This window comes from Stenotrophomonas sp. TWI169, from assembly GCF_039674705.1.
In the GTDB taxonomy this organism is placed as follows: Bacteria; Pseudomonadota; Gammaproteobacteria; order Xanthomonadales; family Xanthomonadaceae; genus Stenotrophomonas; species Stenotrophomonas maltophilia_P.
The window spans coordinates 1-87,728 of record NZ_JBDJOB010000018.1; the positions used below are offsets into that span (position 1 = coordinate 1).

The 87,728-nt window shown below is 66.9% G+C and carries 82 protein-coding genes and 7 tRNA genes; 65 read left to right on the forward strand and 24 right to left on the reverse strand.

Going from position 1 to position 87,728, the window contains the following annotated elements; translation table 11 throughout:
* Positions 1 to 520: 520 nt before the first annotated feature.
* The 27 genes from tpiA (at position 521) to ABE543_RS13995 (ending at position 28,405) form a co-directional block, all read left to right on the forward strand.
* On the forward strand, positions 521 to 1,276 hold the full coding sequence (tpiA, locus tag ABE543_RS13865) for a triose-phosphate isomerase (RefSeq protein ID WP_346475800.1): 756 nt from the start codon (positions 521 to 523) through the stop codon (positions 1,274 to 1,276).
* 33 nt (positions 1,277 to 1,309) lie between these two features.
* Complete coding sequence (gene secG / locus ABE543_RS13870; RefSeq protein ID WP_346475801.1) at positions 1,310 to 1,747, forward strand: preprotein translocase subunit SecG; 438 nt, start codon at positions 1,310 to 1,312, stop codon at positions 1,745 to 1,747.
* A 51-nt stretch (positions 1,748 to 1,798) separates the two neighbouring features.
* A tRNA-Leu gene (locus tag ABE543_RS13875) sits at positions 1,799 to 1,883 on the forward strand.
* Positions 1,884 to 1,994: 111 nt separating this feature from the next.
* A complete protein-coding gene (locus ABE543_RS13880) occupies positions 1,995 to 2,351 on the forward strand; it encodes an NADH-quinone oxidoreductase subunit A (RefSeq protein ID WP_053519909.1) in 357 nt (118 codons plus the stop codon).
* Positions 2,342 to 2,896, forward strand: coding sequence for an NADH-quinone oxidoreductase subunit B (locus ABE543_RS13885; protein WP_005410463.1), 555 nt, complete (start codon positions 2,342 to 2,344; stop codon positions 2,894 to 2,896). Before ABE543_RS13880 ends, ABE543_RS13885 begins: the two co-directional genes overlap by 10 nt.
* A gap of 33 nt (positions 2,897 to 2,929) precedes the next feature.
* Positions 2,930 to 3,676: an NADH-quinone oxidoreductase subunit C gene (locus ABE543_RS13890; RefSeq protein ID WP_065181852.1), complete on the forward strand. Its 747-nt coding sequence runs from the start codon at positions 2,930 to 2,932 to the stop codon at positions 3,674 to 3,676.
* Positions 3,673 to 4,980: an NADH-quinone oxidoreductase subunit D gene (locus ABE543_RS13895; protein ID WP_053519911.1), complete on the forward strand. Its 1,308-nt coding sequence runs from the start codon at positions 3,673 to 3,675 to the stop codon at positions 4,978 to 4,980. Before ABE543_RS13890 ends, ABE543_RS13895 begins: the two co-directional genes overlap by 4 nt.
* Positions 4,981 to 5,077: 97 nt before the next feature.
* Positions 5,078 to 5,605, forward strand: coding sequence for an NADH-quinone oxidoreductase subunit NuoE (gene nuoE, locus ABE543_RS13900; RefSeq protein WP_006381132.1), 528 nt, complete (start codon positions 5,078 to 5,080; stop codon positions 5,603 to 5,605).
* A gap of 4 nt (positions 5,606 to 5,609) precedes the next feature.
* Positions 5,610 to 6,950 (forward strand): NADH-quinone oxidoreductase subunit NuoF, encoded by a 1,341-nt coding sequence (gene nuoF / locus ABE543_RS13905; RefSeq protein WP_065175540.1) that lies wholly within the window; start codon positions 5,610 to 5,612, stop codon positions 6,948 to 6,950.
* Positions 6,947 to 9,181, forward strand: a complete 2,235-nt coding sequence (nuoG, locus tag ABE543_RS13910) for an NADH-quinone oxidoreductase subunit NuoG (protein ID WP_262100388.1) — start codon at positions 6,947 to 6,949, stop codon at positions 9,179 to 9,181. Before nuoF ends, nuoG begins: the two co-directional genes overlap by 4 nt.
* Entirely contained in the window at positions 9,178 to 10,272 is a 1,095-nt protein-coding gene (gene nuoH / locus ABE543_RS13915) for an NADH-quinone oxidoreductase subunit NuoH (RefSeq protein WP_053519914.1), read from the forward strand. Before nuoG ends, nuoH begins: the two co-directional genes overlap by 4 nt.
* A 4-nt stretch (positions 10,273 to 10,276) precedes the next feature.
* Positions 10,277 to 10,765: an NADH-quinone oxidoreductase subunit NuoI gene (gene nuoI, locus ABE543_RS13920; RefSeq protein ID WP_053519915.1), complete on the forward strand. Its 489-nt coding sequence runs from the start codon at positions 10,277 to 10,279 to the stop codon at positions 10,763 to 10,765.
* A gap of 9 nt (positions 10,766 to 10,774) precedes the next feature.
* Complete coding sequence (locus tag ABE543_RS13925; RefSeq protein WP_346475802.1) at positions 10,775 to 11,434, forward strand: NADH-quinone oxidoreductase subunit J; 660 nt, start codon at positions 10,775 to 10,777, stop codon at positions 11,432 to 11,434.
* Entirely contained in the window at positions 11,431 to 11,736 is a 306-nt protein-coding gene (nuoK, locus tag ABE543_RS13930; protein ID WP_053519917.1) for an NADH-quinone oxidoreductase subunit NuoK, read from the forward strand. Before ABE543_RS13925 ends, nuoK begins: the two co-directional genes overlap by 4 nt.
* A 7-nt stretch (positions 11,737 to 11,743) precedes the next feature.
* Entirely contained in the window at positions 11,744 to 13,906 is a 2,163-nt protein-coding gene (gene nuoL, locus ABE543_RS13935) for an NADH-quinone oxidoreductase subunit L (protein ID WP_053519918.1), read from the forward strand.
* 23 nt (positions 13,907 to 13,929) lie between these two features.
* Complete coding sequence (locus ABE543_RS13940; RefSeq protein WP_053519919.1) at positions 13,930 to 15,438, forward strand: NADH-quinone oxidoreductase subunit M; 1,509 nt, start codon at positions 13,930 to 13,932, stop codon at positions 15,436 to 15,438.
* A gap of 15 nt (positions 15,439 to 15,453) precedes the next feature.
* Complete coding sequence (nuoN, locus tag ABE543_RS13945; protein ID WP_065181855.1) at positions 15,454 to 16,914, forward strand: NADH-quinone oxidoreductase subunit NuoN; 1,461 nt, start codon at positions 15,454 to 15,456, stop codon at positions 16,912 to 16,914.
* A gap of 126 nt (positions 16,915 to 17,040) precedes the next feature.
* Positions 17,041 to 17,117, forward strand: a tRNA-Met gene (locus ABE543_RS13950).
* A gap of 82 nt (positions 17,118 to 17,199) precedes the next feature.
* A tRNA-Met gene (locus ABE543_RS13955) sits at positions 17,200 to 17,276 on the forward strand.
* Positions 17,277 to 17,644: 368 nt separating this feature from the next.
* Positions 17,645 to 18,235, forward strand: a complete 591-nt coding sequence (gene rimP, locus ABE543_RS13960) for a ribosome maturation factor RimP (RefSeq protein ID WP_053518672.1) — start codon at positions 17,645 to 17,647, stop codon at positions 18,233 to 18,235.
* A gap of 4 nt (positions 18,236 to 18,239) precedes the next feature.
* Positions 18,240 to 19,751 carry a transcription termination factor NusA gene (gene nusA / locus ABE543_RS13965; protein WP_263175196.1) on the forward strand — a complete coding sequence of 504 codons (1,512 nt, stop codon included), beginning with the start codon at positions 18,240 to 18,242 and terminating at the stop codon, positions 19,749 to 19,751.
* A gap of 92 nt (positions 19,752 to 19,843) precedes the next feature.
* The gene (gene infB / locus ABE543_RS13970; protein WP_053518674.1) at positions 19,844 to 22,486 is read left to right on the forward strand and encodes a translation initiation factor IF-2; all 2,643 of its coding nucleotides are present in this window, start codon (positions 19,844 to 19,846) and stop codon (positions 22,484 to 22,486) included.
* A 123-nt stretch (positions 22,487 to 22,609) separates the two neighbouring features.
* Positions 22,610 to 22,993 (forward strand): 30S ribosome-binding factor RbfA, encoded by a 384-nt coding sequence (gene rbfA / locus ABE543_RS13975; protein WP_053518676.1) that lies wholly within the window; start codon positions 22,610 to 22,612, stop codon positions 22,991 to 22,993.
* A 111-nt stretch (positions 22,994 to 23,104) separates the two neighbouring features.
* On the forward strand, positions 23,105 to 24,013 hold the full coding sequence (gene truB / locus ABE543_RS13980; RefSeq protein WP_065181858.1) for a tRNA pseudouridine(55) synthase TruB: 909 nt from the start codon (positions 23,105 to 23,107) through the stop codon (positions 24,011 to 24,013).
* Positions 24,014 to 24,185: 172 nt separating this feature from the next.
* The gene (gene rpsO / locus ABE543_RS13985) at positions 24,186 to 24,446 is read left to right on the forward strand and encodes a 30S ribosomal protein S15 (RefSeq protein WP_005417886.1); all 261 of its coding nucleotides are present in this window, start codon (positions 24,186 to 24,188) and stop codon (positions 24,444 to 24,446) included.
* A gap of 151 nt (positions 24,447 to 24,597) precedes the next feature.
* On the forward strand, positions 24,598 to 26,706 hold the full coding sequence (gene pnp / locus ABE543_RS13990) for a polyribonucleotide nucleotidyltransferase (protein ID WP_053518678.1): 2,109 nt from the start codon (positions 24,598 to 24,600) through the stop codon (positions 26,704 to 26,706).
* A gap of 136 nt (positions 26,707 to 26,842) precedes the next feature.
* Positions 26,843 to 28,405 carry a winged helix-turn-helix domain-containing protein gene (locus ABE543_RS13995; RefSeq protein ID WP_346475803.1) on the forward strand — a complete coding sequence of 521 codons (1,563 nt, stop codon included), beginning with the start codon at positions 26,843 to 26,845 and terminating at the stop codon, positions 28,403 to 28,405.
* Here the strand turns inward: ABE543_RS13995 and ABE543_RS14000 are convergent.
* The gene (locus ABE543_RS14000) at positions 28,374 to 29,420 is read right to left on the reverse strand and encodes a serine hydrolase (RefSeq protein WP_277380915.1); all 1,047 of its coding nucleotides are present in this window, start codon (positions 29,418 to 29,420) and stop codon (positions 28,374 to 28,376) included. The two genes, ABE543_RS13995 and ABE543_RS14000, sit on opposite strands and share 32 nt — an antisense overlap.
* A 260-nt stretch (positions 29,421 to 29,680) precedes the next feature.
* On the opposite strand from ABE543_RS14000, the gene ABE543_RS14005 reads away from it, so the two are divergent.
* Positions 29,681 to 30,871, forward strand: coding sequence for a glycoside hydrolase family 18 protein (locus tag ABE543_RS14005; protein ID WP_346475804.1), 1,191 nt, complete (start codon positions 29,681 to 29,683; stop codon positions 30,869 to 30,871).
* A 37-nt stretch (positions 30,872 to 30,908) separates the two neighbouring features.
* Here the strand turns inward: ABE543_RS14005 and ABE543_RS14010 are convergent, their stop codons facing one another.
* Genes ABE543_RS14010 through ABE543_RS14020 form a run of 3 tightly spaced genes read right to left on the reverse strand, consistent with a single transcriptional unit; the run spans position 30,909 to position 33,038 of the window.
* Positions 30,909 to 32,468 carry a PepSY-associated TM helix domain-containing protein gene (locus ABE543_RS14010; RefSeq protein ID WP_346475805.1) on the reverse strand — a complete coding sequence of 520 codons (1,560 nt, stop codon included), beginning with the start codon at positions 32,466 to 32,468 and terminating at the stop codon, positions 30,909 to 30,911.
* 10 nt (positions 32,469 to 32,478) lie between these two features.
* Positions 32,479 to 32,742: a hypothetical protein gene (locus tag ABE543_RS14015; protein ID WP_053518684.1), complete on the reverse strand. Its 264-nt coding sequence runs from the start codon at positions 32,740 to 32,742 to the stop codon at positions 32,479 to 32,481.
* Positions 32,742 to 33,038: a hypothetical protein gene (locus ABE543_RS14020; protein WP_053518685.1), complete on the reverse strand. Its 297-nt coding sequence runs from the start codon at positions 33,036 to 33,038 to the stop codon at positions 32,742 to 32,744. Before ABE543_RS14020 ends, ABE543_RS14015 begins: the two co-directional genes overlap by 1 nt.
* A gap of 430 nt (positions 33,039 to 33,468) precedes the next feature.
* On the opposite strand from ABE543_RS14020, the gene thrS reads away from it, so the two are divergent.
* The 10 genes from thrS to ABE543_RS14070 all read left to right on the forward strand — a co-directional run bounded on the left by thrS (position 33,469) and on the right by ABE543_RS14070 (position 41,869).
* A complete protein-coding gene (gene thrS / locus ABE543_RS14025; RefSeq protein WP_065175534.1) occupies positions 33,469 to 35,370 on the forward strand; it encodes a threonine--tRNA ligase in 1,902 nt (633 codons plus the stop codon).
* A gap of 63 nt (positions 35,371 to 35,433) precedes the next feature.
* Positions 35,434 to 35,961 (forward strand): translation initiation factor IF-3, encoded by a 528-nt coding sequence (gene infC / locus ABE543_RS14030; RefSeq protein WP_075076340.1) that lies wholly within the window; start codon positions 35,434 to 35,436, stop codon positions 35,959 to 35,961.
* A 266-nt stretch (positions 35,962 to 36,227) separates the two neighbouring features.
* Positions 36,228 to 36,425, forward strand: coding sequence for a 50S ribosomal protein L35 (gene rpmI / locus ABE543_RS14035; RefSeq protein ID WP_346475806.1), 198 nt, complete (start codon positions 36,228 to 36,230; stop codon positions 36,423 to 36,425).
* Positions 36,426 to 36,436: 11 nt separating this feature from the next.
* A complete protein-coding gene (rplT, locus tag ABE543_RS14040; protein WP_005410435.1) occupies positions 36,437 to 36,796 on the forward strand; it encodes a 50S ribosomal protein L20 in 360 nt (119 codons plus the stop codon).
* Positions 36,797 to 36,986: 190 nt separating this feature from the next.
* The gene (locus tag ABE543_RS14045) at positions 36,987 to 37,982 is read left to right on the forward strand and encodes a phenylalanine--tRNA ligase subunit alpha (RefSeq protein ID WP_065181862.1); all 996 of its coding nucleotides are present in this window, start codon (positions 36,987 to 36,989) and stop codon (positions 37,980 to 37,982) included.
* A gap of 85 nt (positions 37,983 to 38,067) precedes the next feature.
* Positions 38,068 to 40,449, forward strand: coding sequence for a phenylalanine--tRNA ligase subunit beta (pheT, locus tag ABE543_RS14050; RefSeq protein WP_346475807.1), 2,382 nt, complete (start codon positions 38,068 to 38,070; stop codon positions 40,447 to 40,449).
* Between the two features lie 27 nt (positions 40,450 to 40,476).
* Entirely contained in the window at positions 40,477 to 40,776 is a 300-nt protein-coding gene (locus ABE543_RS14055; protein WP_005410432.1) for an integration host factor subunit alpha, read from the forward strand.
* Complete coding sequence (locus tag ABE543_RS14060; RefSeq protein ID WP_053518690.1) at positions 40,757 to 41,113, forward strand: MerR family transcriptional regulator; 357 nt, start codon at positions 40,757 to 40,759, stop codon at positions 41,111 to 41,113. The genes ABE543_RS14055 and ABE543_RS14060 overlap by 20 nt, the downstream gene beginning before the upstream one ends.
* A 67-nt stretch (positions 41,114 to 41,180) precedes the next feature.
* Positions 41,181 to 41,257: transfer RNA gene (locus ABE543_RS14065), tRNA-Pro, on the forward strand.
* A gap of 216 nt (positions 41,258 to 41,473) precedes the next feature.
* A complete protein-coding gene (locus ABE543_RS14070) occupies positions 41,474 to 41,869 on the forward strand; it encodes a hypothetical protein (protein WP_193396119.1) in 396 nt (131 codons plus the stop codon).
* Positions 41,870 to 41,888: 19 nt separating this feature from the next.
* Here ABE543_RS14070 and ABE543_RS14075 read toward each other — a convergent pair whose 3' ends face one another.
* Positions 41,889 to 42,584, reverse strand: a complete 696-nt coding sequence (locus ABE543_RS14075) for an aspartate/glutamate racemase family protein (protein WP_053518692.1) — start codon at positions 42,582 to 42,584, stop codon at positions 41,889 to 41,891.
* A gap of 107 nt (positions 42,585 to 42,691) precedes the next feature.
* Between ABE543_RS14075 and ABE543_RS14080 the strand changes: the two genes are divergently transcribed.
* From ABE543_RS14080 to ABE543_RS14090, 3 genes are all read left to right on the forward strand, one after another.
* Complete coding sequence (locus ABE543_RS14080) at positions 42,692 to 43,324, forward strand: cation transporter (RefSeq protein ID WP_080375309.1); 633 nt, start codon at positions 42,692 to 42,694, stop codon at positions 43,322 to 43,324.
* A 97-nt stretch (positions 43,325 to 43,421) separates the two neighbouring features.
* Positions 43,422 to 44,063 (forward strand): LysE family translocator, encoded by a 642-nt coding sequence (locus ABE543_RS14085; RefSeq protein ID WP_346475808.1) that lies wholly within the window; start codon positions 43,422 to 43,424, stop codon positions 44,061 to 44,063.
* A gap of 106 nt (positions 44,064 to 44,169) precedes the next feature.
* Positions 44,170 to 44,343, forward strand: a complete 174-nt coding sequence (locus ABE543_RS14090; RefSeq protein ID WP_006380555.1) for a DUF1328 domain-containing protein — start codon at positions 44,170 to 44,172, stop codon at positions 44,341 to 44,343.
* 57 nt (positions 44,344 to 44,400) lie between these two features.
* On the opposite strand, the gene ABE543_RS14095 is transcribed toward ABE543_RS14090, so the two are convergent.
* Complete coding sequence (locus tag ABE543_RS14095) at positions 44,401 to 44,634, reverse strand: DUF1653 domain-containing protein (RefSeq protein ID WP_053518695.1); 234 nt, start codon at positions 44,632 to 44,634, stop codon at positions 44,401 to 44,403.
* Between the two features lie 11 nt (positions 44,635 to 44,645).
* Positions 44,646 to 44,921, reverse strand: coding sequence for a hypothetical protein (locus tag ABE543_RS14100; protein WP_197571209.1), 276 nt, complete (start codon positions 44,919 to 44,921; stop codon positions 44,646 to 44,648).
* Between the two features lie 405 nt (positions 44,922 to 45,326).
* On the opposite strand from ABE543_RS14100, the gene ABE543_RS14105 reads away from it, so the two are divergent.
* The 3 genes from ABE543_RS14105 to ABE543_RS14115 all read left to right on the forward strand — a co-directional run bounded on the left by ABE543_RS14105 (position 45,327) and on the right by ABE543_RS14115 (position 46,579).
* Positions 45,327 to 45,533: a hypothetical protein gene (locus tag ABE543_RS14105; protein WP_065175527.1), complete on the forward strand. Its 207-nt coding sequence runs from the start codon at positions 45,327 to 45,329 to the stop codon at positions 45,531 to 45,533.
* Positions 45,534 to 45,665: 132 nt separating this feature from the next.
* Entirely contained in the window at positions 45,666 to 46,205 is a 540-nt protein-coding gene (locus tag ABE543_RS14110; RefSeq protein ID WP_111186452.1) for a DUF3011 domain-containing protein, read from the forward strand.
* Between the two features lie 170 nt (positions 46,206 to 46,375).
* Entirely contained in the window at positions 46,376 to 46,579 is a 204-nt protein-coding gene (locus tag ABE543_RS14115) for a hypothetical protein (protein WP_053518700.1), read from the forward strand.
* Positions 46,580 to 46,648: 69 nt separating this feature from the next.
* On the opposite strand, the gene dxs is transcribed toward ABE543_RS14115, so the two are convergent.
* From dxs to ABE543_RS14150, 7 genes are all read right to left on the reverse strand, one after another.
* Entirely contained in the window at positions 46,649 to 48,556 is a 1,908-nt protein-coding gene (dxs, locus tag ABE543_RS14120) for a 1-deoxy-D-xylulose-5-phosphate synthase (protein ID WP_065175547.1), read from the reverse strand.
* Positions 48,557 to 48,661: 105 nt separating this feature from the next.
* Positions 48,662 to 49,327: an HNH endonuclease gene (locus ABE543_RS14125; RefSeq protein ID WP_053518701.1), complete on the reverse strand. Its 666-nt coding sequence runs from the start codon at positions 49,325 to 49,327 to the stop codon at positions 48,662 to 48,664.
* A 246-nt stretch (positions 49,328 to 49,573) separates the two neighbouring features.
* Positions 49,574 to 51,364 (reverse strand): acyl-CoA dehydrogenase C-terminal domain-containing protein, encoded by a 1,791-nt coding sequence (locus ABE543_RS14130; RefSeq protein ID WP_193396123.1) that lies wholly within the window; start codon positions 51,362 to 51,364, stop codon positions 49,574 to 49,576.
* 61 nt (positions 51,365 to 51,425) lie between these two features.
* Complete coding sequence (locus ABE543_RS14135; protein WP_065181910.1) at positions 51,426 to 51,902, reverse strand: LEA type 2 family protein; 477 nt, start codon at positions 51,900 to 51,902, stop codon at positions 51,426 to 51,428.
* 163 nt (positions 51,903 to 52,065) lie between these two features.
* Positions 52,066 to 52,617, reverse strand: coding sequence for a lipocalin family protein (locus ABE543_RS14140; RefSeq protein WP_053518705.1), 552 nt, complete (start codon positions 52,615 to 52,617; stop codon positions 52,066 to 52,068).
* Between the two features lie 126 nt (positions 52,618 to 52,743).
* Positions 52,744 to 52,819, reverse strand: a tRNA-Phe gene (locus ABE543_RS14145).
* Between the two features lie 74 nt (positions 52,820 to 52,893).
* A tRNA-Phe gene (locus ABE543_RS14150) sits at positions 52,894 to 52,969 on the reverse strand.
* Between the two features lie 368 nt (positions 52,970 to 53,337).
* On the opposite strand from ABE543_RS14150, the gene ABE543_RS14155 reads away from it, so the two are divergent.
* The gene (locus ABE543_RS14155) at positions 53,338 to 54,363 is read left to right on the forward strand and encodes an NADP-dependent oxidoreductase (RefSeq protein WP_053520341.1); all 1,026 of its coding nucleotides are present in this window, start codon (positions 53,338 to 53,340) and stop codon (positions 54,361 to 54,363) included.
* Between the two features lie 89 nt (positions 54,364 to 54,452).
* Here ABE543_RS14155 and ABE543_RS14160 read toward each other — a convergent pair whose 3' ends face one another.
* Complete coding sequence (locus ABE543_RS14160) at positions 54,453 to 55,292, reverse strand: methylated-DNA--[protein]-cysteine S-methyltransferase (protein ID WP_197571214.1); 840 nt, start codon at positions 55,290 to 55,292, stop codon at positions 54,453 to 54,455.
* Between the two features lie 132 nt (positions 55,293 to 55,424).
* On the opposite strand from ABE543_RS14160, the gene ABE543_RS14165 reads away from it, so the two are divergent.
* A complete protein-coding gene (locus ABE543_RS14165) occupies positions 55,425 to 56,186 on the forward strand; it encodes an SDR family oxidoreductase (protein ID WP_164150601.1) in 762 nt (253 codons plus the stop codon).
* 109 nt (positions 56,187 to 56,295) lie between these two features.
* On the forward strand, positions 56,296 to 56,469 hold the full coding sequence (locus tag ABE543_RS14170) for a hypothetical protein (protein ID WP_164972374.1): 174 nt from the start codon (positions 56,296 to 56,298) through the stop codon (positions 56,467 to 56,469).
* A gap of 188 nt (positions 56,470 to 56,657) precedes the next feature.
* Here ABE543_RS14170 and ABE543_RS14175 read toward each other — a convergent pair.
* Positions 56,658 to 56,733, reverse strand: a tRNA-Ala gene (locus ABE543_RS14175).
* 216 nt (positions 56,734 to 56,949) lie between these two features.
* Between ABE543_RS14175 and ABE543_RS14180 the strand changes: the two genes are divergently transcribed.
* A complete protein-coding gene (locus ABE543_RS14180) occupies positions 56,950 to 59,280 on the forward strand; it encodes a TonB-dependent receptor (RefSeq protein WP_197572130.1) in 2,331 nt (776 codons plus the stop codon).
* Positions 59,281 to 59,347: 67 nt separating this feature from the next.
* Here the strand turns inward: ABE543_RS14180 and rnd are convergent, their stop codons facing one another.
* Positions 59,348 to 60,427 (reverse strand): ribonuclease D, encoded by a 1,080-nt coding sequence (gene rnd, locus ABE543_RS14185; protein WP_053520336.1) that lies wholly within the window; start codon positions 60,425 to 60,427, stop codon positions 59,348 to 59,350.
* A gap of 84 nt (positions 60,428 to 60,511) precedes the next feature.
* On the opposite strand from rnd, the gene ABE543_RS14190 reads away from it, so the two are divergent.
* Both ABE543_RS14190 and ABE543_RS14195 read left to right on the forward strand, forming a co-directional pair.
* Complete coding sequence (locus ABE543_RS14190; protein ID WP_193396128.1) at positions 60,512 to 62,395, forward strand: formylglycine-generating enzyme family protein; 1,884 nt, start codon at positions 60,512 to 60,514, stop codon at positions 62,393 to 62,395.
* 86 nt (positions 62,396 to 62,481) lie between these two features.
* Positions 62,482 to 63,378, forward strand: a complete 897-nt coding sequence (locus tag ABE543_RS14195; RefSeq protein WP_053520218.1) for a M48 family metallopeptidase — start codon at positions 62,482 to 62,484, stop codon at positions 63,376 to 63,378.
* A 34-nt stretch (positions 63,379 to 63,412) separates the two neighbouring features.
* Here ABE543_RS14195 and xseA read toward each other — a convergent pair whose 3' ends face one another.
* Together xseA and queG are read right to left on the reverse strand one after the other, a co-directional pair.
* Positions 63,413 to 64,753 (reverse strand): exodeoxyribonuclease VII large subunit, encoded by a 1,341-nt coding sequence (xseA, locus tag ABE543_RS14200; protein ID WP_346475809.1) that lies wholly within the window; start codon positions 64,751 to 64,753, stop codon positions 63,413 to 63,415.
* Between the two features lie 69 nt (positions 64,754 to 64,822).
* Positions 64,823 to 65,899 (reverse strand): tRNA epoxyqueuosine(34) reductase QueG, encoded by a 1,077-nt coding sequence (queG, locus tag ABE543_RS14205; protein WP_197572260.1) that lies wholly within the window; start codon positions 65,897 to 65,899, stop codon positions 64,823 to 64,825.
* A 23-nt stretch (positions 65,900 to 65,922) separates the two neighbouring features.
* Here queG and ABE543_RS14210 point away from each other — a divergent pair, with 23 nt between their 5' ends.
* From ABE543_RS14210 to ABE543_RS14235, 6 genes are all read left to right on the forward strand, one after another.
* Entirely contained in the window at positions 65,923 to 67,407 is a 1,485-nt protein-coding gene (locus ABE543_RS14210; protein ID WP_346475810.1) for an NAD(P)H-hydrate dehydratase, read from the forward strand.
* Entirely contained in the window at positions 67,404 to 67,886 is a 483-nt protein-coding gene (gene tsaE, locus ABE543_RS14215; RefSeq protein WP_197572256.1) for a tRNA (adenosine(37)-N6)-threonylcarbamoyltransferase complex ATPase subunit type 1 TsaE, read from the forward strand. Before ABE543_RS14210 ends, tsaE begins: the two co-directional genes overlap by 4 nt.
* 82 nt (positions 67,887 to 67,968) lie before the next feature.
* Positions 67,969 to 69,513 carry an N-acetylmuramoyl-L-alanine amidase gene (locus ABE543_RS14220; protein ID WP_346475811.1) on the forward strand — a complete coding sequence of 515 codons (1,545 nt, stop codon included), beginning with the start codon at positions 67,969 to 67,971 and terminating at the stop codon, positions 69,511 to 69,513.
* 131 nt (positions 69,514 to 69,644) lie between these two features.
* Positions 69,645 to 71,540, forward strand: coding sequence for a DNA mismatch repair endonuclease MutL (mutL, locus tag ABE543_RS14225; protein ID WP_346475812.1), 1,896 nt, complete (start codon positions 69,645 to 69,647; stop codon positions 71,538 to 71,540).
* Between the two features lie 11 nt (positions 71,541 to 71,551).
* A complete protein-coding gene (locus tag ABE543_RS14230) occupies positions 71,552 to 72,481 on the forward strand; it encodes a DUF1684 domain-containing protein (protein ID WP_193396133.1) in 930 nt (309 codons plus the stop codon).
* A gap of 1 nt (position 72,482) precedes the next feature.
* On the forward strand, positions 72,483 to 73,430 hold the full coding sequence (locus tag ABE543_RS14235) for a TraB/GumN family protein (protein ID WP_193396134.1): 948 nt from the start codon (positions 72,483 to 72,485) through the stop codon (positions 73,428 to 73,430).
* Between the two features lie 77 nt (positions 73,431 to 73,507).
* Here the strand turns inward: ABE543_RS14235 and phaR are convergent, their stop codons facing one another.
* From phaR to gluQRS, 3 genes are all read right to left on the reverse strand, one after another.
* Positions 73,508 to 74,041, reverse strand: a complete 534-nt coding sequence (gene phaR, locus ABE543_RS14240; protein ID WP_065175511.1) for a polyhydroxyalkanoate synthesis repressor PhaR — start codon at positions 74,039 to 74,041, stop codon at positions 73,508 to 73,510.
* 183 nt (positions 74,042 to 74,224) lie between these two features.
* Positions 74,225 to 74,965 carry an acetoacetyl-CoA reductase gene (gene phbB / locus ABE543_RS14245; RefSeq protein WP_180875542.1) on the reverse strand — a complete coding sequence of 247 codons (741 nt, stop codon included), beginning with the start codon at positions 74,963 to 74,965 and terminating at the stop codon, positions 74,225 to 74,227.
* A gap of 17 nt (positions 74,966 to 74,982) precedes the next feature.
* Complete coding sequence (gene gluQRS, locus ABE543_RS14250; protein WP_346475813.1) at positions 74,983 to 75,903, reverse strand: tRNA glutamyl-Q(34) synthetase GluQRS; 921 nt, start codon at positions 75,901 to 75,903, stop codon at positions 74,983 to 74,985.
* A gap of 93 nt (positions 75,904 to 75,996) precedes the next feature.
* On the opposite strand from gluQRS, the gene htpX reads away from it, so the two are divergent.
* Positions 75,997 to 76,863, forward strand: a complete 867-nt coding sequence (gene htpX, locus ABE543_RS14255; RefSeq protein WP_053520093.1) for a protease HtpX — start codon at positions 75,997 to 75,999, stop codon at positions 76,861 to 76,863.
* Positions 76,864 to 77,342: 479 nt separating this feature from the next.
* Here htpX and ABE543_RS14260 read toward each other — a convergent pair whose 3' ends face one another.
* Positions 77,343 to 78,170 (reverse strand): inositol monophosphatase family protein, encoded by an 828-nt coding sequence (locus ABE543_RS14260; RefSeq protein ID WP_053520092.1) that lies wholly within the window; start codon positions 78,168 to 78,170, stop codon positions 77,343 to 77,345.
* Positions 78,171 to 78,290: 120 nt separating this feature from the next.
* Between ABE543_RS14260 and ABE543_RS14265 the strand changes: the two genes are divergently transcribed.
* Genes ABE543_RS14265 through ABE543_RS14275 form a run of 3 tightly spaced genes read left to right on the forward strand, consistent with a single transcriptional unit; the run spans position 78,291 to position 82,164 of the window.
* A complete protein-coding gene (locus tag ABE543_RS14265) occupies positions 78,291 to 79,061 on the forward strand; it encodes an RNA methyltransferase (RefSeq protein ID WP_053520091.1) in 771 nt (256 codons plus the stop codon).
* Positions 79,062 to 79,108: 47 nt separating this feature from the next.
* On the forward strand, positions 79,109 to 80,041 hold the full coding sequence (locus ABE543_RS14270) for a phosphate/phosphite/phosphonate ABC transporter substrate-binding protein (protein ID WP_111186437.1): 933 nt from the start codon (positions 79,109 to 79,111) through the stop codon (positions 80,039 to 80,041).
* Positions 80,038 to 82,164 carry an EAL domain-containing protein gene (locus tag ABE543_RS14275; protein WP_053520089.1) on the forward strand — a complete coding sequence of 709 codons (2,127 nt, stop codon included), beginning with the start codon at positions 80,038 to 80,040 and terminating at the stop codon, positions 82,162 to 82,164. The genes ABE543_RS14270 and ABE543_RS14275 overlap by 4 nt, the downstream gene beginning before the upstream one ends.
* 60 nt (positions 82,165 to 82,224) lie before the next feature.
* Here the strand turns inward: ABE543_RS14275 and epmB are convergent, their stop codons facing one another.
* Positions 82,225 to 83,241 (reverse strand): EF-P beta-lysylation protein EpmB, encoded by a 1,017-nt coding sequence (epmB, locus tag ABE543_RS14280; RefSeq protein WP_180875545.1) that lies wholly within the window; start codon positions 83,239 to 83,241, stop codon positions 82,225 to 82,227.
* A 121-nt stretch (positions 83,242 to 83,362) separates the two neighbouring features.
* On the opposite strand from epmB, the gene efp reads away from it, so the two are divergent.
* The 5 genes from efp (at position 83,363) to ABE543_RS14305 (ending at position 87,584) form a co-directional block, all read left to right on the forward strand.
* Positions 83,363 to 83,929: an elongation factor P gene (efp, locus tag ABE543_RS14285; RefSeq protein WP_053520087.1), complete on the forward strand. Its 567-nt coding sequence runs from the start codon at positions 83,363 to 83,365 to the stop codon at positions 83,927 to 83,929.
* A 162-nt stretch (positions 83,930 to 84,091) separates the two neighbouring features.
* A complete protein-coding gene (locus ABE543_RS14290) occupies positions 84,092 to 85,435 on the forward strand; it encodes a TRZ/ATZ family hydrolase (protein ID WP_053520086.1) in 1,344 nt (447 codons plus the stop codon).
* A 24-nt stretch (positions 85,436 to 85,459) separates the two neighbouring features.
* Positions 85,460 to 86,176, forward strand: a complete 717-nt coding sequence (gene ubiG / locus ABE543_RS14295) for a bifunctional 2-polyprenyl-6-hydroxyphenol methylase/3-demethylubiquinol 3-O-methyltransferase UbiG (protein WP_065175506.1) — start codon at positions 85,460 to 85,462, stop codon at positions 86,174 to 86,176.
* Positions 86,173 to 86,868 (forward strand): phosphoglycolate phosphatase, encoded by a 696-nt coding sequence (locus tag ABE543_RS14300; protein ID WP_053520084.1) that lies wholly within the window; start codon positions 86,173 to 86,175, stop codon positions 86,866 to 86,868. Before ubiG ends, ABE543_RS14300 begins: the two co-directional genes overlap by 4 nt.
* A gap of 11 nt (positions 86,869 to 86,879) precedes the next feature.
* Positions 86,880 to 87,584, forward strand: coding sequence for a squalene/phytoene synthase family protein (locus ABE543_RS14305; RefSeq protein ID WP_346475814.1), 705 nt, complete (start codon positions 86,880 to 86,882; stop codon positions 87,582 to 87,584).
* Positions 87,585 to 87,728: the final 144 nt, after the last annotated feature.

Consider the following 87,728-nt stretch of genomic DNA (forward strand, 5'->3'; position numbering starts at 1 on the left):
GGCGGCGTGGGAGGGCGGGGCCGCCTTAACCCCAGCCCGGGGGGCTGGGCCGCGCCACCCAGGCCCCGCACACCCCGCCATCCGACACCTCCCCGCCTTCGACAGTTTCCCGGTGACGGATGGATGAGATCTGTCACACCGAGGTGGGGCAGGGGTCAGATCCGGATCTGACCCCGGCAGTCACCCGCAATGCCGCTTTTGCCTTTGATCTTCTTTTCTCTTTCCGTGGCGGGCGGAACCGCCGGAATGTGTCAGAAGCCGGGCGGGTGGGGCTGCGCAGGGGCGTGAGCCGCATGGATGCGGCGACCGAGCTTACAGGGACGTACTTGCAGCGTCCCCTGCGCAGTCCCGCCCGCCCGGCCAGGCCGATCAACTACCCGGGGCTCCCCGCGACCAACCCCACCCCCGCCACGAGGGGCCGCGCCGTTGGCTGGAAATCCATGTAACCGCTTACACGGAAACGGATTTTTGCCGTAACGGGTATCATGACCGGCTGACTTCACACAGGAGCCACCCGCTCATGCGCCGCAAGATCGTCGCCGGAAACTGGAAGCTGCATGGCAGCCGTCAATTCGCCAATGAACTGCTGGGGCAGGTGGCTGCGGGGCTGCCGCTGGACGGGGTCGATGTCGTCATCCTGCCGCCGCTGCCGTACCTGGGCGAGCTGGTCGAGAAGTTCGGCGCGACCGGCATGACCTTCGGTGCCCAGGACGTGAGCAGCAACGAGAAGGGGGCCTACACCGGCGAAGTGTGCGCGGCCATGCTGCACGAGGTCGGTGCCCGTTACGGCCTGGTTGGACATTCCGAGCGTCGCCAGTACCACCACGAGAGCAGCGAACTGGTTGCCCGCAAGTTCGCCGCTGCCCTGCATGCCGGCCTGGTGCCGGTACTGTGCGTGGGGGAGACCCTGGAGCAGCGCGAGGCCGGACAGACCGAATCGGTCATCGCCAGCCAGCTGGCGCCGGTGCTGGATCTCGTCGGTGCCGACGGCTTCGCCAGCGCCGTGGTCGCCTACGAGCCGGTCTGGGCGATCGGCACCGGCCGCACCGCGAGCAAGGAGCAGGCGCAGCAGGTGCACGCGTTCATCCGTGGCGAAGTCGCGCGCATCGATGCTAGAATTGCTGATTCACTGCCCATTCTTTACGGCGGCAGCGTGAAGCCCGACAATGCCGGGGAACTGTTCGCGCAGCCGGATGTCGATGGTGGGCTGGTCGGTGGCGCCTCCCTGGTGGCCGCGGACTTCCTGGCCATCGCGAAGGCGGCGGCCGCGAACTAAATCCTAGAAGTATTGTCCGAGGGCGGATTTCCAATGCTGATGTTGATCCTCAATGTCGTCTACGTGCTGGTTGCCGTAGCCATGATCGCGCTGATCCTGATGCAGCGTGGCTCGGGCGCAGCGGCTGGTTCGGGCTTTGGTGCCGGTGCCTCGGGAACGGTGTTCGGTGCGCGTGGCGCCTCGAACTTCCTGTCCAAGTCGACCAAGTGGCTGGCCGTGGTGTTCTTCGGCATCAGTCTCTTCATGGCCTGGTATGCCGGCCACGGCAGCCGTCCTGCCGCCGAGCAGGACCTGGGTCTGATGTCCGCCCCGGCGGCCAGCGCTCCGGCCGCCCCTGCAGGCGAACTGCCGGCCATTCCGAAGGCCGATGAGGTCCCGGCAGCCCCGGTTCCGGCGGCGACTGTGCCGGCTCAGGCGGAATCTTCGGTTTCTGGTGAAGAAAAGCCGTCGGAAGGCTCCCAGAAAGACTGAAGCCGGTTACAATACGCGGCGCATCGGGAAGATAGTCTGATGTGATCGTTTGCCCAGGTGGCGGAATTGGTAGACGCACTACCTTGAGGTGGTAGCGACGCAAGTCGTAGGGGTTCGAGTCCCCTCTTGGGCACCATTTGTAAGTAAAGCGGGTTCACCTGGCGCGCAATGCGCCAGGGCGATTCCCGTCCACTCCCCCATGCCAAAGCGCCTGCAGGCGCAGCGGCAGAGGCAAGAGAGAATCGCTGTGCTGGCCGAATATTTGCCGTCTCTGCTGTTTCTGATCGTTGCCACCGGTATCGGCGTCGTGCTGATGCTGGTCGGCCGACTCCTCGGTCCCCGCCGCCCTGATCTGGAAAAGCTCTCGCCGTACGAGTGCGGCTTCGAGGCGTTCGAAGACGCGCGCATGAAGTTCGATGTGCGCTATTACCTGATCGCGATCCAGTTCATCGTCTTCGACCTGGAAATCATCTTCATCGTGCCGTGGACCCAGGTCTTCATGGAGCTGGGTGCCCGTTCGCTGGTCACCATGGGCCTGTTCGTCGGCATGCTGTTCCTCGGTTTCATTTACGTCTGGAAGAAGGGAGCGCTGGAATGGGAGTGATTCAGACGCTCGATGGCCTGATGAACAATCCGACCCCGGAAGGGCGGGTTGATGACATCCTGCGGCCGGAAGGCGACAATCCCCTGCTGGAAAAAGGCTTCGTCACCACCAGCGTCGACGCCCTGCTGAACTGGGCGCGTACCGGCTCGATGTGGCCGATGACCTTCGGCCTGGCCTGCTGTGCCGTGGAGATGATGCACGCCGGCGCCGCGCGCCTGGACCTGGACCGTTACGGCGTGGTGTTCCGCCCGTCGCCGCGCCAGTCCGACGTGATGATCGTCGCCGGTACGCTGGTCAACAAGATGGCCCCGGCACTGCGCAAGGTCTACGACCAGATGCCCGACCCCAAGTGGGTGATCTCCATGGGCAGCTGTGCCAATGGCGGTGGTTATTACCACTATTCCTATTCTGTCGTGCGCGGCTGTGATCGCGTGGTGCCGGTGGACGTCTACGTCCCGGGCTGCCCGCCGACCGCCGAGGCGCTGGTGTACGGGATCCTGCAGCTGCAGAAGAAGATCTGGCGTACACAGACCATCGCCCGCTGACCCCTTCACCTGACAAGAGCGCGCCAAGCCCCCATGGCAGAGCAAGCATCCTTCATCGACCGACTCTCCGCACGTTTCGCTGGTGCGAAGGTCATCGTGGTCGAACCCCGCGGCGAAGTGACGCTGGAAGTGCCTGCCGCCGAGTGGCACGCCACCGCCCTGGCGCTGCGTGACGAGTTTGGTTTCGAGCAGGCCGTGGACCTCTGCGGCGTGGACTACCTGGGCTATGGCTCCGACGAATGGGACACCGCCGACGTGTCCTCGCACGGCTTCAGCCGCGGCGTCGAGGGCAAGGCGCAGGGCCGCTTCGCGTGGGGCGAGTTCCCCAGCGAGGAGAGTGCCGAAGGCGCTCGCCCGCAGCACATGCCGACCCAGCGCTTTGCCGTGGTGGCGCAGCTGCGCTCGTACCAGCACAACCTGATGATGCACCTGCGCTGCTTCGCACCTGACGAAGCGCTGCCGGTGGTGTCCTCGCTGACCGGCATCTGGCCGGGCCTGAACTGGTTCGAGCGCGAAGCGTTCGATCTGTATGGCGTGATCTTCGAAGGCCACCCGGACCTGCGCCGGATCCTGACCGACTACGGTTTCGTCGGCCATCCGTTCCGCAAGGACTTCCCGCTGATCGGCAATGTCGAAGTGCGCTACGACGAAGAAAAGAAGCGCGTGATCTACGAACCGGTCACCTCGGTGGAGCCGCGTGTCGGCGTGCCGCGCGTGATCCGCGACGACGCCCGTCTGCAGACCGCAGCCGGCGAGCGCGCGCAGGAGGCAGTGAAGTGAGCCACGTACACCAGGCCGGCGAAGCGTTCGCCAGCAATGCCGCCGAAAGCCGGCAGGAAATCCGCAACTACACCATGAACTTCGGCCCGCAGCATCCGGCCGCGCATGGCGTGCTGCGCCTGATCCTGGAGATGGACGGCGAGACCATCATGCGCGCCGACCCGCACGTCGGCCTGCTGCATCGTGGTACCGAGAAGCTGGCCGAGTCCAAGCCGTTCAACCAGTCGATCGGTTACATGGATCGCCTGGATTACGTGTCGATGATGTGCAACGAGCACGCCTACGTGCGCGCGATCGAGACCCTGATGGGCATCGAAGCGCCGGAGCGTGCGCAGTACATCCGTACCATGTACGACGAGATCACCCGCATCCTCAACCACCTGATGTGGCTGGGTTCCAACGCGCTCGACCTGGGCGCGATGGCGGTGATGCTGTATGCCTTCCGCGAGCGCGAAGAGCTGATGGACTGCTACGAAGCGGTTTCCGGCGCGCGCATGCACGCGGCGTACTACCGTCCGGGCGGTGTCTACCGCGACCTGCCGGACCACATGCCGAAGTACAAGGAATCCCGTTGGCACAAGGGCAAGGCGCTGAAGCAGCTCAATGCTTCGCGCGAGGGCTCGCTGCTGGATTTCCTGGAGAACTTCACCAATGAGTTCCCGGGTCGCGTCGACGAGTACGAAACCCTGCTGACCGACAACCGCATCTGGAAGCAGCGCACCGTCGGCATCGGCGTGGTCACCCCGGAACTGGCGCACCAGTGGGGCATGACCGGCGTCATGCTGCGCGGCTCGGGCATCGCCTGGGATCTGCGCAAGAAGCGTCCGTATGCCAAGTACGATGCCGTTGATTTCGACATTCCGCTGGGCAAGGAAGGCGACTGCTACGACCGTTATCTGGTCCGCGTCGCCGAGATGCGTGAGTCCAACCGCATCATCAAGCAGTGCGTGGCATGGCTGAAGGCCAACCCCGGCCCGGTCATGGTCAAGAACTTCAAGGTCGCTCCGCCCAGCCGCGAGGACATGAAGGACGACATGGAAGCGCTGATCCACCACTTCAAGCTGTTCAGCGAAGGCTACTGCGTGCCGGCCGGCGAGACCTACTCGGCGGTGGAGGCCCCGAAGGGTGAGTTCGGCTGCTACCTGGTTTCCGACGGCGCCAACAAGCCCTTCCGCGTGCACCTGCGTGCGCCGGGCTTCGCCCACCTGTCCTCGATCGACTCGGTCGTGCGCGGCCACATGCTGGCCGACGTGGTGGCGATGATCGGTACCTACGATCTGGTGTTCGGCGAGGTTGACCGGTAATGCCGTCTGCCACGCCAACGCCTGCTGCAGGCAGCCGGCGCAAGCCGGCGCCGCAGTTCCTGGAATTTCACGTTATGCATTTCGCTGAGGTCGGCCGATGAAGGCGACAGGTAATTTCGAGGCGGCGCGCGACGTCGACCCGATGGTGGTGCTGAGCGACAAGACCCGCGCTCACATCGATCACTGGCTGTCCAAGTTCCCGCCGGACCGCAAGCGCTCTGCCGTGCTGCAGGGCCTGCATGCGGCCCAGGAGCAGAATGAGGGCTGGCTGACCGACGAGCTGATCGCCGGCGTGGCCAAGTACCTGGACCTGCCGCCGGTGTGGGCCTACGAGGTCGCCAGCTTCTACTCGATGTTCGAGACCGAGAAGGTGGGCCGCAACAACGTGGCCATCTGCACCAACATCAGCTGCTGGCTCAATGGCGCCGAGGACATCGTGCGCCACTGCGAGAAGAAGCTGGGCATCAAGCACGGCGAATCGACCCCGGACGGCCGCGTCTACCTCAAGCGCGAGGAAGAGTGCCTGGCCGGCTGCGGCGGTGCGCCGATGATGGTCATCAACGGTCACTACCATGAGCGTCTGACCCTGGAAAAGGTCGACGAGCTGCTGGACGGGCTGGAGTAAGGGCATGGCACATCACCACGAATCCAAGGGCCCGGTCGGTCCCGCTCCGCTGCCGCACCAGGTGGTCTACACCACCCTGCATTACGACACTCCGTGGTCGTACGAAAGCTACCTCAAGACCGGTGGCTACGCTGCCCTGCGCAAGATCCTCGAAGAGAAGATCCCGCCGGAGCAGGTCATCGAGATGGTCAAGGCCTCCGGCCTGCGCGGCCGCGGTGGCGCAGGCTTCCCGACCGGCCTGAAGTGGTCCTTCATGCCCAAGGGCAACATGCAGAAGTACATCCTCTGCAATTCGGATGAATCCGAGCCGGGCACCTGCAAGGATCGCGACATCCTGCGTTACAACCCGCATTCGGTGGTGGAAGGCATGGCGATCGCCTGCTACGCCACCGGTTCGACCGTGGGCTACAACTACCTGCGCGGCGAGTTCCACCACGAGCCTTTCGAGCACTTCGAGCAGGCCCTGGCCGACGCTTACGCGAACGGCTGGCTGGGCAAGAACGTGCTGGGCTCAGGCGTGGACATCGACATCTACGGTGCTCTCGGTGCCGGTGCTTACATCTGCGGCGAAGAAACCGCGCTGATGGAATCGCTGGAAGGCAAGAAGGGACAGCCGCGCTACAAGCCGCCGTTCCCGGCCAACTTCGGCCTGTACGGCAAGCCGTCGACGATCAACAACACCGAGACCTACGGCTCGGTGCCGGCGATCATCCGCAACGGTCCGGAGTGGTTCAAGGGCCTGAGCCGGACCGCCAATGGCGGCCCGAAGTGCTTCTCGGTCTCCGGCTGCGTGCAGAACGGCGGCAACTTTGAAGTGCCGCTCGGCACCACCTTCGACGAGCTGCTGGAAATGGCCGGTGGCCTGCGCCCGGGCCGTACCCTGAAGGGTGCGATTCCGGGCGGCGTCTCCATGCCGGTGCTCACCGCGGCGGAGCTGAAGGGCCTGCCGATGGACTACGACACCATCCGTGCGCTGGGCTCCGGCCTGGGTTCCGGGGCGGTCGTGGTGCTGGATGACAGCGTGTGCTGCGTCAAGTTCGCCTGCCGCATCAGCCAGTTCTTCCACAAGGAATCCTGCGGCCAGTGCACGCCGTGCCGTGAAGGCACCGGCTGGATGCACCGCGTGCTCGAGCGCATCGTCGCCGGCAAGGCCACGATGGAGGACCTGCACCAGCTGAAGGCGGTGGCCGGCCAGATCGAAGGCCACACCATCTGTGCGTTCGGCGAAGCGGCGGCATGGCCCATCCAGGGCTTCCTGCGCCAGTTCTGGGACGAATTCGAGTACTACATCGTCAACGGTCATTCGATGGTTGACGGCAAGAAGGTGGAGGCAGCCGCCGCATGAGCGCGCAACCCGTAAACCCGAACGTGCCACCGGACCATGTGACCATCGAGATCGATGGCAAGTCCCTGGTCGTGCCCAAGGGTTCGATGATCATCCAGGCCGCCGACAAGGCCGGCATTCCGATTCCGCGCTTCTGCTACCACGAGAAGCTGCCGATCGCCGCCAACTGCCGCATGTGCCTGGTGGACGTGGAGAAGTCGCCGAAGCCGGCGCCGGCCTGCGCCACGCCGGTGATGGACGGCATGAAGGTCGCCACCCGCAGCGAGAAGGCGCTGAAGTTCCAGCGCTCGGTGATGGAGTTCCTGCTCATCAACCATCCGCTGGACTGCCCGATCTGCGATCAGGGCGGCGAGTGCGAGCTGCAGGACGTGTCGCTGGGCTATGGCCGTTCGGTCAGCCGCTTCAACGAGCGCAAGCGCGTGGTCCCGGACGAGGACATGGGTCCGCTGGTCGCCACCGAGATGACCCGCTGCATCCAGTGCACCCGCTGCGTCCGTTTCACCGCCGAAGTGGCGGGCACCTATGAACTGGGTGGCATGTACCGCGGCGAGAACCTGCAGATCGGTACTTACGACGGCAAGCCCCTGACCACCGAACTGTCCGGCAACGTCGTCGACGTCTGCCCGGTCGGCGCGCTGACCAACAAGGTGTTCCAGTTCCGTGCCCGTCCGTGGGAGCTGACCGCGCGCGAGTCGCTGGGTTACCACGACGCGATGGGGTCGAACCTGTTCCTGCATGTGCGCCGCGGTGAAGTGCTGCGTTCGGTGCCGCGCGACAACGAAGCGGTCAACGAATGCTGGCTGTCCGACCGCGACCGCTACTCGCACCAGGGCCTGTACAGCGAAGACCGTGCGGTCAAGCCGCTGCGCAAGGTCAACGGCGAGTGGAAGGAAGTGAGCTGGGCCGAAGGCCTGGCCGCTGCCGCCGACATCCTGAAGGCGAACCAGGGCGACACCCTGGGCGTGCTGGTGCACCCGTCGACCTCCAACGAGGAAGGCACTCTGCTGGCGCGCCTGGCCAAGGGCCTGGGTTCGGGCAACATCGATCACCGCATCAACAACCGCGATTTCTCCGACGCCGCCACCGCCGAAGTGTTCGGCCTGCCGCTGGCGGAGATCGAAGGCGCTGACCGCATCGTGGTTCTGGGCAGCAACATCCGCCATGAACTGCCGCTGCTGCATGCCCGCCTGCGCAAGGCGCAGACCCAGAACGGCGCGAAGATCCACGTCGTCAACCCGGTCGACTTCGACTTCGCCTTCAGCATCGCCGGCAAGCAGATCGTCGCACCGTCGCAGTTCGTCGATGCCTTGGCCAACGCCGAGCTGCGTTCGGCGGTGCAGGGTGGCAGCAACACCGTGCTGATCGTCGGTGCCATCGCCGAGAACCACCCGCAGGCTGCCGCGATCCGCGCCGCCGCGCGTGATTTCGCCACCGCCACCGGTGCCCGCCTGTGCCGCATTCCGCAGGGCGCCAACGCTGTCGGCCTGACCCGTGCGGGCGTGCTGCCGGCCGGCAGGGACGTCGCCGCGATGCTGGCGCAGCCGCGCCAGGCCTACGTGGTGTACGGCCTGGAGCCGGGCCTGGACTTCGCCGATGCGCCTGCCGCGCGCAAGGCGCTGGCCGGTGCCCAGGTCGTGGCGTTCAGCCACTTCGCCTGCGCCTCGACCCGCGACGTCGCCGATGTGATCCTGCCGATCGGTGCGCTGCCGGAAATCGACGCCACCCTGACCAACCTCGATGGCCGCGAACAGTCGGCCCGTGCCGGTGGCAAGCTGCCGGGCGAGGCCCGCGAAGGCTGGCGCGTCCTGCGTGCGCTGGGCGGTGAGCTGGCGGTGGCCGGTTTCGACTTCATCGATCTGGCGGGCCTGCGTGCCAGCCTGGCACCGGTATCGGTCACCGTGGCTGCGTCGGCCCAGCCGGCCGTTGCAGGCGAAGGCCTGGAAGTGGCCTCGACGGCGGCGATCTACCGCACCGATGCCGTGGTCCGCCGCGCTCCGGCGCTGCAGTCGCATCCGCTGAACAACGCCCCGCGCATCGTCCTCAACACGGAAGATGCCGCACGCCTGCAGCTGCAGGAAGGGCAGATGGCCAAGGTCGGCACCGATGCCGGTCGCGCCACCCTGCCGGTGGTGGTCGACGCCCGCGTCGCTGCGGGTTCGGTCTGGATTGAATCGGGCCACGGCGCGACCGCGCCGCTGGGTGCCGCTCGCGTAACGGTGGTGGCTGCATGAACGAATTGCTGTTGAACGCGGTCGATCCGCTGCACCAGTGGCTGCTCGGCCTCGGTGACATCGGCGCGCTGCTCTGGATCATCCTGAAGATCCTGGTGATCACCGTACCGGTGATCGTCTCGGTGGCCTTCTACGTGGTCTGGGAACGCAAGCTGATCGGCTGGATGCACGTCCGCCATGGCCCGATGTACGTGGGCATGGGCATCTTCCAGGCCTTCGCCGACGTCTTCAAGCTGCTGTTCAAGGAAGTGGTCCAGCCGAGCAACGCCAACAAGGCGATCTACCTGCTGGCACCGCTGATCACCCTGGCCCCGGCGTTCGCGGCCTGGGCGGTGATTCCGTTCGATTCGCAGATCGTGCTGTCCAACGCCAATGCCGGCCTGCTGTACCTGCTGGCGATGACCTCGCTGGGCATCTACGGCATCATCCTGGCCGGCTGGGCGTCCAACTCGAAGTATGCGTTCCTGGGTGCGATGCGTGCCTCGGCGCAGATGATCAGCTACGAAATCGCGATGGGCTTCGCCCTGGTCGGCGTCATGATCGCTTCGGGCAGCCTGAACCTGAGCAACATCGTGATGGCCCAGGCCGGCAGTTCCGGCTTCTTCGACTGGTTCCTGATTCCGCTGTTCCCGCTGTTCGTCGTGTACTGGGTGTCCGGCGTGGCCGAGACCAACCGTGCGCCGTTCGACGTGGTGGAAGGCGAGTCGGAAATCGTCGCTGGCCACATGGTCGAGTACTCGGGCGGCGCGTTCGCGCTGTTCTTCCTGGCCGAGTACGCGAACATGATACTGATCAGTTTCCTGATCTCGATCTTCTTCCTCGGTGGCTGGCTGAGCCCGATCCAGGGCTGGGTCGATCCGGGCACTGTGTCGCCGCTGGTCGACTGGATCTGGAAGGGTGGCGCGCCGTGGCTGTTCGTCAAGGTGTTCTTCTTCGCCAGTGCCTACATCTGGTTCCGTGCCAGCTTCCCGCGCTTCCGCTACGACCAGATCATGCGCCTGGGCTGGAAGGTCTTCATTCCGCTGACCATTTTCTGGATCGCGGTCACCGCCGTCATGGTGTTCTTCGGCGTGATTCAAAAGGGCGTCTAAAGTGATGAACAGGATTACCCATTACTTCAAGAGCCTGCTGCTGCTCGAACTGCTGGCCGGCCTTTGGCTGACGCTGAAGTACAGCGTCAGGCCGAAGTACACGATGATGTACCCGATGGAGAAGTTCCCGCAGTCGCCGCGCTTCCGTGGCCTGCATGCGCTGCGCCGCTATCCCAACGGTGAAGAGCGCTGCATCGCCTGCAAGCTGTGCGAGGCGGTCTGCCCGGCGCTGGCCATCACCATCGATTCGGCCAAGCGCGAGGACGGCACCCGCCGCACCACCCGCTACGACATCGACCTGTTCAAGTGCATCTTCTGCGGCTTCTGTGAGGAAAGCTGCCCGGTGGACTCGATCGTCGAAACCCACATCCTCGAGTACCACTTCGAGAATCGTGGCGAAAACATCGTTACCAAGCCGCAGCTGCTGGCCCTGGGCGACCGTCTCGAATCCGAGATCGCCGAGCGTCGCGCCGCCGATGCCGCTTACCGCTGAGGTCGAGAGATGGATTGGGTAAATATCGCTTTCTGGGTCTTCGCCATCGTGGCCGGCATCTCCGCCGCGGCGGTGATCAGCGTGCGCAACCCCGTGCATGCCGTTCTGTGCCTGGTGCTGACCTTCTTCTCCGTTGCCTGCGTGTGGCTGCTGGTGGGCGCCGAGTTCCTCGGTGTGGCGCTGGTGCTGGTCTACGTCGGCGCGGTGATGGTGCTGTTCCTGTTCGTGGTGATGATGCTCGACATCGATCCGTCGAACCTGCGTGAGGGCTGGGTGCGTTACCTGCCGGTCGGCCTGGTCGTGGCCGTGGCGATGCTGGTGCAGATGCTGATGCTGATCGGCGTCAAGGGCAGGGCGGTCAACCCGTTCCCGTCCGACAATGCCGCCGCTCTGGCCGCTGACACGTCCAACGTCACCTGGCTGGCCCGCAGCCTGTTCACCGAGTACCTGCTGCCGTTCGAGTTCGCCGCCGTCATCCTGACCGTGGCCGTGGTGGCCGCGGTGATGCTGACCCTGCGTCGCCGCGAAGGCCTGAAGACCCAGAACCCGACGCAGCAGACCATGGTCAAGGCGCACGATCGCCTGCGCGTGGTCAAGATGAGTGCCGAGCAGCCGGTGGTGCACAGCAACAGCACGCCTGCGGCGGGCGAAGAGGAGACCAAGGCATGATCACTCTGGGCCATATCCTGGCGCTGGGCGCGGTGCTGTTCTGCATCAGCCTTGCCGGCATCTTCCTCAACCGCAAGAACATCATCGTGCTGCTGATGTCCATCGAGTTGATGCTGCTGTCGGTGAACATCAACTTCGTCGGATTCTCGCGCCAGCTGGGCGATCCATCCGGCCAGCTGTTCGTGTTCTTCATCCTGACCGTCGCCGCTGCCGAGGCCGCCATCGGCCTGGCGATCCTGGTGACCCTGTTCCGTACCCGCCGCACGATCAATGTCGGCGAAGTCGATTCGCTGAAGGGCTGATCCACAGATGGAAATCACTCTCTCCAAGAGTCTGTTGATCGCAGTGGTGCTTGCACCGCTGTTCGGCAGCATCATCGCCGGCCTGTTCGGTCGCCAGGTCAAGCGCTTCGGCGCGCAGACCATCACCATCCTCGGCGTTGCGGTTGCGTGCGGCCTGTCGATGTACACGCTCTACCAGCTGCTGTGGGGCGGGGCGCAGCCGTTCAACCAGAACGTCTACACCTTCTTCGAAGTCGGCCAGTACTCGGCCCACGTCGGTTTCATGGTCGACAAGCTGACCGCGATGATGATGGTGGTGGTGACCTTCGTGTCGCTGCTGGTCCACATCTACACGATCGGCTACATGCAGGACGATCCGGGCTACCAGCGCTTCTTCAGCTACATCTCGCTGTTCACCTTCTCGATGCTCACCCTGGTGATGAGCAACAACTTCCTGCAGCTGTTCTTCGGCTGGGAAGCGGTGGGCCTGGTGTCGTACCTGCTGATCGGCTTCTGGTTCAAGCGCCCGACAGCGATCTTCGCCAACATGAAGGCGTTCCTGGTCAACCGCGTCGGTGACTTCGGCTTCCTGCTGGGTATCGCCGGCGTGCTGTGGGTGTTCGGCACCCTGGACTACTCCGAGGTATTCTCGCAGGCCAGCATGCTGGCCGACCCGCGCGCCCAGCTGCAGATCTGGGACGGCACCCTGTTCGGGATGCAGCTGCTGAACGAGCCGGTGATCTGGTCGATCGCCACCCTGATCTGCATCTGCCTGTTCATCGGCGCCATGGGCAAGTCGGCCCAGGTCCCGCTGCACGTGTGGCTGCCGGATTCGATGGAGGGCCCGACGCCGATCTCGGCGCTGATCCACGCCGCGACCATGGTGACCGCCGGTATCTTCATGGTCACCCGCATGTCGCCGCTGTTCGAGCTGTCGCAGACCGCGCTGGACTTCATCCTGTTCATCGGTGCCACCACGGCCTTCTTCACCGGCCTGATCGGTATCGTGCAGAACGACATCAAGCGCGTGGTCGCGTACTCGACGCTGTCGCAGCTGGGCTACATGACCGTGGCGCTGGGTGTTTCGGCCTATTCGGCTGCCGTGTTCCACTTGATGACCCACGCCTTCTTCAAGGCGCTGCTGTTCCTCGGCGCCGGTTCGGTCATCATCGCCATGCACCACGAGCAGGACATGCGCAAGATGGGCGGCCTGCGCAGGTACATGCCGATCACCTTCATCACCATGTGGATCGGTACCCTGGCCCTGGTCGGTACGCCGTTCTTCTCCGGTTTCTACTCGAAGGACACCATCATCGAGGCCGCCGAGATCCATGCCCATATCCAGGGCAGCTGGGTGGCCACCTATGGCTACTGGGCGGTGCTGGGCGGCGTGCTGGTGACCAGCTTCTACAGCTTCCGCCTGCTGTTCATGACCTTCCATGGCAAGGAGCGCTTCCGCGACGCGCATGACGATCATGGCCACGGCCATGACGATCACCATGCCGCCGATGCGCACCATGCCGACGCCCACCATGACGACCACGGTCATGGCCACGGCGCGCACGAGCCGCACGAGACCCCGTGGGTGGTCACTCTGCCGCTGATCCTGCTGGCCATCCCGTCGATCGCCATCGGCTTCTTCAGCATCGGTCCGATGCTGCACGGCACCGACTGGGCCGGCCACCACGCCCATGAGGCGATCAAGGGCCAGGCGACCACGTTCTTCACCGGCATCGTCGACTTCTACGATCCGGCCAAGAACACCGTGGCCTTCCTCGGCGAGGAGTTCCATGGCCCGGTGGCGTTCGCGCTGCACGGCATGATGCTGCCGCCGTTCTGGCTGACCCTGGCGGGCTTCCTGCTGGCCGCGTTGTTCTACCTGTGGAAGCCGGACCTGTCGGGCAAGGCACGCAAGGCCTTCGCCCCGCTGGTGTCGGTGCTGGAAAACAAGTACGGCTTCGACAAGCTGTGGATCGATGGCTTTGCCGGTGGCAGCGTCAAGCTCGGCAGGGTCTCGCGCTGGATCGACAGCAACATCGTCGACGGCGTGGTCAATCTCTCGGCACGTGTTGTGGACGTCGCAGCCGGCGTGCTGCGTCGTACCCAATCCGGTTTCCTCTATCACTACGCCTTCGCGATGATCATCGGCCTGATTGCCCTGCTGGGCGTGCTGATGCATTACCTGCGTTGATGACCTGTACGGAATAAGAAGACGTGTCGAACTGGCCTCTACTCAGTGTCCTCATCTGGCTGCCGATCATCGGTGGTGCCCTGATCCTTGCGATCCGTGATGCTCAGACCGCCCGCTGGGCGTCGCTGGGCGTGGCGGTGCTGACCTTCGTGGCGAGCCTCTCGCTGCTGGGCGGCTACAACCCGGGCATCGATGGCCTGCAGTTCGTCGAGACCCATGCGTGGATCCCGGCGTACAAGATCGGCTACAACCTGGGCGTGGACGGCATCGCCGTGGCGCTGATCCTGCTGACCACCCTGGTCAGCGTGCTTGCCCTGATCGGTGCCTGGAGCGCGATCGACAAGCGCGTCAACCAGTACGTGGCGGCCTTCCTGATCCTGGAAGGCGTCACCGTCGGCATCTTCGCCGCGACGGACGCGATGCTGTTCTACGTGTTCTTCGAAGCGATGCTGATCCCGATGTTCCTCATCATCGGTGTCTGGGGTGGCCCGCGTCGCATCTACGCCGCACTGAAGTTCTTCCTCTACACCTTCCTCGGCTCCGTGCTGATGCTGGTGGCGCTGATCTACCTGTACATGAAGGGCGGCAGCTTCCAGCTGGCCGATCTGTACGCGCTGCCGCTGACGGCCAAGGAGCAGACCTGGATCTTCTTCGCCTTCCTGATCGCCTTCGCGGTCAAGGTGCCGATGTTCCCGGTGCACACCTGGCTGCCGGATGCGCACGTGGAAGCGCCGACCGCCGGTTCGGTGATCCTGGCCGCCATCGCGCTGAAGATCGGTGGTTACGGCTTCCTGCGCTTCAACCTGCCGATCGTGCCGGATGCTTCGCTGGAGTGGGCCTGGCTGGTGATCGCGCTGTCGCTGATCGCGGTGATCTACGTTGGCCTGGTCGCCCTGGTCCAGGACGACATGAAGAAGCTGATCGCGTACTCGTCGATCGCGCACATGGGTTTCGTCACCCTGGGTACCTTCATTGCCCTGTGGCTGGTGCGTGAAGCCGGCAACGTCGATGCGGCCCGCCTGGGCCTGCAGGGCGCGATGGTGCAGATGATCTCGCACGGCTTCGTGTCGGGTGCGATGTTCTCCTGCGTCGGCGTGCTGTACGACCGCATGCACAGCCGCCGCATCGCCGATTACGGCGGTGTGGTCAATGTGATGCCCTGGTTCGCCACCTTCGCCATGCTGTTCTTCATGGCCAATGCGGGCCTGCCGGGCACCAGCGGTTTCGTCGGCGAGTTCATGGTCATCCTGTCCGCCTTCCAGCGTAACCCGTGGATCGCCCTGGGCGCGGCCACCACCCTGATCATCGGTGCGGCCTATACCCTGTGGCTGTACAAGCGCATCTTCTTCGGCGAAGTGGCCAACAGCCATGTCGCCGAACTGAAGGACATCAACGGCCGCGAATGGCTGGTGCTGGGCGTGTTCGCCATCGGCGTGCTTGCCCTGGGCATCTACCCCAAGCCGCTGACCGACCTGATGGAGCCCTCGATCGCGAAGCTGGCGATGCAGATCGCATCCAGCAAGCTGCTGTAATTCCAGGATTTGATGATGACCACCTCGCCGCTGCTGCCATTGACCGCTGCTGACCTGCCTCCGCTCGCCCCCGAGCTGGTGCTGATCGGCAGCGCCTTCGCCCTGATGATCCTCGACCTGTTCGTCAGCGAGCGGAACAAGATCGTCACCCACCTGTTCTCGGTTGCTGCACTGGCCGTCGTGCTGTTCATGCTGGCGACCGGCGTGGGCGGGCAGGGAGAGGTCTTCCATGGCATGTTCGTGCGCGATACCGCCGCGGACGTGATGAAGACCGGGATCGTGCTGCTCAGCGGCCTGACCCTCGTGTACGGCTGGCGCTACCTGCGCGACCGCAACCTGTTCCAGGGCGAGATCCCGGTGCTGATCCTGTTCGGCACGGCCGGCATGATGATCCTGGTCTCGGCCGGCAGCCTGCTGATGGTCTACCTGGGCCTGGAACTGCTGGCGCTGTGCTCGTATGCGCTGGTGGCCAGCAACCGCGACAGCGGCCTGGCCTCGGAAGCGGCGATGAAGTACATCGTGCTCGGTTCGCTTGCCTCCGGCCTGCTGCTGTATGGCATGTCGCTGATCTACGGCGCCACCGGCAGCCTGCACCTGGACGTGATCCGCGATGCCATCCCGCATTCCGAAGAGCGCGTGCTGCTGATCACCGGCGCGGTGTTCATGATCGCGGGCGTGGCCTTCAAGCTGGGTGCGGCACCGTTCCACATGTGGCTGCCGGACGTCTACCAGGGTGCGCCGGCGCCGATCGCGCTGTTCATCAGCTCGGCACCGAAGCTGGCTGCGTTCGGCATGGCCTACCGCCTGCTGGAAATGGGCGTGGGTCCGCTGTCGACCGAGCTGCAGCTGCTGATCGCCGGCCTGGCCGCCGTATCGCTGGTGATCGGCAACCTGATGGCGATCGCGCAGAGCAATCTCAAGCGCATGCTGGCGTTCTCCACCGTCTCGCACATCGGCTTCCTGCTGATGGGCATCGCCGGTGGTGGCTCGCAGGGCTACGCTGCCGCGCTGTTCTATGCGCTGGCCTACGCCATCATGTCCACCGCTGCCTTCGGCGCGATCATCGCGCTGTCGCGTGCCGGCTTCGAGGCCGAGAACATCGAGGACTTCAAGGGCCTGAACGCCCGCAACCCGTGGATGGCCGGCCTGGTGCTGTGCATCATGGCGTCGCTGGCGGGCATTCCGCCGTTCCTCGGCTTCTGGACCAAGCTGGCGGTGCTGGGTGCGGCCGTCAACGGCGGCCTGCTGTGGCTGGCGATCCTCGGCGTGCTGTGCGCAGTGGTCGGCTGCTTCTACTACCTGCGGGTCATCAAGGTCATGTACTTCGATGAGCCGGTGGGCGAGGCCATTCCGCGCGGCAACGACCGCGTGCTGGGCCTGGTGCTGGGCGTGAACGCGCTGGCGCTGCTGGCCCTGGGCCTGGCCTGGAACCCGATCATGGTCTGGTGCCAGCAGGCTTTTGCGCATCTTGCATAAAAGTTGACACAAAGCTGCGCGATTCGTGTAATATGCGCAGCCTGAGTTGTCACTGCAGCGGTTCAGCCAGAACATCGTTGCAATGGCCCCCTCGTCAGGGTGGGGCAGCAGTTCAAACACTTCCGGTGCGGGGTGGAGCAGTCTGGCAGCTCGTCGGGCTCATAACCCGAAGGTCGCAGGTTCAAATCCTGCCCCCGCTACCAACATCGGGCCGGCGCCATCCGGCTTGATGAATGAGGGAAAGCTTGCATTTATTGCACTTATGCCTCATGATTCCGCTTCTGATGCGGGGTGGAGCAGTCTGGCAGCTCGTCGGGCTCATAACCCGAAGGTCGCAGGTTCAAATCCTGCCCCCGCTACCAAGTAAAGAGATCGCCTTCGAAGTCCTGCTTCGAAGGCGTTTTTCTTTGGGGTCTGTGTGCTTTCCACGTGTTCGGGGTCAGATCCCTTTTTCCGTGGAAAAGGGATCTGACCCCGGGTCCCTGCCTTGCACCAGCGCGGTGCAGCCGCTATCATCATCGGCCTAAGCAGTACCCCTGAAGGCGGCGCTCCCCTGGGGAGACCTCACCCGGAAGGAGGGCTCGCAACATGCCTTCGCGGCGTGCTGCAACCGGAATCCAGTCACCGGAGTCTTTCCGGAAAAAGGGGCCCTGCGGGCCCTTTGTCGTTTCCGGGGCGTCATGTTCACGCCGGCCATGGCCGGCACCCAACCAAGAGATCAAGGCAGGCTGTGAGCGACAAGGCAACCGACATCGCGAATCTGCTCGCCCCGACCGTTGTGTCGCTGGGCCTGGAGCTGCTGGGCGTTGAGTATCTGCCGGCCCCCGGCGGTGCGACCCTGCGCCTTTACATCGATGTGCCGCTGGCTGAACAGCCCGAGCGCATCATCAATGTCGACGACTGCGAGCGGGTCAGCCGCGAAGTGTCGGCGCAGCTGGACGTCGAAGACCCGATCAGCGGCAACTACACGCTGGAAGTGTCCTCGCCGGGCGTCGATCGTCCGCTGTTCAACCTGGAGCAGTTCACTCGCCACCTGGGGGAGTCGGCCAAGGTCACCCTGAAGCTGCCGCAGGACAACCGACGTCGCCTGCAGGGCCGTATCGAAGCGACCGACGAGGCTGCGGGCACCATCACCTTCATCGTCGACAAGGCCGAAGTGGTCGTGTCGGCGGACAACATCGACAAGGCACGGATCCTGCCCGACTGGGTGGCGCTGGGGCTGGCCCCGAGCAAGCCGACCGGTCCGGCACCGAAGCGTCCGAAGCCGAACAAGAATTCTTCTTCCAACGAGCCGGCGGCAAAGAAGCCGCGCGCGGAGTGAGCCAATGAGCAAGGAACTGTTGCTGGTAGTCGACGCGGTCGCCAACGAGAAGGGCGTGCCGCGTGAAGTGATCTTCGATGCCATCGAGGCCGCCCTGGCCTCGGCAGCGAAGAAGCGCTATCCCGACGAGGAAGTGCTGACCCGCGTGGTCATCGACCACAAGGATGGCAGCTACGAAACCTTCCGTCGCTGGGAAGTGGTGGCCGATGACGTGGTCATGGAGTCGCCCGACCGCCAGATCCGCCTGATGGACGCCATCGATGAAGCCGAGGGCGTGGACGTCGGCGATTACATCGAAGAGCAGATCGAGAACCCGGACTTCGGCCGCATCGCCGCCCAGGCCGCCAAGCAGGTGATCGTGCAGCGCGTTCGCGAAGCCGAGCGCCAGCAGGTCGTGGACGCATGGAAGGACCGCGTCGGCGAGCTGATCACCGGTGTGGTCAAGCGTGCCGAGCGTGGCAACATCTACGTCGACCTCGGCGGCAACGCCGAAGGCTTCATCCCGAAGGACAAGGGCATTCCGCGCGACGTGCTGCGCGCCGGTGACCGCGTCCGCGGCTACCTGGCCGAAGTGCGCTCGGAGCCGCGTGGCCCGCAGCTGTTCATCAGCCGCGCCGCACCGGAGTTCATGATCGAGCTGTTCAAGCTGGAAGTGCCGGAAGTCGGTCAGGGCCTGGTGGAAATCAAGGCCTGTGCCCGCGATCCGGGCGACCGCGCCAAGATCGCCGTGCTGGCCCACGACCAGCGCACCGATCCGATCGGTGCCTGCATCGGCATGCGCGGTTCGCGCGTGCAGGCGGTGTCCAACGAGCTCAATGGCGAGCGCGTGGATATCGTGCTGTGGAACGACAACCCGGCCAACTTCGTCATCAATGCGATGGCGCCGGCCGAGGTGCAGTCGATCATCGTCGATGAGGACAAGCACTCGATGGATCTGGCCGTTGCCGAGGACCGCCTGGCCCAGGCGATCGGCAAGGGTGGCCAGAACGTGCGCCTGGCCAGCCGCCTGACCGGCTGGCAGCTCAACGTGATGACCCAGGACCAGGTCACCGCCAAGTCGGAGGCCGAGCAGGCTTCGGCCCGCCAGCTGTTCATGGACAAGCTGGAAGTGGACGAGGAGATCGCCGGCATCCTGGTCAGCGAAGGCTTCGGCACCGTCGAGGAAATCGCTTATGTCCCGGTCGGCGAACTGCTGGCCGTGGAAGGTTTCGACGAGGATATCGTCGAAGAGCTGCGCGCTCGTGCCCGCGATGCGCTGCTCAATGAGGCCCTGGCAGTCGAGGAAGGCCTTGAAGACGGCCAGCCGGCGCAGGACCTGCTGTCCCTGCAGGGCATGGACGAAGCCACCGCGTATGCGCTGGCCGGCCACGGCGTGCGCACCAGCGAGGATCTCTCCGACCTGGCCGCCGACGAGGTCGTGGACTTCGGCATCGAAGGGCTGGACCAGGAGCGCGCCGCCGCGCTGATCCTGGCCGCGCGTGCCGAGGAGATCGCCCGACTGGAACGCGGCGAATGAGCCGGCAATGAACAGGGCCCTGAGCCGCTCAGGGCGTAGAATCCGCGCCACCTCCAGATGCGGGGGGGCGCCCACAAGATCATAGGATCCGAATGTCGCAGCAAACCACCATCCGCAAGCTTGCCGAACTGGTCAACACACCGGTCGAAAAACTGCTTGAACAGCTGGCCGGTGCCGGCATGAAGTTCAGCGGTCCCGACCAGGTCGTGACCAGCACCGAGAAGGTGAAGCTCCTGGGCTTCCTTCGTCGTTCGCACGGCAAGCCCGAGCAGGCGCCGGAAGAGACCGATCAGTCTGCAAAGAAGATCACCCTCAACCGCCGTAAACAGCAGGAAGTGACGGTCAATTCCGGTCGCAGCAAGACGACCGTGAATGTCGAGGTGCGCCAGAAGCGTACCTACGTCAAGTCCGATGGTGGTCGTGCGATGACTCCGGACGAAGAGCGCGCCGACATCCTGCGCAAGCTGGAAGAGTCGCGCGCCCGCAACCTCGCCGAACAGCAGGCATTGGCCGAGAAGGACCGTCTGCGCGACGAGGCCATCGTCCGTGCACGCGAGGAAGAGATTGCCGCCAAGGAGCGTGCCGAAGCCGAGAAGAAGGCTGCAGAGGAAGCAGCGGTTGCCGCCAAGGCCGCCGAGGCGCTGGCCGCCAGCCAGCCGAAGACGCGCGCTCCGATCGACGAAACCGCACCGCGTCCGCCGCGTACCCCGGCCGCAGCCCCGGCTGCCCCGCGTGGCGCTCCGCCACGCAGCGATGACCGCAACAACCGCAGCGCGCCGCGCAACGAGCGTGGCCCGGGCGATCGTTTCTCCGGCCAGATGCACCTGTCGGCCGCCGACCGTGCACGTCGTGGCAACAGCAACAGCACGACCCGTGGTCGTCCGGGCGGCCGGAACCAGGCCGGCGGCCGTCGCGACATGTCGCGCGGTGGCAGCAACGCCGGTCCGCATGCCTTCGAACGTCCGACCGCCCCGGTCGTGCGTGAAGTGGCGATCGGCGACACGATCACCGTGGCCGACCTGGCGCAGAAGCTCGCGCTGAAGGGCGGCGAGGTGGTCAAGGCGCTGTTCAAGATGGGCGTGATGGCCACCATCACCCAGTCCATCGACCACGACACGGCGGCGCTGGTGACCGAGGAACTCGGCCACAAGGCGATCCGTGCCAACGACAACGACGCCGAAGACGCACTGCTGGCATCGACCGGTGAAAACCAGGGCGAAGCCGTGCAGCGCCCGCCGGTGGTCACCATCATGGGCCACGTCGACCACGGCAAGACCTCGCTGCTGGATTACATCCGCCGCACCAAGGTCGCCACCGGCGAAGCCGGCGGCATCACCCAGCACATCGGTGCGTACCACGTGGATACGCCGAAGGGCGTGATCAGCTTCCTGGATACCCCGGGCCACGCAGCCTTCACTTCGATGCGTGCCCGCGGTGCCAAGCTGACCGATATCGTGGTGCTGGTGGTCGCTGCCGATGACGGCGTGATGCCGCAGACCAAGGAAGCGATCCAGCATGCCCGTTCCGCCGGCGTGCCGCTGATCGTGGCAATCAACAAGATCGACAAGTCCGACGCCGATCCGATGCGGGTCAAGAACGAACTGCTGACCGAGCAGGTCGTGGCCGAAGACTTCGGTGGCGACACCCAGATGGTGGAGATCTCGGCCAAGACCGGCCTGGGCATCGACGACCTGCTGGACGCCATCTCGATCCAGGCCGAACTGCTGGAGCTGAAGGCTGTCGATGAAGGCCGCGCGTCCGGCGTGGTGATTGAATCGTCGCTGGACAAGGGCCGCGGCCCGGTCGCCACCGTGCTCGTGCAGCAGGGCCGCCTGAAGAAGGGCGATTACCTGGTGTGCGGCATCCAGTACGGCCGCGTGCGAGCGCTGTTCGACGAAACCGGCAAGCAGCCGGAGTTCGCCGGCCCGTCCATCCCGGTGCAGGTCCTGGGCCTGTCCGGCGTGCCGGAAGCCGGTGACGACTTCGTGGTGGTCGAGGACGAGCGTCTGGCCAAGGACGTTGCCCAGCAGCGTGAGACCAAGCGCCGCGAGTCGCGCCTGGTCGCCACGGCGGGCAGCCGGATGGAAGACATCATGGCGACCCTGGGCAAGGGTGAGGGCCAGCAGGTCCTCAACCTGGTCATCAAGGCCGACGTGCAGGGTTCGGTGCAGGCGCTGAGCCAGGCCCTGGTCGCGCTGTCCAACGACGACATCCGCATCAACGTGATCCACTCCGGCGTGGGCGGCATCACCGAGTCGGACGCCAATTCGGCTGCCGCCTCCAAGGCCACCGTCATCGGCTTCAACGTGCGTGCGGATGCTTCGGCCCGTCGCATCATCGAATCCAACGGCGTGGACCTGCGTTACTTCTCGATCATCTATGACGTGATCGATCAGGTGAAGCAGGTGGCCTCCGGTCTGCTGGGCGTGGAGATCCGCGAAGAGATCATCGGTATCGCCGAGGTCCGCGATGTCTTCCGCAGCTCCAAGCTGGGCGCCGTCGCCGGCTGCATGGTCATCGAAGGCGTGGTCAAGCGCAGCAAGCCGATCCGCGTCCTGCGCGACAGCGTGGTGGTGTTCGAAGGCGAGCTGGAATCGCTGCGTCGCTTCAAGGAAAACGTCGAGGAAGTCCGCAACGGTACCGAATGCGGTATCGGCGTGAAGGCTTACAACGACGTCAAGCCGGGCGACCAGATCGAGTGCTTCGAGCGCATCGAAGTGCCGCGTACCCTGTAATGCTGCAATGGACCGGCCCTCGCGGGCCGGTCCGCCCCAGGTGGCGCCCGACCCCGGTCGGGCCGTCTCTCCCGGTAGGGCCCGACCTTGGTCGGGTCACATTCAATTCAAGAGCCCGACCGCGTGCCCAAGACTTTCCATCGAACCGACCGTGTCTCCGCCCAGCTGCGCCGTGAACTCGGCACCCTGGTGCACAACGCCGTGCGCGAGCACGGGTTGCCCTCGGTGAGCGTGTCCGACGTGGAAATCACCCGCGACATGGCCCATGCCAAGGTCTTTGTCACCGCGCTGATGCCGGAACGTTCGGCCGAAGCGGTGGCCGGCCTGAAGGAACTGGGCTATCGCCTGCGCATGGACCTGGCCCGGGCGATGAAGCTGCGTCACGTGCCGGAGCTGCATTTCCATTACGACGACTCGGTTGATCGGGGCGAGCACATCGACAACATCCTGCGCGATCTGCCCGACACCGTGGCTGCCGAGAAGCGCCGCGAAAGCGACGAAGAATAACCGCGCGACGCCGGGCATGCCCGGCGTTGCTGCATTCCGGCTGCGCGATGTCTGATGCAGGCCGCGCCGCGCGCTTGCCGGGCATGGTCCGGCGCTACACCCGTATCTGTCATGACCCGAATTCAGTTCCGCCGCCTGGACGGCATCCTGCTGCTCGACAAGTCGACCGGCATGAGCTCCAACGCTGCCCTGCAGGTGGCGCGCCGCCTGTTCCGTGCCGAGAAGGGCGGGCATACCGGCAGTCTCGACCCGCTGGCCACCGGCCTGCTGCCGTTGTGCTTCGGCGAGGCGACCAAGATCGCCGGCCTGCTGCTGGGCTCGGCCAAGGCCTATGACGCCGAGATCGTGCTCGGCCAGACCACCGACACCGATGACGCCGAAGGCGAGGTGCTGCTGCAGCGCCCGGTGCCGCAGATCACTGCTGACGTCCTGCAGGCCGCGCTGGCACCGCTGACCGGCAGCATCCGCCAGCGGGCCCCGATCTATTCAGCGCTGAAGCAGGGAGGCGAGCCGCTGTACGTGAAGGCCCGCCGCGGCGACGCCATCGAGGCGCCGGAGCGGCAGGTCCAGGTGCATGCCATCGAGGTCCTGGAACAGCAGCCCGAGCGGCTGCGCCTGCGCGTCACCTGTGGCTCGGGTACCTACATCCGCAGCCTGGCGCGTGATCTCGGCGAGGCGCTGGGCTGTGGTGCGCACATCAGCGCCCTGCGCCGGCTGTGGGTGGAGCCGTTCCGCGAGCCGGCGATGGTCACCCTGGACCAGCTGCGGGCCATGGTCGAAACGGGCGACCTGGCGGCCATGGATGCCCTGCTGCTGCCGCTGGCCGACGGTCTGGCCGGGTATCCGCGGGTGGAGCTGGACGCCGGCCAGACGCAACGGTTCTGCATGGGGCAGCGGTTGCGCGATGCCGGCTGGCCGCGCGGTCTGGTGGCGGTGTTCGGTCCGGACGCCGCTGTCCAGGGCCTCGGTCAGGTCGATGACAGTGGCCTGCTGGCCCCGCAGCGCCGATTCAACCTCTGAACAGGGCGGGGCGGTTCAGCCCCGGTCCTTGTCCCCGGAGCCCCTGGCCGTTACAATTTCGCGGCCATTTTCTGGCAGCCTGCCCCGCGCAGGTTTCATCCCCGTAGTCCACGGCGAGCCTGGCGGTGCGCGAAGCGCGTTCCTGCCGGCCACGCATCACTGAGAAAAAGACATGTCGATCGACACCCAGAAGGTCATTGAAGACAACAAGCGCAGCGCCGCCGACACCGGCTCCCCGGAAGTCCAGGTGGCCCTGCTGACCGCCCGCATCGAACTGCTGACCGGCCACTTCAAGACCCACAAGAAGGATCACCACAGCCGCCGCGGCCTGCTGCAGATGGTCAACCGCCGTCGCAGCCTGCTCGACTACCTGAAGAAGAAGGACGTCGAGCGTTACAAGGCCCTGATCGAGAAGCTTGGCCTGCGTCGCTAAGCAACGAATCCCCCGCGGCGCAGCGATGCGCCGCGGTTTTGTTTTGTAGTACCGCAATCCCCGATTCAGGCCGGAACGATCCGGTCACCCGCTGGCGGCAAGGGTCGCCGACGGTCCAAATTCGCAGACAGCATCCCCAAGGACACCCTCCGTGGCAAAAATCACCAAAACCTTCCAGTACGGCAAGCACACCGTCACGCTTGAGACCGGCGAAGTCGCCCGTCAGGCCAGCGGCGCCGTCATCGTCAAGATGGACGACACCGTACTGCTGGTCACCGCCGTCGCCGCCAAGAGCGCGCGCGAAGGCCAGGACTTCTTCCCGCTGACCGTCGACTATCAGGAGAAGTTCTACGCCGGCGGCCGCATTCCGGGTGGTTTCTTCAAGCGCGAAGGCCGTGCGACCGAGAAGGAAACCCTGATCTCGCGTCTGATCGACCGTCCGATCCGTCCGCTGTTCCCGGAAGACTACAAGAACGAAGTGCAGATCATCGCCACGGTGATGTCGCTGAACCCGGACGTGGACGGTGACATTCCGGCCCTGATCGGTGCTTCGGCGGCCCTGGCTCTGGCCGGCACCCCGTTCATGGGTCCGATCGGCGCTGCCAAGGTCGGTTACAAGAACGGCGAGTACATCCTGAACCCGACCGTCAGTGAACTGGCTGACTCGCAGCTGGAACTGGTCGTTGCCGGTACCTCCAACGCCGTGCTGATGGTCGAATCCGAAGCCGCGCTGCTGTCGGAAGAAGTGATGCTGGGCGCCGTGACCTTCGGTCACCGCGAAATGCAGAAGGTCATCAACGCGATCAACGAGCTGACCGTCGAAGCCGGCACCAAGCCGTCGACCTGGGAAGCCCCGGCCAAGAACGAAGCGCTGATCGCCGCCCTGAAGGAAGCCATCGGCCCGCGCCTGGGCGAAGCCTTCCAGGTGCGTGACAAGCTGCAGCGTCGCGACGCCATCTCGGCGATCAAGAAGGACGTGGTCGAAGCCCTGGCCGGCCGCGTGGCTGCCGAAGGCTGGAACCCGGCCGAGCTGTCGAAGGAATTCGGCGAACTGGAATACCGCACCATGCGCGACTCGGTGCTGGACACCAAGGTCCGCATCGACGGCCGTGCGCTGGATACCGTCCGCCCGATCTCCGTGAAGACCGGTGTGCTGCCGCGTACCCACGGCTCCTCGCTGTTCACCCGCGGCGAAACCCAGGCCATCGTGACCATCACCCTGGGCACCGCCCGCGACGGTCAGGTCATCGATGCCGTTGCCGGTGAGTACAAGGAAAACTTCCTGTTCCACTACAACTTCCCTCCGTTCTCGGTGGGTGAGTGCGGCCGCATGATGGGTCCGAAGCGCCGCGAGATCGGCCACGGTCGCCTGGCCAAGCGCGGCGTGCTGGCTGTCATGCCGTCGCTGGAAGCCTTCCCGTACACCATCCGCGTCGTCTCGGAAATCACCGAGTCGAACGGTTCCTCGTCGATGGCCTCGGTCTGCGGTTCGTCGCTGGCCCTGATGGACGCCGGCGTGCCGGTGAAGGCCCCGGTGGCGGGTATCGCCATGGGTCTGGTCAAGGAAGGCGACCGCTTCGTCGTCCTGTCCGACATCCTGGGTGACGAAGATCACCTGGGCGACATGGACTTCAAGGTGGCCGGTACCGCTGAGGGCATCTCCGCCCTGCAGATGGACATCAAGATCGAAGGCATCACCGAAGAGATCATGAAGCAGGCGCTGCAGCAGGCCAAGGCTGGCCGTCTGCACATCCTGGGCGAAATGGCCCACGGCCTGACCGCTCCGCGTTCGGAACTGTCCGACTACGCGCCGCGCCTGCTGACCATCAAGATCCACCCGGACAAGATCCGCGAAGTGATCGGCAAGGGTGGCTCGACCATCCAGGCCATCACCAAGGAAACCGGCACCCAGATCGACATCCAGGATGACGGCACCATCGTCATTGCGTCGGTCAACGCGATCGCTGCCCAGGCCGCCAAGGCCCGCATCGAGCAGATCACCTCGGACGTCGAGCCGGGCCGCATCTACGAAGGCAAGGTCGCCAAGATCATGGACTTCGGTGCGTTCGTCACCATCCTGCCGGGCAAGGACGGCCTGGTCCACGTCTCGCAGATCTCCAGCGAGCGCGTCGAGAAGGTCGGCGACAAGCTGAAGGAAGGCGATGTGGTCAAGGTCAAGGTGCTGGAAGTCGACAAGCAGGGCCGTATCCGCCTGTCGATGAAGGCCGTGGAAGAAGGCGAGGGCGCCAGCGCCGAATGATCGACCCACGGTCGATCACGGCAGGTGTCAACCCGGGTTGAGCACCGCCGCTGACATCGCTGGAATGAGAAAGCGGGCTTCGGCCCGCTTTTTCTTTGTCCGGCATCCTGAGCGGGCTTGCCGCTATGCTGTTGTCATGGACCTCCTGCGCCTGCTCGACCTGGACATCGACCGCCCGGCGCAGCGCGTGAGCCGGGTCGGTGAGGCCCTGCCCATCAGTGGCCTGAGCTGGACCCTGTTCGACGTGCTGCTTGCACACGGCACCCGTGTGGTGGATTTCGACACGTTGGCGGCCCAGGTCTGGGCACCTGCGGTGGTTGGTGAGGATGCGGTCAGTCAGCGGGTGAAACTGCTGCGGCAGGCACTCGGCGATGACAGCCGTCGGCCGCGCTACATCCGTTCGGTGCGCGGGCGCGGCTATCAGCTGTGCGCCGCACCGATACCGATGGCACCGCCGCCAGTGATCCGATCGTCACGAGGGCGCTGGTGGTGGGCTGCAGCGCTGGTGGCGGTGGGCGGGTTGGCGGTGGCGGTGCTGGCGTGGCCGGACCAGGCTCCGCCCGCCGCAGCCACGTCCCTGCTGCAGCGCGCGGACTATTACGCCGGCATCGGCCAGGCGAGCAACAACGAACGCGCGATCGCCCTCTACCGCCAGGCACTCCAGGTCGATCCAGAATCCAGTGCGGCCCGGCGTGGGCTGGCACGTGCATTGTCGGCGCAGGGATGCCTGTTCAACGGTTCTCCGCAGCAGATGCGCGAAGCGCTGGCGCTGGCCGACTCCGAACGTGCACGAGCGCCGCATGACGGTGCCACGTACGCCCTGCGCGGGTATGCGCATGATTGCCTTGGGCGGATGGACGATGCGGTAGCCGACTACGCGCGCGCGATCCAGCTCGATCCTGCGGACGAGCGCACGCGCGCATCGCTGGCCTACCTGCAGCAGGAGCAGGGCCACCTGTCGCTGGCGCTGCGCGCCAACCTCGCGCTCAAGGCACCCGAACGCATCCGCTTCCGTGATGTGCAGGTGGCGCGCGAAATGGAACTGCTCGGTTTCACCCAGGCGGCAGCGCAGCGCCATGCGCGCAACTTCCAGCTTTACCCGGACAACGTGTTCGCCAACATCGCGTGGCCGCGCAGCCTGTACGTTGCCGGGGCCGCCGGGCGCGCCCGGGAGGAGCTGGCCATCGCATTGACGCGTGGCACACCACACCCCCAGCTGCTGCGCCTGCAGGGAGAACTGGCATTGCTGGCCGGTGACACCGCGGCGGCGGCCGAGGCGTTCGCGACGGCGCACCGGCTGCGGCCGCAGCAATCGTTGGGAGAGACGCTGGCGGGCCTGTACGGATCGACGGCCATCGATCCGGCATGGGCACGTGCGCGATTGCAGCGCCTGCCGGCGGGGAGTGGTGATGGTTGGGCCGATGCTGCGCTCGAGCGGGCTCTGCTCTTGCAGTCGGTGGGTGATGCGAAGGCCGCCGTGGCCGCGCTGCACCAGGCGGTGGACGATGGCTTCCGCGATGCGGCATGGCTGCGTGCCACGCCGCTGTATGCTCCGCTGCGCAGCGCGCCGGAGTGGGAGCCGCTGCTGGCGCGTATCGATGCGGATGTCGCCAGGCAGCGCGCGCAGGTCCTCGCCGCCGCATGGCGACCCTCCGATCTGTCCGGTCTCAGCGCAGTGCGGGAAGCAGGAACTCAGTGAGAATCCGCCGCGACTGCGGATGGGCGAAGCTGCGGTTGTAGGCTTGGCTGGTGACTACGGCCACGGCATTCCTGTCAGGAATCAGGAAGACATAATTGCCACCGTTGCCGGACATCGCCCACACGGTCCGCTGCCTGCCCTGCACCGTCAGCTGCAGGCCCCACCATTGGTAGCCGTACTCGCTGCCATCGCCAGTGCGGGCCTGTGGCTGGATCATTGCAGCGATGAAATCACGGGGAACCAGTTGCCGGCCATTGCCGCGCCCCTGATCCAGCACCAGCTGCCCCAGCCGCGCCAGGTCGCGGCTGCGGTAGCGCGTGCCGCCGCCTCCCATTCCGATGCCCTCCGGTGAACGGTTCCAGTGGCTCTCGGTGATGCCCAGCGGACGCTCCAGTGCCCGGGCGGCATAGTCCGACAGTGGCATGCCGGTGGCCCTCTCGAGCACGGCGCCGAGCACGAACGAGTCGGCCGTACAGTACGCGAAGGAACGGCCATGAGGGCTGTCCTCCGGTCGCTGCATCCAGGGCGCGAAGCCCTTCACCGGCAGGGACAGGGCAAAGTCCAGCCAGCGCTCGCTCACGTACATGCGCTCTTCGTGGCCGCTCGAGAACGGGTTCTCGTCGTCGCATTCCCACAGGCTGCTCATGGTCAGCAGATCCTGCAGGGTGATGGCGCGCAGGCGCGGGTCGACGACGTGGCGCGCGGTGAATCCGGGGAAGTAGTCGTAGACCCGGGCCTGCACGCCCGGCAGCGCCCCCTCGCCGATGGCGGCGCCGATCAGCAGTGCGGTCACGCTTTTGCTGGCCGAGCGCACATCGTGCAGGGTGCCCGCGTCCGCGCCGTTGAAGTAGCCCTCGTAGACGACGTTGCCGTCGACCTGCAGCAGCACGCTGCGGATCTGCTTGAGGTCATCGCGGGCGATGGCCTGCTCCAGGGCGGGCAGGCGGACGGAGGCAGGCGTTGCGGCGCCGGTGGTGTGGGGTATGAATGCCAGCAGCAGAAGGAGGAAGGGCATCAACGGACGCATGGTCGGGCTCCATCGGAAAGGAGACTGGATTGAGCCCGGTCCTTCGCTGAAGTGCTGGAAGCGTGTCTGAAGAATTCTGAAGGGCCAGTACCGGCGACGGCAGCGCGCTGTCCTGCCGTGGGGCGTCAGGGACATGCCGATGTCATCCTGCGGGCGTCCGTGCCTGTCCAGTGGACGACATTCGATGAAGCCGCGCCGGGGCGTGATCGGTTTGCTACCGTGGCTGCGCCTTCGAACCGGGAGATCCCATGTTCCGCCAGACCCTGGCCGTCCTTGCCGTACTCGTCACCGCTGCCGTGCCCGGCGCAGTGCACGCTGCGCCGGCGCAGTCGCCGATCTTCGGCGCCTACTACCCCGGTGGCTCGGCCGGGCGCTATCCGGTTTCGAGCATTCCAGCCGAGCGCCTGACGCATCTGTTCTACGCGTTCTCCACCATCGAAGACGGCCGATGCGTGATCGGTGCGGACGCATCGAAGAACGTTGCCGAGCTGGCTGACCTGAAAAAAGCGCATCCGCATCTGCGCACGCTGATCTCGATCGGCGGCTGGGGCGCCGGTGGGTTCTCCGATGCCGCGCTGACCGAAGCCAGCCGCAGGCGCCTGGTCGACTCCTGCATGACGCTGTTCTTCGAGCGGCACGCAGGCAGCTTCGATGGCGTGGACATCGACTGGGAGTTCCCGGTCAGTGGCGGCCCGAAGGAACTGGCGCATCGTCCGCAGGACCGGGCCAACATGACGCGCCTGGCGCAGGCGTTCCGTACCGCGCTCGATACGTACGGGCACAGGGCAGGGCAGCCGATGCTGCTGACCGCCGCGCTGGCCGCTGGCCGGCTGCAGACCGATGGCCCCTATGATCCCGCCGCCAGCTATGACCTGCCTGCGCTGGCCCGGATACTCGATTTCATCAACCTGATGAGCTACGACATGGGTACCGGTTTCTCGGCCGTGTCGACCTTCAACGCGCCGTTGCATGAAGTGCCGGCCGACCCGCTGGCGCCGGAACTGCGGCGCTGGAACAACGTGGCCGGTGCGGTGCAGTACTACCGCGAACATGGCGTGCCGGCGGACAAACTGGTGCTGGGCGTGCCGTTCTACGGGCGCGGCTTCAAGGTGACCGGGGAGACTGCCGACGGCCTGTACCAGGCTTACAGTGCGCCGGCCGATGCCGGCGACTGGCGGGTGATCAAGGCGCGTTACCTCGATCAGCCGGGCTGGACCAGGCACTGGCACCCGCAGGCGCAGAGCCCGTGGTTGTACAACCCGCGGGAGAACGTCTTCATCAGCTATGAAGACCCGCGTTCGATCGGCCTGCGGGCGCAGTTCGCCCGCGAACAGGGGCTGGCCGGTGTCTTCATGTGGGAGCTGACCGGCGACGATGAACAGGCCAGCCTGCTCAACGCGATGCTGGCGCCCTGGCACAAGGCCCGCGTGGGCGATTGAAGGCGCCGCGCTCCGCCGGCATGGCCCGGCGGGGCGGTCAGTCGGCCCAGACGCTGTTGGGGTCGCCGTTGCGCGCCCGGCGTTGGCTGGCCAGCGCCAGGCGCGCAAAGCCGAAGGCCATCGCCAGGGCGACGGCGTCGATCCAGAACAGCGGCCAGTGCCCGGCAGCGGCGGCACGCCACAGCCAGTCACCGTTCAATGCACCATGCAGGACCGGCACCAGCACGGTCGCGGCCGCAGCGGCCCACAGCAGTTCCCGGGCAGCCTGTGCGGGCCTGCGCAGGAATGCCCACAGCGCGCACGCGGCCCAGCTGCTGAAACAGGCCCAACGGATGCCCGGGTCGACCGCCGCGGGTGCTGCGCGTTCGAGCACCAGCGCTACCACGAACGCCAACGAGATCGCCACGCACAGGCCGATGCAGACACCGACGGTGGCACGCGCCATGTTGACGGCCGCACGCGACTGCTCGGGCTGGCGTCGCTTGCGTCGCGATTCGATCCACAGCAGGTTGCCGGAATAGAACAGGAAGGCGCCGCCGAGCCCCATCAGGAAGTACAACCAGACCACCACGCCGTTGCCGAACTCACCGAAATGAAGCGCATAGGCGGCGCTCAGCGTAGCGTGATTGGCATCGCGCTGGCCCGGCAGCTGCGTGGCCAGCACGTCGCCGGTGGTCACGTCCAGGGCGACCGCGCCCAGCGGGCCCAGCGTGCCGGTGGATTCGCCGGTGATCTCGATGGTGGCCTTGGCGTCGCCACCATTGGCCAGTTTCAGATAGGCCGGTTCGAAGTTGGCCACGCCCTGGGCGCGGGCCACTTCCAGGGCGCGCGCATGCAGGACCTGCAGGCTGCCCGGCGGTGCCGGAACGCCGCTGGCCTCGCGCACCGGAGCGGTATCCATCGCGGTCGGCACGGCCTGCAGCAGTTTGCCATCGAAGATCAGCGGATTGAGCAGTGCCATCTGTACGAACGCCAGGCAGAGCAGGGCGCCGGTAACGGCGAACATCAGATGGAAGGGCAGACTGAGCACGCCGATCACGTTGTGCGCATCCTGCCACTGCTGCTTGAGGTTGCGGCCCGGGCGCAACGCGAACAGGTCACCCAGCAGTTTCGGCAGGTGGATCACCAGGCCGCTGAGCAGGGCCATGCCGTACAGCAGGCTGACGATGCCCATTACATACACGCCGGCCACCGGCAGGCCCAGGCTGTAATGCAGCTCGTTGACCAGTTCGGCCAGACCGGTCTGCGGCGGCGTCGGGCTGCCGGCGGTGTGTCCCGGCCACGCATAGCGCCAGCTGCCGTCATCGGTCTGCCAGTAGGCCAGCGGCTGCGGATGGTCGGTGCCGGGGAAGGTCATGCCGACATGGCGGCGTGCCTCCGCGTGGGCTGCCAGCACGTCCTCGAGCAGGTGCTGTGCGTCATCCAGGTCCGCGGGCAATGCCGTCGCCGCGCCCGGCGTCTGCCACAACGGCAGGTCATGGTGGAAGAGGGTCAGGGCGCCTGCATAGAAGGCCACGAACAGGCCAAAGCCGGCGACCAGGCCGACCCAGGTGTGCAGGGTGGTGAACGTTCGCAGCGTCTGCGAGGAGAACTTCATGGGGACGGTCTCATTGCACCGCACCGGCCAGGCGCAGCAGGCCGAGCACGGCGAAGCCGGCGCCAGCACTGCCGGCCAGGGCCAGCCAGGCGTGTGCGGCGCGGCGGAAGCTGAACGCCCAGAGGGCGGCCAGCATCCACAGCGGGATGAAGGCGATCAGGGCCGGTACCAGGGCGTGCTGCCATGGGCCGGGCGGCAGCCAGGCCACCAGTCCGGTGGCGGCCGCGGCCAGCAGGAAGCCGGCGAAGATGCCGGCGAGGGCGCGGGCCCACATCAGCGCGGCTCCGCGCCGGGGCGGTGCCAGGCGGCGATGGCCGGCAGCAGCATCGCCGCCAGCATCCAGGTGCACAGCATCGCCACCAGCCCGGCGGCGAAGCCCAGTTCGGCCATCCACAGCCACAGTGCGGCCGCAGCGGCAACCAGGCCGATCTGTCGGCCAAGCCGGCCAGCCCGGCGCAGGCGCGGCCAGCGGCAATGCGGCGAGGCGGCATAGAAGGCCGTCGCCGAGAACATCGCAGACAGCACGCCCAGGCTGCAGAAGCCGAGCGTGGAAAGGCCGACAGTGATCATTGCCGGCAGCCTGCGCGGCACGAGGGCGGCGAACGCGGGACACGGGCGGGGCCGGCGTAGGCCGGTCGGAGCGGGTGGCGCATCACGAGGTCCTGGGGGAAAGCGGGCAGGCTGGCACGGGGCGGGCTGCCTGGATATGGTAATCATTGCGATTTCAGGCTGCCAGCGACGGCCATTCAGGGGCGCGACGGGGAGTGCTTGGGCTTTCCCGCGCACTGGTCTAAAATCGCAGTCATTATCCTGACTGGAACAAGGTGGCCCGCGCCCAGCGCCGGCCGAGCGTGCGACATGAGCACTACCACCGCCCACGGTTGACCTGCCCCGAAGGCCCTGCGTTCCAGGCGCCCTCGCGGCGCTTTTTTATTGCCCGGGCGCCTGCCCGGAGCCGCTTTCCAGCCCGCAGCGCGGGCCCCCGCACGAAGCCACTGCGATGATCAACATTACTCTTCCCGACGGCAGCCGCCGCGAGTTCGAAAACCCCGTCAGCGTCATGGACGTCGCCCAGTCGATCGGTGCCGGCCTGGCCAAGGCGACCATCGCCGGCTCGGTCGATGGCGTGCTGGTCGATGCCAGCGACGTCATCGATCACGATGCCAGCCTGCGCATCATCACCGCCAAGGACGAGGAGGGCGTGGAGATCATCCGCCACTCCTGCGCCCACCTGGTCGGCCATGCCGTCAAGCAGCTGTACCCGGACGTGAAGATGGTCATCGGCCCGGTCATCGCCGAGGGCTTCTACTACGACATCTACTCCGAGCGCCCGTTCACCCCGGACGACATGGCCGCGATCGAGAAGCGCATGGGTGAACTGATCGCCCAGGACTACGACGTCATCAAGAAGATGACGCCGCGCGCGGAAGTGATCGAGATCTTCAAGGCGCGTGGCGAGGACTACAAGCTGCGCCTGATCGAGGACATGTCCGACGACATCCAGGCCATGGGCATGTACTACCACCAGGAGTATGTGGACATGTGCCGTGGCCCGCACGTGCCGAACACGCGCTTCCTGAAGGCCTTCAAGCTGACCCGCATTTCCGGTGCGTACTGGCGTGGTGACGCGCAGAACGAGCAGCTGCAGCGCATCTACGGCACCGCCTGGGCCGACAAGAAGCAGCTCGATGCCTACATCAAGCGCATCGAGGAAGCCGAAATGCGCGACCACCGCCGCATCGGCAAGCAGCAGGACCTGTTCCACCTGCAGGAAGAGGCGCCGGGCCTGGTGTTCTGGCACCCCAAGGGCTGGGCGCTGTGGCAGGTGGTCGAGCAGTACATGCGCAAGGTCTATCGCAACAGCGGTTATGGCGAAGTGCGCTGCCCCCAGATCCTGGACGTGAGCCTGTGGAAGAAGTCCGGTCACTGGGACAACTACCAGGACAACATGTTCTTCACCGAGTCGGAGAAGCGCACCTACGCGGTCAAGCCGATGAACTGCCCGGGCCACGTCCAGGTGTTCAACCAGGGCCTGCACAGCTACCGCGACCTGCCGATCCGCTACGGTGAGTTCGGTTCCTGCCACCGCAACGAGCCCTCCGGCGCACTGCACGGCATCCTTCGCGTGCGCGGCTTCACCCAGGACGACGGCCATGTGTTCTGCACCGAGGCGCAGATCGAATCCGAGGTGACCGCCTTCCACCAGCAGGCGCTGGCGGTCTACCGGCACTTCGGCTTCGAGGAGATCCAGATCAAGATCGCGCTGCGGCCGGAATCGCGGCTGGGCGATGACGCCACCTGGGACAAGGCCGAGGGCGCACTGCGCTCGGCGCTGGCCAGCTGCGGCGTGGAGTGGCAGGAACTGCCGGGCGAGGGCGCCTTCTACGGCCCGAAGATCGAGTACCACCTGAAGGACGCCATCGGCCGTACCTGGCAGCTGGGCACGATGCAGGTCGACTTCATGATGCCCGGCCGCCTGGGCGCCGAGTACGTGGACGAGAACAGCCAGAAGAAGCACCCGGTCATGCTGCACCGGGCGATCGTCGGCTCCATGGAGCGTTTCATCGGCATCCTGATCGAGCACCATGCCGGCCAGTTCCCGGCCTGGCTGGCGCCGACCCAGGTGGTGGTGGCCAACATTACCGACGCCCAGGCCGACTACGTCTCGGGCGTGACCAAAACCCTTGCGGAGCAAGGCTTCCGCGTCAGCTCGGATTTGCGTAACGAGAAGATCGGCTATAAAATCCGCGAGCATACGTTGCAGCGCGTGCCCTACCTGCTGGTCATTGGTGACCGCGAGAAGGAAAATGGGGCTGTGGCGGTGCGTACGCGTTCTGGCGAAGACCTGGGCAGCATGAGCCTGCAGGCCTTCATCGAGCGGCTCCAGGCCGAGGGCGCGTAAGCAAAGGTCCGGTCCGGGGGCACAGGCACCCGGACCGGTTCGATACCCTTGGGAGAACGTAATATCAGCACCCCTGACAACAAACAGAACCGCAAGAATCAGGAAATCCGTGTGCCGCGCGTCCGCGTGATCGGCAGTGACGGAGAAATGATCGGCGTGTTGTCGCGCGACGAAGCGCTGTCCATGGCCGAAGATGAAGGCCTGGACCTGGTCGAAATCCAGCCGCAGGCCGATCCGCCGGTCTGCAAGATCATGGACTTCGGCAAGTTCAAGTTCGAAGCGCAGAAGAAGGCCAGCGAGGCCAAGAAGAAGACCAAGCAGGTCGAGATCAAGGAAGTGAAGTTCCGTCCGGTCACGGACGAGGGCGACTACCAGATCAAGCTGCGCAAGATGCGCGGGTTCCTTGAAGAAGGCGACAAGATCAAGGTCAACATCCGTTTCCGTGGCCGTGAAATGAGCCACCAGGAACTGGGTCGCGAAATGGCCAACCGGATCGAGACCGATCTGGGCGAGGACATCGTCATTGAATCCCGTCCGCGCCTAGAAGGGCGTCAGATGGTCATGATGATCGCGCCGAAGAAGAAGACCTGAGGCCTGACGGGCCGCCTTCCGGGGCGCCTGGCTGAATGGTTCAGGGTAAGGGGACGCCACTGGCGTCCCTTTGCTTTTGCAGGATGCCGGTGAAATGCCGGCGCAAGGGGTGCTGGGGCTGGTGGCAGGGCAGTTTTGCCTGTATCATGCCCGGCTCGACCCACCCAGGACGGGTCGTACGCCGATCATGGCAGGACGGAAAGAGCGGCCCAGGCCGCCGCCAGATCAGTCAGAAACCAGGGTCAAATCCCATCAAGGACATTGCAATGCCCAAGATCAAGACCAACCGGGCAGCGGCCAAGCGTTTCCGCAAGACCGCCTCGGGCAAGTACAAGTGCGGCCACGCCAACCGTAGCCACATCCTCACGAAGAAAGCGACCAAGCGTAAGCGTAATCTGCGTCAGACGAGCCATGTCCGTGCAGAAGACGCAGGCCGTCTGGACCGCATGCTCCCTTACCTCTGAGGAACTGAAAAATGGCACGAGTTAAGCGTGGCGTACAGGCGCGTCGCCGCCACAAGAAGATTCTGGATCTCGCCAAGGGCTATTACAACGCCCGCCGCAAGGTCTTCCGCGTCGCCAAGCAGGCGGTCATCAAGGCACAGCAGTACGCCTACATCGGCCGTAAGCAGAAGAAGCGCAACTTCCGTTCGCTGTGGATCACCCGCATCAATGCGGCTGCCCGCATCAATGGTCTGAGCTACAGCCGCTTCATGAACGGCCTGCTGAAGGCCGGCATCACCCTGGACCGCAAGGTCCTGGCTGACATCGCCGTGCACGACGCAGCCGGCTTTGCCGCGCTGGCCGAAAAGGCCAAGGGCGCGCTGGCGGCATAAGTCCTTCCCGATGCCGTTGCCGTTCATCCGGAACGGTGTCAGGTCAAGGCAATGCATGGGGAAGGGCGCAAGTCCTTCCCCATTCTTTTTTGGGTCCCGGCGTGGCCACGGCGACGCGGGGACGGCGGTGGCGACAGGGGTCGGCCCTTCGCCTGCCGCGATGGCAGATCGACTGGAGTTCCGGCCCCCCATGAGCGACATCCAATCCCTCACCACCCAGGCGCTGGCCGAGGTGGCTGCTGCACAGAGCCCCGACGTGCTGGAGCAACTGCGCGTGGCCCTGCTCGGCAAGAGCGGCAGCATCACTGCGCAGCTCAAGCAGCTCGGCGCCCTGCCGGCCGACGAGCGCAAGGCCGCCGGTGAAGCGATCAACCAGGCCCGCGACGCACTGACCCGCGCGCTGGGCGAGCGCAAGGCGCTGCTGGAGGATGCGGCACTGGATGCGCGCCTGGCCGCCGAAGCCATCGACATCACCCTGCCGGGCCGCAATGGCGAACGCGCCGGCCTGCACCCGATCACCCGTACCCTGGAGCGCATCACCGGCATCTTCGGCCGACTGGGCTACGAGTTGTCGGAAGGGCCGGAGATCGAGGATGACTGGCACAACTTCGAGGCGCTGAATTTCCCGCCGCACCACCCGGCGCGCGCCATGCATGACACCTTCTACTTCGGTGACGGCCGCCTGCTGCGCACTCATACCTCCGGTGTGCAGGTGCGCTACATGGGCGACCATGCGCCGCCGCTGCGCATGATCGCCGCCGGCAAGGTGTACCGCAGCGACAGCGACCAGACCCACTCGCCGATGTTCCATCAGGTCGAAGGCCTGCTGGTGGACGAGCACTCGACCTTCGCCGACCTGAAGGGCACGCTTGCCGAATTCGTCCGTGCCTTCTTCGAGCGCGACTTCGAGATGCGCTTCCGTCCCAGCTACTTCCCGTTCGTCGAGCCCGGTGCGGAAGTGGACATCGCCTGGCAGCAGCCCGATGGCAGCACCCGCTGGCTGGAAGTGCTTGGCTGCGGCATGGTCCATCCGAACGTGCTGCGCAGCGTCGGCATCGATCCTGAGCGCTACACCGGTTTCGCCTTCGGCATGGGCGTGGAGCGTTTCGCGATGCTGCGCTACGGCGTCAACGATCTGCGCGCGTTCTTCGAGAACGATGTGCGCTTCCTGAAGCAGTTCGCGTAACGCATTCGGCAACGCCGGGCCCAGCCTGGCGGACTCAAACATTCGACGGCCCAGGCGCCTGCGCCGGGTCCACCAGGGTGACAACATGAAATTCTCCGAAAACTGGCTGCGCAGCCACGTCCCCACCCGCGCGTCGCGCGATGAGCTGAGTGCGGTGCTGACCGCGATCGGCCTGGAAGTGGAAGACGTGACCGCGTTGGGCGAGGGCCTGCAGCACGTGGTGGTGGCGCGCATCGTCGAGGCCGTGCGCCATCCCGAAGCGGACCGCCTGCAGGTCTGCCGGGTCGATGCCGGGCAGGGCGAGCTGCTGCAGATCGTCTGCGGCGCACCGAACGCGCGTCCGGGCCTGGTCGCGCCGCTGGCGATGGTCGGTGCGCAGATCGGCGAACTGAAGATCAAGCCGGCCAAGCTGCGGGGTGTCGAGTCCAACGGCATGATGTGCTCGGCGAAGGAGCTGGGCCTGGACAACGATGCTTCCGGCCTGCTGGAACTGCCCGCGGATGCCCCGGCCGGCCAGACCCTGGTCGACTACCTGGGCCTGCCCGATGCCAGCATCGAGATCAAGCTGACGCCGAACCGTGCCGACTGTTTCAGCGTGCGCGGCATCGCCTACGACGTGGCGGCCGCCACCCGCAGCCAGGTGCTGGACTTCGCTGCAGCACCGGTCGTCGCCGTCGGCAGCCGCGAGCTGTCGATCCGGCTCGACGCCGGCACCGAGGCGCCGCGTTACCTGGGGCGCGTCATCGAGGGCCTGAACCCTGCGGCGAAGACCCCGCTGTGGATGGCCGAGCGCCTGCGCCGCAGTGGCGTGCGTCCGGTGTCGCTGCTGGTCGACATCACCCAGTACGTGATGCTGGAACTGGGTCAGCCGATGCATGCCTATGACCTGGGCACCCTGCAGGGCAGCATCGCCGTGCGACGCGCACGTGCAGGCGAGAACCTGAAGCTGCTCGATGGCCGCGATGCCGTGCTGGACGACAGTTTCCTGGTCGTGACCGATGCTGATCGCGCGGTGGGCCTGGCGGGTCTGATGGGGGGCTTCGATTCCCGTGTGACCGACGCGACCACCAGCGTGTTCCTGGAGGCTGCGCACTTCGCACCGGCAGCGATCATGGGCCGTGGCCGCAAGCTGGGCCTGCACACCGATGCCGGCCACCGCTTCGAGCGCGGCGTCGATCCGGCGCTGCCGCGCACCGCCATCGAGTACGCCACCCGCCTGGTGCTGGACCTGGCCGGCGGCACCCCGGCACCGGTCACCGAGGCCGTGCGCGAGGCTGACCTGCCGCAGCCGGCCACCATCGCGCTGCGCCGCGCGCGTATTACCCGCGTGCTTGGCATCACCATCGAGGATGCCGAAGTGGAGCGCATCCTGCGCGCGCTGGGCATGGAGGTGGTCGCTACGGCCGACGGCTGGCAGGTCACCGCACCGAGCCGCCGTTTCGATATCGCCATCGAAGAGGACCTGATCGAAGAGCTGGCCCGCATCCATGGCTACGAGCAGATTCCCACCACCCTGCCGGGCGGTGCCGCGCGCGTGGCGATGCCGAGCGAGACCCAGCTCGACACCCTCAGCGTGCGTCGCCAGCTGATCGCGCGCGACCTGCAGGAAACCCTCAATTTCGCCTTCGTCGACGATGCGCTGCTGACCCAGTGGCAGCTGCGCGACGATCTGGTGCCGCTGGCCAATCCACTGTCGGCCGAACTGGCGGTGATGCGCCCGTCGCTGCTGCCGGGCCTGGTGGCCACGCTGGGCCGCAACGCCGCGCGCCAGTTGGGCCGGGTGCGCCTGTTCGAGATCGGCCGCGTGTTCGCCCGCCAGGCCGGGGAGGGCCAGCCGGCGCCGCTGGAAACTCCGCGTGTTGCTGCCGCGGTGTGCGGCGATGCGCAGGCGGTGCAGTGGGGTCTGCCTTCCCGCAAGGTCGATTTCCATGACCTGAAGGGTGATCTGGAGTCCCTGGCTGCTGCCAGTGGTGCCTCGCTGGAGTTCCGCCCGTCGAGCCGTGCGCATGGCCACCCGGCGCGCTCGGCCGAGGTGTTCCGCGACGGCGTTGCGATCGGCTGGATCGGCCAGATCCACCCGCGCCTGGCCAAGGCGATGGACATCGAGGCCGACGTCTACGCCTTCGAGCTGGACCTGGAGCCGCTGTCGGCGCGCCGCCTGCCGCGTGCCGGCGAGCTGTCGCGCTTCCCGGCGGTGCGCCGCGACCTGGCGTTCCTGGTGCCGGAGCAGGTGGCCTGGAGCGATCTGGCCGCCACGGTCCGCCAGGCCGCCGGCCCGCTCCTGCGCGAGCTGAACCTGTTCGACCGCTATGTGGGCCAAGGGGTCGAGCCGGGATTCAAGAGTCTCGCTATGGGCTTGATTTTGCAGGACAAGTCGCGCACTCTGACGGACCGCGACGTGGATGCGGTGGTGGCCGAGGCGGTCACCGCCATCGAGCGTGAACACCACGCCCGGATCCGCGGCTGAGCGGGCAGCACTCGGGGGTAGCAGGCAATGGCATTGACCAAGGCGGAGATGGCGGAAAAGCTGTTCGACGAAGTCGGTCTGAACAAGCGTGAAGCCAAGGAATTCGTCGACGCGTTTTTCGATGTGCTGCGTGAAGCATTGGAACAGGGACGTCAGGTGAAGCTGTCGGGCTTCGGCAATTTCGACCTGCGGCGCAAGAACCAGCGTCCGGGCCGCAATCCGAAGACCGGCGAGGAAATTCCGATTTCCGCCCGTACGGTGGTCACCTTCCGTCCGGGCCAGAAGCTCAAGGAAAGGGTGGAAGCTTATGCTGGATCCGGGCAGTAACCGCGAACTACCGCCGATCCCGGCCAAGCGCTACTTCACCATCGGTGAAGTGAGCGAGCTGTGCGACGTCAAGCCGCACGTGCTGCGCTACTGGGAAACAGAGTTTCCCAGCCTTGAGCCGGCCAAGCGCCGCGGCAACCGCCGCTACTACCAGCGTCATGACGTGCTGATGGTGCGGCAGATCCGCAGCCTGCTGTACGAACAGGGCTACACGATCGGCGGTGCCCGCCTGCGTCTGGAGGGCCCCGATGCCCGCGAGGAATCGGCGCTGAGCAACCAGATCATCAAGCAGGTGCGGATGGAGCTGGAAGAAGTGCTGCAATTGCTTCGCCGGTGACCCAAATCCCGCGTGATCCGCTATACTTCACGCCCCGCCGCACTGGCGGGAACATCGCAGCATCAGTCGGGGCGTAGCGCAGCCTGGTAGCGCATCTGCCTGGGGGGCAGAGGGTCGTCGGTTCGAATCCGGCCGTCCCGACCACTGTGATGGAACAGAAGGCCCGCGCAGCGATGCGTGGGCTTTTTTGTGGGTGAACCGATGGGCGATGCGGCCGTGTACGCCAGCCCATGCGTGACCGACATCCCGTATCATCGCTGCACATCCGATCGCATCGGCTTCTCCTTCCGTCTCTCTTCCGCGTCCGCTGGCGCAGCATGTGGCTGCGGTCACGGGCGTGCAGCGGGTCCGTGGAGGTGGATGCGCGGACCACGACGACCACAGGGGGTTGCGTTGATCAGCAGTACCGTCATTCATCGCTCGGCTGAGGCAGGTGCCGCCGAGGTGCAGGTCCTGGACACCACGTTCAAGGGCAAGCACGTCTTTGTCAGCTGGGGCCTGCGTGGGCCCGAGTTGACCCGCAGTGCCGACCCGGCCGCAACGGTGGCCGCGCGCCGCGCATTGCAGACCGTTTCCCGGCACAACGAGGGCCCGCGCAGCCCCGAGGTGTTCATCGCCAACCAGTCGGCGGTGGCGATCACGGTCTATCGCTTGTTGACCGAGGCCCGGTCCGGCGATGCGATCTTCTTCCTGTGCGACTCGCAGGCGGTGGTGGATTGGCTGGTCACGGCGCTGGAAGTGCAGGGGGCGGACTGATCGCGTCCATGCCGGCCGTCTATCCCGCCAGCGCGGCGTCAACCGCTGCCTGGGCGTGCAGGCTGGTGGTATCGAACAGCGGCACCGCACTGTCCTGCGGGCGTACCAGCAGCATGATTTCGGTACAGCCGAGAATGATCGCTTCGGCACCACGCGCCACCAGCCGCGCGATCACGTCTGCGTAGACCTGTCGCGAGCGCTCGCTGACCACGCCGGCGATCAGCTCCTGGTAGATGATGTCGTGGACCTGCTGGCGATCTTCGGCGTCGGGTACCAGCACTTCCAGCCCGAAGCGACCGGCCAGGCGTCCCCGGTAGAAGTCCTGTTCCATTGTGAAAGCAGTACCGAGCAGCCCCACCCTGCGCCAACCGGCCGCCACGATGGCGGTGGCGGTCGGGTCGGCGATGTGCAGCAGCGGCAGCGGGCAGGCTGCTTCGATCTGTGCGGTCAGCGCGTGCATCGTGTTGGTGCAGATCAGCAGTACATCGGCGCCGCCCGCCTGCAACCGCTCTGCGGCATCCACCATGTGCCGCGCAAGCGCATCCCAGTCGCCGTCGTGCTGCAACTGCTTGATCGGAGCGAAATCCACCGACCACATCAGCAGCTGCGCCGAGTGCGCGGCCCCCAGGCGACGGCGCACCTCTTCGTTGATGAGGCGGTAGTACTGCGCCGAACTCTCCCAGCTCATGCCGCCGATCAGGCCCAGGGTCTTCATGTGCCGCTCCAGGTGGGGAGGCGCCATTGCAGCACAGGCGGGCGGCGATGTCGCCGCGACCTCTGACAGGCGCGATAATGCGGCCATCGATGATCGAGGGCAGGGTGATGGGCGAATGCTGTGGCTGCGGCAGGACGATGGACCTGGCGGCGATGCAGGCGCGTCACCGCCGCGTGCTGCGGATCGTGCTGCTGGTCAACCTTGCCACGTTCGCGATGATGGTGCTGGCCGCCTGGTACAGCCATTCTTCGTCACTGCTGTCCGGTGCGCTGGATAATCTGGGCGACGCGGCCACCTATGCGCTCAGCCTCGCGGTGGTGGGTGCGGGCATCGTCGCCAAGGCACGTGTGGCGCTGTTCAAGGGGCTGCTGATCCTTGCCGCAGCGGTGGCCGTGGCGGTGCAGATCGGTTGGCGCCTGCTGCATCCGGAGGTGCCGCTGTTCGCCAGCATGGGCTTGGCCGCCCTGCTCAATCTGGCAGCCAATGCACTGTGCCTGTGGCTGCTCACACCCTATCGCAACGATGACGTCAACCTGGCGTCCGCCTGGGAGTGCTCGCGCAACGATCTGTACGAGGGCTCGGCGGTGCTGCTGGCTGCAGGGCTGGTGGCGCTGTTCGGTGCGGGCTGGCCCGATCTGCTGGTGGCGGCCGCACTGCTGGTGCTGTTTCTGCGGTCGGCGATGCGCGTGCTGGGTACGGCGTGGTCGGAGCTGCGCGCGGCACGGCAGGTTCATGCGTGAGTGGCCGCCTGTAACCGTCGCATCGGCATCGCGCTGTATGTGACGTCGCGGTGAGCCACCGCCTATGCTGGGACGGTTCTCTTTCGTGGATGGCCGAATGTCCCTGCAGACCTGGTGGTGGTTCCTGGCTACGGTGTTCGTGCTGTGTGGCACCCCTGGACCGAACATGCTGCATATCCTCGGACGCAGCGTCGGCCTGGGATTCCGCGCCAGCCTCCCGGCCATGGCCGGCTGCCTGCTGGCCATGCTGGCGGTACTGGCGGCCTCCGCCGCCGGGTTGAGCGCACTGCTGCACTCCTCACCCATGCTGTTTGAAGTGCTGCGCTATCTGGGCGTGGCCTACCTGGCCTGGCTGGGCCTGAAAGCGTGGCGCGACAGCAGCCGGCCGGCAGCGCCGGTGGACGTTGAGGCCCCGGCGACGGTGCTGTCAGCGGACGGAGCCTGGGCGGTATTCCGCGGCGGCCTGCTGGTGGGCCTGAGCAATCCCAAGCTGCTGCTGTTCGCCACGGCGTTCCTGCCGCAGTTCGTCGATCCCGCGCAGGGTCAGGCCGTGCAGTACAGCGTCCTGGTGGCAACCTTCGCCAGCTGCGAGCTGTTCTGGTACGTGATGTATGCCGCCGGTGGCCATGGCCTGCGCCGTTGGCTCGGCCGGCCGTTCGCCCGGCGCTGGTTCGAGCGGCTGGTGGGCAGCGTGTTCCTGGCGTTCGCGGTGGCCCTGCTGCGCTTCCGGCCCCGTTGATCCGTATGCGGCTTCACGCCGCACGCGCGGCTCCCTCACGAGGCTGGCATCGGCTGCGGCCTAGGCTGATCGCACTGTTTTCAGTCCCTGTGGGGAAAGGATCGACATGATCAAGTGGGCCATCATCTTCGCCATCATCGGTGTGATCGCCGGCGTGCTCGGCTTCGGCGGCATCGCGGGTGCCGCGGTGGGTATCGCCAAGTTCCTGTTCTGGGCCGGCATCATCATTGCCGTGGTGCTGTTCCTGCTGGGCATGACCGTCGCGAAGAAGGTCAGCTAGCGGCTGCCTGCGTGGCAGCGCGCGCAGGCGTGCGCTGCCACGCGAGACGCACAGCCGTCAGTCTTCGATACGTGCGAAACGAGGCTGTGGGCCAAGTGCGCCCGGTACCTGTTCTACGAACATGGCGTACGGTCGCACCCACAATCCGCCTTCGCCATACAGTGCGCGGTACAGCACCATCGGCTGCAGGGTCTCGCTGCTGCGCACGATGTCGATCACTTCATACTCGCCGCCCTTGAAATGGCGATAGCGGCCGCGCGCAAGCGTGGGCAGGGGACTGAGCGCCGTCATGGGTGCGGCACTCATCTGCGCGCCGGCTGTGCCGGCATCGCGCAGTAGGCGTCGATCGCCTCGACGGTGTTGGCCAGGCCCTGCGCCTGGGCCAGTTCCCAGGGACGCTCGCAGCGCTGGCTGCGCTCGCACCACTGGTAGCCAGCCGAGCCGATGCAGCCATGGGCATCGCGATCACCGCCGACTACGGGTGCGGAAGTGGCTGCCGCTTCGCGCACGGGCGCCTGTTGCGGTGCCGCGCAGGCGGCCAGGGCCAGCAGCATCGGCGCCAGCATGAGGGCTTTCATCGAGGACACTCCGTGGCCTAAACCACCAGTGTGCGGCGGGCCAGCAGCAGCGGCAAGCACTCAACTCATCGACGCGCGGATCAGTTCCTCGATCAGGACCAGGTAGCAGGCTGCGAAGTAGAACTTCAGCAGCGTCGAGCGCTGCGGCGGTTGGAAGGTGCGCATGTGGAAGGGGCCCCTGTTGGTGACGATAGTGTGAAGCCAAGCTGACTTCGTGACAAGAATCACGAAAGTCATGGGGTGAACGGGCTCAGGGATGTGACGAAGCGCGAATTCCGATCCGCCGGCGGGGATTTTTCGGACAAATCTGATAGGCCCTGCCTGAAGCGCTCGCTAGCCTGAACAGGTATCGGCGCTCTCACCTCATCCCCGGCGCCGCGTCCATTCCCTCCGTTGGAGTCGATCATGGTGTTTACCGTCCACTGCAATGCCCAGCACTGGTTCGTGCTGGACCCCGAGGCGCGCACCACCGCCTCGTTCGCCCGCGGCGCCGACGCGTTCGATGTCGCCACCGAACTGGCCCAGGAACATCACCGCCGCACGGGCCAGCACTGCATCGTGCGTGTGGAGGCACTGGGGGGGGCAGTGGATGTACTGCGGATCGGTGCCTAGCGGCCGACCCTGCGGCGCAGTCAGCCGCGGTTGAGCTGTTTGAATGGGGAAAGAACCGACGGTACGTTGCCCTCTGTGCGCCGTGCCGCGAATCCCGGATGCTTGCCGCCACGCATTCATCTGGAGATCTCGATGGGCAACGCACTCACCTGGCGCACCCTGGCCTGCGCACTGCTGCCGATGCTGGCCGCCGCCGGGGGCGCGCAGGCGCAGAACTATGGTTATGACGACGATCGCCATGGCGGCCGCGACGGCAGCGGCATCGTGCGATGCGAATCGGTCAAGAACCGCAGCAATGAGTGCCGCCTTGAAGGGCGGCCCCGGCTGATCCGCCAGTTGTCCGGCTCGCCGTGCGTGGAGGGCGAGACCTGGGGCCAGTCGCGCTCCGGCGTGTGGGTGACCCGGGGCTGCCGGGCCGAGTTCGTCGGCGAGTCGCGTCGTGGCGGCGGCTGGGGTGGTGGATGGGGCAACGGCAATGGCCGCGGTGGCGAAGTGATCGCCTGTCATTCCAATGGCCATCGACAGGAATACTGTGACACCCGCGTCCGCCGCAGCGTACGCCTGATCCGGCAGGACTCCCGCAGTGCCTGTATCGAGGGCCGGACCTGGGGCTGGGACCGCCGCGGCATCTGGGTCAGCGATGGGTGCCGCGCCCAGTTCCAGGTGAACTGAGTCCTTCCGGCCATCTGCGTCAAAATCAGAAAAATCTGATATTGCTCACAGTTTGAACGCCGTATCGTCTGCAATCAGGGCACGGGTGCCCTGCTTGCATCGGCAGTCCGTGCCGGCACCGATGCACGTCTTCCGCCATCATCGATACGCTGCCTCAAGGAGTGAGCTGCATGTTGATCCGCCTTCAGTGCGAACAGCGCCAATGGCGTGTTCTGCATCCGGATAGACCGGAGCCGATCGAGTTCCGCGACGGCGCCCGCGCCTTCGATTTCGCCCAGGCCCTGGCCAGGCTGCACTTCGTGGACACCGGGCAGCGCGCCGCCGTGCGCGTGGAAGCCAGCGGCGCGTTCGTGGAAGCGATCAGCTACGGTTGAACAGGGACCGGGCGTCGTTCCGCAGCAGGCGTGGGAAACCGGGCGCCTGCCCGGTTCCACCCGGGGCGGTCAGCCCGCCGCGCTCAGCGGCGGAGTGGTGGCAGCCAGCTGCGGCCAGCGCTTGAGCACGGCCGCGCGGATCCCGGCGGCATCGATGCCGGCTTCAGCCAGCAGGTCCTCGCGGCTGGCATGATGCTGGTAGGCATCGGGCAGGCCGAGATGCAGGATCGGTCGCAGCACCGCTTCGGCGTTGAGCAGCTCGGCCACGCCGGAACCGGCGCCACCGGCCACCACGTTGTCTTCGATGGTCACCAGGCCTTCGTGCTGGGCGGCCATTGCCAGCACCAGGTCGCGGTCCAGCGGCTTGATGAAGCGCATGTTGACCACGCTCAGGCCCAACTCGCGGCCCACCTGTTCGGCGGCGGCAACGGTGCTGCCGAACGCCAGCAGGGCGATGTGGCTGCCCTGCACGCGCAGCTCGCCCTTGCCGATCGGCAGCGTGGACAGGTCACTGCCGGCCGCGACGCCGGTACCGCTGCCACGCGGGTAACGCACGGCGGCCGGGCCGGCGTACTGCAGACCGGTGCTGAGCATCTGCCTGCACTCCGCCTCGTTCGACGGGGCCATCACCACCATGTTCGGCACGCAGCGCAGGAAGCTCAGGTCGAGGTTGCCGGCATGGGTCGCCCCATCCGGTCCGACCACGCCGGCGCGATCAATCGCGAACAGCACGTCGAGGTCCTGGATGGCCACGTCATGCACCAGCTGGTCGTACGCGCGCTGCAGGAAGGTGGAATAGATCGCCACCACCGGCTTGCCGCCCTGGGTGGCCATGCCGGCGGCCAGGGTGACCGCGTGCTGCTCGGCGATCGCCACGTCGAAGTAGCGCTGCGGGTATTCCCTGCTGAAGCGCACCAGGCCGGAGCCTTCGCGCATCGCCGGGGTGATGCCGTACAGGCGTGGCTCCGCGGCGGCAGCGTCGCACAGCCAGTCGCCGAACACGTCGGTGTAGGTCGGCTTCTTGGCGCCGGTCTTGGCCACCAGGCCCTTGTCGGGATCGAACGGGCCCACTGCGTGATAACCGATCTGGTCGCCTTCGGCAGGCTCGTAGCCCTTGCCCTTGGTGGTCATCACGTGCAGCAGCTTGGGGCCCTTGGAGGCGCGCAGCGTCTTCAGCGTGGACAGCAGGGCGGGCAGGTCATGGCCGTCGATCGGGCCGGTGTAGTGGAAGCCCATCTCCTCGAACATCGTGGAGGGCACGAACATGCCTTTCCAGTGCTCTTCCCAGCGCTTCACGAAGCGCGCCGGATTGTTCTTCTTGTCGCCCAGGATCTTCTTGCCGCCTTCGCGCAGTGCATTGAGCGTGCGGCTGCCGGTGGCGCGGCCGAGCATCTTGGTCAGCCCGCCGACGGCCTCGGAGATCGACATGTTGTTGTCGTTGAGGATCACCAGCAGATTCGGCTCCGGCTCCATGCCGCCCGCGTGCATCAGCGCCTCGAAGGCCATGCCGGCGGTCATCGCGCCGTCACCGATCACTGCCACGATCTTGCGGTCGTCACCCTGTGACTGGCGGGCGATGGCCATGCCCAGTGCGGCGGAGATCGAGGTCGAGGAATGACCGACCCCAAAGGTGTCGAACTCGCTTTCCTCGCGCTTGGGGAACGGCGCCACGCCGTCCTTCTGCTTGACGGTGTGGATCTCGTCACGGCGGCCGGTGAGGATCTTGTGCGGGTAGGTCTGATGGCCCACATCCCAGACCAGCTGGTCATGCGGGGTCTGGTACAGGTAGTGAAGGGCGACGGTGAGTTCGATCACGCCCAGGCCGGCGGCGAAATGTCCGCCGCTCTTGCCCACCGATTCGATGAGGTAGGCGCGCAGTTCGTCGGCGACCGCCCTCAGCTCGGATTCGTCGAACGTGCGCAGGTCATCCGGCGTCTGGATGTGCGCGAGGCGGGGATAGCGGGCAGAGTCGATCATCATGTTCGCACGTGTTCTGAACGACCATTTTCGCCCTCAAACGGGGGTGGGGCAAGCAAACGCCGCCGTCCGTGACAGGACGGTGAGGGTTGCCGGCCGGCAGGTTCAGGTGCTGAGCTTGGAACGCTTGGGCAGCTGCGCTTTCAGGAACGCCATCTGGTCGGCCAGGATGTTGCGGTTGGACAGGATCAGGTGCTCGATCCAGCTGGGCCGGTAGGGCACCGCCAGCAGCGGCATGCCGGCCTGCTGGGGGGTACGGTCACTCTTGCGCGAGTTGCAGTGGAAGCATGCGGTGACTACGTTTTCCCAGCAGTCCAGCCCGCCCTTGGACAGCGGCATGACGTGGTCGCGGGTCAGCGAGGGACGGTTGAACTGCTGGCCGCAATACAGGCACAGGTGCGAATCGCGGGCGAACAGGGCCGGGTTGGTCAGGTTCGGGGTAGGGTCGATGGCACGGGATCGCGCGTGGCCGCGCGCGGCGATGATCGGATGCAGGTCCAGGCCACTCTGCAGGCCGCTGAACCGGTTGGTTCCGCCGTGGATGTGCAGGCAGGGGTCGCCAAGGGTCCAGGCGACGGCCTCGCGGGCGTAGAGGCAGGCGGCATCCTGCCAGGTGATCCAGTCCAGTACGCGTCCGTGGGCGTCGAGCGAGAGCAGCCGGACCGAACCGGGGCGGTGCAACGTCGTGACGTTGGGCGATGCTTCGACGCCCGGAGCAGAAAGCGGGGCTCCGGCTTCGATCAGACCCAAGCGTGTAGTGTCTGTCTCCATCGGGAGAACAGCTTATACCTGAATGTTGACGATTTGTGTATCGCCCGTCGGCGATACGCAAATCGCAAGATTCAGGTCCGCGGATTCCTCCTGTCCCCCGCGCCGTTGGCGCGCCCCCCTTAACAAAGGGGGGCTTTTCTCCAGAGGGATGATCAAGGGCGGTCAGGCCGGGGTCGGATCCCTTTCCGAGGGAAAGGGCTCTGACCCCTCATCCACGCATGGCGTGGATCTACCGGCGGGATGGGCTCAGGCGCCGAAGCGCTCGTCGTCCATCGCCATCAGCGGCGCGGCACCGGCCTGGATCGCGGCAGCATGGCTGAGCGTACGCGGCAGCACACGGGCGAAGTAGAAGCGCGCGGTCTCGCGCTTGCCCTGCGCGAATGCCGCGCCGTGCACACTGGCGTCGGCGGCGGCGACACTGCGTGCCCACCAGTACGCCAGCACCACGTAGCCGGAATAGAACAGGTAGTCGTAGCTGGCCGCACCCAGCTCGTCCGGGTTGCCGGCGGCGCGCTGCAGCACGTCCATGGTCAGCTTGCCCCATTCGGCAGCCTTGGCGCGCAGTGGGCCGATGAACTCGGCCAGCGCTTCGTTGCCCTCGTGTTCCCTGGCGAAGGCCTCGATCTCGGCCAGCATCAGCTTGAGGCCGGCCCCCTGGCTGGAGGCGGTCTTGCGGCCGATCAGGTCCAGCGCCTGGATGCCGGTGGTGCCTTCATACAGCGTGGTGATGCGTGCATCGCGCGCCAGCTGCTCCATGCCGTGTTCGCGGATGTAGCCGTGGCCACCGAAGCACTGCAGGGCGTTGTAGGTGTTCTCGATGCCCCATTCGGTCTGGCAGGCCTTGGAGATCGGGGTCAGGAAGCTCACCAGGGTGTCGGCGCGCTCGCGCTCGGCAGCGTCGTCGGCGCGGTGGGCGATGTCGATCAGGGTGGCCGCGTGCAGGGCCAGCAGGCGGCTGCCTTCCACCAGTGACTTCACCGTCAGCAGCATGCGACGCACGTCCGGATGGACCAGGATCGGGTCGGCCGGCCTGTCCGGGAACTTCGCGCCGCTCAGGGCGCGCGACTGCAGGCGCTCACGGCTGTACTTGAGCGCGTTCTGATAGGCGCGTTCGGACAGGCCGATGCCCTGCAGGCCGACGCCCAGGCGCGCAGTGTTCATCATGGTGAACATTGCCTGCAGGCCCTTGTGCGGCTGGCCGACCAGATAGCCCTGCGCGCCGTCGAAGTTCATCACGCAGGTGACCGAGCCCTTGATGCCCATCTTGTGCTCGATGGAGCCGCAGCGCAGCGCGTTGCGCTCGCCGACGTTGCCCTCGCGGTCGACCTTGAACTTCGGGGTGACGAACAGCGAGATTCCCTTTGCACCCGGCGGCGCGTCGGGCAGCTTGGCCAGCACCAGGTGCACGATGTTGCCGGTCAGGTCGTGCTCGCCGGCAGTGATGAAGATCTTGGTGCCGGTGATCGCGTAGCTGCCATCGGCGTTCGGCTCGGCCTTGGTCTTGAGCAGGCCCAGGTCGGTACCGCAGTGGGGTTCGGTCAGGCACATGGTGCCGGTCCAGCGGCCTTCGATCAGGGGCTTCAGGAAGGCGTCGTGCTGCCACGCTTCGCCGTGCTGCTTGAGCGCTTCAATGGCGCCGTGCGAGAGCAGCGGGAAATTGCCCCACGCCAGATTGGCAGCGTTGATCATTTCATTCAGCGGCACGCCCAGGGTGTGCGGCAGTCCCTGGCCGCCCAGCTCGGGTGCGGCGGTCAGGCCGGTCCAGCCGCCGTCGACGAACTGGTCATAGGCCTGCTTGAAGCCAGGCGGGGTGGTGACTTCGCCGGTGGCCTGGTCGAGCACGCAGCCGATTTCATCGCCCACGCTGTTGAGCGGGGCCAGCACGCTCGCGCTGAAACGGCCGGCTTCCTCCAGCACGGCATCGACCACGTCGGCGGTGGCGTCGGTGAAGCCCAGGCGGGCGAACAGCGGTTCGACCTTGAGCACGTCGTGCAGGGCGAAACGGAGGTCGGAAAGCGGGGCGGTGTAGCTGCTCATCGGATACGTCTCGATCAGGGACAGGGAGAACGGCGCGGTGCGCCGCGATGGAAAGCGGTGTTCAGCGCAGCACGCCCGGCAGGCCCGGCGCCTGGTTCAACGTGCTGCGGCTGCTGACGTCGAAGCTGCGCTGCTTCTTTTCCTGCGGCGTGGCTGTCACCGAACCTTTCAGGCCATAGGCCAGGGTGCGGTTGCCGGCCAGCGCATCGGCCACCACCAGGCGTGCGGCCGAGCTGGGCACCAGGTCGACCGTGATGACGTCGGCGGAGGTGCCGCCGATGGAGATGCCGGGACGGGCCTGCAGGGTGCCGGCTTCGCTGTCGCCGACGCTCAGCGCCAGGGACACATCGTCGAACGTCATCGGCATCGAGCTGTAGTTCTGCAGGCGCAGCGCCACGGTCCAGTTGCCGTCGGCGCGGACGGTCAGCTGCTGCAGGCTGGCGGCCGGTTCCGAGACGCGCTTGACGATGCCGTCGCTGCAGGCGGCGAGGGCGAGGGTGCACAGGACGATCAAGACGGTACGGAAACGGTGCAACATGGGCGCAAGTCCTCTGAAGGGGGTGCGTTGGCGTAAGCATACTACGGCGTATGGTTCAGTGGATCGCCTGTGGCGACCCGCCGCAGAGGGTAGCGCGTGAAGATGGCGGCCGGACACGCACAGCGCCGGAGCGGGCGCGTTGCGCGCAGCCGCGCGGGGCGGCTCAGTCGGCCGGTGCGTCGCGTATCGGCGCCATCAGGCGCAGCGGCGCCAGGTCGTAGCCCATCGCCTCGGCCTTGGCCTTCAGCTGTTCGAACCGTGCGCGGTCCATCTCCGGCAGGCGCGACAGGATCCACAGATACTTGCGGTCAGGGCCGCCGACCATCGCCCACTGGTAGTCCGGATCCAGCGCCAGCACCCAGTAGTCGGCCCAGACCAGCGGCACCCAGCTCAGCCAGTCGGGGACGAAGCGCACCTGCAACTGGCCGGGATGTCCGGCCACGGGCCGGGCCACGCCTTCAGCCACCACGCGTTCGCCGTCGCCATTGCGGCAGGCATTGGTGACGCTGATGCGGCCATCGCGGCGCAGTGCATAGTGCGCGGTGATGTCGCCAACGCAGCGCTTCTGGAACGACACGGGCAGGTGGGCGATCTCGTGCCACTGGCCGGCATAGCGGTCGATGTCCAGCGCATCGACGGCGCGCACGGGTTCGCTGGCGGTCGCGGACAGCGACGCCAGCAGCAGGCAGGCGAACAGGGCAGGGCGCAGATGCATCGGCAGACTCCGGCAGGACACTGGAGCGTAGGGGGCGTGCTGCGTGCCGGTGTGAATGTTTCGTCAACCGCCTGCATGGCGCGCCGGAAACAAAAAAAGACCCGCATTTCTGCAGGTCTTCAAGCATGGTGGCCGAGGACGGAATCGAACCGCCGACACGGGGATTTTCAATCCCCTGCTCTACCAACTGAGCTACTCGGCCAGATTGTGCGGCAGACCGCGATCGACAGCGGTGGCCGGAAAAAAAAGACCTGCATTTCTGCAGGCCTTCGAACGTGGTGGCCGAGGACGGAATCGAACCGCCGACACGGGGATTTTCAATCCCCTGCTCTACCAACTGAGCTACTCGGCCACGTGTTTCGTTGCAGCGACGTCGCTGCCAAGGACGCGCATATTACGGAGGTCGGCTGTCTTCGGCAAGCATTTTGGAAAAAAACCTTCACATTGCCGTCTGCGCGGGCGCAAGTGGTTGATCCTGCGTCGTGCCGAGGTGGCGGCGCCGGTCGATGGCGGAGGCGGGTGGTCGCGGCGGCGGCGAGGATCGTCGCCTGCAGCGGAAATCAGCGGGCCGCCCGCATCGGCAAACATGCAGGGGCAAGGCATGCGGCCGCGGTTGCATCAGGCAGGCGATGGAACGCTGTTTTCGCCGCCGCACGCGCCGATCGTCGCGGCGTATTGTCGCCCCTCCTGTCCAATGCTGTCCGCAGCAGAGTCCATCCCATGGCTGATCAACCGACCACCACCCGCATCGTCCTCGCCTCGCGGCCGCAGGGTGCGCCGATCGCTACCAATTTCCGCCTGGAGCAGTCGCCGCTGCCGGCGCCGGCAGCAGGACAGGTGCTGCTGCGCAACCGCTATCTGTCGCTGGATCCGTATATGCGCGGGCGCATGGACGAAGGACCTTCCTATGCGCCTCCCGTTGCCGTGGGTGCGGTGATGGAAGGGCAGACCGTCGCCGAAGTGCTGCAGTCGAATGCGGCGGGAATCGCGGTGGGCGAGCTGTTCCTGGCGCCGGGTGGATGGCAGACCCATGCGGTGCTGGATGCGCAGGTGCTGGGGCGTCGGCTGGACCCGGCGGGCCTGCCGCTGAGCACGGCACTCGGCGTGTATGGCATGCCGGGATTCACCGCGTATTCCAGCCTGCATGAAATCGCCCGGCTGCAGCCGGGCGAGACGCTGGTGGTCGCCGCTGCGACCGGCCCGGTGGGGGCAACCGTCGCCCAGCTGGCCAAACTGCAGGGCGCCCGCGTGGTCGCCATTGCCGGCGGCGATGGCAAGCGTGCCTACCTGCAATCGCTTGGCGTGGATGTGGCGCTGGACCATCGCGCGGCTGATTTCGCCGCGCAGCTGCGCGCCGCCGTGCCGGACGGCATCGACGTCTACTTCGAGAATGTCGGCGGCCACGTACTCGACGCGGTGCTGCCACTGCTCAACGATTTCGCCCGCATTCCGGTCTGCGGCACCATCGCCACCTACAACGCGCGCGGCGTCGAGCATCCCGGGCCCGATCGCCTGCCGGCATTGTTCAGCCAGATCCTGCGGCAGCGGCTGACGGTTCGCGGCTTCATCGTGCACGACTTCAACCACCTGTGGCCGCAGTTCGAGCGCGAGATGGCGCACTGGCTGCGGGAAGGGCGCATCCAGTACCGCGAGGACGTGGTCGAAGGGCTGCAGAGCGCACCGGATGCCTTCTTCGGGCTGCTGCAGGGGCGCAACTTCGGCAAGCTGGTGGTGAAGCTGGACTGAGCTCTCGCCGGTGTCCGCCGGGCATGGCCCGGCGCTGCCACGGCGCGAGCCGGCCACGGTCGGCATCCACCGGTCCTGATGCGGCGGCATCAGCCGTTGGCGGCTTTCTCCCGGCGCAGCAGTTCGCGCTTGCGGGCCACACCCCAGGCATAGCCGGACAGATCGCCATCGCGGCGCACCACGCGATGGCATGGCACCGCCACCGCCAGTGGATTGCTGGCGCAGGCACGCGCGACCGCGCGGCTGGAACGCGGCGCGCCGATGCGCGCGGCAATGTCGGCATACGATGCGGTCTGCCCCTGGGGAATCTGCTGCAGCGCCTGCCAGACGCGCTGCTGGAAGGCGGTGCCGCGGATGTCCAGTGGCAGTGTCGCGCCACGTGCCGGATCCTCGACCAGGCCGACCACCTGCGCCACCAGCTGCTCGTAGCCACTGTCAGCGCCGACCAGCTCAGCCTGGCGGAAGCGTTGCTGCAACGACTGCAGCAGCGCTTCCGGATCGTCGCCGAGCAGGATCGCCACCACGCCGATGCTGCTGCTGGCCACCAGCACGCTGCCCAGCGAGCTTTCGGCGATGGCGAAATGGATCACCTCACCGCGTCCACCGCTGCGCCATTGCCGGGGCGTCATTCCCAGCAGGCGCGGCGCGTTCTCGTAGAAGCGGCCGCTGGAGCCGAAGCCGGCGTCGTGGAAGGCATCGGTGATGCGCGCCTGCTGTTGCAGTCCTGTGCGCAGCCGATCGGCGCGCAGGGCCGCCGCATACTGCTTCGGGGTCAGTCCGGTGGCCTGCTTGAACAGTCGATGCAGCCGGGTCGGGCTGCAGCCCGCCAGTTCGGCAAGCTCCTGCAGTGAGGGTTCGTCGAGACAGGCCTGCAGGTGGCGGCAGACGCGTTCGACGCGGGCATCGGTGGTTGCGATGGCAGTGTCCATGCGTCGATTCTGGCACGTGCCCCGCTGGCGGAAACTCCGTTTCCTGCACGCGCCGGCAGGGCCTGGAAACGGAGTGTCAACGGGGCAGGGGCGCGACATCGTAGGGTCCACTTCACTGCCTGGACCCCGAACATGCGCCTGCACGACAAGATCGCCCTCATCACCGGTGCCAGCGCCGGCATCGGCCGCGCCTGCGCGCTGCGTTTCGCCGCCGAGGGCGCAAGGCTGGTGCTCAACGCGCGGCAGCCGGAGCCGTTGCAGGCGCTGGCCGATCAGATCCGTGCTGCCGGCGGCGAGGCGGTGGTGCATGCCGCCGATGTCGCCGGGCCGGACACTGCACAGGTGCTGGTCGACCTGGCGCAGCGGGCCTTCGGAGGCCTGGACATCGCGATCAACAATGCCGGGATGCTGGGGCCGGGCGTGCCCGCTGCGGAGTTTCCGGTGGACGCCTGGAGGCAGGTGATGGCCACCAACCTCGATGCAGCCTTCCACGCCGCGCGTGCGCAGTTGCCAGCCCTGCTGGCGCGGGGCGGCGGCTCGCTGGTGTTCGTCGGCACCATCGTCGGCCATACCGTCGGCTTGCCCGGCATGGCCGCCTACGCCTCGAGCAAGGCCGGGCTGATCGGCCTGAGCCAGGTGATCGCCGCCGAGTACGGCGCACGGGGCGTGCGTTGCAACGTGCTGCTGCCCGGCGGCACCGACACCGAGATGGGCCGGCAGGCTGCGCCAGACGAGGATGCGCTGGACTTCGTACGGTCGCTGCATGCGCTCAAGCGCCTGGCCGGGCCGGAAGAGATCGCCAACGCTGCGCTGTTCCTGGCCAGCGATGAAGGCAGCTTCGTGACCGGCAGTGCGATGCGCGTGGACGGCGGGATATCCATCAATCGCACCTGAGGGGACGGCCGGCGGCTGCACATGGCGTTCGCGCCGGACTGACCCGTCCGTTACCCGGCGACCTCTAGCGTGGCACCAGCGCCGGCCTCCGCCGGCGGCGGAGCCACGCATGAGCAGACACGAAAAGGACACGCCCGATCCACGCCAGGGGGTGCAGGAAAGCCGCCAGGACCGGAAGCAGGACGACGTCGCCAAGCAGCGTCCGGGACAGCGCGACCAGCAGGTACGTGACACCCACTCGCGCAGTCCACGGCGCAAGGATGGTGGGCAGGAGCCTGCCTGACGCGTCATTGCTGCAAGCGCCCTCGGCCCGAGCCAGCGGCTGCCCGATGCTGGGTTTGTCGCCACCGGGCTCGGTCATGCGCAGGTCGCGCGTCTCATCGGCCCGGTAGCCCGGGGCGTGCAACGAAAAAGGCCGGACCCTGGGTGTCAGGAGTTCCGGCCTTTTTCATGCCCTGGTGGGCATGTGGATGGTGGAGCCAAGGAGGATCGAACTCCTGACCTCGTCATTGCGAACGACGCGCTCTCCCAGCTGAGCTATGGCCCCGTAGTGCGGTGTCATTGTATCGCTGGCGGTCGGCCTTGCCAAGCGACGCGCGGCCGTGGCCATAGGCGACTGTGCCGAGTCCGCCGGCTTTCGTGCGATGCCGTTGCGCGAAACGAAATCGTAACAATTTGGAGGATAATCCCCAGTCTGCGCAGCAGTTCCCTTTCTCGCCGCCCGGCCCGCGCAGGCCGCCCGGACGTCTCCTCAGAGCTTTCGATGCCTCCCCATACCGATTCCCGCCGTCTGTCGGGCATGTCGTCTTCCCTCGTTTCCTTCCGTCGCCATCCGCTCGCGCTGGCCTGCGCAGGCCTGGCGCTGGTCGGCAGCTTCGGCGCCGCGGCGCAGGACAGCGCGCCGACCCCCACCGGGCTGGATACCATCACCGTGACCGCCGAACACCGTGAGCAGAACCTGCAGGAGGTGCCGGTGTCGGTGGGCGTCGTGCAGGGCGAGCGCATGCGCGACTTCACCGCCGGCGGCGACGACACCCTGCTGGCGCTGTCCGGCCGCGTGCCGAGCCTGTATGCGGAAACCACCACCGGTCGCATCTTCCCGCGCTTCTACATCCGCGGGCTGGGCAACATCGATTTCTATCTGGGTGCTTCCCAGCCGGTGTCGATCATCCAGGATGACGTGGTGCTGGAGCACGTGGTGCTCAAGTCCAATCCGGTCTACGACGTGGACCAGGTGGAAGTACTGCGCGGCCCGCAGGGTTCGCTGTTCGGCCGCAACACCACGGCCGGCATCGTCAAGTTCGACACGCTCAAGCCGACGCAGGACTACACCGGCCGCGTCAGCGCCAGCTACGCCAGTTACAACAGCGTGTCGATCGATGGCGGCTTTGGCGGTCCGATCAACGATATCGCCTCGTTCCGCGTGTCGGCCCTGTACCAGCATCGCGACGACTATGTCGACAACACCTACAGCGGCCCGAGTGCGGATGGCACCGTCAGCCCGAAGAAGAACGCCATGGGCGGTTTCGATGACCGCAACGTCCGCGCCCAGCTGCTGCTGACGCCGAGCGAGCAGTTCTCGATCCTGGCCTCGGCACACGCGCGCGATTACGAAGGCACCTCGACCCTGTTCCTGCGCGGCGCGCTGACCAAGGGTTCCAACCGCACCGACGTGCCGCGCGACCAGGTCGCCTACGACGAAGCCGACAACAACCCGCAGGCCTACAAGACCTACGGTGGCTCGGTGAAGGCGCGCTACGACTTCGGCGCGATCGACTTCACTTCGATCACCGCGTATGAAACCACCTCCGGTTACAGCCGTGGCGATACCGATGGCGGTGCTGCGGTGAACTATCCGGTCAACGGCGTGCCCAACGGCTACGGCCAGTCGATGGGCCGGATCCGCGACCTGGACCAGTGGACCCAGGAATTCCGTCTGGCCAGCCATGACGACAGCGCGTTGCAGTGGCAGGCCGGCGCGTTCTATTTCAACGGCAGCGACACCACCGACTTCTACCAGCGTGCCTGGTTCCTGCAGGGCGCTGCGCGCAATCCGAACAACTGGGTACGCCTGCGCAACAAGAACACCTCCTGGGCCGGTTTCGGCCAGCTCAGCTACGCCTTCACCGACAGGTTCACGGTGACCGCCGGCCTGCGCCAGACCCGCGACGAGAAGCACACCCGGCTGCTGAAGACCGCCGACACCGCTGCCGGGGTGGTGACCTACAAGGGCCGCACCGACGTCAGGATGTCCGATACCACGCCCAGCTGGGACCTGAGTGCGATGTACCAGATCACGCCGGACGTCAGCGTCTATGCGAAGGTGGCGCGCGGCTTCCGTGGGCCCACCATCCAGGGCCGTTCGGCGGTGTTCAATGCCGACTTCACCACCGCCGACTCGGAGACCATCCTGTCCTGGGAGGCCGGCGTGAAGAGCAGCCTGTGGGACAACCGCCTGCGCCTGAACGCCACCGCGTTTACCTACACCGTCAACGATATCCAGCTCAACGGTAACGATTCGGACGGCAACGGCGTGCTGTTCAACGCAGACAAGGCCAAGGCGTATGGTTTCGAAGCGGACATGGAACTGCGTCCGGTTCCCAACCTGACCCTGAGCGCCGGTGTCAGCCTGCTGCACAGCGAAATCAAGGACAAGCGCGTGTACGCGCAGGTCTGCGGCCTGAATGGCCAGGTGGTGTGCACGGTGGATGATCCGACCATCAAGGTGGGTGCGAACACCTTCGCGCAGATCGACGGCAACCCGTTGCCGAACGCACCGAAGTACAACGTCAACCTGGCCGCACGCTACGATTTCCCGGTCAGCGACGCGGCCACGATGTTCGTGTCCACCGACTGGAACAAGCAGGGCTATACCAGCTTCGTGCTGTATGACAGCAAGGAGTTCAACTCCAAGGGGGACTTCGAGGGCGGCCTGAAGATCGGTTACTCCGGCAACTACGGTGCCTATGAAGTCGCGCTGTTCGCACGCAACATCACCAACGAGAAGAATCTCAAGGGCGTGATCGAGAACTACATGGCCGCGGTGTACAACGAGCCGCGTACCGTGGGTGTGTCGCTGAACATGAACTGGTAGTCGAACGGTTGCGGGAAGGGGCGGCCCGGTGATCCTGGCCGCCCCTTTCCGTTGCTGCAGCGGGTTGTCAGCGCACCGGCAACAATGGCTGCAGGCGCGATTCCAGCGCCTGCTGGCGCCATCCGGCCAGCGCCGACGGCCACTGGCGGTGCTCCAGGTAGCTTTCCAGGTGCTTGCGCGAGGCCAGTACGCCGTCCGCCAGGCCCAGCTCGCGGCTGCATTCGGCCACGGCGTCCTGCATCTTCTTAAGCGTCTTCTTGCTGCTGTCGGTGGGCTGGGTGGCCAGCGGCGCGTCCTGCTCATCGGCCAGCGGAGTGTCCAGGGCCTGCCACACGGCGGCTGTCAGCTTGCGCGGCGCCTTCGGGAACGGCTCGAACAGCTTGGCGAGCGCGTCGACATCGGCCGGTGGCGAGCGCGCCAGCAGGGCGGCAAGTTCGTTGTCCAGGATCCAGCTGCGCGGCCGGTCGCTCTGGCGTGCCTGCACATCGCGCCAGCGCAGCAGGCGCAGCAGGCGTCGCTGTGCCTCGGCATCGAGGAACTGGGCCGAGCGCATGGACAGGTGCGGCCAGCGGTCCTCATCGTTGGCGACGCTGGCCAACAGGCGTTCAGCGTCGTCGTGCAGCCACTGCTGGCGTCCCATCGCCTGCAGTCTCGCGTCGATCGCGTCATGCAGCGCGAACAGGTGCTCGACGTCATCGGCGGCATACTGCAGCTGCGACTCGGAGAGCGGGCGGCGCATCCAGTCCGAGCGGGTCTCGCCCTTGGCCAGGGTCACGCCGGTGATCTCCTGCACCAGCTTCTGGTAGCCCATCCCGGCACCGATGCCGGCCAGCGCCGCGCCGATCTGGGTATCGAACAGCGGTCGTGGCAGCACGCCGCAGGTCCATTTGAAGGCCACCAGATCCTCGCTGGCGCTGTGCATCACCTTGATGATCGACGTATCGGTCAGCCAGGGGGCCAGTGCTTCGGGCATGCCGGGAATCAGCGGATCGATCAGCAGGATGTCCTCGCCGACCGCCATCTGCACCAGCGCCAGTTGCGGCCAGAAGGTGCGTTCACGGATGAATTCGGTGTCCAGACCGATGCGGGTGGGACGCTGCTGGTAGTACGCATCCAGCTCGGCGGGGGTGGTGATCCAGATTGCCACGGGTCAGGGCCTGCTACTCGGGTTTGCTCAGGCAGGGGAGAATAGCCTAACGTCGGTCCGCGTCCGTGCCGAAGGAGGCTCTGCTTGCGTTTTCCGCTGTCGTCCGCGCTGTGCGCCAGCCTGGCCCTGGCTCTGGTCGCCTGCACCCCGTCACCGCCGACACCGGCAGGCAAGGCCGGCGAGGGATCCGGCCAGGCGGCATCGCCGCCGGCGCCGGAGGATCGGCCGGCGGTGCAGGGCAGCGTGACCATCGCCGGTCAGGATGCCGCCGAAGACGTGCAGCAGTGGACGCCGCCCCGTGTCGATCGGGAGGGGCGCAGCCTGGCGCAGCTGCGCAGGGCCGCCGAGCAGGCGTTTGCCCAGGATCGGCTGTACGAGGATGGCGATGCCGCCATCCCGCTGTGGCTGGCGGTGCAGGAGGAGGTGCCTGACGACCGCCAGGCCCGTGCTGGCCTGCAGCGTGCCCGCCAGCGCCTGCTGCAGCAGACCGATGCCTTGCTGGTGCGGCCGCTGCAGCAGCGCGAGGCGCTGGCCGAAGCGGGACGCCAGGCGCTGGTGTTGCTGACCCTGGCCCCTGACGATGAAAAGGTGCGTGCCCTGCAGGCGCGGGTGGAGATCGCGCAACGCGTGGTGGCCTACAACCGGGCCGGCGAGGAGGACCTGCGCGCGGACCGGATCGGCGAGGACGGTGACGGCGCGATCGGCAGTTTCCGCGAGGCGTTGGCGCTTGACGAGGGCAACCGCCGCGCACGCCAGGGCCTTGCTGCGGCGGAGAGTGGCCTGATCCGGCGTGCCGAGGAGGCCGCCCGCCGCCGTGACTTCGCCAGTGCCGGCACCTGGCTGGCCGAAGCCAGCAAGGTCCGTGATTCCTCTCCGACCATCGCCGACGCCTTCGAGCGCATCGAGCAGATCCGGGCCAACACCCTGGCGCAGCTGCGCGACGAGGGCCTGCGCGACCTGGCGACGCCGCAGGGCCTGAAACCTGCACGCGAGAAGCTGGCCGAAGCACTGCGCATCGCGCTGCCCGGCGACGCGGTCGTGGCGCAGCTGCGCGAGCGCATCGATCTGGCAACCCATTACGGCAGCTTCCGTCCCGGCCAGGTGTTCAGCGACGCGATGCGCGATGGCGGGCGTGGCCCGCAGATGGTGGTGGTGCCGCATGGCGGCTTCCAGATGGGCGCAGGGGATGCCGAGCCCGGCGCCACCGATGCCGAGCGCCCTTCGCATTACGTGCGGTTTGACCGCGGTTTCGCGATGGCCATCACCGAGGTGACCGTCAGCGATTTCGAGCGCTACGTCAAAGCCACCAATGCCCGCCCACGCGCGACCCGTCGCGGTCATTCGGTGGTCTATGACGAGCGCAGCGGCAACTTCATCCGCCGCAGCGGTGTCGACTGGCGCTCGGATTACGACGGCGCGCGCGCGCTGGGCAACGCGCCTGTGATGCATGTGAGCGTGCGCGACGCGGAAAACTATGCCGCGTGGCTGTCCGAGCAGACCGGCTACAGCTACCGGCTGCCCAGCGAGGCCGAGTTCGAGTATGCGCTGCGCGCCGGCAGCAGCGGCCGTTATCCCTGGGGGGATACAGGCACGCCCCCGCCGGGCAGCGGCAACTTCACCGGCAGCAAGGATGTCTCGCCGTCTGGCCGGCATTGGCACAACGCGTTCATCGGCTATGGCGATGGCTGGTGGGGCCCGGCGCCGGTGGCGAACTTCCGGGCCAACGCGTTCGGCCTGCACGACATGGCCGGCAATCTCAGCGAATGGGTGGCCGACTGCTGGCATTCCAGCTACCGGCGTGCGCCCTCCGACGGCGTGGCCTGGTTCAACCCGGGTTGTCGGGCGCGGGTGATCCGCGGAGGCAACTGGGCGAACTCTCCCGAGCAGACCCGGGCGGCCTGGCGGCAGTCGCAGGACTCGGACACCACCAACGCCCGCATCGGGTTCCGCCTGGTACGCGGCATCTGAGCGGCCGGCTTCACCCGGCGCGGGCTCCGGCACACTAAGATTGCGCCGTGCCCGCCGGCCGGCGGGGCCAGCCGGAAGACCACCGCATGCGCAACGACCCATTTTCCCGCTCGCCGCAGGGCCCGCAGCGGCGTGGCCTGTTCGGCAACATCCGCTGGTGGGTACTGCTGCTGGCGGCGGGTTACGCGGCCTTTTACTGGTTTTCGAACCGGACGGTCGATCCCTATACCGGCGAGAAGGTCATGATCGACAGCAGCCTGGATGCCCAGCAGGAAACCGCGCTGGGCCTGCAGGCCTACCAGCAGATCCTGGCGCAGGAGCGGCCACTGGACCCGAACGCGCAGATCTCGCGTGACGTGCGTGCGATTGCCGAGCGGTTGATCGCCAAGGTCGATGTGGTGGAGACCGCATTGGCGCGGGAGCATGGCGTGGAGCCGGCCCATTTCGCGCGCAGCTTCCAGTGGGAGGTGAACGTGATCCCCTCCGAGCAGGCCAACGCCTTCTGCCTGCCGGGCGGGAAGATGGCGGTCTATACCGGTCTGGTGCCGGTGGCGCGGACCAAGGATGCGATGGCGGTGGTGATGGGGCATGAGATCGCCCATGCGCTGCTGCGCCATGGAGCGCAGCGCATGGCACAGCAGAAGCTGACCCAGATCGGGCAGATGGCCGGGGCTGCCAGTGGCATGGATGCGCAGCAGCAGCAGATGGTGATGTCGGCGATGGGTTATGGCTATCTGCTGCCCTACGCACGCAGCCACGAGACCCAGGCCGATGAGGTGGGGCTGATGCTGGCTGCGGCTGCCTGTTTCGATCCGCGCGAAGCGGTGCCGCTGTGGCAGCGGATGGGCCAGGCCAGTGGTGGTCAGTCGCCGCCGGAGTTTGCCTCCACCCATCCCAACCCGGGAACCCGGATCCAGAATCTGCAGGCCCTGATGCCGAAGGCGCTGGAGTACCGGAAGCAGTTCTGCGAGGCGGCCAGGTAGGAAGGCGCACGCTGGGCTGCGCCTTGGCCCCCGCTTACCTGACCAAGGTGACCTGCACGTCGATGACGCCGTCGCCCACGCGTGCCTGCAGTGCGTCGCCGGGCTGGACCTGTTCAACCTGTCGTACCAGTGCACCATCATCGGCACGGGTCACGATGCTGTAACCGCGTGCCACCGTGGCCAATGGACTGACCGCCTCCAGGGACCGGGCCAGGCCGCGCAGGCGCAGCGCATCGCGTTGCAGCAGCCGCTGCATCGCTGCATGGGGGCGTCCGCGCAGGGCCGACAGGCGACGCTGCATCGCGTCCAGCTGGCGCTGCGGATGATGGCCACGCAGCACCGCGGCAGCATGGCGCAGGCGCGCGGCACGGCGCTCCTGCTGCTGGTTGAAAGCCGCGTGCAGCCGCCGGCCCAGCTCCAGCTGACGGCGCCGCAACAGGTCCAGCCGGGCCTGTGGACTCTGCGCATTCAATCGCAACAGCGCACGGTCGGCGCGCTGCATGGCCTGTCCTACCGCGTGGCGCTGCAGCTGTGCCAGCCGCGCGGCATTGCGGCGCAGGCGCAGGGCCAGGTCACGCTGGTCGGGGACCAGCAGCTCGGCCGCCACCGAAGGTGTCGGCGCGCGCAGGTCGGCGGCAAAATCACTCAGGCTGAAGTCGGTCTCGTGGCCGACGGCCGACACGACCGGCGTATCGCTGGCGGCGATCGCGCGCGCCAGCGCTTCGTCGTTGAACGCCCATAGATCTTCCAGTGAACCGCCGCCGCGGGTCAGCAGGATCACGTCGTAGCGACCACTGGCATCGGCTGCCTGCAGCAGGCGGGTGATCTGCGCGGCGGCGCTGGAGCCCTGCACCAGGGTCGGCAGCAGGTCCACCTCCAGCAGCGGGAAACGACGCCCCAGTACGCTCAGCACATCGCGCACGGCGGCGCCGGTCGGCGAGGTGATCACCGCCAGCCGCCGCACATGCGCGGGCAGCGCCCGCTTGCGTGCAGGATCGAACAGGCCTTCGGCGTCCAAGCGCGCCTTCAGCTCCTCGAACGCCCGCCGCAGCGCGCCTTCACCGGCTTCCTCCATGTGGTCGAGCACCATCTGGTACTCGCCGCGTGCGTCGTACAGGGTCACCCGGCCACGCACCAGCACGCGCATGCCCTCGCGCGGTACGAACTTCAGGTACTGCGCCTTCATCCGGAACATCGCCGCACGCAGCTGTGCCCGTGCGTCCTTCAGGGTGAAGTACAGGTGCCCGGACGCAGGGCGGGCCACGCTGCCCAGTTCGGCTTCGACCCAGATCGCCGGGAAGCTGCCTTCCAGCAGGTCGCGTGCCAGCGTGTTGAGCTGGCTGGGAGTGAGAATGTCGTTGTTGCGTGGCTGCATGGGTACGGCGCGCTGCGGGTGGAGCGGGCACTCAGGATCGCACGTTGGCGCGCGCCGGGCACGCCCGGCTCAGGTCGTGCGGTGCTGTGCCAGTGCCCACTGCACGTGCTCGCGCACCAGCGGCGAGGAATCATCGATGCGGGTCTGCAGTGCGGCCAGGGTCTGCGGTGCTGTCGGCGCGTTGCCCAGTGCCACGGCGATGTTGCGCAGCCAGCGCTCATGGCCGCTGCGACGGATCGGGCTGCCTTCGGTGCGGCGCAGGAATTCCGCCTCGTCCCAAGCGAACAGCTGATCCAGGCGCGCAGTGTCCAGGTTGTTGCGTGCGCGGAAATCGGCTTCATCGGTGCGCTTGGCAAACTTGTTCCACGGGCAGACCAGCTGGCAGTCGTCGCAGCCGTAGATGCGATTGCCGATCAGCGGCCGCATGTCCTCGGGGATCGCGCCGTCATGCTCGATGGTCAGATAGGAAATGCAGCGGCGCGCATCCAGCCGCTGCGGGCCGGTGATGGCGCGCGTGGGGCAGATGTCGATGCAGCGCGTGCAGGTGCCGCAGTGCGCAGTGGCGGGCGCGTCGACCGGCAACGGCAGGTCGATGTAGATCTCGCCGATGAAGAACCATGAGCCTCCCTGGCGATCGATCAGGCAGGTGTGCTTGCCGATCCAGCCGAGCCCGGCGTTGCGGGCCAGGGCCCGTTCCAGCACCGGTGCCGAATCGACGAAAACGCGGTAGCCCAGTGGCGCGACTTCATCGTTGATCCGCGCAGCGAGCTTCTGCAGGCGGTTGCGCATCAGCTTGTGGTAGTCGCGCCCCAGCGCGTAGCGCGCCACGTAGGCGCGGCCGGGATCGGCCAGGGTCGCCCAGGCTTCGGTATCGTCGCGGTGGCTGTAGTCCATGCCCACGGAAATGACCCGCACCGTGCCCGGCAGCAGTTCGGCCGGGCGTGCGCGCAGCGTGCCGTGGCGTGCCATCCAGTCCATGGTCCCGTACAGGCCCTGGCCCAGCCAGTCGGCCAGGTGTGCCTCGTCCTCGCCCAGCTCGATGCCGGCAATGCCGCAGCGCTGGAAACCGTGTGCACGGGCCAGTTCGCGGATGCGCTGCACGGCCTGGACCGGGTCGGCTGGGGCAGGGGCGGGGACGGAGGACATATGCACCAGTATAAAATCCCGGCATGCCCGATCTCTCTCTTCTGTTCGACACCGCCGCTGCGCGCGCGCTGGATGCCCGCGCGTCGGTGCTTGCCGGTGATGGTGGCTGGAGCCTGATGGCGCAGGCTGGCCTGGCGGGCTGGCAGTGCCTGCTGCAGCAATGGCCGGATGCCCGCAGTCTGTATGTGGTGGCTGGCGCCGGTAACAACGGCGGCGATGGCTACGTACTGGCGACCCATGCGCTGCAGGCGGGCCGCCAGGTGCAGGTGATCACCCTGCCGGGCAGGCTGCCCGCCACGCCGCTGGCGCAGCAGGCGGCGGCCGCATTCGCTGCCGCCGGCGGCAGCAGCATCGAGTTCGACGGCCAGCTGCCGGTCGCCGACGTCGGCGTGGATGCGCTGTTCGGTCTCGGCCTGGATCGGGCCCCGGCCGGCATGGCGCAGGCGCTGATCGAAGCACTCAATGCCTCTCCGGCGCCGGTGCTGGCACTGGATGTACCCAGCGGTGTCGATGCCGATCAGGGCGGCGTGCCCGGCGTTGCGGTGCGCGCGGCGGTCACCCTGCAGTTCATTGTCTGCCACCGGGGCCTGTACACCGGCGACGCGCTGGATCATGTCGGCCAGCGTCGGCTGGCGCCGTTGGACCTGCCGCAGGCGGCGCGTGAAGGCATCGCGGCCAGCGCGGAGCGCTGGGTCGGCGACCGTCTGCGGGCGCTGCTGCCGCCGCGCCGGGCGAATACCCACAAGGGCGAGTCCGGGCATGTGCTCTGTGTGGGCGGCAACCACGGCAGTGGCGGTGCAGCGGTGATGGCGGCCGAGGCCGCACTGCGTGCCGGTGCCGGACTGCTCAGTGTCGGCACCCGTCGTGAGCATGTGGGGGCGATGCTTGCGCGCCTGCCCGAGGCGATGGCGCATGCGCTGGAAGATGGCGCGGCGTTGCCTGCGCTGCTGGACCGCGCACGGGTCGTTGCGATCGGGCCGGGCCTTGGCCAGGACGACTGGGCGCGTGCGCTGCATGCCAGCGTGCTCGCCTGCGGGCGTCCGCTGGTGATCGACGCCGATGCCCTGAATCTGCTGGCGGAGAACCCGCACGCGGTGCCTGATGCCATCCTGACGCCGCATCCGGGAGAGGCTGCACGCCTGCTGGGCTGCAGTACCGCCGAGGTACAGGCCGATCGCTTCGGCAGCGCGCAGGCGCTGGCCGAGCGCTATCACGCCACGGTGGTGCTGAAGGGTGCCGGCAGTGTAGTCGCGGCACCTGCGCGGCTGCCGCGGCTGATCGCGGCCGGCAATCCGGGCATGGCGGTCGGCGGCATGGGAGATCTGCTGACCGGCGTCATTGCTGGACTGCGCGCGCAGGGATTGGACGCATTCGATGCCGCAGCAGGCGGCGCCCTGCTGCACGCGCTTGCCGGCGACGCCGCTGCCATCGACGGCGCGCGTGGTCTGCTTCCCACCGACCTGCTGGCGCCCCTGCGGCGGCTGGCCAATCCGGAACGCTCCCCATGAACGAATTCTTCCTTGCCGACAGCGATGCCACTGAACGTCTCGGGCAGTGGCTGGCGGCCACGCGACCGCCGCAGGCGTTGATCGAGCTGCGCGGCGACCTCGGCGCCGGCAAATCCACCACCGCGCGTGCGCTGCTGCGTGCGCTGGGCGTGCAGGGTGCGATCCGCAGCCCGACCTACACCCTGGTCGAGCGCTATCCGCTGGCCAGTGGTGGCGAGGCGTGGCATCTGGACCTGTACCGCATCGGCCAGGCCGGGGAACTGGATTTCCTGGGCCTGGACGAGGGCAGTGCGGTGCTGTGGCTGGTCGAGTGGCCGGAACGGGGGGCGGGCGCATTGCCGCCGACGGACCTGGTCGTGGCGCTGGAGATCGAGGGCCAGGGGCGCCGGGCGCGTCTCAGTGCGCTCAGCGACGCTGGCCGGGAATGGCTGCAGCGGCTGGCCGAAGGTGGAGACTTGCGGCCTGTTTCTGTCGCCTGACGAGAACAAAGATCGGCAGGTTACGGATTATTAAGGAAAAAGGTATTGCATTCCGTTCAGCGCGGTGATTGAATCCTGAGCCATGCGCCTGGGGAACCGTCTCATCGCCATCTGTGCCGCCGTCGGACTGGGTCTGGCGTGCCTCAGCGCGTGGGCGGGTGAAGTCCGCCAGGTACAGCTGAATACAGGTTCCACCGGCACCCGCGCGGAAATCTCGCTGGTTGGCAGTGGCGGCTACAAGACGCTGTCGCTGGCCAACCCGAACCGGCTGGTGGTCGATTTCCCGGATTCCACTGCCGTGCGCAACCTGAAGATGCCGGCTGCGCAGGGCGTGGTGACGGCAGTGCGCACCGGACAACCTGTTCCGGGCACCTTCCGTGTTGTTTTCGATCTTGCGGAATCCGTGGCGCCGTTCCGCCCGCAGATGCAGCGCGAAGGAGAGGCGTCGAAGCTGGTGATCGAATGGCCGGGTGACAGCCCGGGCGTGGCCGCTGCGGCGCCGGCGCCGGCTCCGGTTGCCACGACCACGCAGACGACGGCACCCAGCATGCAGACGCGCAGCGACGCCGCCCGCGCTACCGCGTTGTTGACCGCGCAGGTGCAGCAGCAGGCCAGTGCCACGGCTGCCGCCCCGGCCGCGCCCACGCCGGCGCCATCCACCGCGCCCGTGCAGGTGGCCGCTGCGGGCACCAGCGCCAGCAGCACCCCGCCGGCATCGTCGCCCGCGGCGATCCTGGCCGGCCAGCGCACCGCTGCGGTGGTGAGCAATCCGCCAGCCCCGGCACCGGTGCCGGCATCGCCGCCGCCCGAACCGCCGCGTCCGGCGATGCCCAGCGACGCTTCGCGCATCCGTATGCAGCCTGGCATGCGGCACCTGGTGGTGGCGATCGATCCCGGCCACGGCGGACAGGATCCGGGCGCGATCGGACCCACCGGCAAGCGCGAGAAAGACGTTACCCTGGCGGTGGCGCGTGAGCTGGCCCGTCAGGTCAATGCCACGCCGGGCCTGAAAGCCTATCTGACCCGCGACAGCGACGTGTTCATCCCGCTGCCGATGCGCGCACAGAAGGCCCGCGCGAACAAGGCTGACATCTTCATCTCGATTCATGCGGACGCCGCCGAGAACCGCTCGGCGACCGGTTCATCGGTGTACGTGCTGTCCACCAAGGGTGCCTCGTCGCAGCGTGCGCGCTGGCTGGCGGACAAGGAAAACGCCGCCGATCTGGTCGGTGGTGTGCGCCTGCAGCAGACTGAAGGCACGCTGGCCAACGTTCTGCTCGATCTGGCGCAGAGCGGTTACATGAAAGCGTCCGAAGATGCGGCCGGCCACGTACTGGGTGGACTGAAGCGGATCGGCAACAACCACAAGCCAAACATCGAGCGGGCCAACTTCGCGGTGCTGCGCACCTCGGACATGCCGGCGATGCTGGTGGAAACCGCCTTCATCTCCAATCCGGACGAGGAGCGCCGCCTGATCGACCCGGGCTACCAGCGCAAGATCGCCGGTGCGGTGCTCGATGGCGTGCACACGTTCTTCAGCCGGCAGCCGCCGCCGGGGACGCTCTACGCGGCCCGCGCACAGGCCGAGATCGACGCGGCCGCCACCATGGCCGGCGGCAGCAAGTAGGCCGCACCCTGTTGGACCGGCCATGCCTGGGGCGTGGCGCATCATCGGCATCGCACAGGTGATCCGGCTCGACTCTCCACGCGGTACCTCCGCTATCATCGGCGCATGAAGTCTGCTGCCTACCTTGCCCCATGAGCGCGCCCGGCCCGCGCCCGATCCGGCCCTTGCCGGACATCCTGATCAACCAGATCGCCGCCGGCGAGGTGGTCGAGCGCCCCGCGTCAGTGGTCAAGGAACTGGTCGAGAATGCGATCGATGCCGGCGCCAGCCGTGTCGACATCGACCTGGAAGAAGGCGGCGTGCGCCTGATCCGCATCCGCGACAACGGCAGTGGCATCGCAGCGGAGCAGCTGCCATTGGCCGTCTCGCGGCATGCCACCAGCAAGATCGCCAACCTGGACGATCTGGAGTCGGTGGCCACGCTCGGGTTCCGCGGCGAAGCGCTGCCATCGATCGCGTCGGTCAGTCGTTTCACCCTGGCGTCGCGCCGCGCAGATGACGAGCACGGTTCCGCGCTGCAGATCGATGGCGGCAAGATCGGCGAGGTCACGCCGCGCGCGCACGCACCGGGTACCACGGTGGAAGTGCGCGAGCTGTTCTACAACGTGCCCGCGCGACGCAAGTTCCTGCGCGCCGAGCGCACCGAACTGGGGCACATCGAAGAATGGCTGCGCTCGCTGGCGCTGGCGCGGCCGGACGTCGAGCTGCGGGTCTCGCACAATGGCAAGGCATCACGCCGCTACAAGCCGGGTGACCTGTATTCGGACGCGCGGCTGTCCGAGACACTGGGCGATGATTTCGCGCTGCAGGCGGTGCGCGTGGACCACAGCGGCGCGGGCCTGCGCCTGCACGGCTGGATCGCGCAGCCGCATTATTCGCGGGCCAGTACCGACCAGCAGTACCTGTACGTCAACGGCCGTTCGGTGCGCGACCGCAGCGTTGCCCACGCGGTGAAGATGGCCTACGGCGATGTGCTGTTCCATGGCCGGCAACCGGCCTACGTGCTGTTCCTGGAACTCGACCCCACGCGCGTTGACGTCAACGTGCATCCGGCCAAGCACGAAGTGCGTTTCCGTGATGCGCGGCTGGTCCATGATTTCGTCTACCGCACGCTGAAGGACGCGCTGGCCGATACCCGAGCCGGCGTGTCGGCGCAGGAGATCGGTGCAGGTGCCGGGCAGGCAGCGGACGCCGGGGCAGCAGCGGCGGCATCGACCGTGGGCGGGTCCGGATTCGGTCTGGTCCGTGGTCCTGCTCCGGGGGCGGGCGGCGGTGGCGGATATCAGGGATGGCGCCCGCAGCAGCCGCTGGGCCTGCAGGTTGCCGATGCGCCGGCCGCCTACGCTGCGCTCTATGCCACGCCTGCTGCAGGCGAAGGCGGCACTGCGCAGCCTGCGATGCCGAGCGGAAACGGCCTGCCGGACACCCGTGCAGACGCGGGCGTGCCGCCCCTGGGGTATGCGATCGCGCAGCTGCATGGCATCTACATCCTGGCCGAGAATGCCGAAGGCCTGATCGTGGTCGACATGCACGCGGCGCACGAACGCATCGGCTACGAGCGGCTGAAGAACGCGCACGATGGTATCGGCCTGCAGTCGCAGCCGTTGCTCGTGCCGATCACGCTGGCGGTGGGCGAACGCGAAGCGGATACCGCAGAGAGCGAGGCCGCGACGCTGGCCTCGCTTGGTTTCGAGGTGACGCGGGCCGGCCCGGGCTCGCTGCATGTGCGCAGCATTCCCGCGCTGCTGGCCCACGCCGAGCCGGAGGGGTTGCTGCGCGATGTCCTGACCGACCTGCGTGAGCACGGCCAGAGCCGCCGCGTAGCGAGCGCGCGCGATGAACTGCTGTCGACCATGGCCTGCCATGGCGCTGTGCGAGCCAATCGCCGGCTGACGGTGCCGGAAATGAACGCCCTGCTGCGCGACATGGAGATCACCGAGCGATCCGGCCAGTGCAACCACGGCCGGCCGACCTGGGCCCGTTTTTCGCTGGCGGAGATCGACCGCTGGTTCCTGCGCGGACGTTGAGGGGAGCATCGATGGCGTATCGGGGAATGGGCGGCCTGCTGGCTGTCTTGTTGCTGGCAGCCTGCAGCCCGGCGCCGCCGCCGGCGCCTGCGGTGGTGGAAGATCCGGCATACGCCGCCGCGCAGCAGCAATGGCGCGTGGCGCGTTATCAGGACCTGACACGGCCTGATGGCTGGACGGCGCTGGTCGGTCTGCACTGGCTGCAGAACAGCTCGCACTTCGTTGGCAGCGGTGCCACCAATGGCATCCGCCTGGCAGTGGGGCCGGACAAGCTCGGCCTGCTGCGGCGCGAGGGCCGGCAATGGTGGTTCACGCCGGAAGCCGGGGCGGAGCTCACTCACAATGGCCAGCCGGTGAAGGGGCGCATCCGCATGGATACCGACAAGGATCCGCAGCCTACCCTGCTTGCCTTCGACGGTGGCAAGGGCCAGCTCAGCCTGATCCGGCGTGGTCCGCGCGATGCGCTGAGGGTCAAGCATGCCGACGCGCCTGCACGCCGGGATTTCGCCGGCCTGCAGTACTGGCCGGGAGGTCCCGACTGGCAGGTGCAGGCGCGCTTCGTTGCGCACGCACCGGGCAAGACCTTGCCGATCGTCGACATCACCGGACTGACCACCGACATGCCCAATGCCGGTGCCGTCGAGTTCGAGCGTGATGGCCGGACCTGGCGGCTGGAGGCGATCGGTGCCCCCGGCGAGCCCCTGTTCCTGATTTTCGCGGACCGCACCAGCGGCCGCGGCAGCTATCCCGCTGGCCGCTATCTGGATACCGGCGCCCCCGGCGCCGATGGCCGCGTGCTCATCGATTTCAACCACGCCTACAACCCGCCCTGCGCGTTCACGCCCTACGCGACCTGTCCGTTGGCACCGCCGGAGAACCGGCTGGACCTTCGCGTGGACGCGGGCGAAAAGGCCTACCACCTGCCTGAAGGAGAAGGCTGACATGCTGATCAGACACCTGTTACACGCCGCCCTGTTGCTGCTGGCCTGCGCGGTGGCGCCACTGGCGCAGGCCCGCAATGCGCCGGCCGCTGAAGGTGCGTCGGTCAAGCCGCCGGTACCGCTGCTGTGGAAGGTCACCGGCCCCGGCGATTCACGGCTGTATCTGCTGGGCTCGTTCCATCTGTTGAAGCCGCAGGACTATCCGCTGTCGGCCGACGTGGAGCAGGCCTTCGGGGCCTCGCAGCGCGTGTTGTTCGAACTCTCGCCGGAAGACATGCAGTCGCCGCAGCTGGCCAGCCGCATGGTGCAGGCCGCCGTGCGCACCGACGGCAGCGAACTGAAGCGTGATCTCGATGCAGCGACCTGGCAGAAGCTGCAGGCCTTCGCCACCGCGAACAAGCTGCCGCTGGCGCAGATGCAGGGCATGAAACCCTGGTTTGTCGGCCTGAGCATTTCAGTGGGGCAGATGCAGAAGATGGGCCTGGACCCGGCCCTCGGTCTGGACCGTCACTTCATGGAGCGCGCACAGGCGACCGGGCGCAGCACCGGTGGTCTGGAGGACATCGATACGCAGATCGGCATGCTTGATGGGATGTCGGTGCAGGAGCAGCGGCAGATGCTGTCCGAAGCCCTCGATCAGGCCGACAAGGGTGATGAACAGGCGCGCATGCTGCACGACGCATGGCGCCGCGGTGACGAGCGCCTGCTGTGGACGAAAATGGCTGCCGAGATGCGCCAGCAGTATCCGCAGCTGTATCAGCGCATCAATACCGGCCGCAATGATGCCTGGGTGCCGAAGCTGGTGCCCTATCTGCAGGCGGGGCAGGGTGGCACGCTGGTGGTGGTTGGCACGCTGCATCTGCTCGGCAGCGATGGCGTGGTCGAGAAGCTCAGGGCGAAGGGCTACAAGGTCGAGCGCGTCTGCACGGCGTGCAAGGCGAAGCGCTGACGTCTGCCTGCGGATGACCCGCAGACGAAAACGGCGCGCCAGTGGCGCGCCGTTTTCATGTCAGTCCCTGCCGTAGCTCAGCGGCGGGTCTTGCCGCCGGTGCCGGTGCCCGGTTCGTTCGGCTTGCTGCCGGTTCCGGTTCCCGGGCCGGTTCCGCCGGGGCGGGGGCCGCCGAAGCCGGTGCCCATGCTGCGCTGGAATTCCTGCCACAGCTCCAGGTTGCGTTCGGTCAGCTGGTTCATCATCGCCCACGGCGTCTGGCCCAGCAGGTTGCCCATCTGCTGGCGGAACTGCTGCTGCTGGTCCAGGAACACCTGCATGCTGCGTTCCAGGTAGTTGCCCATGAATCCCTGCAGGGAGTCGCCGTAGAAGCGGATCAGCTGGCTCAGCAACTGGGTGGAGAGCATCGGCTCGCCGTCCTGCTCCTGGTCGGCGATGATCTGCAGCAGGACCGAACGGGTAAGGTCGTCACCGCTCTTGGCGTCGCGGACCTCGAAGTCTTCACCGTCCAGTATCAGCTGGCGGACGTCCTCGATGGTGATGTAGCTGGAAATCTCGGTGTCGTAGAGACGGCGGTTCGGATACTTCTTGATGATGCGGGTCGCAGCCATGAAGCGGTCACTCGTCACAGTAGACGCGCAGCATGGCGCAGTGCAGCAGCCGTTGCAACCGCCCCAGCCCCCGCCAGGCTTGGCTTTCACGGCGGATCATGTTGCGCAACAAGGGTTTGCGTGCTGCGCAGCATGACCGCAGGCAGGTGCGGTCCGGCACGTGACCGGCCGCGCCCGCGCAGATCACCAGCCCATGTGGTGGCCGCCGTTGATGTCCAGGTTGCTGCCGGTGATCCACGAGGCCTCCTCGGCCACCAGGAAGGACACGCCGTAGGCGATCTCCTCCGGCTTGCCCAGGCGCCCGGTCGGAATGTCGGCGATGATCTTGGCCCGCACTTCCTCCGGCACGGCCATGACCATGTCCGTGGCGACGTAGCCCGGCGAAATGGTGTTGACGGTGATGCCGAAGCCCGCGTTCTCGCGCGCCAGTGAGATGGTGAAACCGTGCATGCCGGCCTTGGCGGCGGCGTAGTTGGCCTGGCCGTACTGGCCCTTCAGACCGTTGATCGAGCTGATCTGGATGACCCGGCCCCAGCCGCGGCGACGCATGCCTTCGATGACCGGGCGGGTGACGTTGAACACCGAATTGAGGTTGGTGTTGATCACGTCATGCCACTGGTCCGCACGCATCCGGTGAAAGGTCGTATCGCGGGTGATGCCGGCGTTGTTGACCAGGATCTCGACCGGGCCCAGTTCGTTCTCGACGGCGCGCACCATCGCTTCGGCACTGTCCGGATCGGACACGTCGCCGGCGAAGATGGACACGCTGTAGCCGCGTTCGGTCATCGCCTGCTGCCAGGCGCGGGCCTTGGTTTCATCGCGATAGTTGGTGGCGACCCGGTGGCCCTGGTCGGCCAGGCGTTGGCAGATGGCGGTACCGATGCCGCCGGTTCCGCCGGTGACCAGTGCGACGCGAGATGTCATGGAATGCAGTCCGGGTTTCAGGTGGGGGAAGGGGGATTCTGCAACATCGGCGCGGAAAGTGCGCCCGTCGGCAACAGGATGTCCGTGCGTGGCAGGCGGGCCGGATCGAATGCCTGCCGGGCCGCCGCGAGCAGGTCGTGCAGATCGTCGTGACCCTCGAGTGCGGCGGGCGACTGGCCGAGCAGGCCCCACAACTGACGCAGCACCGGCACCGGGCGGGCGCTGTCGACCGGCAGCGCGGCCAGCGACTTGGACAGCTTGTGCCCGGGCGCGTCCAGCAGCAGGGGCAGGTGCCAGTATCGCGGCACTGCCAGTCCGAGTGCCTGCTGCAGCAGGATCTGCCGCGCGGTGGAGTCGAGCAGGTCGGCGCCGCGCACCACGTCGGTGACGCCCTGCGCGGCATCGTCGACCACCACCGCCAGCTGGTAGGCCCAGCACCCGTCGGCGCGGCGCAGCACGAAATCACCCACCTCGGCGTGGACGTCCTGCACCTGACGGCCGCGCAGGCCATCGTCGAACTGCACCACGCTGCCGGCCGGTACGCGGAAGCGGACGGCAGGGTCCGGTCGGGGCTGCCGCGCGACGCAGCGATGGTGGATGCCCGCCCGGGCTGCCAGTTCGCTGCGGCTGCAGTGGCAGATGAAGGCCAGCCCGCTGGCCAGCAGCCTGTCCAGAGCCTGCTGGTAAGCATCGCCACGTTCGCTCTGCCACAGCACCGGACCATCGTGGGCCAGGCCGAATGCCGCCAGTGCCTGCAACTGCGCGTGCGCAGCCCCGGGCACGGTGCGTGGGGGATCGATGTCCTCGATGCGCAGCCGCCACAGGCCATGGTGATGGCGCGCGAGCAGCCAGCTGCCGAATGCAGCCAGCAGGGAGCCGGGGTGCAGCAGGCCGGTAGGCGAGGGCGCGAAGCGGCCGCAGGAAAGGGGGGAGGTCATGCTGGCTGAATCGTCGGTCAGGTTGGTGCTTGAATTCAAGCTGACCGCACCGCAAATTGGCGGATATCGACCCCTTCCGAGCCGGAATTTCCCATGTTTACCCGCATCGCACTCTTTCTAGCCACCAACTTTGCAGTGCTGATCCTGGCCGGCATCGTGATGTCGCTGCTGGGGGTCAATCCGAACCAGATGAGCGGCCTGCTGGTGATGGCTGCGATTTTCGGCTTCGGCGGTTCCTTCATCTCGCTGCTGCTGTCCAAGTGGATGGCCAAGCGCTCCACCGGCGCGGTGGTGATCACCGAGCCACGCAACCAGACCGAGCGCTGGCTGCTGGCCACCGTCGAGCGCCAGGCCAAGGCGGCCGGCATCGGCATGCCCGAAGTGGCGGTCTACGATGGCCCGGAGATCAACGCATTCGCCACCGGCGCCAACCGCAACAACGCGCTGGTGGCGGTGTCCACCGGTCTGCTGCAGAACATGAGCGAAGACGAGGCCGAAGCCGTACTGGGTCACGAGATCGCCCACGTGGCGAATGGTGACATGATCACCATGGCGCTGCTGCAGGGTGTGTTGAACACCTTCGTGATCGTGCTGGCGCGCGTGGTCGGCGGCGTCATCGACAGCGCGCTGTCGGGCAACCGCGAAGGCGGCGGCCGCGGGTTCGCCTACTACATCATCGTGTTCGTGCTGGAGATGGTGTTCGGCCTGTTCGCGACCATGATCTCGATGTGGTTCTCGCGCCATCGCGAGTTCCGCGCCGATGCCGGTGGTGCCTCGCTGGCAGGTCGTCAGAAGATGATCGCCGCGCTGGAGCGCCTGCAGCTCAACCACGGCCAGAGCACGCTGCCGACCCAGATCGCCGCCTTCGGCATCGCCGGTTCGACCGCGAAGAAGCTGTTCATGAGCCACCCGCCGCTGGAAGAGCGCATCGCCGCGCTGCGGGCCTCGACGGTGGTGTAAGCCTCCGGTTGCAACGCACTGCTACAGGAACGCCCGGCCCCGTGCCGGGCGTTTCTGTTTGCGCGTCGGCAGCATCGACGCGTGCCCGCAGGATCGTTTCCGCGACTGCGGAGGGGTGTCACTTTCAAGGTCGAAGGCGAAGCGGCCGCTTCGCTCGCCGGGCATGGCCCGGCGCTACCCGTCATCGTCGTGCAGCTGTGGTTCTTGACCTTGGGTCCGCCTTGAGCGAGCCGAGCACCGCAGGTCCGGCGAGGGCGAAGAGGTGCGGGTGTCTGAGCGCAGCGAGTTCCCGCACCGTCCCTCGACGGACCGAGGAGCGCATGGAACCGGCGTGCACAGCACGTCGGCTCGCGTCCTGGCGGCGTGTTTCTTTGGTTACTTTCTTTGCACGAGCAAAGAAAGTGACAAGCACGATCATTGCGGATACGAAAACGGCACCTTCACAGGTGCCGTCGCCATGAACCGCTTTACAGGGAAGCTCAGAACTTCGCGTCGAACTCGGCCGCATAGCCCGTGTTGACCAGCACCTTCTGCAGCGACTCGGCCACCTTCAGGTTGCCCGCCACCACCTGCTGGGTTTCCGGACCGCGGTTGTCCATGCGTGCAAGCGGCGCTCCCTTGAAATCGCACACCTTGCCACCGGCCTCACGCACCAGCAGCACGCCGGCCGCGATGTCCCAGGCCTTCACCCCGGCCTCGAAGTAGGCGTCGGCGCGACCGCAGGCGACATAGGCCAGGTCCAGCGCAGCGGAACCGGTACGGCGGATGTCCTCGGCCTGCACCAGCAGGGCATCGACCGCCTTCAACTGGGCGCCGGCACGGGCGCGCTCGCGCGGAGCGAAGCCGGTCTGGATCATGGTGCCGCCCAGGTCCTTGCGATCCGCCACGCGGATGCGACGGTCGTTCAGCACGGCGCCCGCGCCACGGCTGGCGGTGAACAGCTCGTTGCGCAGCGGATCGAAGATGACCGCGTCGGTCGGCTCGCCGTTCTCGACCAGGGCGATCGATACACAGTAGTGGGGCACGCCGCGCAGGTAGTTGCTGGTGCCGTCCAGCGGATCGATGACCCACATGTGGCGATGTTCGCCCTGCACGCCGCCTTCCTCGCCAAACACGCCGTACTCGGGATACGCGCGCTTGAGCTCCTTGACGATGACCTTTTCCGCGTCCGCATCGACTTCGCTGGCGTAGTCCATCCGCCCCTTCTGCACCACGTTCAGTGCCTCGAGCTTGTTGATGTTGCGCAACAGGACGTTGCCGGCGAGGCGGGCGGCCTTGACCATGACGGTGACGGCGGGTTTCTGCATGGCGTGGGCTCCCGGAAAGGCAGAAGGGTAGGACTGGCGGGGGAAAAGAGCGGGTCCGGCGCAGTGGCCGGCCGCACAGTTTACCATTGGTCATCGTCCAGCTCGACCTTTTCCCTGTTCATGTCCCAGTTCCCCGCCGCCACCCGCCTCCGATTCGTCCTGGTCGGAACCCAGCATCCCGGCAACATGGGCGCCGCCGCCCGCGCCCTGAAGACCATGGGCCTGGCCCGCCTGGTACTGGTGGCCCCGGAAAAACCGCTGGACGAGGAGGCATTCCGCCGCTCGGCCGGCGCCGAGGATGTGCTCGGCGATGCGCCCGTGGTGGCCACCCTGGCCGAGGCCGTCGCCGACTGCCGTCTGGTGCTGGGGTGTACGGCCCGCGCACGCCGGGTCCAGCTGGAGGAGTACCTGCCCGCCGACGCAGCGGCCCGTGCGGTCGCCAAGGCCGGTGAGGGTGCCGAGGTGGCGCTGGTGTTTGGCCGGGAACGGACCGGCCTGACCAACGAGGAGCTGCAGCTGTGCCACGCGGCGGTGCACATTCCGTCCGATCCGGCGTTCAGTTCGCTCAACCTCGCCGCCGCCGTGCAGGTGTTGGCCTACGAGGTGCGCATGCAGCTGCTCGGCGCCCAGCCTGCCGTTGGCGCCGAACCGGGCTTTCGTGAGCAGGTGGCCAGCCACGAACAGATGGAGAGCTTCTTCGCCCAGCTTGGCGACACCCTGGACGAGATCGATTTCCACAAGGGCCGTGCGCCGGAGTCGGCGATGCGCAAGCTGCGCCGCCTGTTCCTGCGCAGCGAGCCGAGCGAGCAGGAAGTGCGGTTGCTGCGCGGCATCCTGGCCGATGCCCAGCGCATGGCGCGTCTGGCCAAGCCGGGCAGTCACAACGGCTGACGACGTTCTCATTTTTTCGGGTAGTCTGTCCGGATACCCAGGGGGGGATGAAACCGGTGTCGGGTCTGCGAACGGCAATGCAGGGGGCGCTGCTGAGCCTGGCCATGGTCCTGCTGGCCGGAACGGTGCGTGCTGCGCCGGATCCGGTGCTGGTGCTGGGCCGGATCAGCGACGATCCCAAGGCCCATTACCAGCAGCTGCAGCCGCTGCTGGACTACGTGGTGGCACGCATGCAGGACGTCGGCATCCAGGAGGGGAGGATACTGATGGCGCGTGATCCGCAGCAGATGGCCAGCTATCTGCGGCGGGGGCAGGTCGACTGGGTCACGGAAACCGCCGGAACCGCAGTGGCGTTGGGGCAGCGCAGCGGTGCGCGGCCGTTGCTACTGACCGAGCGCAATGGCGTGCGTGAGTACCAGACCGTATTCTTCGTGCGCCGCGACAGCCCGTTCCAGCGGCTGGAGGACCTGCGGGGCCACCGCCTTGCGCTGCAGAACACCGCATCCACCAGCGCCTACCTGGTGCCGGTGATGACGTTGCTGGGCCACGGGTTGTCCCCACAGATCCTCGCGGGTACGTGGGACGCTCCGGGCACGGACAGCGTCGGCTATGTGTTCGCCCGCAGCGAGCTGAACATCGCCACCTACGTGCACAAGGGCGTGGCCGATGCGGGCGCGGTGAGCAGCGTGGACTGGAACGATGAGCGGCGCATGCCGCGGGCGTTCCGGCGCGACTTCCGCGAACTGTTGCGCACGGAGCCCTATCCTCGCGCCGTGGAGGTGGTGCGCGCCGACCTGGATGCACGCGTCCGTGATCGCCTGCAGGAGGTCCTGCTGCAGGCGGCCAGTGATCCGCAGGCACAGGCAGCGCTGCACCGTTTTTTTGGTACTTCCGGTTTCCACCGCGTCGACGCGCATGCGCAGCAGCGGCTGGATGAATTGAAACAAGGATTGACGCGCGTGCGGATGGAAGTGGAATGAAGTGGCTCGGCTCGGGAATGCAGGCGCGGTTCCTGCTCGCGATGGGCGGGGCGATGCTTGTGGTGGTGGCGATCCTGGCGGTGCTGCTGGGGCGGCAGGCGGCGATGCAGAGCGAGGTGCGCAACCTCAGCGGCGGCGTCATCCATGAACTGTTCGACCGCAGCGTGCGCAGCCGCGGCGAAGCGATCGCCCGTGAGCTTTCCGATGCGCTGGCCAACCCGCTGTACTACCACGATCTGGACCAGGTCGGCGCACTGGTGCGCAGCACGTCGCGGCAGCCCGTGGTGCGCTATGTGCTGGTGTTCGACGAACGTGGCCGGCTGGTGCACGACGGTTCGGTGGAGGTCGCCGCCTTCGGTCAGCCCATGGGAGATCCCCTTGCGCCGGGCGCGATCGCCGCGCGGACGCTGGTGGTGCAGCAGTCGCCAAAGGTGCTCGACAACACGATGCCGATCATGGTCGGCAACCAGCGCATCGGCGGCGTCCGCGTCGGCATGGCGCTGGACGAAGTGCAGCAGCGCGAGCAGGCCGCCAACGCAACGCTGGGCGAGCGCCTGCAGCAGGTCGGCAGCCGTCATCTGGGCTGGCTGCTGCTGATGCTCGGCCTGCTGGTGGTGATCGGCGTGGCGGTGATCTTCTACGTGCAGCGCACCCTGGTCGCGCCGATCCGCGACCTGGCGGTGGCGGCCCGTCGCATCGAAGCCGGCGACTACCAGGCGCCGCTGCTGGAGAATACCCGCGACGACGAGGTCGGCGAGCTGGTGCGGGGATTCGCCCGCATGCGTGATGCCATCGCCCGCCACGACCGCGAGGTGCGGCACATGGCCTACACCGACGCACTGACCGGCCTGACCAACCGCTTGGCGTTCCGCGAAGCCCTGGACCACCGGCTGATGGCCGCGCGTGCGTCCAAGCAGCGGTTGGGCCTGTTGTTTGCGGACATCGACGATTTCAAGCGGGTCAACGATACGCTCGGGCATGAAGCGGGCGACGAAGCACTGCTGCAGTTTGCCCAGCGGATCGGCCGCGCCGTCGCCGAGGCCGGCGGCGATGAGGCGCTGCTGGCCCGTTTTGGCGGCGACGAGTTCGTGATCCTAGTCGGCGACGGCGATGTCGCTGCCAATGCGCGGCTGCTGGCCGAGGTGCTGGTGCGCGAACTGGGCAAGCCGCTGGTGGTGCAGGGCAGGGAGCTGTTCCTGGGCACCTCCATCGGCGTGACCCTGTTCCCGGACGATGCCGCAGACGCGACCACACTGCTGAAGAACGGCGACATCGCCATGTACCAGGCGAAGATGGCCGGCAAGAATTGCTACCGGTATTACAGCCGGGCGATGGACCATGCGGTCGAGCGCCGCGTGCACATGGAACAGGAACTGCGCGGCGCCTGGGAGCGCGGCGAGCTGCGCCTGGCCTACCAGCCGATCTTCCGCACCCGCGACCGGCGGATGGTCGGCGTCGAGGTGCTGCTGCGCTGGCAGCACCCCACTCTGGGCACGATCCCGCCGTCGGTGTTCATCGAAGTGGCCGAGCAGAGCGGGCTGATCGAGGTGATCGGGCCGAAGGTGCTGCGCGCGGCCTGCATGGAAGCGTCGCAGTGGCCGCGCAGTGCGGGCGGCGATGATCTGTTCGTGTCGGTGAACGTGTCGCCCCGGCAGCTGCGTGGCGGCGAGCTGCCGTCACTGGTCGCACAGTGCCTGCATGAGTCGGGGCTGCCGGCTTCGCGCCTGCATCTGGAACTGACCGAGACCGCCGTGATCGGTGATGAGATGGTGGCCGCGCAGTTGCTGGACAAGCTGCATCGCACCGGCGTCAAGGTGTGGCTGGACGACTTCGGCACCGGCTTCTCGGGCTTGAGCCACCTGCGCCAGGTGCCCGTGGACGGCGTGAAGATCGACAAGAGTTTCATTGCCGACATGCAGCGTGATCCGGACGACCTGGCGCTGACCACGGCGATCATCGCCATGGCCCACGCGCTGGGCATCACGGTGGTGGCCGAAGGCATCGAGCAGCAGGCGCAATTCGAGCTGCTGGCCCAGCGCGGCTGCGATCTTGGCCAGGGCTACTGGCTGAGCCACCCGGTCACCGCGACCGAAGTGGTGCGGATGATCGAGTCCGGCGTCTGAATCCTGGTTCAGGGGTCAGATCCCTTTCTGCAGGAAACGGCTCTGACCCCGGCGGGATCGCTACAGCGGGCGCTTGCTCGGGTCGCCGGGGAGTTCCCGCACCAGCTTGGGAACCAGGTAGCCGGACAGGCGCGCGGTCAGGCCGGCGATCAGCTCCCTGGCGCGGGTGTCATCCACCTCGAAGTGGGCCACGCCCTCGACCCGGTCCAGCTGGTGCAGGTAATAGGGCAGCACGCCGGCGGCAAAGCTGCGTTCGCTCAGTGCCTGCAGCGCCTGCACGCTGTCGTTGACGCCACGCAGCAGCACTGCCTGGTTCAGGAGCTGGGCGCCGGTGCCACGCAGGCGCGCCATTGCCGCGTCCACGCTGGCATCGAACTCATTGCGATGGTTGGCATGGACCACGATCGCCAGCGGCCACGGCAGGCTGCCCAGCCAGGCCAGCAGCTCGTCGTCGACCCGTTCCGGCAGCACGATCGGCAGCCGGGTGTGGATGCGCAGGCGACGGATGTGCGGAATCCGCCGCAGCGCGTCGGTCAGTTCGACCAGCTTGTGGGTGGCCAGTGACAGTGGATCCCCCCCGGACAGGATCACTTCGTCGATATCCGGATCGCCGGCGATGGCGTCCACCGCTTCCCACCAGCCGCCCTTGGCGGCATTCTCAGCGGCGTAGTCGAAGTGCCGGCGGAAACAGTAGCGGCAATTGATTGCACAGCTGCCGGTGGCGATCAGCAGCGCCCGGCCCCGGTACTTCTGGATGACCCCGGTCGCCTTCCTGGCCGCACCATCGCCCACTGCGTCGAAGCTGAACCCGGGAACGACCTGCATCTCGTCATTGACCGGCAGCACCTGGCGCAGCAGCGGGTCGGCCGCATCGCCCTTGCGCATGCGGGCCACGAACCCGTCCGGTACGCGCAGCGCGAACTGGGCCATGGCCGCCTCGGACACGCCCAGTGCGACCGGATCCAGCTCCAGCCGCGCCAGCAGTGCGTGCGGGTCGCGCAGCGCCTGGCGCCAGAGTTCCTGCCAGCGTGCGGGTGCACCCGGCGACGACGGGCGGGGAAAGGCGGAAAGCTGCATGGAGAGGGGGCCTGCGGTTATCATGGGGGCAGAAAAACAGTCGCCCACCGGCATCCGGTGGGCTTTCCATTCTACCGGCTCGCCGCACCCGCGGCGGTTTTGCCATTTGAGGAGCTTGAGCATGGCCACTGTGGGCATGAATGACGTCAAGAACGGGATGAAGATCCTGGTCAACAATGAACCGGCGGTCATCACCGATACCGAATACGTCAAGCCGGGCAAGGGCCAGGCGTTCACCCGCGTCAAGTACCGCTTCATCCGTTCGGGCCGCGTGGTCGAACTGACCATGAAGGCGACCGACGACCTGGAAGTGGCCGACGTGGTCGACACCGACATGAACTACATGTACAGCGATGGCGAGTACTGGCACTTCATGGATCCGGAGACCTTCGAGCAGGTCCAGGCCGACAAGGCCGGCATGGGCGGCGCCGAAAAGTGGCTGAAGGGCGAGGAAGCCTGCATCGTGACCCTGTTCAACGGTGCGCCGATCTTCGTGCAGCCGCCGAACTTCGTCGAGCTGAAGATCACCGAAACCGATCCGGGCGTCCGCGGTGACACCTCCGGCGGTGGCGGCAAGCCGGCCACGCTGGAAACCGGTGCCGTGGTCCGCGTGCCGCTGTTCGTCAACCAGGATGAAGTCATCCGGGTCGACACCCGTTCGGGCGAGTACTCCTCGCGCGTGAAGTAATCCGGCGCAGCCGGATGACCTGTGAGCCGGGCCCAGGCCCGGCTTTCCGGGCATCGCCCGGAATCCGTTGCCGGCGTCCACGGCGCCGCAACGGACAGCCGCCGGGCATGGCCCGGCGCTACCGCCTCCCGTGAGGTTCTCCCCCCAGCCAAGTGAGCCTGCATGAGCGACAGCCCGCACCTCCCCGAAGCCTGCGACCTGCTCATCGAAGCCGGCTACGTCGTTCCGATCGAACCGCATGCCGTGGTGCTGGAAGACCATGCCGTAGCCGTGCGTGGCGGCGAGATCGTGGCCGTGCTGCCGCGTGCCGAAGCGCGGGCGCGCTTCCGTGCCGCGCAGGTGGTCAGCCGTCCGGACGCCGCGCTGATGCCGGGCCTGGTCAACGCGCACACGCACAACCCGATGACCCTGCTGCGCGGCGTTGCGGATGACCTGCCACTGATGACCTGGCTGCAGGAGCACATCTGGCCGGTGGAAGCGGCGGTGATCGGCCCCGAGTTCGTCGCCGACGGCACCACGCTGGCGATTGCCGAGATGCTGCGCGGCGGCACCACCTGCGCCAACGAGAACTACTTCTTCGGCGACGTGCAGGCGGCGGTCTACAAGAAGCATGGTTTCCGCGCGCTGGTGGGGGCGGTCATCATCGATTTCCCGACCGCCTGGGCGAAGAGCGACGACGAGTACTTCGCCAAGGCCGGTGAACTGCACGACCAGTGGCGCAACGACAGTCTGATCGGCGTCGCGTTCGCACCACATGCGCCCTACACGGTCAGCGATGCCAATTTCGAGCGGGTGCGGATGCTGTCCGACCAGCTCGACATGCAGGTGCACCTGCATACCCATGAGACCGCGCAGGAAGTCAGCGACTCGATCAGGCTGCATGGCCAGCGTCCGCTGGCGCGACTCGATCGCCTCGGCCTGGTCAATGACCGGTTGATCGCGGTGCACATGACCCAGCTGACCGACGCGGAGATCCACCTGTGCGCCGAGCGTGGCGTCAGCGTGGTGCACTGCCCGGAATCGAACCTGAAACTGGCCTCCGGTTTCTGCCCCGCCTGCGCCTTGCAGCGCGCAGGCGTGAACCTGGCCATCGGTACCGATGGCTGTGCCAGCAACAACGACCTGGACATGTTCAGCGAGAACCGCACCGCGGCGATCCTGGCCAAGGCTGTCGCCAACGACGCCACTGCGCTGGACGCGGCCACCACGTTGCGCGCTTCCACGCTCGGTGGTGCCCGTGCGCTGGGCTTCGGCGAACGGATCGGCTCGATCGAGGTGGGCAAGCAGGCCGATCTGGTCTGCGTGGACCTGTCCGCGCTGGAAACCCAGCCGCTGCACAACGTGCTTTCGCAACTGGTGTACGCCACCGGCCGGCAGCAGGTGAGCGACGTCTGGATTGCCGGCAAGCCCAAGCTGGTGCAGCGCGAGCTGGTCGGCATGGACCTGCCGGGCATCATCGCCAACGCGCGCCAGTGGCGCGAGCGCATCCGCCATATCCGCGCCTGAACCCCGGCGCTGCAAGGATTCCCCATGACTGCCCCCCATGCTTCCTCCAATTTCGATCAGGCCGAGCTGGACAAGTTCGCCGCACTGGCCAACCGCTGGTGGGACGCCGATGGTCCGCAGAAGCCGCTGCATGCACTGAACCCGGTGCGCCTGAAGTACGTGGCCGACCGCGTGCCGCTGCGCGGCGCACGCGTGCTCGACATCGGCTGCGGTGGCGGCCTGCTGAGCGAAGCACTGGCCCAGGCCGGCGCCGATGTCACCGCCATCGATCTGGCCCCGGAGCTGGTCAAGGTCGCGCGGCTGCACGCACTGGAAAGTGGTGCCAAGGTCGACTACCGGGTGCAGGCCGCCGAGGACCTGGCCGCTGAACAGCCGGGCAGCTTCGATGTGGTGACCTGCATGGAGATGCTCGAGCACGTGCCGGACCCCGGCGCGATCATCGAGGCCTGCAGGCGGCTGCTGAAGCCGGGGGGGCACCTGTTCCTGTCGACCATCAACCGCACGGCCGCCGCATTCGCGGTGGCCATTGTCGGTGCCGAATACGTGGCGCGCCTGTTGCCGAAGGGCACCCACCACTACCAGGAATTCATCAGGCCGGCCGAACTGGCACGCTGGTTGCGCGAGGCTGATCTGCAGCTGGCCGATGTCAGCGGCATGGCATACGAGCCGTGGCGCAACCGTGCCCGCCTCAGCACCCGCACCGACATCAACTACCTGGCCTACGCGGTCAAGCCGGCATGACCGCCACGCACTTCCCGCGCGCGGTGCTGTTCGACCTGGACGGCACCCTGCTGGACAGTGCGCCGGACTTCGTTGCCACCTGCGACGCCATGCTGGCCGAACGTGGACGCGCGTCGATCGATCCGGCGCAGCTGCGCCCGGTGGTGTCCAAGGGCTCGCGGGCGATGATCGCGGCGGCCTTCCCGGACCTGGATGCGCATGCGCGCGACGCGCTGATCCCGGAGTTCCTGCAGCGCTATGAAGCGTTGATCGGCCAGCACGCGGTGCTGTTCGATGGCGTCGCCGGCATGCTCGCCGCGCTCGATGCTGCTGGAACGGTATGGGGCATCGTTACCAACAAGCCCGAGTACCTGGCGCGGTTGATCCTGCCGCAGCACGGTTGGCAGCAGCGCTGCGCCGTGCTGGTCGGCGGCGACAGCCTGGCCGAGCGCAAGCCGCACCCGCTGCCGCTGCTGCACGCTGCGCAGGCGATCGGTGTCGCGGCAAGCGACTGCGTGTATGTCGGCGACGACGAGCGCGACATCATCGCGGCGCGCGCCGCGGCCATGCCATCGGTGGCAGCGCTGTGGGGCTACCGCCTGCACAGCGACGACCCGTTGGCCTGGCAGGCCGATGTACTGGTCGAGAACGCCGCACTTCTGCAACTGGCCAGCCTGTGGCCAACCCGGCCGGCACGCCCGGCCCACCCGTAAGGACGATCGTAGTGAGCAGCACCGCGCTGGAAAGCTTCCTCGACAAATGGCGCAGCCGTTGGCCGGAATGGTCGGTGGCCGCGCCGTTCGTGGCCGAATCGCACCGTGAGTTGGCCGTAGCGTGGTTCGCGCTGCTGCAGGAATTCGACGACATGCTCAATACCCGCGGCGATCCGTTGCCGGCCGATGCCAAGCTGGCATGGTGGGGCGAGGAGCTGCGCAGCTGGGAAGGACAGCGTTCGCGCCATCCGTTGGGTCGTGTGCTGGAACCGGTGCGTGCGCCGTGGGCGCGGTTGGCGGAAACGCTGCCGGATCTGGTGGAGGCACGCACCGTCGCGCCGGATGCGGCCAGTGCCGAAGCTGCGCTGGCCCGCTACGCTGAAGCGGTCGCGGCCGTGGAAGTGGTGTTGTTCGATGACAGGCCGCGGACCGGTGCGGGCCGGGCCGTGCAGTTGCAGACGCTGGCCCAGCGCCTGCAGGACGCAGGCGTGGCCGGCGTGCCGCGCAGCCTGCTGGACGAGGACACCCGCTCCGCCGCGCAGCGCTGGGCGCAGCACCTGTTGAAGGGGTGGGGCACGCGCGTGCCAGGCCCGCGCCCGCGCCGCGTGTGGTCCAGCCTGGCCCGTGCACGCCTGACGGCCCAGGCGGCCGGCAAGCCGATCGAGGCGACCCCGCTGCGCACCCTGTTGCGGGTGTGGTGGGCCGCACGCGGCTGATTCCGTTGCCGCTGCGCTCGCCGGGCATGGCCCGGCGCTACCGGGTTGCGTGTCGCTGATTCCGTTGCCGCTGCGCTCGCCGGGGCAGGCCCCGCGCGACCCGGTTGGGGGGCGGGGGGCGGCCGGGCCAGGCCCCGGCGGGGG

Excerpts from the sequence above, each read along its gene's own strand:
- tpiA (WP_346475800.1), top strand. The coding sequence starts at position 521 with ATGCGCCGCAAGATCGTCGCCGGAAACTGGAAGCTGCATGGCAGCCGT.
- secG (WP_346475801.1), top strand. The coding sequence starts at position 1,310 with ATGCTGATGTTGATCCTCAATGTCGTCTACGTGCTGGTTGCCGTAGCC.
- ABE543_RS13885 (WP_005410463.1), top strand. The coding sequence starts at position 2,342 with ATGGGAGTGATTCAGACGCTCGATGGCCTGATGAACAATCCGACCCCG.
- ABE543_RS13890 (WP_065181852.1), top strand. The coding sequence starts at position 2,930 with ATGGCAGAGCAAGCATCCTTCATCGACCGACTCTCCGCACGTTTCGCT.
- nuoE (WP_006381132.1), top strand. The coding sequence starts at position 5,078 with ATGAAGGCGACAGGTAATTTCGAGGCGGCGCGCGACGTCGACCCGATG.
- nuoF (WP_065175540.1), top strand. The coding sequence starts at position 5,610 with ATGGCACATCACCACGAATCCAAGGGCCCGGTCGGTCCCGCTCCGCTG.
- nuoG (WP_262100388.1), top strand. The coding sequence starts at position 6,947 with ATGAGCGCGCAACCCGTAAACCCGAACGTGCCACCGGACCATGTGACC.
- nuoH (WP_053519914.1), top strand. The coding sequence starts at position 9,178 with ATGAACGAATTGCTGTTGAACGCGGTCGATCCGCTGCACCAGTGGCTG.
- nuoI (WP_053519915.1), top strand. The coding sequence starts at position 10,277 with ATGAACAGGATTACCCATTACTTCAAGAGCCTGCTGCTGCTCGAACTG.
- ABE543_RS13925 (WP_346475802.1), top strand. The coding sequence starts at position 10,775 with ATGGATTGGGTAAATATCGCTTTCTGGGTCTTCGCCATCGTGGCCGGC.
- nuoK (WP_053519917.1), top strand. The coding sequence starts at position 11,431 with ATGATCACTCTGGGCCATATCCTGGCGCTGGGCGCGGTGCTGTTCTGC.
- nuoL (WP_053519918.1), top strand. The coding sequence starts at position 11,744 with ATGGAAATCACTCTCTCCAAGAGTCTGTTGATCGCAGTGGTGCTTGCA.
- nuoN (WP_065181855.1), top strand. The coding sequence starts at position 15,454 with ATGACCACCTCGCCGCTGCTGCCATTGACCGCTGCTGACCTGCCTCCG.
- nusA (WP_263175196.1), top strand. The coding sequence starts at position 18,240 with ATGAGCAAGGAACTGTTGCTGGTAGTCGACGCGGTCGCCAACGAGAAG.
- infB (WP_053518674.1), top strand. The coding sequence starts at position 19,844 with ATGTCGCAGCAAACCACCATCCGCAAGCTTGCCGAACTGGTCAACACA.
- truB (WP_065181858.1), top strand. The coding sequence starts at position 23,105 with ATGACCCGAATTCAGTTCCGCCGCCTGGACGGCATCCTGCTGCTCGAC.
- rpsO (WP_005417886.1), top strand. The coding sequence starts at position 24,186 with ATGTCGATCGACACCCAGAAGGTCATTGAAGACAACAAGCGCAGCGCC.
- ABE543_RS13995 (WP_346475803.1), top strand. The coding sequence starts at position 26,843 with ATGGACCTCCTGCGCCTGCTCGACCTGGACATCGACCGCCCGGCGCAG.
- ABE543_RS14000 (WP_277380915.1), bottom strand. The coding sequence starts at position 29,420 with ATGCCCTTCCTCCTTCTGCTGCTGGCATTCATACCCCACACCACCGGC.
- ABE543_RS14005 (WP_346475804.1), top strand. The coding sequence starts at position 29,681 with ATGTTCCGCCAGACCCTGGCCGTCCTTGCCGTACTCGTCACCGCTGCC.
- ABE543_RS14010 (WP_346475805.1), bottom strand. The coding sequence starts at position 32,468 with ATGAAGTTCTCCTCGCAGACGCTGCGAACGTTCACCACCCTGCACACC.
- ABE543_RS14015 (WP_053518684.1), bottom strand. The coding sequence starts at position 32,742 with ATGTGGGCCCGCGCCCTCGCCGGCATCTTCGCCGGCTTCCTGCTGGCC.
- ABE543_RS14020 (WP_053518685.1), bottom strand. The coding sequence starts at position 33,038 with ATGATCACTGTCGGCCTTTCCACGCTCGGCTTCTGCAGCCTGGGCGTG.
- thrS (WP_065175534.1), top strand. The coding sequence starts at position 33,469 with ATGATCAACATTACTCTTCCCGACGGCAGCCGCCGCGAGTTCGAAAAC.
- rpmI (WP_346475806.1), top strand. The coding sequence starts at position 36,228 with ATGCCCAAGATCAAGACCAACCGGGCAGCGGCCAAGCGTTTCCGCAAG.
- rplT (WP_005410435.1), top strand. The coding sequence starts at position 36,437 with ATGGCACGAGTTAAGCGTGGCGTACAGGCGCGTCGCCGCCACAAGAAG.
- ABE543_RS14045 (WP_065181862.1), top strand. The coding sequence starts at position 36,987 with ATGAGCGACATCCAATCCCTCACCACCCAGGCGCTGGCCGAGGTGGCT.
- pheT (WP_346475807.1), top strand. The coding sequence starts at position 38,068 with ATGAAATTCTCCGAAAACTGGCTGCGCAGCCACGTCCCCACCCGCGCG.
- ABE543_RS14055 (WP_005410432.1), top strand. The coding sequence starts at position 40,477 with ATGGCATTGACCAAGGCGGAGATGGCGGAAAAGCTGTTCGACGAAGTC.
- ABE543_RS14060 (WP_053518690.1), top strand. The coding sequence starts at position 40,757 with ATGCTGGATCCGGGCAGTAACCGCGAACTACCGCCGATCCCGGCCAAG.
- ABE543_RS14070 (WP_193396119.1), top strand. The coding sequence starts at position 41,474 with ATGCGCGGACCACGACGACCACAGGGGGTTGCGTTGATCAGCAGTACC.
- ABE543_RS14075 (WP_053518692.1), bottom strand. The coding sequence starts at position 42,584 with ATGAAGACCCTGGGCCTGATCGGCGGCATGAGCTGGGAGAGTTCGGCG.
- ABE543_RS14080 (WP_080375309.1), top strand. The coding sequence starts at position 42,692 with ATGGGCGAATGCTGTGGCTGCGGCAGGACGATGGACCTGGCGGCGATG.
- ABE543_RS14085 (WP_346475808.1), top strand. The coding sequence starts at position 43,422 with ATGTCCCTGCAGACCTGGTGGTGGTTCCTGGCTACGGTGTTCGTGCTG.
- ABE543_RS14090 (WP_006380555.1), top strand. The coding sequence starts at position 44,170 with ATGATCAAGTGGGCCATCATCTTCGCCATCATCGGTGTGATCGCCGGC.
- ABE543_RS14095 (WP_053518695.1), bottom strand. The coding sequence starts at position 44,634 with ATGACGGCGCTCAGTCCCCTGCCCACGCTTGCGCGCGGCCGCTATCGC.
- ABE543_RS14100 (WP_197571209.1), bottom strand. The coding sequence starts at position 44,921 with ATGAAAGCCCTCATGCTGGCGCCGATGCTGCTGGCCCTGGCCGCCTGC.
- ABE543_RS14105 (WP_065175527.1), top strand. The coding sequence starts at position 45,327 with ATGGTGTTTACCGTCCACTGCAATGCCCAGCACTGGTTCGTGCTGGAC.
- ABE543_RS14110 (WP_111186452.1), top strand. The coding sequence starts at position 45,666 with ATGGGCAACGCACTCACCTGGCGCACCCTGGCCTGCGCACTGCTGCCG.
- ABE543_RS14115 (WP_053518700.1), top strand. The coding sequence starts at position 46,376 with ATGTTGATCCGCCTTCAGTGCGAACAGCGCCAATGGCGTGTTCTGCAT.
- dxs (WP_065175547.1), bottom strand. The coding sequence starts at position 48,556 with ATGATCGACTCTGCCCGCTATCCCCGCCTCGCGCACATCCAGACGCCG.
- ABE543_RS14125 (WP_053518701.1), bottom strand. The coding sequence starts at position 49,327 with ATGGAGACAGACACTACACGCTTGGGTCTGATCGAAGCCGGAGCCCCG.
- ABE543_RS14130 (WP_193396123.1), bottom strand. The coding sequence starts at position 51,364 with ATGAGCAGCTACACCGCCCCGCTTTCCGACCTCCGTTTCGCCCTGCAC.
- ABE543_RS14135 (WP_065181910.1), bottom strand. The coding sequence starts at position 51,902 with ATGTTGCACCGTTTCCGTACCGTCTTGATCGTCCTGTGCACCCTCGCC.
- ABE543_RS14140 (WP_053518705.1), bottom strand. The coding sequence starts at position 52,617 with ATGCATCTGCGCCCTGCCCTGTTCGCCTGCCTGCTGCTGGCGTCGCTG.
- ABE543_RS14155 (WP_053520341.1), top strand. The coding sequence starts at position 53,338 with ATGGCTGATCAACCGACCACCACCCGCATCGTCCTCGCCTCGCGGCCG.
- ABE543_RS14160 (WP_197571214.1), bottom strand. The coding sequence starts at position 55,292 with ATGGACACTGCCATCGCAACCACCGATGCCCGCGTCGAACGCGTCTGC.
- ABE543_RS14165 (WP_164150601.1), top strand. The coding sequence starts at position 55,425 with ATGCGCCTGCACGACAAGATCGCCCTCATCACCGGTGCCAGCGCCGGC.
- ABE543_RS14170 (WP_164972374.1), top strand. The coding sequence starts at position 56,296 with ATGAGCAGACACGAAAAGGACACGCCCGATCCACGCCAGGGGGTGCAG.
- ABE543_RS14180 (WP_197572130.1), top strand. The coding sequence starts at position 56,950 with ATGCCTCCCCATACCGATTCCCGCCGTCTGTCGGGCATGTCGTCTTCC.
- ABE543_RS14195 (WP_053520218.1), top strand. The coding sequence starts at position 62,482 with ATGCGCAACGACCCATTTTCCCGCTCGCCGCAGGGCCCGCAGCGGCGT.
- xseA (WP_346475809.1), bottom strand. The coding sequence starts at position 64,753 with ATGCAGCCACGCAACAACGACATTCTCACTCCCAGCCAGCTCAACACG.
- queG (WP_197572260.1), bottom strand. The coding sequence starts at position 65,899 with ATGTCCTCCGTCCCCGCCCCTGCCCCAGCCGACCCGGTCCAGGCCGTG.
- ABE543_RS14210 (WP_346475810.1), top strand. The coding sequence starts at position 65,923 with ATGCCCGATCTCTCTCTTCTGTTCGACACCGCCGCTGCGCGCGCGCTG.
- tsaE (WP_197572256.1), top strand. The coding sequence starts at position 67,404 with ATGAACGAATTCTTCCTTGCCGACAGCGATGCCACTGAACGTCTCGGG.
- ABE543_RS14220 (WP_346475811.1), top strand. The coding sequence starts at position 67,969 with ATGCGCCTGGGGAACCGTCTCATCGCCATCTGTGCCGCCGTCGGACTG.
- mutL (WP_346475812.1), top strand. The coding sequence starts at position 69,645 with ATGAGCGCGCCCGGCCCGCGCCCGATCCGGCCCTTGCCGGACATCCTG.
- ABE543_RS14230 (WP_193396133.1), top strand. The coding sequence starts at position 71,552 with ATGGCGTATCGGGGAATGGGCGGCCTGCTGGCTGTCTTGTTGCTGGCA.
- ABE543_RS14235 (WP_193396134.1), top strand. The coding sequence starts at position 72,483 with ATGCTGATCAGACACCTGTTACACGCCGCCCTGTTGCTGCTGGCCTGC.
- phaR (WP_065175511.1), bottom strand. The coding sequence starts at position 74,041 with ATGGCTGCGACCCGCATCATCAAGAAGTATCCGAACCGCCGTCTCTAC.
- phbB (WP_180875542.1), bottom strand. The coding sequence starts at position 74,965 with ATGACATCTCGCGTCGCACTGGTCACCGGCGGAACCGGCGGCATCGGT.
- gluQRS (WP_346475813.1), bottom strand. The coding sequence starts at position 75,903 with ATGACCTCCCCCCTTTCCTGCGGCCGCTTCGCGCCCTCGCCTACCGGC.
- htpX (WP_053520093.1), top strand. The coding sequence starts at position 75,997 with ATGTTTACCCGCATCGCACTCTTTCTAGCCACCAACTTTGCAGTGCTG.
- ABE543_RS14260 (WP_053520092.1), bottom strand. The coding sequence starts at position 78,170 with ATGCAGAAACCCGCCGTCACCGTCATGGTCAAGGCCGCCCGCCTCGCC.
- ABE543_RS14265 (WP_053520091.1), top strand. The coding sequence starts at position 78,291 with ATGTCCCAGTTCCCCGCCGCCACCCGCCTCCGATTCGTCCTGGTCGGA.
- ABE543_RS14270 (WP_111186437.1), top strand. The coding sequence starts at position 79,109 with ATGAAACCGGTGTCGGGTCTGCGAACGGCAATGCAGGGGGCGCTGCTG.
- ABE543_RS14275 (WP_053520089.1), top strand. The coding sequence starts at position 80,038 with ATGAAGTGGCTCGGCTCGGGAATGCAGGCGCGGTTCCTGCTCGCGATG.
- epmB (WP_180875545.1), bottom strand. The coding sequence starts at position 83,241 with ATGCAGCTTTCCGCCTTTCCCCGCCCGTCGTCGCCGGGTGCACCCGCA.
- efp (WP_053520087.1), top strand. The coding sequence starts at position 83,363 with ATGGCCACTGTGGGCATGAATGACGTCAAGAACGGGATGAAGATCCTG.
- ABE543_RS14290 (WP_053520086.1), top strand. The coding sequence starts at position 84,092 with ATGAGCGACAGCCCGCACCTCCCCGAAGCCTGCGACCTGCTCATCGAA.
- ubiG (WP_065175506.1), top strand. The coding sequence starts at position 85,460 with ATGACTGCCCCCCATGCTTCCTCCAATTTCGATCAGGCCGAGCTGGAC.
- ABE543_RS14300 (WP_053520084.1), top strand. The coding sequence starts at position 86,173 with ATGACCGCCACGCACTTCCCGCGCGCGGTGCTGTTCGACCTGGACGGC.